Origin of the sequence: Paramagnetospirillum marisnigri, from assembly GCF_001650715.1 — a bacterium.
Taxonomy (GTDB): Bacteria; Pseudomonadota; Alphaproteobacteria; order Rhodospirillales; family Magnetospirillaceae; genus Phaeospirillum; species Phaeospirillum marisnigri.
Genome location: NZ_LWQT01000131.1, coordinates 1 through 112,546, shown reverse-complemented (window position 1 = coordinate 112,546; position 112,546 = coordinate 1). Strand labels below are relative to the sequence as shown.

The 112,546-nt window shown below is 66.0% G+C and carries 112 protein-coding genes, 1 other RNA gene and 1 pseudogene (1 of these 114 cut by a window edge); 57 read left to right on the top strand and 57 right to left on the bottom strand.

What is annotated here, in order from left to right:
* Positions 1-1,341, bottom strand: the 5' portion of a protein-coding gene (locus tag A6A04_RS21185) for a methyl-accepting chemotaxis protein (RefSeq protein WP_082915130.1). The gene continues 351 nt to the left of window position 1, outside the view; the window shows 1,341 of its 1,692 coding nt (coding positions 1-1,341); the start codon lies at positions 1,339-1,341; its stop codon lies beyond the left edge, outside the window.
* Positions 1,342-1,515: 174 nt separating this feature from the next.
* Here A6A04_RS21185 and A6A04_RS21180 point away from each other — a divergent pair, with 174 nt between their 5' ends.
* A complete protein-coding gene (locus A6A04_RS21180) occupies positions 1,516-3,306 on the top strand; it encodes a peptidase domain-containing ABC transporter (protein ID WP_068496005.1) in 1,791 nt (596 codons plus the stop codon).
* Positions 3,303-4,964 carry an HlyD family type I secretion periplasmic adaptor subunit gene (locus A6A04_RS21175; RefSeq protein WP_082915117.1) on the top strand — a complete coding sequence of 554 codons (1,662 nt, stop codon included), beginning with the start codon at positions 3,303-3,305 and terminating at the stop codon, positions 4,962-4,964. Before A6A04_RS21180 ends, A6A04_RS21175 begins: the two co-directional genes overlap by 4 nt.
* Positions 4,965-4,968: 4 nt before the next feature.
* Here A6A04_RS21175 and A6A04_RS21170 read toward each other — a convergent pair whose 3' ends face one another.
* From A6A04_RS21170 to coaBC, 6 genes are all read right to left on the bottom strand, one after another.
* Positions 4,969-5,415, bottom strand: a complete 447-nt coding sequence (locus A6A04_RS21170; RefSeq protein ID WP_068496004.1) for a DsrE/DsrF/DrsH-like family protein — start codon at positions 5,413-5,415, stop codon at positions 4,969-4,971.
* Positions 5,402-6,202 (bottom strand): HesA/MoeB/ThiF family protein, encoded by an 801-nt coding sequence (locus A6A04_RS21165; protein ID WP_068496003.1) that lies wholly within the window; start codon positions 6,200-6,202, stop codon positions 5,402-5,404. The genes A6A04_RS21170 and A6A04_RS21165 overlap by 14 nt, the downstream gene beginning before the upstream one ends.
* A 107-nt stretch (positions 6,203-6,309) precedes the next feature.
* Entirely contained in the window at positions 6,310-7,278 is a 969-nt protein-coding gene (cysK, locus tag A6A04_RS21160) for a cysteine synthase A (protein ID WP_068496002.1), read from the bottom strand.
* Positions 7,279-7,333: 55 nt separating this feature from the next.
* Positions 7,334-7,789 carry an RrF2 family transcriptional regulator gene (locus A6A04_RS21155; RefSeq protein WP_068496001.1) on the bottom strand — a complete coding sequence of 152 codons (456 nt, stop codon included), beginning with the start codon at positions 7,787-7,789 and terminating at the stop codon, positions 7,334-7,336.
* 4 nt (positions 7,790-7,793) lie between these two features.
* Positions 7,794-8,249, bottom strand: a complete 456-nt coding sequence (gene dut, locus A6A04_RS21150; protein ID WP_068496000.1) for a dUTP diphosphatase — start codon at positions 8,247-8,249, stop codon at positions 7,794-7,796.
* A 4-nt stretch (positions 8,250-8,253) separates the two neighbouring features.
* Positions 8,254-9,459, bottom strand: a complete 1,206-nt coding sequence (coaBC, locus tag A6A04_RS21145; RefSeq protein ID WP_068495999.1) for a bifunctional phosphopantothenoylcysteine decarboxylase/phosphopantothenate--cysteine ligase CoaBC — start codon at positions 9,457-9,459, stop codon at positions 8,254-8,256.
* A 161-nt stretch (positions 9,460-9,620) separates the two neighbouring features.
* On the opposite strand from coaBC, the gene A6A04_RS21140 reads away from it, so the two are divergent.
* Positions 9,621-10,940, top strand: a complete 1,320-nt coding sequence (locus A6A04_RS21140; protein WP_068495998.1) for a magnesium and cobalt transport protein CorA — start codon at positions 9,621-9,623, stop codon at positions 10,938-10,940.
* Positions 10,941-11,031: 91 nt separating this feature from the next.
* Here A6A04_RS21140 and groL read toward each other — a convergent pair whose 3' ends face one another.
* From groL to A6A04_RS21110, 6 genes are all read right to left on the bottom strand, one after another.
* Positions 11,032-12,690 (bottom strand): chaperonin GroEL, encoded by a 1,659-nt coding sequence (gene groL / locus A6A04_RS21135; RefSeq protein ID WP_068495997.1) that lies wholly within the window; start codon positions 12,688-12,690, stop codon positions 11,032-11,034.
* Between the two features lie 29 nt (positions 12,691-12,719).
* Complete coding sequence (groES, locus tag A6A04_RS21130; RefSeq protein WP_068495996.1) at positions 12,720-13,007, bottom strand: co-chaperone GroES; 288 nt, start codon at positions 13,005-13,007, stop codon at positions 12,720-12,722.
* A 142-nt stretch (positions 13,008-13,149) separates the two neighbouring features.
* Positions 13,150-13,890 (bottom strand): SDR family NAD(P)-dependent oxidoreductase, encoded by a 741-nt coding sequence (locus A6A04_RS21125; protein WP_068495995.1) that lies wholly within the window; start codon positions 13,888-13,890, stop codon positions 13,150-13,152.
* On the bottom strand, positions 13,887-15,644 hold the full coding sequence (gene sppA, locus A6A04_RS21120; RefSeq protein WP_245651336.1) for a signal peptide peptidase SppA: 1,758 nt from the start codon (positions 15,642-15,644) through the stop codon (positions 13,887-13,889). The genes A6A04_RS21125 and sppA overlap by 4 nt, the downstream gene beginning before the upstream one ends.
* Positions 15,641-16,150: a dihydrofolate reductase gene (locus A6A04_RS21115; protein WP_068495994.1), complete on the bottom strand. Its 510-nt coding sequence runs from the start codon at positions 16,148-16,150 to the stop codon at positions 15,641-15,643. Before A6A04_RS21115 ends, sppA begins: the two co-directional genes overlap by 4 nt.
* Positions 16,147-16,941 (bottom strand): thymidylate synthase, encoded by a 795-nt coding sequence (locus A6A04_RS21110; protein ID WP_068495993.1) that lies wholly within the window; start codon positions 16,939-16,941, stop codon positions 16,147-16,149. The genes A6A04_RS21115 and A6A04_RS21110 overlap by 4 nt, the downstream gene beginning before the upstream one ends.
* 65 nt (positions 16,942-17,006) lie before the next feature.
* Between A6A04_RS21110 and ssrA the strand changes: the two genes are divergently transcribed.
* The 6 genes from ssrA to A6A04_RS21080 all read left to right on the top strand — a co-directional run bounded on the left by ssrA (position 17,007) and on the right by A6A04_RS21080 (position 20,624).
* Positions 17,007-17,327: a transfer-messenger RNA gene (gene ssrA, locus A6A04_RS21105) on the top strand.
* 28 nt (positions 17,328-17,355) lie between these two features.
* Complete coding sequence (locus A6A04_RS21100; RefSeq protein WP_068495992.1) at positions 17,356-17,844, top strand: SspB family protein; 489 nt, start codon at positions 17,356-17,358, stop codon at positions 17,842-17,844.
* A gap of 120 nt (positions 17,845-17,964) precedes the next feature.
* Complete coding sequence (locus A6A04_RS21095; protein WP_068495991.1) at positions 17,965-19,581, top strand: fumarate hydratase; 1,617 nt, start codon at positions 17,965-17,967, stop codon at positions 19,579-19,581.
* Positions 19,582-19,761: 180 nt separating this feature from the next.
* Positions 19,762-19,971, top strand: a complete 210-nt coding sequence (locus A6A04_RS21090; RefSeq protein WP_068495990.1) for an addiction module protein — start codon at positions 19,762-19,764, stop codon at positions 19,969-19,971.
* A complete protein-coding gene (locus A6A04_RS21085) occupies positions 19,971-20,264 on the top strand; it encodes a type II toxin-antitoxin system RelE/ParE family toxin (protein WP_068495989.1) in 294 nt (97 codons plus the stop codon). The genes A6A04_RS21090 and A6A04_RS21085 overlap by 1 nt, the downstream gene beginning before the upstream one ends.
* Positions 20,265-20,624 (top strand): TfoX/Sxy family protein, encoded by a 360-nt coding sequence (locus A6A04_RS21080; RefSeq protein ID WP_068495988.1) that lies wholly within the window; start codon positions 20,265-20,267, stop codon positions 20,622-20,624. It abuts the gene before it with no gap.
* Positions 20,625-20,645: 21 nt separating this feature from the next.
* Here the strand turns inward: A6A04_RS21080 and A6A04_RS21075 are convergent, their stop codons facing one another.
* Together A6A04_RS21075 and prfB are read right to left on the bottom strand one after the other, a co-directional pair.
* Positions 20,646-21,722, bottom strand: a complete 1,077-nt coding sequence (locus A6A04_RS21075; RefSeq protein WP_068495987.1) for a Tim44 domain-containing protein — start codon at positions 21,720-21,722, stop codon at positions 20,646-20,648.
* Between the two features lie 95 nt (positions 21,723-21,817).
* Positions 21,818-22,930 (bottom strand): peptide chain release factor 2, encoded by a 1,113-nt coding sequence (prfB, locus tag A6A04_RS21070; protein ID WP_068495986.1) that lies wholly within the window; start codon positions 22,928-22,930, stop codon positions 21,818-21,820.
* An 82-nt stretch (positions 22,931-23,012) separates the two neighbouring features.
* On the opposite strand from prfB, the pseudogene A6A04_RS23555 reads away from it, so the two are divergent.
* Both A6A04_RS23555 and A6A04_RS23330 read left to right on the top strand, forming a co-directional pair.
* Positions 23,013-23,150: pseudogene (locus A6A04_RS23555) on the top strand (FMN-binding negative transcriptional regulator); the annotation flags it as partial.
* Between the two features lie 88 nt (positions 23,151-23,238).
* Positions 23,239-23,655 carry an FMN-binding negative transcriptional regulator gene (locus tag A6A04_RS23330; RefSeq protein WP_245651335.1) on the top strand — a complete coding sequence of 139 codons (417 nt, stop codon included), beginning with the start codon at positions 23,239-23,241 and terminating at the stop codon, positions 23,653-23,655.
* 52 nt (positions 23,656-23,707) lie between these two features.
* Here the strand turns inward: A6A04_RS23330 and A6A04_RS21060 are convergent, their stop codons facing one another.
* Both A6A04_RS21060 and A6A04_RS21055 read right to left on the bottom strand, forming a co-directional pair.
* Positions 23,708-25,003: an HD-GYP domain-containing protein gene (locus A6A04_RS21060; protein ID WP_068495985.1), complete on the bottom strand. Its 1,296-nt coding sequence runs from the start codon at positions 25,001-25,003 to the stop codon at positions 23,708-23,710.
* Positions 25,000-25,650, bottom strand: coding sequence for a hypothetical protein (locus A6A04_RS21055; RefSeq protein WP_068495984.1), 651 nt, complete (start codon positions 25,648-25,650; stop codon positions 25,000-25,002). The genes A6A04_RS21060 and A6A04_RS21055 overlap by 4 nt, the downstream gene beginning before the upstream one ends.
* 166 nt (positions 25,651-25,816) lie before the next feature.
* Between A6A04_RS21055 and A6A04_RS21050 the strand changes: the two genes are divergently transcribed.
* Entirely contained in the window at positions 25,817-27,007 is a 1,191-nt protein-coding gene (locus A6A04_RS21050; RefSeq protein ID WP_082915128.1) for an MFS transporter, read from the top strand.
* A gap of 7 nt (positions 27,008-27,014) precedes the next feature.
* Here A6A04_RS21050 and A6A04_RS21045 read toward each other — a convergent pair whose 3' ends face one another.
* A complete protein-coding gene (locus A6A04_RS21045) occupies positions 27,015-29,546 on the bottom strand; it encodes an EAL domain-containing protein (RefSeq protein WP_156612731.1) in 2,532 nt (843 codons plus the stop codon).
* 242 nt (positions 29,547-29,788) lie between these two features.
* Between A6A04_RS21045 and A6A04_RS21040 the strand changes: the two genes are divergently transcribed.
* Positions 29,789-30,583, top strand: a complete 795-nt coding sequence (locus tag A6A04_RS21040) for a response regulator (protein ID WP_068495981.1) — start codon at positions 29,789-29,791, stop codon at positions 30,581-30,583.
* Positions 30,584-30,590: 7 nt separating this feature from the next.
* Here A6A04_RS21040 and A6A04_RS21035 read toward each other — a convergent pair whose 3' ends face one another.
* From A6A04_RS21035 to A6A04_RS21020, 4 genes are all read right to left on the bottom strand, one after another.
* The gene (locus A6A04_RS21035; protein WP_082915116.1) at positions 30,591-31,040 is read right to left on the bottom strand and encodes a DUF983 domain-containing protein; all 450 of its coding nucleotides are present in this window, start codon (positions 31,038-31,040) and stop codon (positions 30,591-30,593) included.
* A gap of 76 nt (positions 31,041-31,116) precedes the next feature.
* Complete coding sequence (locus A6A04_RS21030) at positions 31,117-33,024, bottom strand: sensor histidine kinase (protein ID WP_172822835.1); 1,908 nt, start codon at positions 33,022-33,024, stop codon at positions 31,117-31,119.
* A gap of 172 nt (positions 33,025-33,196) precedes the next feature.
* On the bottom strand, positions 33,197-33,898 hold the full coding sequence (locus A6A04_RS21025; protein ID WP_082915114.1) for a TetR/AcrR family transcriptional regulator: 702 nt from the start codon (positions 33,896-33,898) through the stop codon (positions 33,197-33,199).
* Between the two features lie 66 nt (positions 33,899-33,964).
* Entirely contained in the window at positions 33,965-34,420 is a 456-nt protein-coding gene (locus tag A6A04_RS21020) for an SRPBCC family protein (protein ID WP_068495978.1), read from the bottom strand.
* A 733-nt stretch (positions 34,421-35,153) separates the two neighbouring features.
* On the opposite strand from A6A04_RS21020, the gene rpoH reads away from it, so the two are divergent.
* Complete coding sequence (gene rpoH / locus A6A04_RS21015; RefSeq protein ID WP_068495977.1) at positions 35,154-36,020, top strand: RNA polymerase sigma factor RpoH; 867 nt, start codon at positions 35,154-35,156, stop codon at positions 36,018-36,020.
* Here the strand turns inward: rpoH and A6A04_RS21010 are convergent.
* The 3 genes from A6A04_RS21010 to A6A04_RS21000 all read right to left on the bottom strand — a co-directional run bounded on the left by A6A04_RS21010 (position 36,010) and on the right by A6A04_RS21000 (position 39,751).
* Entirely contained in the window at positions 36,010-38,184 is a 2,175-nt protein-coding gene (locus A6A04_RS21010; protein ID WP_068495976.1) for a PAS domain S-box protein, read from the bottom strand. The genes rpoH and A6A04_RS21010 overlap by 11 nt on opposite strands.
* A gap of 204 nt (positions 38,185-38,388) precedes the next feature.
* Entirely contained in the window at positions 38,389-39,183 is a 795-nt protein-coding gene (locus A6A04_RS21005) for a hypothetical protein (protein WP_245651334.1), read from the bottom strand.
* A 232-nt stretch (positions 39,184-39,415) separates the two neighbouring features.
* Positions 39,416-39,751 carry a rhodanese-like domain-containing protein gene (locus tag A6A04_RS21000; RefSeq protein ID WP_068495974.1) on the bottom strand — a complete coding sequence of 112 codons (336 nt, stop codon included), beginning with the start codon at positions 39,749-39,751 and terminating at the stop codon, positions 39,416-39,418.
* Positions 39,752-39,927: 176 nt separating this feature from the next.
* On the opposite strand from A6A04_RS21000, the gene A6A04_RS20995 reads away from it, so the two are divergent.
* The 4 genes from A6A04_RS20995 to aroC all read left to right on the top strand — a co-directional run bounded on the left by A6A04_RS20995 (position 39,928) and on the right by aroC (position 43,103).
* A complete protein-coding gene (locus tag A6A04_RS20995) occupies positions 39,928-40,416 on the top strand; it encodes a hypothetical protein (protein WP_068495973.1) in 489 nt (162 codons plus the stop codon).
* Positions 40,417-40,486: 70 nt separating this feature from the next.
* The gene (locus tag A6A04_RS20990) at positions 40,487-40,924 is read left to right on the top strand and encodes a CBS domain-containing protein (protein ID WP_068495972.1); all 438 of its coding nucleotides are present in this window, start codon (positions 40,487-40,489) and stop codon (positions 40,922-40,924) included.
* A 105-nt stretch (positions 40,925-41,029) separates the two neighbouring features.
* A complete protein-coding gene (fabI, locus tag A6A04_RS20985) occupies positions 41,030-41,848 on the top strand; it encodes an enoyl-ACP reductase FabI (protein ID WP_068495971.1) in 819 nt (272 codons plus the stop codon).
* A gap of 163 nt (positions 41,849-42,011) precedes the next feature.
* On the top strand, positions 42,012-43,103 hold the full coding sequence (aroC, locus tag A6A04_RS20980; protein WP_068495970.1) for a chorismate synthase: 1,092 nt from the start codon (positions 42,012-42,014) through the stop codon (positions 43,101-43,103).
* Positions 43,104-43,112: 9 nt separating this feature from the next.
* On the opposite strand, the gene A6A04_RS20975 is transcribed toward aroC, so the two are convergent.
* From A6A04_RS20975 to A6A04_RS20965, 3 genes are read right to left on the bottom strand one after another with little or no spacing between them, the layout of a single operon-like run.
* Complete coding sequence (locus tag A6A04_RS20975) at positions 43,113-43,568, bottom strand: nuclear transport factor 2 family protein (RefSeq protein WP_245651333.1); 456 nt, start codon at positions 43,566-43,568, stop codon at positions 43,113-43,115.
* A 14-nt stretch (positions 43,569-43,582) separates the two neighbouring features.
* Entirely contained in the window at positions 43,583-44,155 is a 573-nt protein-coding gene (locus tag A6A04_RS20970; protein WP_068495968.1) for a YqgE/AlgH family protein, read from the bottom strand.
* Positions 44,156-44,199: 44 nt separating this feature from the next.
* Complete coding sequence (locus tag A6A04_RS20965; RefSeq protein WP_156612729.1) at positions 44,200-46,044, bottom strand: YgiQ family radical SAM protein; 1,845 nt, start codon at positions 46,042-46,044, stop codon at positions 44,200-44,202.
* A gap of 196 nt (positions 46,045-46,240) precedes the next feature.
* Here A6A04_RS20965 and A6A04_RS20960 point away from each other — a divergent pair, with 196 nt between their 5' ends.
* Together A6A04_RS20960 and A6A04_RS20955 are read left to right on the top strand one after the other, a co-directional pair.
* The gene (locus A6A04_RS20960; RefSeq protein WP_068495967.1) at positions 46,241-46,804 is read left to right on the top strand and encodes a TRAP transporter small permease subunit; all 564 of its coding nucleotides are present in this window, start codon (positions 46,241-46,243) and stop codon (positions 46,802-46,804) included.
* Positions 46,801-48,267: a TRAP transporter large permease gene (locus tag A6A04_RS20955; protein ID WP_068495966.1), complete on the top strand. Its 1,467-nt coding sequence runs from the start codon at positions 46,801-46,803 to the stop codon at positions 48,265-48,267. The genes A6A04_RS20960 and A6A04_RS20955 overlap by 4 nt, the downstream gene beginning before the upstream one ends.
* 37 nt (positions 48,268-48,304) lie before the next feature.
* Here A6A04_RS20955 and der read toward each other — a convergent pair whose 3' ends face one another.
* The 3 genes from der to A6A04_RS20940 are packed head-to-tail and all read right to left on the bottom strand — an operon-like array spanning position 48,305 to position 51,768.
* Positions 48,305-49,708, bottom strand: coding sequence for a ribosome biogenesis GTPase Der (gene der, locus A6A04_RS20950; RefSeq protein WP_068495965.1), 1,404 nt, complete (start codon positions 49,706-49,708; stop codon positions 48,305-48,307).
* A 35-nt stretch (positions 49,709-49,743) separates the two neighbouring features.
* Positions 49,744-51,063 (bottom strand): outer membrane protein assembly factor BamB family protein, encoded by a 1,320-nt coding sequence (locus A6A04_RS20945; protein WP_245651332.1) that lies wholly within the window; start codon positions 51,061-51,063, stop codon positions 49,744-49,746.
* Between the two features lie 21 nt (positions 51,064-51,084).
* Positions 51,085-51,768, bottom strand: coding sequence for a tetratricopeptide repeat protein (locus tag A6A04_RS20940; RefSeq protein WP_068495963.1), 684 nt, complete (start codon positions 51,766-51,768; stop codon positions 51,085-51,087).
* A gap of 144 nt (positions 51,769-51,912) precedes the next feature.
* On the opposite strand from A6A04_RS20940, the gene A6A04_RS20935 reads away from it, so the two are divergent.
* Positions 51,913-52,185, top strand: coding sequence for a SemiSWEET family sugar transporter (locus tag A6A04_RS20935; RefSeq protein WP_068495962.1), 273 nt, complete (start codon positions 51,913-51,915; stop codon positions 52,183-52,185).
* On the opposite strand, the gene A6A04_RS20930 is transcribed toward A6A04_RS20935, so the two are convergent.
* Entirely contained in the window at positions 52,186-52,878 is a 693-nt protein-coding gene (locus A6A04_RS20930) for an orotate phosphoribosyltransferase (RefSeq protein ID WP_068495961.1), read from the bottom strand.
* Positions 52,879-52,961: 83 nt separating this feature from the next.
* Between A6A04_RS20930 and A6A04_RS20925 the strand changes: the two genes are divergently transcribed.
* The gene (locus tag A6A04_RS20925) at positions 52,962-53,741 is read left to right on the top strand and encodes an enoyl-CoA hydratase/isomerase family protein (RefSeq protein ID WP_068495960.1); all 780 of its coding nucleotides are present in this window, start codon (positions 52,962-52,964) and stop codon (positions 53,739-53,741) included.
* 45 nt (positions 53,742-53,786) lie between these two features.
* On the opposite strand, the gene A6A04_RS20920 is transcribed toward A6A04_RS20925, so the two are convergent.
* A complete protein-coding gene (locus A6A04_RS20920) occupies positions 53,787-54,866 on the bottom strand; it encodes a hypothetical protein (protein WP_068495959.1) in 1,080 nt (359 codons plus the stop codon).
* Positions 54,867-54,946: 80 nt separating this feature from the next.
* A complete protein-coding gene (locus tag A6A04_RS23525; protein WP_068495958.1) occupies positions 54,947-57,880 on the bottom strand; it encodes a hybrid sensor histidine kinase/response regulator in 2,934 nt (977 codons plus the stop codon).
* A gap of 163 nt (positions 57,881-58,043) precedes the next feature.
* On the opposite strand from A6A04_RS23525, the gene A6A04_RS20910 reads away from it, so the two are divergent.
* From A6A04_RS20910 to A6A04_RS20895, 4 genes are all read left to right on the top strand, one after another.
* Positions 58,044-58,466 (top strand): RrF2 family transcriptional regulator, encoded by a 423-nt coding sequence (locus A6A04_RS20910; protein WP_068495957.1) that lies wholly within the window; start codon positions 58,044-58,046, stop codon positions 58,464-58,466.
* Between the two features lie 79 nt (positions 58,467-58,545).
* On the top strand, positions 58,546-59,325 hold the full coding sequence (locus A6A04_RS20905) for a PleD family two-component system response regulator (RefSeq protein ID WP_068495956.1): 780 nt from the start codon (positions 58,546-58,548) through the stop codon (positions 59,323-59,325).
* 46 nt (positions 59,326-59,371) lie between these two features.
* A complete protein-coding gene (locus tag A6A04_RS20900; protein WP_068495955.1) occupies positions 59,372-59,713 on the top strand; it encodes a CidA/LrgA family protein in 342 nt (113 codons plus the stop codon).
* Positions 59,710-60,432, top strand: a complete 723-nt coding sequence (locus A6A04_RS20895; RefSeq protein ID WP_068495954.1) for an LrgB family protein — start codon at positions 59,710-59,712, stop codon at positions 60,430-60,432. Before A6A04_RS20900 ends, A6A04_RS20895 begins: the two co-directional genes overlap by 4 nt.
* On the opposite strand, the gene A6A04_RS20890 is transcribed toward A6A04_RS20895, so the two are convergent.
* Positions 60,433-61,017, bottom strand: coding sequence for a hypothetical protein (locus A6A04_RS20890; RefSeq protein ID WP_068495953.1), 585 nt, complete (start codon positions 61,015-61,017; stop codon positions 60,433-60,435).
* Between the two features lie 99 nt (positions 61,018-61,116).
* Between A6A04_RS20890 and A6A04_RS20885 the strand changes: the two genes are divergently transcribed.
* Complete coding sequence (locus tag A6A04_RS20885) at positions 61,117-62,340, top strand: nucleoside recognition domain-containing protein (RefSeq protein WP_068495952.1); 1,224 nt, start codon at positions 61,117-61,119, stop codon at positions 62,338-62,340.
* A 155-nt stretch (positions 62,341-62,495) separates the two neighbouring features.
* Here A6A04_RS20885 and A6A04_RS20880 read toward each other — a convergent pair whose 3' ends face one another.
* The 5 genes from A6A04_RS20880 to A6A04_RS20860 all read right to left on the bottom strand — a co-directional run bounded on the left by A6A04_RS20880 (position 62,496) and on the right by A6A04_RS20860 (position 66,110).
* A complete protein-coding gene (locus A6A04_RS20880) occupies positions 62,496-63,098 on the bottom strand; it encodes an NUDIX domain-containing protein (RefSeq protein ID WP_082915111.1) in 603 nt (200 codons plus the stop codon).
* A 19-nt stretch (positions 63,099-63,117) separates the two neighbouring features.
* Positions 63,118-63,591 carry a hypothetical protein gene (locus A6A04_RS20875; RefSeq protein WP_068495951.1) on the bottom strand — a complete coding sequence of 158 codons (474 nt, stop codon included), beginning with the start codon at positions 63,589-63,591 and terminating at the stop codon, positions 63,118-63,120.
* Between the two features lie 4 nt (positions 63,592-63,595).
* Positions 63,596-64,240, bottom strand: coding sequence for a ParA family partition ATPase (parA, locus tag A6A04_RS20870; RefSeq protein ID WP_068495950.1), 645 nt, complete (start codon positions 64,238-64,240; stop codon positions 63,596-63,598).
* Positions 64,241-64,320: 80 nt separating this feature from the next.
* Positions 64,321-64,686: a hypothetical protein gene (locus A6A04_RS20865; RefSeq protein WP_068495949.1), complete on the bottom strand. Its 366-nt coding sequence runs from the start codon at positions 64,684-64,686 to the stop codon at positions 64,321-64,323.
* Complete coding sequence (locus A6A04_RS20860; RefSeq protein ID WP_068495948.1) at positions 64,683-66,110, bottom strand: malonyl-CoA decarboxylase; 1,428 nt, start codon at positions 66,108-66,110, stop codon at positions 64,683-64,685. The genes A6A04_RS20865 and A6A04_RS20860 overlap by 4 nt, the downstream gene beginning before the upstream one ends.
* Before the next feature lie 107 nt (positions 66,111-66,217).
* On the opposite strand from A6A04_RS20860, the gene A6A04_RS20855 reads away from it, so the two are divergent.
* Entirely contained in the window at positions 66,218-66,676 is a 459-nt protein-coding gene (locus A6A04_RS20855) for a hypothetical protein (RefSeq protein ID WP_068495947.1), read from the top strand.
* Here the strand turns inward: A6A04_RS20855 and A6A04_RS20850 are convergent.
* Positions 66,615-68,060, bottom strand: coding sequence for a bifunctional ADP-dependent NAD(P)H-hydrate dehydratase/NAD(P)H-hydrate epimerase (locus tag A6A04_RS20850; protein ID WP_068495946.1), 1,446 nt, complete (start codon positions 68,058-68,060; stop codon positions 66,615-66,617). The two genes, A6A04_RS20855 and A6A04_RS20850, sit on opposite strands and share 62 nt — an antisense overlap.
* Before the next feature lie 45 nt (positions 68,061-68,105).
* On the opposite strand from A6A04_RS20850, the gene A6A04_RS20845 reads away from it, so the two are divergent.
* Complete coding sequence (locus tag A6A04_RS20845; RefSeq protein WP_068495945.1) at positions 68,106-69,359, top strand: D-amino acid dehydrogenase; 1,254 nt, start codon at positions 68,106-68,108, stop codon at positions 69,357-69,359.
* Positions 69,360-69,362: 3 nt separating this feature from the next.
* Entirely contained in the window at positions 69,363-70,301 is a 939-nt protein-coding gene (locus tag A6A04_RS20840; RefSeq protein WP_068495944.1) for a nucleoside recognition domain-containing protein, read from the top strand.
* Here A6A04_RS20840 and A6A04_RS20835 read toward each other — a convergent pair whose 3' ends face one another.
* The gene (locus tag A6A04_RS20835; RefSeq protein ID WP_245651331.1) at positions 70,302-72,449 is read right to left on the bottom strand and encodes a ComEC/Rec2 family competence protein; all 2,148 of its coding nucleotides are present in this window, start codon (positions 72,447-72,449) and stop codon (positions 70,302-70,304) included.
* Positions 72,450-72,602: 153 nt separating this feature from the next.
* Here A6A04_RS20835 and gltX point away from each other — a divergent pair, with 153 nt between their 5' ends.
* The 8 genes from gltX (at position 72,603) to A6A04_RS20795 (ending at position 79,800) form a co-directional block, all read left to right on the top strand.
* A complete protein-coding gene (gene gltX, locus A6A04_RS20830) occupies positions 72,603-74,036 on the top strand; it encodes a glutamate--tRNA ligase (protein ID WP_068495942.1) in 1,434 nt (477 codons plus the stop codon).
* Between the two features lie 45 nt (positions 74,037-74,081).
* On the top strand, positions 74,082-75,395 hold the full coding sequence (gltA, locus tag A6A04_RS20825; RefSeq protein ID WP_068495941.1) for a citrate synthase: 1,314 nt from the start codon (positions 74,082-74,084) through the stop codon (positions 75,393-75,395).
* A 158-nt stretch (positions 75,396-75,553) separates the two neighbouring features.
* On the top strand, positions 75,554-75,892 hold the full coding sequence (locus tag A6A04_RS20820) for a cyclic nucleotide-binding domain-containing protein (protein ID WP_068495940.1): 339 nt from the start codon (positions 75,554-75,556) through the stop codon (positions 75,890-75,892).
* A 92-nt stretch (positions 75,893-75,984) separates the two neighbouring features.
* Positions 75,985-76,236 carry a hypothetical protein gene (locus A6A04_RS20815; RefSeq protein ID WP_068495939.1) on the top strand — a complete coding sequence of 84 codons (252 nt, stop codon included), beginning with the start codon at positions 75,985-75,987 and terminating at the stop codon, positions 76,234-76,236.
* A gap of 171 nt (positions 76,237-76,407) precedes the next feature.
* The gene (locus tag A6A04_RS20810; RefSeq protein WP_068495938.1) at positions 76,408-76,695 is read left to right on the top strand and encodes a hypothetical protein; all 288 of its coding nucleotides are present in this window, start codon (positions 76,408-76,410) and stop codon (positions 76,693-76,695) included.
* Positions 76,696-76,763: 68 nt separating this feature from the next.
* Positions 76,764-77,060: a phasin family protein gene (locus A6A04_RS20805; protein ID WP_068495937.1), complete on the top strand. Its 297-nt coding sequence runs from the start codon at positions 76,764-76,766 to the stop codon at positions 77,058-77,060.
* 77 nt (positions 77,061-77,137) lie between these two features.
* The gene (gene thrC / locus A6A04_RS20800; protein ID WP_068495936.1) at positions 77,138-78,541 is read left to right on the top strand and encodes a threonine synthase; all 1,404 of its coding nucleotides are present in this window, start codon (positions 77,138-77,140) and stop codon (positions 78,539-78,541) included.
* On the top strand, positions 78,538-79,800 hold the full coding sequence (locus tag A6A04_RS20795; protein WP_068495935.1) for a M16 family metallopeptidase: 1,263 nt from the start codon (positions 78,538-78,540) through the stop codon (positions 79,798-79,800). The genes thrC and A6A04_RS20795 overlap by 4 nt, the downstream gene beginning before the upstream one ends.
* 79 nt (positions 79,801-79,879) lie before the next feature.
* Here A6A04_RS20795 and modD read toward each other — a convergent pair whose 3' ends face one another.
* Together modD and A6A04_RS20785 are read right to left on the bottom strand one after the other, a co-directional pair.
* Positions 79,880-80,719, bottom strand: a complete 840-nt coding sequence (gene modD, locus A6A04_RS20790) for a ModD protein (RefSeq protein WP_068495934.1) — start codon at positions 80,717-80,719, stop codon at positions 79,880-79,882.
* Complete coding sequence (locus A6A04_RS20785; protein WP_068495933.1) at positions 80,716-81,186, bottom strand: MaoC family dehydratase; 471 nt, start codon at positions 81,184-81,186, stop codon at positions 80,716-80,718. Before A6A04_RS20785 ends, modD begins: the two co-directional genes overlap by 4 nt.
* Before the next feature lie 159 nt (positions 81,187-81,345).
* Here A6A04_RS20785 and A6A04_RS20780 point away from each other — a divergent pair, with 159 nt between their 5' ends.
* On the top strand, positions 81,346-82,107 hold the full coding sequence (locus A6A04_RS20780) for a substrate-binding periplasmic protein (protein ID WP_082915109.1): 762 nt from the start codon (positions 81,346-81,348) through the stop codon (positions 82,105-82,107).
* Between the two features lie 70 nt (positions 82,108-82,177).
* Positions 82,178-83,662 carry a hypothetical protein gene (locus A6A04_RS20775; protein WP_245651330.1) on the top strand — a complete coding sequence of 495 codons (1,485 nt, stop codon included), beginning with the start codon at positions 82,178-82,180 and terminating at the stop codon, positions 83,660-83,662.
* On the opposite strand, the gene A6A04_RS20770 is transcribed toward A6A04_RS20775, so the two are convergent.
* Positions 83,634-85,040, bottom strand: a complete 1,407-nt coding sequence (locus tag A6A04_RS20770; RefSeq protein ID WP_082915108.1) for a nicotinate phosphoribosyltransferase — start codon at positions 85,038-85,040, stop codon at positions 83,634-83,636. The genes A6A04_RS20775 and A6A04_RS20770 overlap by 29 nt on opposite strands.
* A gap of 179 nt (positions 85,041-85,219) precedes the next feature.
* Complete coding sequence (locus A6A04_RS20765; RefSeq protein WP_068495932.1) at positions 85,220-85,657, bottom strand: bacteriohemerythrin; 438 nt, start codon at positions 85,655-85,657, stop codon at positions 85,220-85,222.
* Positions 85,658-85,776: 119 nt separating this feature from the next.
* On the opposite strand from A6A04_RS20765, the gene aat reads away from it, so the two are divergent.
* Both aat and A6A04_RS20755 read left to right on the top strand, forming a co-directional pair.
* Positions 85,777-86,409: a leucyl/phenylalanyl-tRNA--protein transferase gene (aat, locus tag A6A04_RS20760; RefSeq protein WP_068495931.1), complete on the top strand. Its 633-nt coding sequence runs from the start codon at positions 85,777-85,779 to the stop codon at positions 86,407-86,409.
* 81 nt (positions 86,410-86,490) lie between these two features.
* Positions 86,491-87,243, top strand: a complete 753-nt coding sequence (locus A6A04_RS20755) for an SDR family NAD(P)-dependent oxidoreductase (protein ID WP_068495930.1) — start codon at positions 86,491-86,493, stop codon at positions 87,241-87,243.
* Between the two features lie 39 nt (positions 87,244-87,282).
* On the opposite strand, the gene A6A04_RS20750 is transcribed toward A6A04_RS20755, so the two are convergent.
* The 4 genes from A6A04_RS20750 to A6A04_RS20735 are packed head-to-tail and all read right to left on the bottom strand — an operon-like array spanning position 87,283 to position 89,039.
* A complete protein-coding gene (locus A6A04_RS20750) occupies positions 87,283-87,675 on the bottom strand; it encodes a DUF2155 domain-containing protein (protein WP_068495929.1) in 393 nt (130 codons plus the stop codon).
* Positions 87,672-88,160, bottom strand: coding sequence for an outer membrane lipid asymmetry maintenance protein MlaD (gene mlaD, locus A6A04_RS20745; protein ID WP_068495928.1), 489 nt, complete (start codon positions 88,158-88,160; stop codon positions 87,672-87,674). The genes A6A04_RS20750 and mlaD overlap by 4 nt, the downstream gene beginning before the upstream one ends.
* A gap of 11 nt (positions 88,161-88,171) precedes the next feature.
* Positions 88,172-88,663 carry an MlaD family protein gene (locus A6A04_RS20740; RefSeq protein WP_068495927.1) on the bottom strand — a complete coding sequence of 164 codons (492 nt, stop codon included), beginning with the start codon at positions 88,661-88,663 and terminating at the stop codon, positions 88,172-88,174.
* Positions 88,664-88,688: 25 nt separating this feature from the next.
* Positions 88,689-89,039: an NADH:ubiquinone oxidoreductase subunit NDUFA12 gene (locus tag A6A04_RS20735; RefSeq protein WP_068495926.1), complete on the bottom strand. Its 351-nt coding sequence runs from the start codon at positions 89,037-89,039 to the stop codon at positions 88,689-88,691.
* A 344-nt stretch (positions 89,040-89,383) separates the two neighbouring features.
* On the opposite strand from A6A04_RS20735, the gene A6A04_RS20730 reads away from it, so the two are divergent.
* Positions 89,384-93,034 (top strand): vitamin B12-dependent ribonucleotide reductase, encoded by a 3,651-nt coding sequence (locus tag A6A04_RS20730; protein WP_068495925.1) that lies wholly within the window; start codon positions 89,384-89,386, stop codon positions 93,032-93,034.
* 117 nt (positions 93,035-93,151) lie between these two features.
* On the opposite strand, the gene A6A04_RS20725 is transcribed toward A6A04_RS20730, so the two are convergent.
* Positions 93,152-93,853 carry a type 2 periplasmic-binding domain-containing protein gene (locus A6A04_RS20725; RefSeq protein WP_245651329.1) on the bottom strand — a complete coding sequence of 234 codons (702 nt, stop codon included), beginning with the start codon at positions 93,851-93,853 and terminating at the stop codon, positions 93,152-93,154.
* A 126-nt stretch (positions 93,854-93,979) separates the two neighbouring features.
* Positions 93,980-94,222 (bottom strand): hypothetical protein, encoded by a 243-nt coding sequence (locus tag A6A04_RS20720; protein WP_068495924.1) that lies wholly within the window; start codon positions 94,220-94,222, stop codon positions 93,980-93,982.
* Between the two features lie 168 nt (positions 94,223-94,390).
* On the opposite strand from A6A04_RS20720, the gene A6A04_RS20715 reads away from it, so the two are divergent.
* Positions 94,391-94,861: a RidA family protein gene (locus A6A04_RS20715; protein WP_068495923.1), complete on the top strand. Its 471-nt coding sequence runs from the start codon at positions 94,391-94,393 to the stop codon at positions 94,859-94,861.
* Positions 94,862-94,874: 13 nt separating this feature from the next.
* On the opposite strand, the gene A6A04_RS20710 is transcribed toward A6A04_RS20715, so the two are convergent.
* Positions 94,875-96,062, bottom strand: coding sequence for a GGDEF domain-containing protein (locus A6A04_RS20710; RefSeq protein ID WP_068495922.1), 1,188 nt, complete (start codon positions 96,060-96,062; stop codon positions 94,875-94,877).
* Positions 96,063-96,261: 199 nt separating this feature from the next.
* Here A6A04_RS20710 and paaI point away from each other — a divergent pair, with 199 nt between their 5' ends.
* The 3 genes from paaI to paaK are packed head-to-tail and all read left to right on the top strand — an operon-like array spanning position 96,262 to position 99,241.
* Entirely contained in the window at positions 96,262-96,654 is a 393-nt protein-coding gene (gene paaI / locus A6A04_RS20705; protein ID WP_245651328.1) for a hydroxyphenylacetyl-CoA thioesterase PaaI, read from the top strand.
* Entirely contained in the window at positions 96,654-97,856 is a 1,203-nt protein-coding gene (gene pcaF / locus A6A04_RS20700; protein ID WP_068495920.1) for a 3-oxoadipyl-CoA thiolase, read from the top strand. Before paaI ends, pcaF begins: the two co-directional genes overlap by 1 nt.
* Before the next feature lie 56 nt (positions 97,857-97,912).
* On the top strand, positions 97,913-99,241 hold the full coding sequence (gene paaK, locus A6A04_RS20695; RefSeq protein ID WP_068495919.1) for a phenylacetate--CoA ligase PaaK: 1,329 nt from the start codon (positions 97,913-97,915) through the stop codon (positions 99,239-99,241).
* 78 nt (positions 99,242-99,319) lie between these two features.
* Here the strand turns inward: paaK and bioB are convergent, their stop codons facing one another.
* Positions 99,320-100,300: a biotin synthase BioB gene (gene bioB / locus A6A04_RS20690; RefSeq protein WP_068495918.1), complete on the bottom strand. Its 981-nt coding sequence runs from the start codon at positions 100,298-100,300 to the stop codon at positions 99,320-99,322.
* A 98-nt stretch (positions 100,301-100,398) separates the two neighbouring features.
* Between bioB and A6A04_RS20685 the strand changes: the two genes are divergently transcribed.
* The 8 genes from A6A04_RS20685 (at position 100,399) to A6A04_RS20650 (ending at position 108,033) form a co-directional block, all read left to right on the top strand.
* Positions 100,399-101,577, top strand: a complete 1,179-nt coding sequence (locus A6A04_RS20685) for an aminotransferase class I/II-fold pyridoxal phosphate-dependent enzyme (RefSeq protein ID WP_068495917.1) — start codon at positions 100,399-100,401, stop codon at positions 101,575-101,577.
* Positions 101,574-102,203, top strand: a complete 630-nt coding sequence (locus A6A04_RS20680; protein WP_068495916.1) for an alpha/beta fold hydrolase — start codon at positions 101,574-101,576, stop codon at positions 102,201-102,203. Before A6A04_RS20685 ends, A6A04_RS20680 begins: the two co-directional genes overlap by 4 nt.
* Positions 102,203-102,952: a methyltransferase gene (locus tag A6A04_RS20675; RefSeq protein ID WP_068495915.1), complete on the top strand. Its 750-nt coding sequence runs from the start codon at positions 102,203-102,205 to the stop codon at positions 102,950-102,952. Before A6A04_RS20680 ends, A6A04_RS20675 begins: the two co-directional genes overlap by 1 nt.
* Positions 102,949-103,560, top strand: a complete 612-nt coding sequence (bioD, locus tag A6A04_RS20670) for a dethiobiotin synthase (RefSeq protein ID WP_068495914.1) — start codon at positions 102,949-102,951, stop codon at positions 103,558-103,560. The genes A6A04_RS20675 and bioD overlap by 4 nt, the downstream gene beginning before the upstream one ends.
* Before the next feature lie 4 nt (positions 103,561-103,564).
* Positions 103,565-104,878: an adenosylmethionine--8-amino-7-oxononanoate transaminase gene (gene bioA / locus A6A04_RS20665; protein WP_068495913.1), complete on the top strand. Its 1,314-nt coding sequence runs from the start codon at positions 103,565-103,567 to the stop codon at positions 104,876-104,878.
* A 43-nt stretch (positions 104,879-104,921) separates the two neighbouring features.
* Positions 104,922-105,932 carry an efflux RND transporter periplasmic adaptor subunit gene (locus tag A6A04_RS20660; protein ID WP_068495912.1) on the top strand — a complete coding sequence of 337 codons (1,011 nt, stop codon included), beginning with the start codon at positions 104,922-104,924 and terminating at the stop codon, positions 105,930-105,932.
* Positions 105,933-105,944: 12 nt separating this feature from the next.
* Positions 105,945-107,195, top strand: coding sequence for an ABC transporter permease (locus A6A04_RS20655; RefSeq protein ID WP_068495911.1), 1,251 nt, complete (start codon positions 105,945-105,947; stop codon positions 107,193-107,195).
* Between the two features lie 163 nt (positions 107,196-107,358).
* The gene (locus tag A6A04_RS20650; RefSeq protein ID WP_068495910.1) at positions 107,359-108,033 is read left to right on the top strand and encodes an ABC transporter ATP-binding protein; all 675 of its coding nucleotides are present in this window, start codon (positions 107,359-107,361) and stop codon (positions 108,031-108,033) included.
* Between the two features lie 21 nt (positions 108,034-108,054).
* Here A6A04_RS20650 and A6A04_RS20645 read toward each other — a convergent pair whose 3' ends face one another.
* Together A6A04_RS20645 and mobB are read right to left on the bottom strand one after the other, a co-directional pair.
* Positions 108,055-108,690 (bottom strand): response regulator, encoded by a 636-nt coding sequence (locus A6A04_RS20645; protein WP_068495909.1) that lies wholly within the window; start codon positions 108,688-108,690, stop codon positions 108,055-108,057.
* Positions 108,691-108,921: 231 nt separating this feature from the next.
* Entirely contained in the window at positions 108,922-109,419 is a 498-nt protein-coding gene (mobB, locus tag A6A04_RS20640) for a molybdopterin-guanine dinucleotide biosynthesis protein B (protein ID WP_068495908.1), read from the bottom strand.
* A 112-nt stretch (positions 109,420-109,531) separates the two neighbouring features.
* On the opposite strand from mobB, the gene A6A04_RS20635 reads away from it, so the two are divergent.
* Positions 109,532-110,812 (top strand): GGDEF domain-containing response regulator, encoded by a 1,281-nt coding sequence (locus tag A6A04_RS20635; RefSeq protein ID WP_068495907.1) that lies wholly within the window; start codon positions 109,532-109,534, stop codon positions 110,810-110,812.
* A gap of 69 nt (positions 110,813-110,881) precedes the next feature.
* On the top strand, positions 110,882-111,676 hold the full coding sequence (locus A6A04_RS20630; RefSeq protein WP_068495906.1) for an undecaprenyl-diphosphate phosphatase: 795 nt from the start codon (positions 110,882-110,884) through the stop codon (positions 111,674-111,676).
* Between the two features lie 370 nt (positions 111,677-112,046).
* Here A6A04_RS20630 and A6A04_RS20625 read toward each other — a convergent pair.
* Positions 112,047-112,546: sodium:solute symporter family transporter (locus tag A6A04_RS20625; protein WP_407670282.1), on the bottom strand; the 500-nt coding region annotated here is incomplete at its 5' end.

Genomic DNA, 112,546 nt, shown 5'->3' with positions numbered 1-112,546 from the left:
GGCCCGCGCCGTCTGGTTGGCCAGGGTCTTGACCTCGTTGGCGACCACGGCGAAGCCCTTGCCCGCCTCGCCGGCGCGCGCCGCCTCGATGGTGGCGTTGAGCGCCAGCAGATTGGTCTGGGACGCGATATCGTTGATGAGGTTCACCACCTCGCCGATGCGCTGAACCGTCTCGGCCAATTGGTTGACCGCCTGGCCCGCTTCGGAGGCCTGCCCCACCGCACTGCGCGATATCTGGCTGGAATGGGCGACCTGACGACCGATCTCGGCGATGGAGGATGACAGTTCCTCGGCGGCGGCGGCCACGGTCTGCACATTGACCGAAGCCTCTTCCGAGGCGGCGGCGACGGTGGTGGCCTGATGGCTGGTCTGGGTGGCGGTAGAGCTCATGGCGCTGGCCGTCGACTGCAACTGGGTCGCCGCCGAGGCCACATGGTTGACCATCTCGGCGGCGGCGCGGTCGAAGTCATTGGTCAGCGCCTCGATGCGGGCGGCCCGCTGGCGGCTGGCCTCGTCGGCCCGGCGCTGGGCTTCCTCCAACTCGCGCTGGCGGATCAGATTGGCGCGGAAAACCACCATGGCGGAAGCCATCTCCCCCACCTCGTCGCCACGTCCCTGGGCGGGAATCTCCACCGAGGTATCGCCCTTGGACAGATTCTCCATGACGCGCGTCATGGCGGCCAAGGGGGGCACGATGCTGGCGGCGGTCCGGTTGGCGATCAGCATGGCGGCAGCCAGGCCGATCACCAGCGCCACCACCGAAATGGTCACCATCATCCCCACCAGGGAATCCACTTCCTGGGAATCGTCGTTCAGCATGCGCTGCTGGTTGTCGATCATGCCGCCCGAGCGGCGGCCGTTGGCTCCCTTCTCGCCTTGGAAGACCACCACTAGGCGACGCACCCGCGGCACCGCCTCGGAGACCAGGACGGAGACGGCGTCTGGCCCCGGCCCCAGGGCCTCGGCCTTGGCCTGGGCCGCCTTCAGCCCCAGCAGCAGGGTGCGGGCTTCCTTCCACAGTTCGATATTACGGGGATTGGTGAAGCGCTTGGCCAAGTCGTCCATGCCCGCCATGTGGTGGTCGATCTCGGCCCAGGCATCGACCCGCTCCTGCTTGAAGCTGTCATTGCCGGTCAGGAGGTAACCGCGCAGGGCGGCCAGCGAGGCGAACATCTCGCCCTCGATGGCGGTGCTGGTCTGGGCCACAGGCATGCGGAATCCGATCATGCGCTCGGTGGCCGAGCGCACGCCGCTGGCCTCGAAGGCGATGGTGCCAACCACCACGGCGATCAGCGCGCACAGCACGCCGAAGCCCAGCCATAAGCGCTGTCCGATTTTCAAATTGCCGCCCATTCCCGTGTCCCCCTGGCTGTTATGGCCGAGCGTTCCCTGGGCCACGGCCGCTTGTAACCTGACAAATATCAAATCAGGGATATAGAATCCATCTATTCCTGTTCATCCTCCCGTCACTTTCCATTTGCATCGGGCCTCGCCTCGGGCCCAAATCAGGGCGTCATGAACACCGACAAGACCGACTGGCTGAAACCGATCCTGGAGCCGCTGCGCCCGATGATGCGCGAGCTGCTGACGGCGTCGTTGTTCATCAACCTGATGGCGCTGGCGGTGCCCATCTTCGTGATGCAGGTCTATGACCGCGTCATCGGCCATAACGGCATGGCCACCCTGAAGGGGCTCGCCATCGGTGTCGGCTGCCTGCTGGCCTTCGACTGGATCATCCGCACCTCGCGCGGGCGGATCATGCAGACCGCCGCGCTGCGCATCGACGTGGAAATCGGCACCAAGCTGTTCGACAAGGTGATGCATCTGCCGCTGCGCGCGCTGGAAAGCCGCCCGGCCTCGTTCTGGCAGACCCTGTTCCGCGACGTCGACACCATCCGCAACACCGTGTCGGGCGCCACCGCAACCCTGCTGGCCGACCTGCCCTATGTCCTGATCTTCCTGGGCGTGATCTTCGTCATCGGCAAGCCGCTGGCGGTGGTGTTCCTGGTGATGTTCGCCGCCTTCCTGGTGCTGGCCTGGAAATCGGGCGGCGCCATGGCCGAGAGCAGCGGCAAGGAAAGGAACGTCCAGTCGGCCCGCGACGCCCTGGTGGCCGAGATCATCGCCGGACGCGCCACCGTCAAGGCGGTGGCCCTGGACCGCGCCATCCGCCCGCTATGGGAGGAAAAGCAGGCGGGCACCATCGAGCAGTCCATCCAGCGCGGCGCCGCCAACGACGCCTATGTCAATGTGGGCCAGATGCTGACCCAGTTGGGCAGCGCCGCCCTGACCACGGTGGGCGCCATCTATATCATGGACCACGAGCTGTCCATGGGCGCCCTGGTGGCCTGCAACATGCTGTCCTCGCGCCTCTATGGCCCCATCAACCAGTTGGTGGGCGCCTGGAAGACCTTCGCCTCGTTCCGCCAATCGGTGGAGCGCCTGGGCGAGGTCTTCGCCGAGGGCGAGGAGCGCCGCGAAAGCGCCATCAAACGCGAGCGCCCCACCGGCCTGATCACGCTGGAAGACATCTCCTTCGCCTATGACCAGAAAAGCCAGGCGGCCTCGGCCATCGACCGGCTGGAAATCCGCCCCAACGGCATGACCGCCATCCTGGGCAAGAATGGCAGCGGCAAGACCACCTTGCTCAAGATCATCCTGGGCCTGTATCACCCCGCCAAGGGCAGGGTGCTGCTGGACGGCTCGGACATCGCCCAGTTCACCCGGGCGGAGCTGGCGGGCTGGATGGGCTATGTGCCGCAGGAATGCGTGCTGTTCAACGCGTCCATCCGCGACAACATCGCCTATGGCGCGCCGGGCTGCGACGACGAGGCCATCCTGGAAGCCGCCAAGGTGGCGGGCGTGCATCAGTACATCGTCGACCTGCCCGACGGCTACGGCACCCCCATCGGCGAGGCGGGGTCACGCCTGTCGGCCGGACAGCGCCAGCGTATCGCCATCGCCCGCGCCCTGATCGGCGACCCGCCGGTGCTGCTGCTGGACGAGCCCTCGGCCAGCCTGGACCGCCAGGCGGAAGAGGACCTGCGCGCCACCCTGGCGGACTTGGCCAAGACCCATACCGTCATCGTCGTCACCCATAGCCCGGTATTGCTGCCCATCTGCCGCGACGTGGTGGTGCTGGACAAGGGAACGGTGGCGGCGGCGGGTCCGGCGGCGGAAACCCTGCAACGGCTGTTCGGAGTGCGGCCACAACCGCCCCAGCCGCCGGTTCCCCCCCAGGGCTTCAGTTCCCAGCCTTCCCAGCCCCTGGGCGGGGTGCGCATCGGCGTGGGGGGCGGCCAATGAGCGAGCCCCAGACCACCCCACCAGTCCCGGCCGATCCGGTGCAGCCGCAGATCAGCCAGGAACAGATGATGCAGATGCTGGCGGCCGCCATGGCCGGTGGCGCTCCCGGAGCCCCCCCCGGTCCCGGCGGCGGACCGCCGCCACCGCCGCCTTCCACCGCCGCCCTGCTGGCCCAGCGCCTGGGCGCCCTGGGTCGCTTCATCGCCTGGTTGTTCGCCGCGCCCGACGCCGATCCGGACAAGCGCCCCCAGGGCCTGCTGGCCCTGCCCCAACGGCTGGTTCGCGGTACCGTCCACTGGTTCCTGCCCTCGCTCCACCCCATCGAGCCCGCGCCCGAGCAGGACTATCACGCCCCCCAGCACGGCATGCGGCTGTACCGTCTGGCCAATTCCTATCCCCTGCCCACCTGGCGGCCGCTGGCCCGGGCGGTGATGACGCTCACCGCCATCTTCCTGGCCTGGGCCATGCTGGCGCAACTGGACGAGGTCGCCATCGCCGAGGGCGAGGTGGTGCCCGAGGGCAAGGTCAAGGTCATCCAGCATCTGGAAGGCGGCACCGTGCGCGAAATCCACGTGGCCGATGGCGACGTGGTGCGCGAAGGCGCGCCGCTGATGCTGATCGACCTGCCGGTCAGTTCCCTCAACCGTGAAGAACTCCAGGTCCGCCTCGACGGCTATACCCTGCAACGCGCCCGTCTCCAGGCCGAGCTGACCGGCGAGCCGCTGATCTTTCCCGAGGCCGAGGCCAAACGCCAGCACTCCCTGGTGGAAGCCGAGCGCCGTTCGTTCGAGGCAAGGCGCGCCGCCCTGAAGGCCACGCTTTCGGTGCTGCAGGAACAGGTGCGCGGCAAGGGGCTGGAAGTCCATGAATACGAGACCAAGCAGCGCTCCATCACCACCAGCCTGCGCCTGGCCCAGGAACGCTTCGCCATGTCCAAGGATCTGGTGAAGTCCGGCCTGGCGTCGCGCATGGACCATGTCCAGATGGAAAGCCAGGTGGAGGACCTGAAGGGGCAGTTGGAAAGCATCCATGCCTCCATCCCCCGCGCCCAGGCCAGCCAGCAGGAAGCGCGCTCACGGCTGGAGGAGGAGCAGGCCCGCTTCCAGCGCACCGCCCAGGGCGAGATGGCCGAGGTGGAGCTGAATATCGCCCGCCATCGCGAACTGCTGAGCCAGGCCACCGACCAGCAGCGCCGCACCACCGTCACCAGCCCCATCGACGGCATCGTCAAGAACATGCGGGCCAACACCATCGGCGGCGTGGTCAGGCCCGGCGATCCCATCATGGAGATCGTGCCGTTGCACGAGCGCCTGCAGATCGACGCCCGTCTCAGCCCCATGGACCGCGGCTATGTCCAGACCGGTCAGCGCGCCACGGTGAAGATCAGCGCCTATGACTACACCACCTATGGCGGATTGGAGGGCGACGTCATCCTGGTGGCCCCCGACACCACCGTGCCCCAGACCCCCAATGCCCAGCCCTATTACCGGGTGGTGGTGCAGACCGACCGCGCCTATATCGGCGAGGAGGCGGCCAAGCGGCTGATCAGCCCCGGCATGCAGGCCACGGTGGAAATCCATACCGGCACCCGTTCGGTGATGGAATTCCTGATCAAGCCGGTGCTCAAGCTGCGTCACGAAGCCTTCCGCGAGCGCTGAGGCTTCACACGAACAGCATGGCCCCATCCCTGGACGCGTCGGCCAGGAAGGTGACGACGCCGCCCTTGGCCACCGGCACGTCGGGACGCAGGCCGTCGGGGTCCATGCCGAGCGCCTTCAGCCCCATCTCGCAGACCATGACTGTGACGCCCAGGGCGACGCAGGCCTCCAGCAGTTCCTCGAAACTGCCGACGCCCTTGGCCTTGATGTCGTCGTCCATCTCGCCCGCCAGGCGTCCATCCGAGCATTTGAGGCGACGCCAGGCCGCAACGCCATCGGTTGAGGGCGCCTCCAGGGCGCGACCGGCCCACATGGTGAAGAACAGCGTCACCGGCGTGTTGGAGGCCACCGCCGCCGCCGCCATCACCAGGGCATAATGGATACGGTCGAAATCGCCCGAGAACACCACGATGGAGAGCTTGGCGGGCGAGGTCTTGTCAGCCGCAGACATTGGCGGTGCTCCCATGCCCGGACAGGTCGGTGATGCTGGGATGATCGCCGCACAGGGGACAGCCGGGATCGCGCGGCACCCGCACGCTCCGGAAGGTCACCGACAGCGCGTCATAGATCACCAGCTTGCCCGCCAGGCTGTCGCCGATCCCCAGCAGTTCCTTCAGCACTTCGGTGGCCTGCATGGCGCCCATGGTCCCGGCGATGGCGCCCAGCACGCCCGCGCTGGAACAGGTGGGAACATGGCCTTCCGGCGGCGGCTCGCGGTAGATGCAGCGATAGCACGGTCCGCCGGGCTTGTAGGTGGCCAACTGCCCATCGAAGCGCAGGATGGCGGCCGAGACCAGGGTCTTGCCCTCCAGCCGCGCCGCGTCGTTGACCAGGAAACGGGTGGGAAAATTGTCGGAGCCGTCGGCCACCACCTGGAAGTCGCGGAAGATGGCCCGGGCGTTGTCCTTGTCGAGGCGCTGGCGGATCGGCACCAGTTTTACGTCGGGATTGATGTCGGCGACGCTGCGGGCCGCCGACTCCACCTTGGCCATGCCGATGCGCGAGGTGGCATGGATGATCTGGCGCTGCAGGTTGGACAGCTCCACGTCATCGTCGTCGACGACGCCGATGGTGCCGACCCCGGCCGCCGCCAGATAGAGAATGACCGGCGAGCCCAGTCCGCCCGCTCCGATCACCAGGGCCGAGGAGTTCAGCAGCTTTTCCTGACCGATACCGCCCACTTCCGGCAGGATGATGTGCCGGGCATAGCGATGTATCTGCTCCTCGGTGAAATCCATGAACTCTGTCCTGCCTGAATCGTCACCCCCGGACTTGATCCGGGGGTCCATGGATGGCCGGGTCAAGCCCGGCCATGACGATCATACTGGAATACGGCAGGGCGCCACTACACCTGATCGAACAGGGCGGTCGACAGGTAGCGTTCGGCGAAGCTGGGGATGATGGCGACGATCAGCTTGCCCGCGTTCTCGGGCCGCGTCCCCAGTTCCAGCGCCGCCGCGATGGCCGCACCCGAGGAGATGCCCACCGGCACGCCTTCCAGCTTGGCCGCCTTGCGCGCGGTGGACAGCGCGGTTTCATTGCCGATCTGCAGGATTTCGTCGACCACCGAGCGGTCCAGGATGTCGGGCACGAAACCGGCGCCGATTCCCTGGATCTTGTGGGGGCCGGGAGCGCCGCCCGACAGCACAGGGCTGTCCTCGGGCTCCACCGCCACCATCCTGAGACTGGGCTTCCTCGCCTTCAGCACCCGGCCGATGCCGGAAATGGTGCCGCCGGTGCCGACGCCCGACACCACGATATCCACCTTGCCCGCGGTATCGTTCCAGATTTCCTCGGCGGTGGTCTTCTCGTGGATGGCCGGGTTGGCGGCGTTCTTGAACTGCTGCGGCATGATGGAGCCGGGCGTGGCGGCCACCAGTTCCTCGGCCTGGCGCACGGCGCCGGTCATGCCCTTGGAGGCGGGGGTCAGCACGATCTCGGCGCCCAGCAGTTGCAGCATCTTGCGCCGCTCCAGCGACATGCTTTCGGGCATGCACAGGATCAGCTTGTAGCCGCGCGCGGCGGCGACGAAGGCCAGCGCGATGCCGGTATTGCCCGAGGTCGGCTCGATGATGGTGCCGCCCGGCTTCAACTGGCCCGAGGCTTCCGCCGCCTGGATCATGGCGAAGCCGATGCGGTCCTTCACCGAGGCCAGCGGGTTGAAGAATTCCAGCTTGCCGACGATGTCGGCCTTGGCCCCGGCCTCGGCCGCGAGGCGACCAAAGCGGACCAGCGGCGTGGCGCCAATGGTATCGATGATGCTGTCGTAAATCTTGCCCCGAAAGGCGGCAGAGGTCTGGGTTTCCGTGGCCATCGTCAATTCCCCACAAAATTTTCGTAAATCATATCTGATTTACAGATTAACATGGTTAGATGATGAAGTCCAACTTCTGGTGCGCCTCGCTGGGAATGCCACCCTTGTAGGCGCGCATACACAGGTCGTCGACGGTGATGCCGTCCAGCTGGGTCATGATCGCCTCGGACAGATCGCCCCACATGGGCCGGATCACATGCTTGCCCAGTTCCGAGGCGGGCATGTCCTGATAGGGGTCCTCGGCGGTTTCCAGGGCGCGCACCACCCGGACGATCTCGCCCACCGAGATGCGGCGGCGTTCGCGGGCCAGGCGGTAGCCGCCCCGGGGGCCGCGCACGCCCACCAGGACCCCGGCACGGACCAGTTGCTGCAGGGTCTGCTCCAGATAGCGCCGGGGAATGCCCTGGCGCCGGGTGATCTCGCGGCTTTGCACCGGCTCGCCGCCCGCGTGATAGGCGATGTCCAGCACCGCCTCGATGGCGAACAGCATCTTCTTGGAAGGTCGAAGCATCCCCCTACCCCTTTCGTCCCGTTCCCGTGGAACCGAAACCACCCGCCCCCCTGGCCGTTTCCGGCAGGGCCTCGGCCAAATCCCACTCCACCCGCGATACCGGCGCCACCACCAGTTGGGCGACGCGCATGCCCCGCGACACCATGAATCCGACCGAACCATGATTGATCAGGATGACGCCGATCTCGCCGCGATAATCGGCGTCGATGGTGCCGGGCGCGTTCAGCACGGTGACGCCGTGCTTGGCCGCCAGCCCCGAGCGCGGCCGCACCTGCGCCTCGAACCCGTCCGGCAGGGCGATGGCGAAGCCAGTGGGCACCAGCACCCGCTCGCCCGGCGCGATTTCCATATCGGCGGGGATGCAGGCCATCAGGTCCATGCCCGCCGCATGCGCCGTCTCATAGGCGGGCACGGGCAGGTCGGCGGCATGATCCAGCCGCTTCAGAATAACGGAAACCATGGGATCAAAGCCCCCTCAAAACATTGGCGATGCGTTCGGCCAGCCGGGCCGCCACCGCGTCCTTGCCCATGCGCGGCCAGCTATCGATGCCATCCGCGTCGATCACATGCACCAGATTGGCATCGCCACCGAAGGTGCCGCTGCCTTCCGACACGTCGTTGGCCACGATCCAGTCGCAGCCCTTGCGGGCCAGCTTGTCCCTGGCATTGTCCAGCAGCGCCTCGGTCTCGGCGGCGAAGCCCACCACCAGCCTCGGCCGCAAGCCCCCTTCCGCCTTGGACACCGTCATCAGGATGTCGGGATTGGGGGCCAGCTCGATCACCGGCGGCGGCGCCCCCACCTTCTTCTTGCGCTTCTCCGTCGCCCGGTTGGCCACGGTCCAATCGGCCACGGCCGCCGCGCAGACCACCACATCGGCGGGAAGGGCCGCGCGCACACCGTTCAGCATCTCCACCGCGCTGTCCACCCGCACCACCCGCACTCCGGCTGGATCAGGGATGTGGACTGGACCGCTGACCAGGGTGACCTCGGCTCCCAGCCGGGCCAGGGCGGCGGCGATGGCATGGCCCTGCTTGCCCGAGGAATGGTTGGCGATATAGCGCACCGGGTCGATGGCCTCGTGGGTCGGCCCCGAGGTCACCACCGCCCGGACCCCCTTCAAGGGGCCGTCCGACAGGCTGGTCTCGATGGCGGCCAAAATCTCGGCGGGTTCGGCCATGCGGCCGCCGCCGACCTCGCCGCAGGCTAGGTCGCCGGCATTGGGGCCGATGCGGGCGACACCGCGCCCTTCCAGGGTCGCCATATTGGCGCGGGTGGCGGGATGCTCCCACATCAGGGTGTTCATGGCGGGCGCCACCAGCACCGGCTTGTCGGTGGCGAGAAGCGCGGTCGAGGCCAGATCATCGGCGATGCCCGCCGCCATCTTGGCCAGCAGATTGGCGGTGGCGGGCGCCACCACCACCAGATCGGCCTCGCGCGACAGGCGGATATGGCCCATCTCGGACTCGTCCTTCAGGTCGAAGGTGTCCTGGTAGACCTTGTCACCCGACAGGGCCGCCACCGCCAGCGGCGTGACGAAATTCGCGCCGCCCTTGGTCAGGATGCAGCGCACGGCGCAGCCCCGATCCTTCAGCCGGCGGATCAGCTCCAGCGATTTATAGGCGGCGATCCCGCCGGAAATAATCAGAAGGACGCGACGACCATCCAGCACTGTAATGCTCCCGCAAATTACGAGGCGATAGTGTGATTAACCTAACGAGCGTTAACACAGTGCGCAAGGGGTGATTCCCGCCCCCCGACTTTCGACGTTCTCGTCCGGACGCGATTGGACTACCATGCCGCCGCCGTCGCCCTTCCAAAGTGGATATCCCTATGTCGCTGCAAACCGTTCTGGAGCTGCTGGGCAAGCAGAAGATCGTCGAGGCCATGGTCCGCAGCCAGGCATCGCGGCAGCATGAACTGGTGGAAGGCATCACCCACAAGCAGCATATCGCCGAACTGCATTCGGTTCTGGCCCGCCAGTCCGCCACCGAGATCGGCCGCATCCTGGAAGCCGTGCCGGTGGAAGATGCCCAGCGGCTGTGGCCGTTGCTCCCTCCCGACCGGATCAACGACGTGTTGTGGGAAATATCAAGCGTGCTGGGCGGCCAGCTGGCCGGTGCCCGGGTGCCGGAGTTCCGCCAGGGTCAGGTCGCCGCCTATGTGGTGGTGGACGGTCGCATCCGCATCCTCGACCTGGAATCGCGGGCGGACTTCGATGGTCTGCAGCCGCTATGGATCGACATCCTGGACGCCACCCGGTCCGAGCGCGGCTGGATCGCCCGGCATTATGGCCTGGAACTGCCCAATCCCGAGGAACTCACCGACCTGGAGGTCAGCGCCCGGTTCTACGAGGAGGAAAGCGACGAGGTCCACCTGCATTCCAACTTCCTGCTGGCCCGCGAGGACAAGGCCCGCAGCGTGCCGGTGGCCTTCATCATCCACGACAAGATCCTGTTCACGGTGCGCAACGAGGAACTGCCGGTGTTCCGGCTGCAACGGCTGCGCGCCCGCAACCAGCCCAGCAAGGCCTTCGACTGCAAGGACATGCTGCTCGACCTCTATGGCGCCGACGTGGAATATTCCGCCGACCAGTTGGAAGACACCTATTCCACCCTGCGCCGGGTCGGCCAGGAGGTGCTGGGCGAGTCGCTGAGCGATACCGACGCCTCGCGCATCCTGTCCGATATCGCCGAGGAAGAGGATCTGAACGGTCTGATCCGCGGCAACATGCTCGATACCCAGCGGGCGGTGTCCTTCCTGATCCGTGGCCGCTTCCTGTCGCCGTCCCAGACCGAGGACGCCAAGGAAATCCTGCGCGACATCGATTCCCTCAACAGCCACACCACCTTCCTGTTCGAAAAGATCAACTTCCTGATGGACGCCACCATCGGCTTCATCAACGTCAACCAGAACCGCCGCGTCACCCAGCTGACCGTGGTCAGCGTGGTGTTCATGCCCCTGAACGTGCTGGCGGGCGTCGGCGGCATGTCGGAATTCTCCATGATGACCCAGGGCATCCCCTGGCCCATCTCCTATTCCGCCTTCACCATCAGCCTGCTGCTGGTGGGTTGGGCCACCTATCTGATCTTGAAGAATTTCGAGAAGCGCCGGATCAAGGGCCGGGTCGTGGACAATAGCGTCAGGAAATAGGCCCCCGTCGCATTCCCCAAAAACGAAAACCCCCCTCCCTTGCGGGAGAGGGGTTCCGATACCGTTGGGCCGGTTGGCCGGAAGGCTGGACTTAGAAGTCCATGCCGCCCATGCCGCCCATGCCGCCCATGCCGCCCATGTCGCCGCCGGGCATGCCACCGGCATCCTTCTTGGGACGCTCGGCGATCATGGCTTCGGTGGTGATCAGCAGGCCAGCCACCGAAGCGGCGTCCTGCAGGGCGGTGCGAACCACCTTGGTCGGATCGATGATGCCGGCCTTGATCATGTCGGTGTAGACGCCGGTCTGGGCGTCGAAGCCGAAGGACAGGTCCTTGGACTCGCCGATCTTGCCAGCAACCACGGCGCCGTCGTGACCGGCGTTCTCGGCGATCTGACGCACGGGAGCCTGCAGGGCGCGGCGCACGATGCCGATGCCCACTTCCTGGTCGGCATTGCCACTCTTCAGGCCTTCCAGGGCCTTGACGGCGTGCAGCAGGGCGACGCCGCCACCGGGGACGATGCCTTCCTCGACCGCGGCGCGGGTAGCGTGCAGGGCGTCATCGACGCGATCCTTGCGCTCCTTCACCTCGATCTCGGAACCGCCGCCGACCTTGATCACCGCGACGCCACCGGCCAGCTTGGCCAGACGCTCCTGCAGCTTCTCGCGGTCGTAGTCCGAGGTGGTCTCCTCGATCTGGGCGCGGATCTGCTTGCAGCGCGACTCGATGTCGCCCTTCTTGCCCGAACCGTCGACGATGGTGGTGTCTTCCTTGGTGATGCTGATGCGCTTGGAGGTGCCCAGCATGTCCAGGGAGACGCTTTCCAGCTTGATGCCCAGGTCTTCGGAGATGACCTGGCCGCCGGTCAGAATGGCGATATCCTCCAGCATGGCCTTGCGACGGTCGCCGAAGCCCGGAGCCTTCACGGCCGCGACCTTCAGGCCGCCGCGCAGCTTGTTGACCACCAGGGTGGCCAGGGCCTCGCCCTCGATATCCTCGGCGATGATCACCAGCGGACGGCCGGACTGCACCACCTGCTCCAGCACCGGCAGCAGCGGCTGCAGGCCGGACAGCTTCTTCTCGTGCAGCAGGATATAGGGGTTATCCAGCTCGACGGTCATCTTCTCGGCATTGGTGACGAAATACGGGCTGGTGTAGCCACGGTCGAACTGCATGCCCTCGACCACGTCCAGCTCGGTGTCCAGGCCCTTGGCTTCCTCGACGGTGATGACACCCTCGTTGCCGACCTTTTCCATGGCCTTGGCGATCATGTCGCCGATTTCCTTCTCGCCATTGGCGGAGATGGTGCCGACCTGGGCGATCTCGGCATTGGTGGAGACCTTGCGCGACCGCGACTTGACGTCGGCGACCACGGCAGCCACGGCCAGATCGACGCCGCGCTTCAGGTCCATGGGGTTGAGGCCGGCGGCCACGGCCTTGACGCCCTCGCGGACGATGGCCTGGGCCAGCACGGTGGCGGTGGTGGTGCCGTCACCCGCCAGATCGGCGGTCTTCGAGGCCACTTCGCGCACCATCTGGGCGCCCATGTTCTCGAACTTGTCGGCCAGCTCGATCTCCTTGGCGACGGTGACGCCGTCCTTGGTGATGCGGGGGGCGCCGAACGACTTCTCGATCACCACGTTGCGGCCCTTGGGGCCCAGGGTGACCTTCACCGCGTCGGCGAGGATGTCGACGCCGCGCAGCATGCGGGTGCGGGCATCGGTGGAGAATTTGACTTCCTTGGCAGCCATGTGTCTAAACCTCTATTTTGCGAATTGGGTTAGGCGAGAATGCCGAGAATGTCGGATTCCTTCATGATCAACAGCTCTTCGCCGTCGATCTTGACCTCGGTGCCGGACCACTTGCCGAACAGGACGCGGTCACCGGCCTTGACGTCCAGCGCGACCAGCTTGCCGTCGTCGCCGCGGGTGCCGGAACCGACGGCCACCACTTCGCCCTGCATGGGCTTTTCCTTGGCGGTATCGGGGATGATGATGCCGCCAGCGGTCTTTTCTTCCGCGTCGAGGCGCTTCACCAGCACGCGATCATGGAGCGGTCTGAACTTCATCGGGAACAACCTCCGTAAGACGTTTTGATTCGGCCGGGGCGCCGTTAGCACTCTCCGGCGACGAGTGCTAACCATCTAGGGTCAGGTTGGGGATGAGTCAAGCGGCTTCGGACGATTTTCTTCGAAATCGGCAGCCCTATACCTAATAAAGCTGCTGGCCGCCGGTGACGAACACCTCGGTGCCGGTCACATAGGCGAAATCGGGGCCGCACAGCCGGAACACCGTCCCCGCCACATCCTCGGGCGTGCCCATGCGTTCCAGCGGGATACGCGGCACCAGCGCCTCGTATTCCGCCGAGATCATCTCGGTACGGATTTCGCCGGGCGCCACCGCGTTGACCCGCACCCCCAACTGGGCCATCTCGGCCGCCATCTCGCGGGTCAGGCCCGACAGCGCCGCCTTGGAGGTGGAATAGGCCGAACCCGCGAAGGGATGGACGTAGTGGCCCGCGATGGAGGTGATGTTGACGATGGCGCCCCGGCCGCGATGCAGCGCCGAGGCGAAGCCGCGCGCCAGGCGCAGCGGCGCGTAGAAGTTCAGCTCGAACACGTCCTTCCAGCCGTCGATGGGGCCGTTCAGAACGCCGAGCCGCTCGCGATAGGGGGTCTTGGGACTGACGCCCGCGTTGTTGATCAGGGCGTGCAGCGGATCAGCGCCGAGAAACGCCATGGCCTCGGCGACGAAGCCTTCCGCTCCCGCCGGATCGCCCAGATCGGCCACGAAATGGCGCGCCCAGTTGCGGTCGAGCATGCATTCCTTGGGCACGTCGGCCCGGGCGCAGGTGATGACCCGCCAGCCCTCGGCCAGGAAGCGCCGGGCGATGGCATGGCCGATGCCCCGGCTGGCGCCGGTCACCACCACCGAGCGGACATCGCCGTTCATGGCGTCGCGCCGGGGGGCAGGCGCAAGGGCGCCTGGCCCTGAAGCTGGGCCAGCGGCGCCAGCACGGGCTCCAGCGCGGTGACGGCACGCGACAATTGGGCGAGGTGGCGCCGCTCGGCCACCGTGCCCCCGGCCATGGCCTCGGCCAGCAATTCCCAGACCTTGCGCGGCCGGGGATACTCCACCAGCCGCAGCCCCTCATCCGGCTTCAGGCCCGCCACCTCGCGCACCGCCGCCTTGGCCTCGAACCAGCCGCCGAGCCCGTCCACCAGCCCCAGGGTCCGGGCATCGGCGCCGGTCCAGATGCGGCCGCGCGCCACCTGATCCATCTTCTCCGCCGACAGGCCGCGACCGGCGGCGGCCTTGCCGGTGAAATCGGCATAGATATGATCCAGCAACGCGTCGATACGGGCCTTGGCCTCGGGCGTGAACGGCCGGTTGGCGCTCCAGATGGCGGCGTTGTCGCCCCGGTGCATCTCGTCCCAGGATACGCCGATCTTCTTCCAGAACTCCTCCAGCACCAGCTTGCCGGTGAAGACGCCGATGGAACCGGTGACGGTTCCCGGCTGGGCGACGATGCGGTCGGCGGCCATGGCGACGAAATAGCCGCCCGAAGCCGCCATATTGCCCATGGACACCACCACCGGCTTGCCCGCCTCGCGGGCGCGCTTGACCTCGCGCCAGACGGTATCCGAGGCGGTATAGGAGCCGCCGGGGCTGTCGACGCGGAACAGGATGGCCTTGACCGAGTCGTCCTCGGCGGCCTCGCGCAGCGCCTCGGCGATGGTGCGCGCCCCGAAATCGGGCTCGGAATCAAAACCGTGGCGGGACTCGCCGCGATGGATGGCGCCGACACCCTGGATCAGCGCCACCTTGGTGCCCTTGGCCTCGACCAGATGGGCGGCGTAGTCGGCCAAGTCCAGCTCCTCGGCCGTCCCGTCCAGCAGCGGCGCCAGGGCCTCGTCGCGATAGCCGATGTAATCCACCAGCCCGGCGGCCTTGGCCTCGGCGGGCAGGAACGGCCCCTTGCCCACCAAACCGGCCACCACGTCGGGCGCCAATTTGCGGCCCGAGGCGATGCCCGCCACCAATTGCTCGTGAAGGGAATCCAGCAGCCGCCCCAGATTTTCCCGGTGGGCCGGGCTGAAGCCGGTCTCGGTGAACATGTCGATGGCCGACTTGAATTCATGACGGCCGAAGAATTGCGGCTTGACCCCCAGCAGCTCGAAAGTGCCCTTGAGGAACGGGCTTTCCGCCATCAGGCCGGTCAACCCCACCTCGCCCGAGGGCTGCAGCCAGACCTCGCCAAAGGCGGAGGCAAGATAGACGTCCTGGGTGCCGCCGCCGCCCTCGCCCAGGGTTTCGGCGAACAGGGTGGCGGGCTTGCCGCTGGCGCGAAAGCGGGTGACGGCGTCACGCAGTTCCTGCACCTCGCCCAGACCCAAGCCGGCATGGCCCAGACTGGCGAACAGCCCCACCACCCGGTCGTCCTTGGCCGCGCGGTCCAGGGCATCGAGCACCTGGCGCAGTTCGTAGGACTTCTCCCCCGACAGCGCCGCCAGGGGATCACCATCGGCTTGGGCCTTGAAGCGGGCTTCCAGGTCCAGGGTCAGCAGCGCCTTGTCGGGCAGGTCGTGCTCGGTTCGCGGCGAGACCTGCAGCGCCAGCCAGACGCCCAGCCCCACCGCCGACAGCGACAAGACGCCCACCAGGGCGAGGACAACCAGCAGAAATCGACCCAGTCGGCGCATCATGTCACCCGTTCAAGTACGATGAAATCGCAATCCGGAAGGTTACGGACGGGGTCGCCCTCCTGGCGGTCCCGCGACACCTCCCGCCAGCCGGTACGGTCGAAATGGGGGAAATGGACGTCGCCGTCATAGGCGCGCCGCACCTCGGTCAGATAGATGCGGCGGCAACGGGGCAGCACCTCGGCGAACAGCGCGGCCCCGCCGATCACCATCAGTTCCGGGGCCTCGGGCGCCAGCTCGGCCGCCAGAGCCAGCGCCGCCGACAGCGAGGCGGCGGCATGGGCACCCTCGGCGGTCCAGCCCTCCTGGCGGGTCACCACGATATTGGCGCGCCCCGGCAGCGGCCGCCCGATGGAGTCCCAGGTCTTGCGCCCCATGATCACCGGCTTGCCCATTGTGTTGCGCTTGAACCATTTCAGGTCCTCGGGGATATGCCAGGGCAGGGCGTTGTCCTTGCCGATCACCCCATTGGCGGCGACGGCGACGATGAGAGCGACCGGAAGAGTCATACCGCCACCGGCGCGGCGATATGGGGATGGGACTGGTAGCCCTCGACCGTGATGTCATCCATGGTGAAGGCGAACAGGTCCGTGACCGCCGGGTTCAGCACCAGCCGGGGCAGGTCGAGCGGCTGGCGCGACAACTGCAATTCGGCCTGCTCCATGTGATTGGAATAAAGGTGGGCATCACCAAAGGTGTGGACGAAGTCGCCCACCCGCAACCCCGTCACCTGGGCGATCATATGGGTCAGCAGGGCGTAGGAGGCGATATTGAATGGCACCCCCAGGAACACGTCGGCCGAGCGCTGGTAAAGCTGGCAGGACAGCCTGCCCTCCGCCACGTAGAACTGGAACAGGCAGTGGCAGGGCGGCAGCGCCATGCTGTCCACGTCGGCCGGATTCCAGGCCGAGACGATCAGGCGCCGCGAATCCGGATTTTTCCGGATCGAGTCCACCAGTTGCGACATCTGGTCGATGACGCGCCCATCGGGCGCCGCCCAGGACCGCCACTGCTTGCCGTAGACCGGCCCCAGATCGCCGTTGGCATCGGCCCATTCGTCCCAGATGGAAACCTTGTTGTCCTTCAGCCAGGCGATATTGGTGTCGCCGCGCAGGAACCACAGCAGCTCGACGAAGATGGAGCGGGTGTGGAGCTTCTTGGTGGTCACCAGGGGGAAGCCCTGGGACAGGTCGAAGCGCATCTGGTGGCCGAACACGCTGGTGGTGCCGGTGCCGGTCCGGTCCGCCTTGAAGACGCCGTCGCGCCGGATGCGCTCCAGCAGGTCGAGATACTGCCTCACCGTGTCTCCGATTCCTTGGTTGCACCGCGGCAGTCTAGCAGGACTCGCATCCGCGAGTCATGACAAGGCTGGCGCTTCCCGAAACGCGCCCTTATATTGGTCGGGCCGGGCAACCGGCTATGACGCTAAACGCCGTGTGGAATAGACGTTACGGACCCGGGGGCGGTACCCGGCGCCTCCACCAGACTTCTTTCCGGTCATCGCGACCGGAATCCCTGGGGGCGAAACAGGATCGACGTGCGCAGTAAAGGCATGGTTTGCGTTCGGCATGATACCACCGTTATCGGGTCAACCCTAACAAGTGCCAACGACAACGTTGAACTTGCCGCTGCGGCTTAACCCGTAAGCGCGGTCCGGGGGGCACCGGGCAACAGAAGCCCCCCACTTATTTTGCCATGGGATGGATTGGGCCAAATGCCGGTGGAAGAACTGCGATACGACAAGATGGTGGAAGAGGCCCTGCGCAGCGTGGTCCGCGACGCGTTGGACTTCGCCGCCCTGCACGGACTTCCCGGCGACCATCACTTCTATGTGACCTTCCGCACCCATTTCCCCGGTGTCGCCATTCCCGACCACCTGACGGCGCGTCATCCCGACGAGATGACCATCGTGCTGCAGCACCAGTTCTGGGATCTGAACGTGGAAGACGAGGGCTTCGGCGTCACCTTGTCCTTCTCGGGCAAGTCCGAACGCCTGATCATCCCCTTTGCCGCCGTCACCGGCTTCGCCGACCCTTCCGCCAAGTTCGGGCTGCAGTTCCAGGCGGTCCCCTTCGACGAGGACGAGATCGACGAAGACCCGGGAATGGAAGCCCTGACCCCGCCCGAACCCACCGAGCCGCCCAGGGATGGCGGCGGCGACAACGGCAAGGTGGTGGCGCTGGACAAGTTCCGCAAGAAGTAGCGGCTTCGCCCCTTCCACCCTTGACGCGCCCCCGAAAAAGGTGTTTGACCAGGAGCCGTCGGCCACCCTCGAACGGGTGGGACGGCACCACCCATCCCCCTTGCGTCGAGGCCGCCTGCCATGACCGATTTCACCTTCCACGAGATCTTCCCGCTGTCGCATGACGACACCCCCTATCGCAAGATCACCAGCGATGGGATCGGCACCGCGTCGCTGGGCGGCAAGACGGTGGTGACGGTGGAGCCCGAGGCCATCACGCGCCTGACCGTCGAGGCCATCAAGGACACCTCGCACCTGCTGCGTCCCGGCCATCTCCAGCAGTTGCGCAATATCCTCGACGACGCCGAGGCCTCGCCCAACGACCGCTTCGTCGCCTATGACCTGCTGAAGAACGCCTGCATCGCGTCCGGCGGCGTGCTGCCCATGTGCCAGGATACCGGCACCGCCATCGTCATGGGCAAGAAGGGCCAGCAGGTCTGGACCGGCGGCAATGACGAGGCCGCCATCTCCAAGGGCGTGCAGCAGGCCTATACCGACCTCAATCTGCGCTATTCCCAGACCGCCCCCCTGGACATGTACGAAGAGGTCAACACCGGCACCAACCTGCCGGCCCAGATCGACCTCTATGCCACCGAGGGCGACGCCTACAAGTTCATGTTCATGGCCAAGGGCGGCGGCTCGGCCAACAAGACCTTCTTGTACCAGCAGACCAAGGCCCTGCTGAACCCCACCGCCCTGTTGAAGTTCCTTGATGCCCAGATCAGGACGCTGGGCACCTCGGCCTGCCCGCCCTATCACCTAGCCATCGTCATCGGCGGCCTGTCGGCCGAGATGGCGCTGAAGACGGTGAAGCTGGCCTCGGCCCGCTATCTCGACAGCTTGCCCACCTCGGGCAACAAATACGGCCAGGCCTTCCGCGACGTGGAACTGGAGCAGGTGGTGCTCAAGATGACCCAGGACATGGGCATCGGCGCCCAGTTCGGCGGCAAGTATTTCTGCCATGACGTCCGCGTCATCCGCCTGCCCCGCCACGGCGCCTCGTGCCCGGTGGCCATCGGCGTGTCGTGTTCCGCCGACCGCCAGATCCTGGGCAAGATCACCAAGGACGGCGTCTATGTGGAAGCCATGGAGAAGGACCCGGCCAAGTATCTGCCCGATATCGATCCGTCCAAGCTGGCGGGCGAGGTGGTCAAGATCGACCTCAACCAGCCCATGGACCAGATCAGGAAGACCCTGTCGCAATACCCGATCAAGACCCGCGTCTCGCTCAGCGGCCCCATGATCGTGGCCCGCGACATCGCCCATGCCAAGCTGAAGGAACGCCTGGACCGGGGCGAGGGCCTGCCCGAATACTTCAAGCAGATGGGCGTCTACTACGCCGGTCCGGCCAAGACACCCTCCAACTTCGCCTCGGGCTCGTTCGGCCCCACCACCGCCGGACGCATGGACTCCTATGTGGAGCAGTTCCAGGCGGCGGGTGGCTCCATGGTGATGATCGCCAAGGGCAACCGCTCCAAGGCCGTCACCGACGCCTGCAAGAAGCATGGCGGCTTCTATCTGGGCTCCATCGGCGGCGCCGCCGCCCGCCTCGCCCAGGACTGCATCAAGAAGGTCGAGGTCATCGAATACCCCGAACTGGGCATGGAAGCCATTTGGCGCATCGAGGTCGTCGATTTCCCCGCCTTCATCGTGGTCGACGACAAGGGCAACGACTTTTTTGCGGAGTTCGCGCATTGAGGTTTCGGGCGGCGACCTATTCGCTTCCGCGAATGGGCTGCCGCCCATGCCCGCCTGGAGCGATGCTCCAGACCACCGTCTTTCCACCAATCCCATTTCCGGGAGATCGGGGTGGCTCGACAAACCCACGCGGCATTGTCATGCTGTCACGGTGAGGCTCAACAGCCATCGGATACGCCCATGCCCACCCTCGCCTTCGAACACCTCAGCGCTGAGCAGCGGTTAGCCCTGATCGGAGAATTGTGGGAAAGCCTTGAGTCACCGGCTGTTCCGGTCACCCCGGCACAACAGGCGGAACTGGACCGAAGGCTCGAAAGCGTCGAACAGGACCTTGCCCAGGCCGTGCCGTGGGAGGCCTTCCGCGCGGACCTTTCCAAGCGCCTGACCTGATGCCCGAGGTCGTGTTCGGCCCCGCCGCCAGGGTCGAAATTGCCGAAGCCGCAGCGTGGTACGAAGCCCGCCGCGCGGGATTGGGTGAAGCCTTCGTCGCCGAAATCGACCATATCGTCGGACGCATGAAAAGCAATTCTCGGCAATTTCCCGTGCTCCATAGGGGGATAAGACGCGCTTTGCTGCGGCACTTTCCCTATGGGCTGTTTTTTCTGATTCACCCCGATGTCATCCATGTTCTGGCCTGCTTCCATTCAAGCCGTGATCCGCGCGGCTGGCGGGAGCGTGGCTGAATGACCCGCGAACTGGCCGACCATGTCTGCGATCTGCTGTCACCGTTGGGGCCGGTGGTGGCCAAGTCCATGTTCGGCGGCTTCGGCATTTACCTCGACGGGCGGATGTTCGCCCTGATCGCCTTCGAGACCCTGTATCTCAAGGCCGACGACCACAACCGTCCCATGTTCGAGGAAGCGGGCTCGGCGCCGTTCAAGCCGTGGGAGCACAAACCCATGACCATGCCCTATTGGGAGGTCCCGGCCGATGTGATGGACGAGCCCGAGGAGCTGTGCCGCTGGGGCCGCGCCGCCTTCGACGCCGCCCTTCGCGCCCGCACGCAAAAGAGACGGCCCGCGACGAAACGCCGCGGGCCGTGATCGTTTCCCGGTAATGCGGGATCAGACCTGTTCCACCGCCGACAGCAGCCAGCGGCCGCCCTGGGCCGAGCGCACGAAGGTCCAGGCCTCGGTATGCTGCACCGGCACGGAGGGGCTGCCGCCCACCACCTGGCCGTTATCCATGCGCACCATGGTGTCGATGCACTGGAAGGTCAGCACGGCGGTCAGGTAGTCGAAGCCGTTCTCGCTCCAGCTCTGGCTGACATCGCCCTTGAGCAAGGCCACCTGCTCCACCTTGTTGATCAGGCCCTCGCTGGCGTTGCGGCTCATATCCTCGGACAGGAACGACACCACTTCGGGGGTAGCCCAGCGGCGCAGGCCCGCCAGATCGCCATCGCTCCACGCCTTCTGAACGCCTTGCAGGATTTCGGTGAAGGCCTGCTGGTCATCGGCGCTGGGCTGGAATTCCTGCTCGATGCGGGGCTGAAGCTGGGCTTGGGGCTGCGGCGCATAGCCGGTCAGCGCCGGTTCCACATGCTGATCCGGAGCCGCTCGCATATAGGGATTGCCCACGGCCGGACCCGCCGCCTGCGAGCGACTGCGGAACAGCCGCACCGCCAGATAGACCAGGCCGCCGATCAGCAACAGCTGCAGCAGCAGGCCCAGCATGCCGGCGCCGGGGGCGGACTCGCCCGCCGCCGCCAGGGCCGGGGAATGGCCGAAGATCATGCCGCCGATACCGGCGCCCACCAGGCCACCGGCCAGACCGGCCATGAAGGGGTTGCGCTGGAAGAAACCGGGCTGGGCGGCGGGGGCCATGGCGGCTCCGGCCATGCCGGGACGGCCAAGCTGCGACTGCGGCGCCAGCGGCGCGGCATCCACATTGCCGGGGCGGGGCGCCGTCGAGGGCGCGGGCGGCGGCCCGGCCGGGCGCTGCACGCCCGAGGGCGCGCCCAGGGTGCCCATGGTGGGGGGCGTCAGGCTGCGTTCCATGGGGGCGTCATGGGTGCGCGAGCCCTTGGAGCCAAAGCTGCCGCCGCTTGACTTGGAGCCGCTGCCGGCCTTGGCCAGCGCATCGCCCATGCCCGCGACCGCCAGGATGAGGGCGACCAATGCCGTGAAGACTATCCGCTTCATGTCCGTCCTTCATGACGAGAGTGTGCAACCACCGTAAGGTATAGGTCGCTTCCGGCGAAATGCAAATGAACAAGCGGGGAAAAAGGCCGGCGGCCTCAGTCGGCGACCTCGCCCTTGATGCGGCTGGCCAGGGATGCCGCCATGAAGCGATCCAGGTCGCCGTCCAGCACGCCCTGGGTATCCGAGGTTTCCACATTGGTGCGCAGGTCCTTGACCATCTGGTAGGGCTGCAGCACGTAGGATCGGATCTGGTGGCCCCAGCCGATATCGGTCTTCTGGTCTTCCAGCGCCTGGGCGGCGGCCTCGCGCTTTTGCAGCTCGGCCTCGTACATGCGGGCGCGCAGCATGTCCCAGGCCCGGGCCCGGTTCTGGTGCTGCGAGCGTTCCATCTGGCAGGCGGCGACGATGCCGGTGGGAATATGGGTGATGCGCACCGCCGAATCGGTCTTGTTGATGTGCTGGCCACCGGCGCCGGAGGCGCGATAGGTGTCGATGCGGCAGTCGCTTTCATTGATCTGGATGTCGATGGTGTCGTCGATCACCGGATAGACCCAGGCCGAGGAAAAACTGGTGTGCCGGCGCGCGGCGCTGTCATAGGGCGAAATGCGCACCAGGCGGTGGACGCCGCTTTCGGTCTTCAGCCAGCCATAGGCGTTGTGGCCGAGGATGCGCACGGTCGCCGACTTGATGCCCGCCTGCTCGCCCTCGCTCTGTTCCAGCCATTCCACCTTGTAGCCGTGCTGCTCGGCCCAGCGGGTATACATGCGCAGCAGCATCTGGGCCCAGTCCTGGGATTCGGTGCCGCCCGCCCCGGCATTGATTTCCAGGTAGCAGTCGTTGTGGTCGGCCTCGCCGGACAGCAAGGTCTCCAGCTCCATCTTGGCCATGCGGTCCTTGAGGGTGCGAATCTGGCTTTCGGCGTCGTCCACCACCGACTGGTCGCCCTCGGCCTCGCCCAGCTCGATCAGTTCCAGCAGGTCGGAGAGGTCGCGCTCGGCGCCACGCACCCCGGAGATGGAGGTATCCAGCTCGGTGCGTTCGCGCATGATCTTCTGCGCCTCGGCGGCGTCGTTCCACAGGTCCGGGTTCTCGGCGGCCGCGTTCAGCTCGTCCAGGCGCATCTGCGCGGCATCCCAGTCGAGATGACGCTTCAGAAGCGCGACGGAGCGCTGAATGTCGGAGGCCAGCGCCTCGATTTCGGCGCGCATGAGCATTCCCCTTGTGTTTGCGGACGGGTCTTTTTAAGGAAGTCGACCGGCCAAGGCAACCCTGTCGGAATCGGAGGCCCCCATGTATCTCCCCAGCCACTTCAGGCAAGACGACCTGCCAATCCTGCACGACGCCATGGAAGCCGCCGGTCTGGCCATCTTGGTCACCGCGGGCGAGGACGGCATGGAGGCCACTCATCTGCCGCTGTTGCTGGACCGGACCAGGGGCGAGCACGGCAGCCTGACCGGCCATCTGGCCCGCGCCAATCCCCCAGTGGCGGGCACTGGCGCAAGCGGCAAGCGCGCTGGTGATCTTCCCCGGCCCCGACGCCTATGTGTCTCCGTCCTGGTACGCCACCAAGGCCGAAACCGGCAAGGTAGTGCCCACCTGGAACTATGTGGCGGTCCATGCCAGCGGCCCGGTGACGGTGTTCGACGACGCCGACCGGCTGCGCGCGGTGGTCGCGGGCCTCACCGCCCGTCACGAGCGGGGCCGGTCCCCGCCCTGGGCGGTGGAGGATGCCCCCGCCGATTTTATCGCCGCCCAGTTGGGGGGCATCGTCGGCTTCGAGATGACCATCGCCAGACTGGAGGGCAAGTGGAAGCTGAGCCAGAACCGCAACATCGCCGACCGCCAGGGCGTGGCCGAGGGGCTGCGCCGCGACGGCCATGCCGACATGGCGGCCCTGGTGGAGGGGGCTCAGACCGGCGCTGGCTCGACGTGATGTGTCATCCCGACGACCTTCGTCCCGATCAGGCGTGCCAGAATCGGCAACATCACCCCTCCAGCGAGTCCTCGAAATAATGGACCGCCAGATGCCTTAGGGTGTGGTCGAGGCCGATATCCTCGCGGCCGCCGTATTCCCGGTACAGGTCCTCGGCCATGGCGAAGAACGGGTCCAGCAAGGCGGGGTCGAAATGGCTGCCCCGCCCGGCGGCCATGATGGCGGTGGCCAGGGAGACCGACAGCGGCTCCTTATAGGGACGGCGCGAGGTCAGGGCGTCGAACACGTCGGCGATGGCGAATACTCGGGCGGTGACGGGAATCGCCTCGCCCGCCAGGCCATGGTCATAGCCACTGCCATCGAACTTCTCGTGGTGGTGGCCGACCACGTCGGCGGCGTCATGCAGCCATTCGAACCGCCGCACGATATCGAGTCCGTGGGCCACATGGGTCTTCATGATCTCGAATTCCACGTCATCCAGCTTGCCCGGCTTGAGCAAGATGGAATCGGGAATGGCCAGCTTGCCCACGTCATGCAGGAAAGCCCCCTTGATCAGGCTGCGGATCACCGGCCTCGGCAGTCCCACCGCCTGGGCCAGCTTCAGGGCATAAAGGGTGACCCGGTAATTGTGGCTGTTGGTGTCGCTGTCGCGCTTGGCGATGGCATTACCCAGCATCTCGATGGCGCCCACATTGGCCGCCAGCAATGCCCGAGCCCCATGCACCAGTTTGCGATTGAGCTGAAGAATGACGGGATAGAGCAGGCCAGAGGCCGCCAACACCGCCAGCATCACCAGGATCGTGCTGCGCAGCCCGGCATGGCGTGCCTCGGCGATGCGCTTGGGAGCGATGTGATAGATACCCTCGAAATAACCCAGCGGCGCGATGCCGTCCGGCCCTGTCAGTCCGGTCACGACCTGGAGATAGACCTTGCCATTGAGCCGATGGGCGAAGTACCAGCTTTCCCCCGGAGACGGGAAGACATGCCGGGATCGGTCGATGGCCTGTTCCACCTCGGTGGCGCCAGGGGCAAGGGCCTCGGCCAGCGGAGCATGGTCAAGACCATAGATTTCGGCGCCGATGAAATGGTTCCACGCCGTCGCGTGCTCGGCCAGGAAGGCCTTGAGGGCGTGCTGCGCCTGGGGGGAGGTGGCGGTGTCCAGCCGTGGCGGAAGCAGGGACGACAGGCTGGCCGCCTGGGCCACCGCCTCGTCGACGAAATCCTCCTCGATCCGCTCGATCTCGTGCCAGTAGACCAGCCCCCCCAGCACGACGGCGATGATCACCCCGCCCAGTCCAAGCCGCCACGCCAATTGACGCTTCAGTGATTGCCCCAGGACAACGGTCATGTGCGTTTCTTCGTGCCAAGATCTGGCAAAAAGCCCGGCATGCTTTTGGGATCCGCCGCCGACTTGGCCGGAGCGGAAGCGGAAACCGGGGCAGCGACAGCGGCGGGCGGCCGGGCGGTGGCAGCCGCCAGCAGCGTCGGGTCGGCGGCGGCCTCGGTCGGTGCCACGCTGCCCCCCGCCAAGGCGGCGGCGGCGGCATCCACGGCGGCGGCAACCCCGCCATTCTGTTCCAACTGCTTGAGATCGCGGCGCAAGGAACCGATCTTGCCGTCAAGCTTGGTGATGTTTTCCCGGTCGCTCTCGATGGCCTTGACCCATTCGTCGCGTTCCTTGCGCACGATCTGGTCCAACTCGTCGATGCGCTTGATCAGCGGCTCGCCCAGCCCCTCGAATTTCCGGGCGTTGTCGACCTCCAGGGCCGACTTGATCTTCTCGATCTCCTCCAGCAGGTCGCGCTTGATCCAGCGGCTCTTCTTGTCGAGGTCCTCGGCCATCTTGCCGAGCTTTTCCTCGATATCGGCGTTGATCTGGACCTTCAGCTCGTAGGCGTTCTTGACCAGTCCGGCCATGTACATCATCAGACCGCCGCCCACCACCAGGATGATGCCGGCAGCGACACTGATGATGAGAACCGATGACGTGCTCATGCGGATAGGCCGTTCGAGTGCATTGAAGGATCATGAAACCATGCCAATGTCGTTGAAAGCCCTTTGCGATGCAAGGCCGCACGGTATTCCAGCCTACTGCCGCGTTGCAAAATTCACGGCGATGCCGTCATTGTGCTCCGACCACCTCCCTGCCGGTTCCATGCCCATGCCCGCCTCCGCTATTTCCCATCGTTCCGCACAGGCATCCCTGGCCTTCTCCTGCGCGGGCCATGCCTATGCCCATATCTTCGAGCCCATCTTCTTCATTTGCGCCCTGGTCTTGCCCGCCGAGATGGGCCTGACCTACGAGGAGGTTCTGGCGCTGATCGTGGCAGGCAAGCTGCTGTACGGCCTGATGGCGCCGCTGGCGGGCTGGCTGGGCGACCGCTGGAGCACGGTGGGCATGATGAGCGTCTTTTTTCTCGGCCTGGGCGCGGCGGCGGTGGGAGTCGGCTTCGCCCAGGGGCCATGGATGCTGGCTTGCGCCCTGGGCCTGATGGGCCTGTTCGGCTCCATCTACCACCCGGTTGGCATTGCCTGGCTGATCCGCAACGCCGAGGACAAGGGCAAGGCCATCGGCCTGAACGGAGTGTTCGGCGGCATCGGCCCCGCTTTGGCCGGTCTGGTGGCGGGTGGACTGATCGAGGTCTCGGGCTGGCGGGCCGCCTTCGTGGTTCCCGGCGTGGTGGTGTTCGCCACCGGACTGCTGTTCCTGGTGATGCTGCGCCTGGGCGTGGTGGTGGAGACCAAGGCCGACCGCCGCCCCGAGCCGGTGGCCAGCAAGGATGACACCATCCGCGCCGGTATCGTGCTGTCGATCACCATGCTGTGCGCCGGCCTGATCTATCAGGCGACCCAGCCCGCCCTGCCCAAGGTCTTCGCCGAGCGGCTGAGCGACACGGGCATCTGGGCGGCGGCGGGCGGCGTCACCGTGGTCTACCTGCTGGCCGGGTTGACCCAGGTCCTGGCCGGGCATCTGGCCGACCGGATCAGCCCCAAGCGCATCTATATGGTGGTGGCGGCGGTGCAAGTGCCGTTGCTGCTGGCGGTGGCCCATGCCTCGGGCCTGGGGCTGGTGGCGGTGGCGGTGCTGGCGGTCAGTTTCAACATGGCGGCCATACCGGCCGAGAACATGCTGCTGGCCCGCTATACCCCGGCCAAGTGGCGGGGCACCGCCTTCGGGCTGAAATTCGTGCTGTCCTTCGGCGTCTCCGGCCTGGGGGTGCCGCTGGTCTCGGTGATACGCGGCGCCACCGGCGGCTTCGAGGCGCTGTTCATCCTGCTGGCGGCCTCGGCGGCGGTGGTGGCGGTGGTGGCATCGCGGCTGCCCGCCGAACGCCCCGTCCCGGCGGAATAGCCCCGCCCTATTCCTGGGCCTCGGGCAGCAGGTCGCGATCGAACAGGCTGATCAGATCCTCGCCCGAGACCGGGCGGCTGATGAGGAAGCCCTGGACCTCGTCGCAGCCCTTGGACTGCAGGAAGGCCGCCTGGGCCGGTGTCTCCACACCCTCGGCGATGGCCTTGAGCTTGAGATTGTGGGCCAGGCTGATGATGGTCGAGACGATCTCGGCGCCTTCCTCGGTGACCTTGTCCTCTTCATCGAAGATGTCGTTGACGAAGGAGCGATCCACCTTCAGCGCGTCGATGGGCATGCGCTTCAGATAGCTGAGCGAGGAATAGCCGGTACCGAAATCGTCGATGGAGATGCGCACGCCCATGGCGCGCAGTTCCTTCAGCACCACCACCACCTCGTCCACCCGCTGCATCAGCACGGTCTCGGTCAGTTCCAGTTCCAGGAAATGGGGCGGCAGGCCGGTGTCGCGCAGCGCGCGCGCCACCACGTCGGGAACCTTGGTCTCGCGGAACTGCAGTGCCGAGACGTTGACGGCGATGCGCACCGGCGGCAGGCCGAGGTCGTGCCAGTGCTTGCACTGCTTGCAGGCCTCGCGCAGCACCCATTCGCCGATATCGGAAATGACGCCCATGTCCTCGGCCAGGGGAATGAACACGGCGGGCGACACCAGCCCCATCTCGGGATGGTTCCAGCGCACCAGCGCCTCGACGCCGGACATGCGGCCGGTGTCCATGTCCACCTTGACCTGATAGACCAGCTTGAACTCGCCCCGCGTCACCGCGTGGCGCAGGCTGGCCTCCATGGTCAGGCGCTCGAACGAGCGCGCGTTCATGGCGGGCGTATACATCTGGTAGCTGTTGCGCCCCAGATCCTTGGCCCGGTACATGGCGGTATCGGCGTTCTTGATCAGGGTCTCCACCGTTTCGCCGTCCTCGGGATAGACGCCGATGCCGATGGAGGTGGTGATGTAGAGTTCGTGATCGTCGATGATGAAGGGCTGCTTGACCTGGCCGATGACGCGTTCGGCCAGCTTGGCGGCATCCTCCAGATGCTCGATCTCGGGCAGCAGGATGGTGAACTCGTCGCCGCCGAGGCGCGCCACCGTATCGCCTTCCCGCACCGAATGGGACAACCGGGCGGCGGTCTCCACCAGCACCTGATCGCCGACCCCGTGGCCCAGGGAATCGTTGATGCGCTTGAACAGGTCCAGGTCGAGGAACATGATCGCCATCAAATGGCCGTGGCGATGGGCATTGGCGATGGCCAGCTGCAGACGGTCCAGGAACAGGCGCCGGTTGGGCAGCCCGGTGAGGACGTCGAAATAGGCCAGGTTCTTGATCCGCTCCTCGGTCTTCTTGCGCTCGGTGATGTCGCTGAAGATGGCGGCGTACTGGCTGACCGAACCGTCCTCGTCGCGGATGACGTTGATGGTCAGCCATTCCGGATAGATCTCGCCGTTCTTGCGGCGGTTCCATATCTCGCCCTGCCAGTAATCCTGCTTGTCCAGGGTCTGGTACATATGGGTGTAGAAGGCATCGTCATGGCGCCCGGACTTCAGGATCGACGGCGTCTTGCCGATGATCTCTTCCGGGGCGTAGCCGGTCATGTGGGTGAAGGCCGGATTGACGAATTCCACCCGGTTGTGGGAATCCAGGATCATGATTCCGTCCAGCGAGGCCTCGATCACCTTGTGGGCGAGGTTGAGGTCCTTGCGCGAGCGCAGCAGCGCCTCGTCGCGTTCGCGCAGCGCCTCGTCCAGGCGATGGACATATTCATATTGCAAGGTCGACAGGATGTCGGAGAACGACAGCAGCCCCAGCAACTGGCCGGCGTCATCCACCACGCCCACATGCCGGATGCCCTTTTCTTCCAGCAGATTGCGGGTACCCAGCAGCGAATCGTCGTGGCGCACCGAGATCAGCGGCCGCGAGGCGATGGACCCGACCGTGGCGGGAATGCCCTTGCGACCGGCGATCAGGCGCAACACATCGCGCTCGGTGACGATGCCGTGGCTGTCGGAATCCGCGCCCAGGACCACGGCGGCGTCGGTCCTGGCGGAGCGCAGTTGGGCGATGGCGTTCCTGAGGTCGGTATCGGCGGGAATGGTGACCATGGGCCGGTTGATGGCCGAGCGCACGGTGCGCAGCACCAGGAAGTGCTCGACACCATGGCGCAGGATGACATCGCTCTGGCTGACGATACCGATGGCGACACCGGCATCGTCCACCACCACGAAATGCCGGACCCCTTCCAACTGGAATCGCATACCGGCGTCGCCCAGGGTGGTCGTGCCGGAAATGGTCTTGATGGGGGTGCTCATGACCGACGCAATCGGCTTCGTAAACGCGTCGGGGCTGCCCAGGTCCACCGCCAGGGCGTCGCGCTCGGTCCAGATGCCCATCGGGCGGCCGTCGGCGACGATCACGATGGACGAGCAGCGCTTCTCCGCCATGATGGTGGCGGCTTCAAGGATGGGCGTATCGGGGGCGCAACTCAGCAGCTCGCGCCGAAGGATGCGTTCAACCAATTGGTCGGGGGGCACGGGACGTTCCACCTTCAATCAAGCCTCGAGGCATATGGATATATTGTCATCAAGGAAAGCCCGATCCCCATCTGGCCGTTCCAGTCTTACTGAACTTGCCGTTGCGTGCAACTATCGTTCAATCAACCGGCCCCCAAAATAACACTTAGGGCATGGTCTAAAGCGTTGGAGATACGTCGGGTGGTCGATTACACTGCTGCTGGGTGTTCGGGACCTCTTGATGGAAGAGCGAGTCCGATCTGATGTCTGAAACCGGAAACGGCCACCACAGCAAGTCCGCTCAGGAAGTGGTGGACCAGCTTCGCCAGGAATTCATCGAGGAGATGACCGAGACCCTGCAGGGTCTGGACGTCGCCTTCGACGCCGCCCGTAACGGTCATCGCGATCTGGGGGAAGTGGCGACCGAATGCCGCCGCGCCGCGGTGCTGATCCGGGGGCAGGCGGCCAATTTCGCATTGCATCGGCTGGCCACCGTCGCCCACCGGCTGGATGAATACCTGGCCAACACCCCCAAAGTGGCCCCGCCCCGGCTGTGGGACGATATCCAGGGCTATTTCGATCTGCTGGGGCGGCTGACCCAAGGCAGTGCCGACGCCGAGGCTGACCCCGCCAGCCTGGTGCGGAAACTGCCCGCCAAGCTCGGTTTCGACCTGGGCGACATCGAGATCCGCAATGTCGAGGTCTTGCTGGTGATGCCGCCGGGGGCCCAGACCCGCTTCGTCGAACGGGAATTGCAGCAATGCGGCTACCGGGTCTCCATGGTCCCGGACTCGGTGCAGGCCTTTGGCATGGTGGTGCAGACCAAGCCCGATCTGGTGATCATTTCGGCGGTGATGCCCGCCCTGGAAGGCATCGACCTCGCCATGGCCCTGTCGGCCATGCCGTCGACGCGCAATATCCCGCTGGCGGTAATCACCAGCCTGGACAAGGACGACGACAGCCTGAAGCTGCTACCCAAGCGCATTCCCGTGCTGTTCAAGGGCGCCAGTTTCGCCGACGACCTGTTCAAGGCCCTGGACAACCTGTTCCTGATCTGAAGCCGTCTCAGCCGTGGTGCTCGGGGTCGCCCTGGACCTCGGCACCATCGAGCCCCAATACCCACATCCAGGCCAGCACCCCCCCCTTGACCCGGGGCAGCAGTCGCCAGATCAGGACGGCCATGCCCACCCCACCCACCGCCATCATGGGGACCAGGGGCGGATGCCAAAGCTGCTCGGCCAGCAGGGCCAAGGGCACCACCACATGGCCCGCGATCAGCATGGTGAAATAGGCGGGGCCGTCATCGGCGCGGATATGCCCCAGTGACTGGCCGCAGTGGGAACAGACCTGCCGAATCCGCAGATACCCCTCCATCGAGTCACCGACACCACAGCGGGGACAGCGACGTCTCAGGCCGCGCAGCACCGCCGTCGCCATCCGCCGCCAGCGTAGGCCGGGCGGCTCGGTGGGCATTGGCGCCGGACTGCAGACTGGAACACGAAGGCGATGCTGCATGGCGGTTTCCGCGAATGGCTATCATTCTGACTCATAGGTGGGGCCGGCCACCAGAGATTGCCAGGACTTTCTCGGCTCACACCGGCCGCGTCTCCGGCACCGGATCATCGGTCACCACCGGAAGGCACAGCCGGAACAAGGCGCCGCCGCCCGGCCGGGGATGGGCATCAACCGTGCCGCCATGCAGGTCGGCGATGATGCGGACCAGGTGAAGGCCCAGGCCGCTTCCCGGAATGGTCGCGCTGGCAACGCCGCGGTAGTGCTTTTCGAAGATGTGGCGGACATCGCCGGGGGCAATTCCCGGGCCGCGATCGGCGACGGTGAAGACAACCTGCTGGCGGTCGGCGCTTGCCGTCAGGTCCACCGGCGATTCGGCGGCACCGTGTCTCCGGGCATTGTCCACCAGGGCGTCGAGCGCGATGCCCAACAGGTCCGCGTCCGCCACGATGACCGCGGGCAGGTCGGTGACGTCCACCATCAGATCGGGATAGCGCGGATCGCGGTGCCGATCGGCCACCGCCGCCACCAACTCGGCCGGATTCATCGGGCGCGGACGCAAGGCGGGCGTGATGTCGCGATCCGTCGCCAGGCAGGTATCCACCAGCGCCACCAATCGACGAACCGCCCGACGGATGGTGTCATGCCGGGTGGTGATATCCGGCTGACCCGGCGGCGTCCGCAATTCCAGCATCTGCACCGCGCTGTCGATCACCGCCAGCGGCGTCTTGAATTCGTGGGTGGCCATATCGACAAAGGTGCGCAACCGCTGGCGCGCCATCTGCTCGCTGGCCAGCGCCAGTTCCGCCAGGCTGCGCTCGCGCTGGAGCCGCCGCAGACGATAGGCCAGGGCAATACTGAGAATGGCGATATGGATCATGATGGCGGCCACATCCATGCCGCGCCCCAGATCGGCGGGAACCTTCCCCGGCCACAAGGCGGCACCAATCTCGGCCGCCCAGACCAGCACCACGGGCAGGAAGGCGCAGAGATAGAATTTCATCAGGATATCCCGGGGATCGCGCCGCACCAGCAACACCGCCAATACGATGCTGGCGAGACTGGCCGCCAGCATCGCCACCTGAGCGGGCCTGACGAGCAGCGGGAACAGCGGCGTATCGGTGACCAGGACCGACACCGCCACCAGCCCCCCCACCACGCCATAGATCCGGTGCATGACCGGAAAGGTCCGGCGCAGGTCGAGGATGCGATCCCACATCAGGATGAAGGCCGCCATGCCTCCCATCAGGCCTATGCCGGTCAACAGGTTTCCCAGTCCGGCCCCCGCCCAGGGAAACAGCAAGGCGGCCATGCCGGTGTGGGACAGGCCCCGGCTGACGATGGTGGCCACATACAGGCAATAGGCCAGCATGGCGCCGTCGCGCAGCCACAGCCCGAAGAGGGCGTAGACCACCACGAGCATGGCCAACACGCCAAAATGCAAACCGAAGAGTGCCGACTGGCGGGCCTCTTGGAAGACCAGGGCGCCGGGTCGCCACAGTTCGGCCGCCTCGAAGCGGATCTTGTCCGAGGCCAGCCGCAGATAGATGGTCGTCGGCTCCTCGCCTGACAGGTCCAGGGATGCGGCATGGCGACGGGCGGCCATGGGCAGGTCGCGGCTGGGAATGGCGCGTCCCAGGCGGATTTCGGCGAAGCCCCCCGGGCGGGGCACATAGACGCGGACATCCTCCATGTCCGGCTCGCCGAAGGCCAGCACCCATTCCGATGGAGCGGCGGCGGAGCGTGCCACGGTAAAGCGATACCAGACGGTTCCCGAAGCGATGCCGGGACGGCTTTGGGGATCAAGATCGACGAAATCGGCGCGAAGGGCCGCCTGTTCGACAGTCAGCCGACCATCGGCATCGGCCAGCATCGACAGATGGCCATCAAGCGACACCACCGGCTGTCCATCAGCGTCCAAGCGCAGCATGTCAGCGGCACTCGCCGCCCCCCCCCAACAGACCAGCAGCGCCAGAAGCAGAGCCAATGCCCCCTGGACTGGAGACCGGCCGCCTCGCCCGCGACGGCCCGACGCCATGTTCATACCCTCCCCCTTGCCGCCACATTCCATCAGGGAAGGTAACATTCCATGGCAAATGCTCACAATCATGCCTGGAACGCCGAGCCCCATATCAAGCGGCGAGGCCGGCAAACGGTCCTTACCGTGCGGCGATGTCGCGGAAGGCGTCGGGAATTCCGGCCATGCTGCTGCGCACCAACTGGCGAATCACCAGATCCATGTCGTCCGGCGTCTGGGTGCGAAAGACCCAGCGCCGCAGCCCGACATAGGCGATGGCGCCATGCAGTCCGGCGGCCAGCTCGATTTCGTAGGGCGAGATGTCGGCATCGCGCTCCACCCCGGCCGCGGCGCGGATTTCACGGCACAGCGGCAAGAACAGGTTCTCGCGCACATGGGCCATGTAGCGACTGGCGATGGACTCGTCCTTCAGCCCGGCGAACATGAACAGCCGCACCCGCTCATAGCTGAAATTGGCCTTGGTGTAACTGAGATAGAACTGCTCGACCCGGTCGACCAAGGGCACCGAACGATCGGTCAGCGCATCGCGCCAGTCATTGTCCCACCCCCCCAGGAACACCTCGCGATAGACGCGCTCGATCAGGGCATCCTTGTCGGGGAAATACCGGTACAGCAAAGGCTGGGTGACGCCCAGGCGCTGGGCCAGGGCGCGGGTTTGCCCCTCGAATCCAACCTCGGCGAAAAACTTGATGGCCTCGTCGACGATGAGCTTCTCACGCTGCTGCCGCGGCAGTCGGCGACGGGCCTTTTCCGGCCCCGCCCCATCCGAGCCGAATCCCCCGGCGGAGTGTCCCAAGCTTTGGAGATTGTGAAGAGCGTCCATGACGAGGCCCCTGCTCAAACATGCTGTGACTTTTTGTGGCTGAGTATTATTGGATCAATGGACAACTTAGGCGCAATCGGGTTGGCACCCGAGACTGCCGATAAATCTCTTAAAAAACTCGGCGGCGGTTTTCGACGCGAATCCGTGAAGAAGGCGGCCCCCCACCGAGGCCAGCCGACCGCCGATCTGCCCCTCGGCCTTCCATTGCAACATGGTATCACCGTCTTGGTCGATCAAGGTCACCCGGGCACTGCCGCCGACAAAGCCGGCGACACCCCCCTGGCCCTGACCTTTCAGGGTATAGGCTTCGGCCTCGATCACGTCCTCCAGCGCCAGGGTTCCGGAAAAGCGGGCGGCCAGAACGCCGATGCGGACGGCTATGGTGGCGGCGTATCGGCCCGGAGCGGTGCTTTCCAGCGTCTCGCAGCCCGGAATGCAGGCCACCAGCACGGCCGGGTCGTTGAGGGCGCGCCAGACCTCATGACGGGGGGCCGGAATCAGGTGCTCGCCGTCGAAATCCATCCCTTATCTCCCGATTGAGCGGCCACCATAACACGCCACCGCCCAGGCCGAGGCCCCAAAGCAACAACCCCGCCCTGGCGGCAATCCAGGGCGGGGTTCGTGACCCCCAACCGCCCGGGGGAGCGAGCGATCGGCGGGGGACTTGATGTTCGTTCGGCCCGTTCGATCAATTGGGTGGCCGAGGGAGTAGGATCATCATCGGACCAAATCCTTGGATTTGGATTCGCTGGGTTGGAATGGCTGCCATGCGGACTCCGCCTAGCACTACTTTGGCACTTTAGGCTCCGCAGCATCCGCAAGGAGCCTAAAGTGCCAAAGTAGTGCTAGTGTCCCGATTCTGAAATTCGCAGCATCCAATTCAAGCTCCTTTCGAATTTCAGAATCGATCTGGACACCAGTAACTTATTGTTTCTAGTGTGGTTTGCGAATTCGAAGTTCCTAATGTCGGGTGCGGAGAAATGATAGGAACTTCGAATTCACCACACTAGGAACCGGTGCGACGCTTGATTCCCACCGATGGTGTTGGCATAATGTTCGAAGTCGGGGCCCAGCCTGGGACCGACCGATTGAGGCTTTCGGGACGCTGCCCCTTGGCGGGTTCCGAGTCATGTTGCTCGAACGGAGGATATGACGATGTTCATTCTTTGGCACAAGGCCGACTAGCGAACTGTCCAGCTTCGAACGACGCCCTCCTCATGGGAGGTGGGTGGTGGCTCAACTGGGGAGATTGATCATGTCGGCAGCAGCCCTTCCCGTCCTCGGCGGTGACGACGGACTTACCAAATATCTTCGTGACATCCGCGCCTTTCCCATCCTCGACATCGAGGAGGAATTCATGCTGGCGCGGCGATGGATCGAGTACCAGGATACCGAGGCGGCCCACAAACTGGTCACCAGCCATCTGCGGCTGGTCGCCAAGATCGCCATCGGCTATCGCCATTACGGCCTGCCCGTGGCCGACCTGATTTCCGAAGGCAATATCGGCCTGATGCGGGCGGTCAAGAAATTCGACCCCGAGCGCGGCTTCCGCCTGGCCACCTACGCCATGTGGTGGATCAAGGCGTCGCTGAATGAATTCGTGCTGAATTCGTGGTCCATGGTCAAGATCGGCACCCTGGCGGCGCAGAAGAAGCTGTTCTTCAACCTGCGGCGGATCAAGTCGCGGCTTCGCCTGCTGGACTCCGGCGACCTCGCCCCGGCGGATGTCACCACCATCGCCCGCGAACTCCATGTGGAGGAAAGCGACGTGGTGGCCATGAACCGGCGCATGGCGGGACGTGATGCCTCGCTGAACCTGCGGGTCGGCGAGGGCGGCACCGAGATCCAGGATCTGCTGCCCGACGATGCCGATAGCCAGGAAGCGGTCTATGCCCGGCGCGAAGAACTGCACAAGGGCCGTGGCCTGATCGCCAAGGCGATGGAAAGCCTGACCGAACGCGAGCGGGAGATTTTTATGGAGCGCAGGCTGCGCGACACTCCGCCGACCCTTGAGGAACTGGGCGAACGCTACGGTGTTTCGCGCGAGCGCATCCGCCAGATCGAGGTCAAGGCCTTCGACAAGGTCCGTGATCTGGTTCAGGCGGGTTTCGTCAACGGATGACGCAACTGGCGGGCAGGGTGACGGTAACCGTCGTCCCCTGCCCCAAGGCGCTTTCCACCTCGAACCGCCCCCCCAGGGATTCCGCCAGATGGCGGCTGAGCGGCAGGCCAAGGCCGGTGCCTTCGTATTTGCGCGCCAGACGGCTGTCCACCTGACCGAACAACGACAGCGCCTTGGCGACGCCGTCCTCATCCATGCCGATGCCGTTATCGCTGACCGAGAAACTGACGCCGCCATCCAGGGTGCGGCCCACCCGCAGCGACACCCAGCCACCATCCGGGGTGAACTTGACGGAATTGCCCAACAGATTGATCAGGATCTGCTTCATCCGCCGGGCATCGGTCATGATGCAGGCGGGGGCCGAGGACAGATCGAGCCCCAGTTGCAGGTTGCGCTTCTCGGCACGGACCTGGATCAACCGCTCGGCGGACTCCACCAGCACCGCCACCTCGATCTCGTCGAAATGCAGGGTCAGCTTGCCCGCCTCCACCGCCGAGATATCCAGGATGTCGTTGATGATGGCCAGCAGATGCGAGCCGGATTCGTAGATGCTGGCGGCGTAGTCGCGATAACGCGGCGAACACTCGCCTTCCTGGGAGTGCATGGTGATCATCTCTGAAAAGCCGAGAATGGCGTTCAGCGGCGTGCGCAGTTCATGACTCATGGTCGCCAGGAAATCCGACTTTGCCTTAGTGGCTTCGTCGGCCAGTCGCTTGGCGTTGCGCAACTCCATCTCGGTGCGGGTGCGTTCGGTGACGTCGATCAGCACGCCGATATGCCCCTGCGCCCCCTCGCCCGGCTTATGGAAGCGGATCTTGGTGACCAGGACCCGGCGCTCCTCGTCGGCGGCGGGCAACGTCGCCTCGTAGATGATCTCGTTCTGCTGATCGTCGCGATCACCGGCGGCCATGCGCTCGGCGGCCTCGGGCGGCAGGATGTCGTGCCACTTGCACCCCAGCACCTCGTCGGAATTCAGGCCGAAAAACCGCAGAAGCGCCGAATTGATCCGCTGGATGGCACCATCCATGTCCACGAAGAAGATGGGCAGCGGCAAGGTGTTGATCAGCTTTTCCAGGAACTCCCGCTCGTGCTGCAGGGCATCCTGGGCGCGTTTGCGGTCGGTGATGTCACGGATGACACCCACCGTGCCCACATAGTTGCGCTGCTGCTCGTTGCCTTCGCCATAGAGGCCGGAACTGCTGATTTCCACCACCAGCGGCGAATTGCCCAGGGCCTTGACCTCGCCATGCTCGGCGGTCATGCCCGACTTGGTCCGCAGACGCACTTCCAGCCCGGCGGTCATGCGCCGCCCCGAACGGCGTTCGTCGAACAGCTTGGGCGGCTCGGGCGGCAACGGGCCGTCACGCTTGGCCACCGCCGCTTCCCAACTGACCGAGGGTAACTCGGCGGGAACGATGATCTCGCTGAAATGGGTGCCGATCAGTTCACCCCGGTGATAGCCGAGCCGCTCGATGGCGCTGTTGAGGAAGCTGAAGCGGCCATCGGAATCCAGGCGATAGACGATATCGGGAACGGTCTCGACCAAGGAGCGGAACCGCTCCTCCGACATCTTCAGGCTGTCCAGGCTGGTCGCCAGCTTGGCGTTGATATCATTCAATTCGCGCTGCTTCTGTTCCAGGATCTTCTTTTGCGCCAGCGAATGCTCGTAGGTGGACAGGAACATGTCCAGGATGTGCTTGCGGCTGGCGGTGATGACGTGACGCTGGTCGCCCAGCACGAAATCGATGGCCTCGGCTTCCTCCTCGGGCGAGGGCGGGGATGCCTCGGCGCTGCGGGCCAGCAGGGCCTGGATCTTCCGCAGCAGGAAGCCTTCCTCGTAGGGCTTGGTGATATAGCCATCGGCCCTGGCTTCCAGACCATGAATGATGTCGTCGGGATTGGACAGGTCGGTCAGCAGCAGGATGGGGATGTGGCGCAGTTGCGGGTTGGCCTTGGCCCGGCTGCAAAACTCGAAGCCCCCCATGATCGGCATGGTGATGTCGCTGACCACCAGATCCGGATGGTGCGCCAGCGCCATGTCCAGCGCCTGCTGCCCGTTGCCCGCGATGGAAGCGCGATATCCGTTTTCCGACAGCAGATATTCCAGGCTGAAGGCCTGGGTCATACTGTCCTCGACGATCAGGATATGCCGCACATCACCCACGGCAAGCGACAGTCATATCAAAGCCAATCCACTCTACATCCAAAACGGCGCATTGAATTATCCTAAGGAATAAGAGCGTCGTTCAAGGATGATATGATGAAACAAAAGCACTTGCCCGATGATGGCCGATGCTCTGCTTCCTTTCAATGACAGAGTGGAAATTATGTCTGCACCGACGTAAATGGAACTATTCCACCATCACCATCAGCTTCCCCCCCAGGGCTGGATGGGAACCAGCCTCAGACCCGCGGGCAACTTGGCTCGCGACAGATCCATATCTTGGGGCGTGACCGGAATACGCACCGATCCCGCCGCCAGCGGTAAGTCGATCACCCGGCCACCCAGGGCGTCATCGGTGAAGGACACCAGGCGGGTGGCGGTGATCGTGGCGCGCAATGTATTGGCCCGGAAGGTGTCATCGGCCACCAGCACCACCCGGCGCAGCACCCGCCCAGGGGCGGCATAGCTGATCACGGCGACACCACGGGCGGTAAACTCGTCCTCGGCCACCGCCACGGCGGCCATGCGGCGGAGCTCGGGCTCGAAGACGAACTGCAGCAGCGGCAGGTCGGCATCGAACAGCCGGGCACCATCAGACAGGGAATAGGCGGTCTTGCGTCCGGCGCGCTCGGTCCAGAACAGGCTGTCGTCACCGAGATAGGCCGCATTGGCCGGGGAGCGGATGGTGTAGGCGGTGCCCTTGCGGAAGTCGCTGGGACCTGCCATGGGCCAGGCGTCCAGCACCGCCTGTCCCTCGCCATCCTCGCCAAGCCGCACCTGCAGCCGGGCCAGTATGCGGCGCGGGCGCGGCTCGCCCACCAGGGGCACGCTGAGGATACTGAAATTCGTGTTGTTCATGGTGGTGACGTAGCGTCCGCTTTCGTCACGGATGGAAAAGCCCGATGCCCCCGTCATGGCGACGGCGTCGCCCCCCCTGGCGGCCACCAGCTTCATGACCAGCGCCGCCCCCGCCATGATCGGCAGGTTGAACAGAGTCACCAATATCGCAATGATGATTCCGGCGACAAACGGCCACGTACTGCGCATTCCCATTCCCCAAGCACGGCGGCTTGCACCCCGATGCCGGCCACCTTACGCCGCTGCCCGCGCCGCCGCAACCCGTGCGCCGCAAACAAGAACCGCCTCCCCGAGGGAAGGCGGCGTGAAGTCGAGAGAGAGGAAAAAGACGGGCCGTATGGAACCCGTCGGAAAATCGGCGGATGAAGCGGGATCAGCCCTGCTCAACCACCGGCAGGCCGGCATCGCGCCAGGCATTGAGACCGCCCTTCAGGTGGATGGCCCAACCCTGGCCCGAAGCCATCAGCTTGCGGGCCACGGCGGCGGAACGCACCCCACCCAGGCAGGAAATGATCACCTTGCGCCCGGGAAAGCTGGGCCAGGTCTCAAGCTCGAAATCGCTCATGGGGGATAGAACCGCACCGTCGATATGAGCCTCGGCGAACTCGTCATCCTCGCGGACATCCACCAGCACGGCCTCGCCCGCGTCCAGCATGGCCTTGACGGTATGGGGCTCCAACTCGATCAGGCCGACTTCCGAAGCGCTCATGTCCGGTTCTCCAGGAAACGAAACAACATCACGGGGACCGGTATACCGCACCACAAACCACAATTCAACACAAAAATACCACCATAATTGATTTTATGAATTTAATTACATTTTTTATAGTGTTGTATATGGCGTCGTTGACGGCACGAGGCCGCCGCCCTTACTCTCCGTCTCCCATGCGCATCCTGCTGACCATCGTGATCCTGGCCATATCAGGCCTTGCCGCTCCTGGCGCCGCCCTGGCGCAGGATTACGGCCGTCTCGTGGCCCAGGTGGCACTGCAGCCCCTGCCCGAGGGGGAAACTCCCGATATCGACGCATTGCTGAAGACCCATTGGCGGGCCTATTACAACGGCGGCGGTCAGTTCGGCTTTTTCCGCGATCAGGTCAGGGCCGGACGTATCGACCTCAACGAGGACGGCCGCACCGAACTGTTCCTTCTAATCGACGCCCCGGCCTGGGCCTCGGCCAAGGGCCAGCCCATGGTGGTGGCGCAATGGACCTCCAAGGGCTGGGCTCCCATCGGCTGGGGCTTTGGTGAAGCCGATGGGGTGTTTGTCACATCCTCGCGCCTGGGGGGCTGGGCCACCATCGAGACGCCGTCGCAGTGGTTCCGCTGGAATGGCGCCAGCTATCAGCCCCTGGACCGCCCGCAGAGGCGTTGACCCGCCGCGCATTGATGCCGACATCGCCGATCCCCATATGGGTGGAAAGCCAACCGGGGGAGGAACCATCATGCCCAATCGCCTGATCCGCGACGTCATCAAGTCCCAGACCATCCTGACCCTGCCACCCACCGCCACCGTCCGCCAAGCCACCCGCGAGATGAAATCCCGCCATGTGGGCGCGGTCATGATCACCGATGATGCCGGTCGTCTTTCGGGAATATTCACCGAGCGCGATGCCCTGTTCCGCGTCCTGGCCGAAGCTCGGGACCCCGACGCCACCCCGCTGTCCTCGGTGATGACACCCGCCCCCGCCGCCGTCTCCCCGGACCGGAAGCTGGGCCATGCCCTGCACCTGATGCACGATGGGGGCTTCCGCCACATGCCGGTGGTGGAGGCGGGCATTCCGGTGGGAATGGTCTCCATCCGCGACGCGCTCGGCAAGGAACTGTCCAGCTTCGAGCGGGAAGTGGCCGCCAAGGAGGACCTGAGCGAGATTCTGGGCTGACGCCTAACACCTTTGCCCTGCTCCCTGATTGGTGTATGTAGGTCCCCTGGGTAGGCCCCCCGGGGGGCGACCGCAGCCATTCACCCAATCAGATGAGGACCCCGCATGACCGCTCCCGCTCCCCTGATGGCCGGCAAGAGAGGCCTTGTCATGGGCGTCGCCAATGATCGTTCCATCGCCTGGGGCATTGCCCAGGCGGCGCGCGCCCAGGGTGCCGAACTCGCCTTCACCTATCAGGGCGAGGCGCTGGAAAAGCGCGTGCGTCCGCTGGCGCAAAGCGTCGGTTCCAATCTGGTCCTGCCCTGCGACGTCTCCGACGAGGCGTCCATCGACGCGGTGTTCGCCGCCATCGAGAAGGAATGGGGCAAGCTGGATTTCGTGGTCCATGCCATCGGCTATTCCGACAAGAACGAGCTGCGCGGCCGCTATGCCGACACCTCGTTGCAGAACTTCCTGACCTCCATGCACATCTCGGTGTTCTCGTTCACCTCGGTGGCGCGCCGGGCTTCGGCCCTGATGAGCGATGGCGGCTCGCTGCTGACGCTGACCTATTACGGCGCCGAGCGGGTGATGCCCCATTACAACGTCATGGGCGTCTGCAAGGCGGCGCTGGAAGCAAGCGTGCGCTATCTCGCCGTCGACCTGGGCGGCCAGAACATCCGCGTCAACGGCCTGTCGGCCGGTCCCATCAAGACCCTGGCGGCATCGGGCATCGGCGATTTCCGCTATATCCTGAAGTGGAACGAGTATAACAGCCCCTTGAAGCGCAACGTCACCCTGGAAGACATCGGCGGCGCCGGTCTCTACCTGCTGTCCGACCTGTCGTCGGGCGTGTCGGGCGAAACCCACCACGTCGACTGCGGCTATCACGTTGTCGGCATGAAGGCGGTGGACGCCCCCGACATCACCGTCGCGAAGGACTGATCCAACTTTCCTGTCATCCCGAGCGAAGTCGAGGGATCTCCGCCTGCTCCAGCAGAACCAGTTCTGAAAGGCCGTTGCCAGGACGAGATCCCTCCTTCCGCTGGTCGTCGGGATGACAGATCAAACCGAGCGGCACGCGCCCGGCGACTGAGGGACGAAAATTATGTCTGGCAACGGATTCGGACATCTGTTCCGCTTCACCACCTTTGGCGAGAGCCATGGCCCGGCCATCGGTTGCGTGGTCGACGGGGTGCCATCGCGCATCCCGCTGGCCGAGGCCGATATCCAGGCCTGGCTCGACCTCAGAAAGCCGGGCCAGAACCGCTTCACCACCCAGCGGCGCGAGGCCGACGAGGTCAAGATCCTGTCCGGCGTGTTCGAGGGCCAGACCACCGGCACCCCCATCGGCCTGCTGATCGAGAATACCGACCAGCGGTCCAAGGATTACGGCGAGATCAAGGACAGCTTCCGCCCCGGCCATGCCGACTGGGTCTATCAGCAGAAATACGGCATCCGCGACTATCGCGGCGGCGGCCGCTCCAGCGCGCGCGAAACCGCCATGCGGGTGGCGGCGGGCGCGGTGGCGCGCATGGTGCTGGACGCCCTGGTGCCGGGCGGCGTCACCATCCGCGGCGCCATGGTCCGCATGGGCATCCAGGCCATCGACTACGGCGCCTGGGACTGGGACGAGACCAAGGCCAATCCGTTCTGGTGCCCCGACGCCCAGGCCGCCAAGGAATGGGAGACCTATCTGGATTCCATCCGCAAGAATGGATCCTCCATCGGCGGCGTGGTCGAGGTGGTGGCCTCCAACGTGCCCGTCGGCCTGGGATCACCGGTCTATGACAAGCTGGACGCCGATCTGGCCAAGGCGATGATGAGCATCAACGCCGTCAAGGGTGTCGAGATCGGCGCGGGCTTCGAGGCCGCCAGCCTGTCCGGCGAGGACAATGCCGACGAGATGCGCATGGGCAACGACGGGCAGGTGAAATTCCTGTCCAACAAGGCGGGCGGCATCCTGGGCGGCATTTCCACCGGCCAGGATGTGGTGGTGCGTCTGGCGGTCAAGCCCACCAGCTCCATCCTGACGCCGAAGAAGAGCGTGGATCGCCAGGGCAACGAGGTCGAGGTGTCCACCAAGGGCCGCCACGACCCCTGCGTCGCCATCCGCGCCGTGCCGGTGGCGGAAGCCATGATGGCGGTGACCCTGGCCGATCATCTGCTCAGATTGCGGGCGCAGTCGGGCGGGTTCTGACCCGGTTCCCTATGTCGCCTGGGGCATGCTGTGCCACCACAGCCGCGCCTCGGTGCAGCGGCCATTCGCGAGGCTGGCCTGGAGAATGCCGTCCAGCACCATCCGGGGCAGCGGATCGCCCGGCTTGCGCGAGACCAGATTGGTTCCAGTCGACTTGGCCCAGATCTGGAACAACTCCTCGGAGGCCACCTGATAGGTGACGTGCCAGTGCGCCAGCCCGCCCGCGCCGGTGTCGGACAGGACCTCGTAACTGACCTTGACGTCTTCCTGAAGCTGCACCCGCTTCCAGTATTCCATCAGTTCGGCGGTGCCGTTCTGAACCTGGAAGGGTGTGTTGTGGTAGCGGCCATCGGGCGTGAACAGGGCGGCGAACATGGCCGGGTCACGCTGTTCCCAAGCGGCCTTGTAGCCCTGCATGAACCGATCCATGGCAAACCTCGCCGTCGCGGTGGTGGCGTCCATCATCAACACGTCGCCGGTCAGGCGTGCCCGGCATCCGCCGACAGCAGACCGACTTCAATGCCCAGCTTGGCAATGGCCTGCTCGTATTTATGCTCCAGGTCGCGGCCGAACAGCAGATCGGCATCAGCGGGCACGTTGAGCCAGGCATTCTCGCGGATTTCCGAATCCAGCTGCCCGGAACTCCACCCGGCATAGCCCAGCGCCAACAGGCTCTGGGACGGGCCGGTTCCGGCGGCCATGGCCTTCAGCACATCCACCGTGGCGGTCAGGGCGACGCCATCGGCCACCATCATGGTGTTTTCCTGGATGTAATCGGCGGTGTGCAGCACGAAGCCGCGACCGCTTTCCACCGGCCCTCCGAAATGGATGCGAATCTGCTCGCATTCCGGCGTCGGCGGAATATCCAGCTGTTCCAGCAACTGCGGAAAGGTGATGCCGCCGAACAGGCGGTTGACCACGATCCCCATGGCACCATCGGCGCTGTGGGCGCACAGATAGACGATGGATCGGGCGAAGCGCTCGTCCTCCATCTGCGGCATGGCGATCAGGATTTGCCCGGCGAGATAGCCGGAGGTTTTTTGTACAGGCATGTCACTGACATAAGACGGAGTTCGGCCAAAAGCAAGTGCGCCGCTCACCTGTTCCCCCGGGGAACCAGGTGATTTTTTCCCGGCCCGATCAGGTCGGAGCGGCCCATGCGGATCAGGGCCTCGCGCAGGATCGGCCAGTTCTCGGGATCGTGGAACCGCAGGAAGGCCTTATGCAGGCGGCGCTGCTTCAACCCCTTGGCCGAGAAGACGGCCCCGCCATCGCGGCGCACCGGCCGCAGCGGGTCGCGGCCGGAATGGTACATGGCGGTGGCCAGCGACATGGGCGACGGCAGGAAGGTCTGGACCTGATCCAGCTTGAAGCCGTTCTTCTTCAGCCATAGCGCCAGATTGAGCATGTCCTGGTCGGTGGTGCCGGGATGGGCAGCGATGAAATAGGGGATCAGGTAGAGCGTCTTGCCCGCCTTGGCCGCCACCGTCTCGAACATGGCGCGGAAGCGCTCATAGGTCTTGATGCCGGGCTTCATCATCATGGCCAGCGGCCCGTCCTCGGTATGCTCAGGCGCGATCTTGAGATAGCCGCCCACATGATGGCGGACCAGTTCCTCCACATAGGCCGGGCTGCGCACCGCCAGATCGTAGCGCACCCCCGAGCCGATATTGACCCGCTTGACGCCGGGCACGGCGCGGGCGGCGCGGTACAGCGCGATCAGCGGATCATGGTCGGTGCCGAGCGTCTTGCAGATATCGGGATAGACGCAGGACAGGCGGCGGCAGACCTTCTGCACCTCGGGCTCGCGGCAGCCCAGACGCCACATATTGGCGGTGGGGCCGCCCAGATCGGAAATGGTGCCGGTGAAGCCCGGCGTCCGGTCCCTGATCTCGGCGATCTCGCGCAAGATGGAGGCCTGGGAACGGTTCTGGATGATGCGGCCCTCATGCTCGGTGATGGAGCAAAAGGTGCAGCCGCCGAAACAGCCGCGCAGGATGTTGACGGAAAAGCGGATCATCTCCCAGGCGGGAATCTTGGCGCCGCCATAGGCGGGGTGGGGGGCGCGGGCATAGGCCAGGTCATAGACCGCGTCCAGCTCGGCGGTGGGCAGCGGCAGCGGCGGCGGGTTGAGCCACACCTCCTTGTCGCCGTGGCGCTGGACCAGGGCGCGGGCGTTAAGCGGGTTGCTTTCCTGGTGCAGCACCCGCGACGCCTGGGCATAGAGCACCGGATCGGCCTGGACCTGCTCGAAGGAGGGCAGCCGCACCACCACCGCGTCACCCCGGGTGTTGGGCACCGCCGCCTCGATGTCGCTGGCGTCCAGTTCCCGGAAACCCTCCGGCACCGAGGCCCGCACCACGGCGGTGCCCCGGATGTCGGTCATGGTTTTGGGGGCCTCGCCCGCCCGGGCTCGCCGGGCGATCTCGACGATGGCCCGCTCGGCATTGCCGAACACCAGGATATCGGCCTTGGCGTCCATCAGCACCGAGCGGCGCAGCTTCTCCGACCAGATGTCGAAATGGGCGATGCGGCGCAAGGACGCCTCGATGCCGCCCAGCACCACCGGCACCTCCTTGAAGGCCTCGCGGCAGCGCTGGGCATAGACGATCACCGCCCGGTCGGGCCGCCGCCCCCCCTCCCCGCCCGGGGTATAGCTGTCGTCGTGGCGCAGCCGCCGATCCGAGGTGTAGCGGTTGACCATGGAATCCATGTTGCCCGCCGTGACGCCCCAGAACAGGTTGGGCCGCCCCAGGGCCTTGAACGCCTCCGGCCTGCTCCAGTCCGGCTGGGCGATGATGCCCACCCGGAAGCCCTGGGATTCCAGCAGGCGGCCGACAATGGCCATGCCGAAGCTGGGATGGTCCACATAGGCGTCGCCGGTCACCAGGATGATGTCGCAGCTGTCCCAGCCCAGCCGATCCATTTCCGCCCGGGTCATGGGTAGAAAAGGAACGGCGTTTCCGCATCTTTCCGAAGACATGGGGGGCTCGAAAGAATGTTTCATCGCGCCTACATATCACTTTCGCAATCGGATTTCCGCAATGGCGGCGTCAATCGGCCTGGATTACCATGTCCAGCCACGCCACAGCAGCCGACGATACAAGTCGGCGCCGGTCAGTCGGGAGGATGGGCCCTTGAAACCACTTCTGTCGTTGAGCGCGTTGATCGACCAGATCAACGAACGGGTAGGGCAGGCCGTGAAATGGCTGATCCTGCTCATGGTCATCATCAGTTCCCTGAACGCCTCGGTTCGCTACGCGTTCAATTACAGCTCGAATGCCTGGCTGGAGGTGCAGTGGTACCTGTTCGCCACCGTGTTCCTGCTGTGCGCCGGATACACCTTGCTGCGCAACGAGCATATCCGCATCGACGTGGTCTGCGGTCGGCTGGCGCGCCCCACCCAGATCTGGATCGACATCCTGGGCACCATCTTCTTCCTGTTTCCCATGGTCATCCTGATCATGACCCTGGCCTGGCCCATGTTCATGAAAAGCTTCACCCATCTGGAAATGTCGGGTGACGCGGGCGGCCTGATCCGCTGGCCGGTCAAGCTGCTGATTCCGGTGGGCTTCTTCCTGCTGCTGCTGCAAGGCATCTCGGAGCTGATCAAGAAGATCGCCATCCTGACCGGCGACATTCCTGATCCGGGCGAGCACGGCCACCACCACCACACCGCCGCCGATGGAGAAGCCGCATGACCGCCTTCCTCATCGCCAACATGGCGCCGCTGATGTTCGGAGCACTGGTGGTGTTCCTGCTGCTGGGCTATCCGGTGGCCTTCGCCCTGGCGGCCAACGGCATCGTCTTCGGCCTGGTGGGCATGGAGCTGGGCCTGCTCAACTCGCAACTGTTCCAGGCGCTGCCCGAACGCGTGTTCGGCATCATGCGCAACGACACCTTGCTGGCCATCCCGTTCTTCACCTTCATGGGCCTGATCCTGGAACGAAGCGGCATGGCCGAGGACCTGCTGGACACCATCGGCCAGCTGTTCGGCCCCATCCGGGGCGGTCTGGCCTATGCGGTGATCTTCGTCGGCGCCCTGCTGGCGGCCACCACCGGCGTGGTGGCGGCCTCGGTGATCTCCATGGGCCTGATCTCGCTGCCCATCATGCTGCGCTACGGCTATGACCGCCGGGTGGCATCGGGCGTCATCGCTGCCTCGGGCACCCTGGCCCAGATCATCCCGCCCTCGCTGGTGCTGATCATCATGGCCGACCAGTTGGGCCGGTCGGTGGGCGACATGTATGCCGGCGCCTTCATCCCCGGTTTCGTGCTGACAGCCCTTTACGCCGGTTACATCTTCCTCCTGACCACCATCTATCCCAAGACGGCCCCGGCCCTGCCGCTGGAAGCCCGCTCCCTGCGCGGCGCGGCACTGGTGATCCGGTCCCTCACCTGCCTGCTGCCACCGCTGGTGCTGATCTTCCTGGTGCTGGGCACCATCTTCCTCGGCATCGCCACTCCCACCGAGGGCGGCGCCATGGGCGCAGCCGGCGCCCTGATCCTGGCGCTGGCCAAGCGCAAGCTGGAGTGGAGCCTGCTGAAGCAGGCCATGGACACCACCGCCAAGCTGTCCTCCTTCGTGCTGTTCATCCTGGTGGGCTCCACCGTGTTCGGTCTGGTGTTCCGGGGCGTCAACGGCGATCTGTGGGTCGAGCACCTGCTGACCGGCCTGCCCGGCGGCAAGCTCGGCTTCCTGATCGTGGTCAACGTCTTGATGTTCGTGCTGGCCTTCTTCCTCGACTTCTTCGAACTGGCCTTCATCCTGGTGCCGCTGCTGGGACCGGTGGCCGAGAAACTGGGCATCGACCTGATCTGGTTCGGCGTCCTGCTGGGCGTCAACATGCAGACCTCGTTCATGCATCCGCCCTTCGGCTTCGCGCTGTTCTACCTGCGCAGCGTGGCGCCTAAGTCCGACTATATCGACAAGGTCACCGGCAAGATGACCGCCAAGATCACCACCGGCCAGATCTATTGGGGCGCGGTGCCCTTCGTGTTCATCCAGATCATCATGGTCGGCCTGGTGATCGCCTTCCCCCAACTGGTCACCGGTGGCCTGGACAACAAGGCGGCGGTCGACACCTCCAAGATCCAGATCGAGGTGCAGCAGGAAGATTACGGCGGCGGTGGCGGCATGTACGGCACCGAAGAGAAGAAATAGGCGTCAGGGGCGGTTCCCACCGGAACCGCCCCTTCCTCTATTTGTCCTTGGCGGCGTAGGGATTCTTGCCGGCGCGCATGTGCAGGCGAATGGGCACGCCCGGCAGCTTGAAAGCCTCGCGCAAGCCGTTGATCAGATAGCGGATATAGGATTCCGGCAACTGGTCGGGCTTGGTGGCGAACAGCACGAAAGTGGGCGGCCGCGCCTTGGCCTGGGTCATGTAACGGATCTTGTAGCGCCGGCCACCGGGCAGGGCGGGCGGCGGATGCCGTTCGATGACCTCTTCCAGCCAGCGATTGAGCCCTGCTGTGGGAATGCGGCGGTTCCAGGTGTCCCAGGTCTCCAGCACCGCGTCGATCAGCCGGTCGACGCCGCGCCCGGTCAGGGCCGACAGGGTGACGGTGGTGACGCCCTTGGCCTGGGGCAGCGAGGTTTCCAACCGGTCGCGCAAGCGCTTCAGCGCCGTCTGGGGATCGTCCACCATGTCCCACTTGTTGATGGCGATGACCAGGGCGCGGCCCTCGTCCACCACCAGCCGGGCGATGGTCAGGTCCTGCTTGTCCAGGATGGCGGCGGCGTCCATCACCAGCACCACCACTTCCGACATGCGGATGGATTCGATGGTATTGCCCACCGAGAGCTTCTCGATGGCGTCGCTGATCTGGGCCTTCTTGCGCAGACCGGCGGTGTCCACCAGCTTGAGGCGGCGGCCCTTGTGCTCCCATTCCACCGCGATGGCGTCGCGGGTCAGACCGGCCTCGGGGCCGGTCAGCAGGCGGTCCTGGCCCAGCAACTGGTTGCCCAGGGTGGACTTGCCCACATTGGGACGGCCGACGATGACCATGGTGAGCGGGCGGCCGGGATCGGGCTCGGCGTCCTCGGCCTCTTCATCGCCGGGCGGGGCGAAATCGTCCTCGTCCTCGTCTTCGTCGTCCAGCGCGCCCGCCGCCTTGGCATGGGGCATCAGCGCCTCGAACAACTCGTACATGCCCTCGCCATGCTCGGCCGAGACCGGCACCGGCTCGCCCATGCCCAGGCCATAGGCCTCGTACAGACCAGGAGCCCCGGCCTTGCCCTCGCATTTATTGGCCACCAGAATCACCGGTGTCGGCAGGCGGCGGAGATAATCGGCGAAATGACGGTCCAACGGCGTCACTCCGGCCCGCGCGTCGATCAGCAGCAGGGCCACATCGGCGGCGGTCACCGCCTGATCGGTCTGGCGGCGCATGCGGGCCTCGACGGAATCACCGCCGTCGTCCTCGAATCCGGCGGTGTCCACCACCCGGAACTCCATGCCCATCAGGGTGGCGCGGCCCTCGCGGCGGTCACGGGTGACGCCGGGCTGGTCATGGACGATGGCCAGCTTGCGCCCCACCAGGCGATTGAACAGGGTGGACTTGCCCACATTGGGGCGGCCGATAATGGCAACGGTGAACGTCATAAGGAACCTTGCATCCCCCCCGACAAAGGAGAGGTTTAACGGAAAGCGACCAGATCGGCGTCGTCGGTGAGGAAATACAGGCTGCCGCCCGCCACCACGGGTGCAATGCTGACGCCGTCGGGCGACTTGTCCCAGCCCAGCATCTCGCCGGTATAGGGCGACAGCGCCACCAGCTTGCCGGTGGAACTGCCGAGGATCAGCCGGTCGGAGGCCAGGATGGGGCCGGACCACATGATGCGGCCCTCCTTTTCCGTGGGTTTTTCCCAGCTCTGCATCTGGGTGACCCACAGGATGCGGCCGGTCTTGGCCTCCAGCGCCACCACCTCGTTGCCATTGGTGACCACGAAAATGTAGTCGCCCGCAATCCAAGGGCTTTGGACGCCACCGATTTCCTTTTCCCACAACCGACGACCGGTGCGCAGATCGACGCAGACCATCAGGTCGCCATTGCCGATGGCATAGACCCGGCCACGGTCGATGGCGGGGCGGCCACGGATATCCATCAAGGCGCCCACATTCTCGGTCCGGCGCACGGTGATCAGCGAATCCTGCCAGATGACGCCGCCGGTTTCGATCTTCAGGGCGAACAGCTCGCCCGACGTATAGGCCACCACCACTGTATTGCCATCCACCGCCGGGCTGTTGCCCGCCAGCAGGCCGGTAGCCTCGGAAATGCCGGAATGGGTCCACAGCGGCGAGCCGTCCTCGGCCGCCAGGGCATGGGTCTGGTTGTCCACCGTCACCACGAAAATGCGACCGCCGCGCACCGTCGGCGCGCCGCGCACCGGTCCGGAGACGTTCTGGCGCCACACCACCTCGCTGGTCTTGACGTCCACCGCCACCACCTGGGCGAAGCCGGTGGCGACATAAACCATGCCCTCGTCATAGGCGAGACCGCCGCTGGTATAGACATTGGGGTCGCGGTTGGGAGTGACGTCGCGAATCCAGATGCGCTTGCCGGTCTTGGCGTCGAAGGCGGTGACCTCGGACCCCGCGTCCACGGTGAAGACCATGCCCTCGGCGACGATGGGCTGGGCCAGCAGCTTGCGTCGCGAATCCGACCCGATGCCGGCATTGCCGGTCCAGACCCGCTTCAGGTTGTCGTTCACCAGCATATGGTGCATGGCGTGATTGGAATAGCCGCCCGCCTGGGGCCAGTCTTCGTTATCCTCGGGCGGCGGTAGCACGATCTCGGGCGCGGGGCCGGCGATGTCTGGCTCCACCACATGGTCCTGGGCCAGGATCGAGATGCGCTTGCCGGGAAGCGGCGGCGCCTTGTTCTCGCCCAACCAGGCGTCACCGCAGCCGGCCAACGACATCACGACGATCAGGACCCCTGCCAACCGGCGCGGCATGACGCACATCCCCATAGGTGTTCAGCTCCTGGCGGGGCGGCCCGCGGCCGCCAGCATCTCGGCCGCGCGCGCCCGCAACCCCTGCGGCGCGGCGGCATCCTCGGCAATCTTGGCGAACAGGTCGACGGCCCGGGCATCGTCGCCGCGCCGCAGCGCGGCCAGGGCCTGAATCTCGCGGGCGGAATGGCGCCAGGCGCTGGACTCGACCGCCAGCGGCTCCAGGCTCTTGTCCAGGACGGCGGCATCGGCGGTATCGACGGTCAGATAGGCGGCGCGGATGGTGGCCATGTCCCGATAGGACTTGTCCACGGAGCTATCAGCGGCCAGCCGCTGATACAGCGCGGCGGCACCAGCCAGATCGCCCTGCTGCTGCTTGAGATCGGCGATACGCAGTTCGGCCAGAATCCGATATCCCTTGGTACCGTCGAGCTTAATCTGGGCCAGGGACTCGGCGGCTTCGTCCTTGCGGCCCTGCTCGATCAGATTGATCGCCTCGGCATATCGCAGTGAAGACGCCTGACGCTGCTTGAGGTCCCAGCTGTTCCAGCCCTGCCAGGCGGCGACCGCCAGCACCACGGCGACGGCGCCGCCGGTGAAAAGGCTGCCGTAGCGTTGCCACAGCTTCTGCATCTGCTCTTGCCGCAGGTCTTCATCCACCTCCTTGATCAGGAGTTCGGTCGCGGCATCGTCTGGCTTGGTATTCAAGTAAGAATCTCCCGTGGGGTTCGGCCGAAGCGGCACCCGCGCCGTAAGATAGTCCCTGACGCGCCCCTTGGCAAACCCGCTTGTTGACGCCGACCACCTAAGCGCCTAAGAGCGGGCATACCCCCACGTCAAGGAGCAGCCCCGTTGCCCTGGCCTTCCGCCGTTGAACTGCTTGGGTCCGTCGCCGGGCTGCTGACCACCATTTCCTTCGTGCCCCAGGTGGTCAAGACCCTGAAGTCCGGCCAGACCCGCGACATTTCGCTGACCATGTGGCTGACCTTCTGCACCGGGGTGGCGCTATGGACGGTCTATGGCGTGCTGATCCAGGCCTGGCCCATGGTCATCACCAATGTCCCCACCCTGGCTCTGGCGGGGACGATCCTGGTGGTCAAGATCAGGAATATGAGCCGGGAATAGCTATTCCTTGCGACCGCCGTGCAGCGCCGACCACTGCACCGGATCGTGCAGGAAGGAACGCACTTCCTCGATGGCGCGGCGGTCGAACTGGCCTTCCTCCTCGACCACTTCCAGCACATCCCACCAGTTGCACAGATAGCCCAGGTCGACGCCGATCTCCTCCAGGCTCTTCAGGGCGCCGGGGAAGACGCCGTAGAAGAACACCACGAAGGAATGGTCGACCTTGGCCCCGGCCGAGCGGAGCGCGTTGACGAAATTGACCTTGGAGGCGCCGTCGGAGGCCAGATCCTCCACCAGCACCACCCGGTCGCCGTCCTTGAAATCGCCCTCGATCTGGGCGTTGCGGCCGAAGCCCTTGGGCTTCTTGCGGATGTAGAGCATGGGCAGGGCCAGCCGGTCGGAGACCCAGGCGGCATAGGGAATGCCCGCCGTCTCGCCGCCCGCTATGGCGTCGGAGGATTCGTAGCCGACCTCGCGCAGGATGGCGTTGGCCATCAACTCGCTGATCTTGGCCCGCGCCCGGGGAAAGGAGATCACCTTGCGGCAGTCCACATAGACCGGGCTGGCCCAGCCGGAGGTCAGGATATAGGGCTCCTCGGGGCGGAAATTGACCGCCTTGATTTCAAGCAGGATGCGGGCCGTGGTCAGGGCCGCCTGCTTCTGCTCGGGGGAACGCGATACGGTGGTTGCCATGGGGATGCCCTCTTGCCTTGCCGGTTAAGGGGGGTATAGGCACAATCGCGATTTCCCGCAAGATGACAGAACAAGGAACGCCCATGTCCGATGTGATCGAGTTCTCCCGCGAGGGCGCCATCGCCACCGTGACGCTGAACCGCCCCGAGCGCATGAATGCCTTGAACCTGCCCATGTGGCGGGGTCTGGCCGAGGCCTTTGCCGCCATCGCCGCCGACAAGAGCATCCATGTGGCGGTGCTGCGCGGCGCGGGCGACAAGGCCTTTGCCCCTGGCGCCGATATCGAGGAATTCGACACCCACCGCGCCAATGCCGAGCAGGCCAAGGCCTATGACCTGGTCATGCGCAAGGCCCTGGACGCGGTCCGCGCCTGTCCCCAGCCGGTGGTGGCCGCCATCTACGGCCCCTGCGTCGGCGGCGCCCTGGAACTGGCCTGCTGCTGCGACCTGCGCATCTCGGCCAAATCGGGCAAGTTCGGCGTGCCCATCAACAAGATCTCGGTGGTGATGGCCTATCCCGAACTGGCCGCCATCCGCCGGGTGGTAGGAACGGCGGTGGCGCTGGAAATCCTGCTGGAAGGCCGGGTATTCGACGCCGCCGAGGCCTGCGCCAAGGGCCTGGTCAACCGGGTGGTGGAGGACGAGGCCATGGAGGCGGAAATCAGCGCCACCGCCAAGCGCATCGCCCAGGGGGCGCCGCTGGCCAATCGCTGGCACAAGGCGTTCATCTCCCGCCTGGACGACCCCCGGCCCATCAGCGACGCCGAACTGGACGAGTGCTACGACTTCCTGGCCACCAAGGACTATGCCGAGGGGCTGGCGGCGTTCCGCGCCAAGCGTAAGCCGGTGTTCACGGCGGAATAGGGTATGTCCCCTCCCCCACCACGGATTGGTGGGGGAGGGGAAAGATCAGAGCCGGACGGCGCCTTCCGTCAGCGCGGCCAGAGCCTTCAGCTCGGTGCGCGAGCCCACATTGCGCTGTCTGAGGCGCTGGGCGATGGTGGTGACCATGGCGGGCTTGCCGGGCAGGCCGAAGACCTGGCCAAAGGCATTGCGGCCCATGACCTTGAAGGCGGTGGCCAGGCACACCGCCGCCTGCACCGTGGACAGCGACAGCCCGGCGAACAGTTCCGAGCGCACGGCGTCATTGACCCCGGCCAGGGCCGCCACCAGTTCGCGCATCTCGTGGCCGCTGCGGGCCCCCAGCACGCTGGCCGCCCCTCTGTCCTGAAGGGCTTCCCACCAGAATTCCTCCTGCGGCGTTCCCGAGAACGGCTGGGCGGCGGCCACCGGCATGAAGCTGCCACCCCGCCGTGCCACCACGGTGTTGGACTGGGGCGGGGCCGTCACTTCGAATCGCGGCGGCAGCGGCGGCGGCGTCGAGGGCAGCCCCCGCATGACCGGCGGCGGCGGACCGGCGGCGGCGGTGATGGCGTCCAATAGTTCCGATTCGCGGATATCCAGCAGGCGCGGCCCCATCTCGACCACTTTGTGAATGGGCATGGGGGCGTAGTGCGGCACCAGGGGAACCTGCCATTCATGGATCAGGTATTCATTCATGGCCTGGTACATCCTGCCCGCGCGGGAACCCACATCGTTGGGGTCGCCGCCCAGGGTGGTCCGGAAATGCCGCTTGGCATGGGTCCGCACGATCATGGCGATGATGTCATGCACCGACCGGCCACAACGCAGCTTGACGAAATCGTCATTGACCGGCCGCCCGCGCTCGTCCACCAACAGGGTGCGGAACTGGTCGCGATGGCGGCGGAAGATCAGGATGCAGCCGTGGAGCAGTTCCGAACTGTCCATGACGGTGTCGTAGAAATCCTCGCCCCGGATATCGCCGAAGGCAGGCACCAGCGAGCGGAAGATACTCGCCACCGGCCCCTTGAGAGTCTCGTTGATGACCCGCACGGCATCGCCATGCCCCGGAACCGAATCGGTCCGGCGCAGACTTCCCTTCTTAACGACGGTGTCGTCGCGCGGCATGCCTAATGATCCCAAATTTACTATAAATCTAGCGGGAGATCACAAAGCAGACAATCAACGAAACATGACAACTTGTTGGGCTATATGATTTTCGGGTCGATTCGCAGCACCGCGTCCAGGGCGTCCCGCAGCCGGATCAGGTCCACCGGCTTGGCCAGATAGCGATCCATCCCGGCCTCCAGGCAGCGCTCGGATTCTCCCGACAGGGCGTTGGCGGTCAGGGCGATGATGGGAATGCGGGGAGCCCCCGCCAGGGCTTCCTCGGCGCGGATGGCCTCGGTCAACTGGAAACCATCCATGACCGGCATATGGCAGTCGGTCAGCACCGCCGCGAAGCGCTTCGACCGCCAGGCCGCCAGGGCCGCCGCCCCATCGGGGGCGAGTTCGGCCGGATAGCCCAACATGTCGAGCTGACGCAGAATCACCTGCTGATTGACCGGGTGATCCTCGGCCACCAGCACGGGCGGACCGTCCCAGCGGGGAGACGCGAGGTCGAGGCTTGGCTGCAGCGGCGCGCAGACCGGACGGCAATGGGCCACCGGGCCGGAACCGCCCAAAGCCGAGGCAATGGCGATCACCACCTGATTGCGCTCCAGCGGGCGTCCGAGGAATCCGACGCAGTTGGGCAGGCGTTCCAGGTCGAAGCGCCCTTGCGTCTCGCCCCCCACCAGCAGCAGCGGCGACGTCGTCAGCGCCCCCCGCCCGGTGTCCAGTATCTCTGCCGCGTCCACCACCGCCACGTCGAAATGGGCGAGAGCGGGTTCCGACGCCACCGGAGCCAACCGGGCAAGACGCACCACCGCAGCTCCCAACCGCTCGACCTCCTGGGCGGTGTCGGTCAATTCCTCCGCCTCGGGCAAGGCCACCAGGATTCGGATCCCCATGAAATCGGGCTCGACCACCGGCTCCAGCTCGGCCGTCGCGGCGGCGTCGAGCGCCAGGACACACCAGAAGGACGAGCCCACCCCGGGCTGGCTGTCCACCCCGATACTGCCATCCATCAACTCCACCAGCCGCCGGGTGATGGACAGCCCCAGCCCGGTTCCACCGAACTGGCGGGTGGTGGAGGTTTCGGCCTGGACGAAGGGCTGGAACAGCCGGTCCCTCAAGGCGGGGGAAATGCCGATGCCGGTATCGACCACCCGCAGCCGCACCAGGATGCGGCCGTCCGTGCCCCGCCCCGCCTGTTCGGCATGGATGGCAACGCGCCCGGAGGGGGTGAACTTGACCGCATTGCCCGCCAGATTGACCAGGATCTGGCGCAGACGGACGGAGTCGGCCAGCACCAGCGACGGCAGGGCGGGATCGACAAATCCCGACAAAGTGATGCCCTTGGCGGTGGCATCCGGCGTGATCAGGTGCAACACTCCGTCGATCAATTGCACCAGCGAGACCGGCAGGCGCTCCAACTCCATGCGCCCGGCCTCGATCTTCGAGAAGTCCAGCACGTCGTCGATGATGCGCAGCAAGGCCAGACCGGATTCGCGGGTGGTGGCGATCAGGTCGCGTTGGTCCTCGTCCAGCCGGGTCAGTCCCAGCAGTTCCAGCAGCCCGACCACGCCATTCATGGGGGTGCGGATTTCATGGCTCATGGCCGCCAGGAAGGACGACTTGGCCAGATTGGCGGTTTCCGCCGCCTCCTTGGCCTCGGTCAGCGCGCGGATGGCGGCATCGCGCTCCTGGCTGGCTTCCTGGAACTTGGCCAGCACCCGGTTGAACACGGCGGCGATTTCCGCCGCCTCGGTTTCGGCCACCGCCGCCACCGGCCCGGTCAGGGAAATGGGATGCTCGTGGGCTTCCATCTGAGCCAGCAGGTCCTGCAGGGTCCTCCGCTTGGCCTCGTCGGAACGGCGCCCGGCCTCCTCGCGCTCCAGTTCAAGTCGTAACTTCTCCACCGCATTGCGCTTGAACACTTCGACGGTGCGGGCCATGGCCGCCAGTTCATCGTGCAAATCCCGCCCTTCGACCTCGCGGGTCCAGTCGCCTTCGGCCCCGGCCTCCATGGCCTCGCGCAGGCTCAGCAGCGGCGCCCGGATGGACTGGCCGATCATCCAGCTGACCAGGGCGCTGAAGGCCAGCAGCAGGCCGGCGGCAAGCGCGCCGGCCACCGCCAGTTGGGTCAGTTGCGCCTTGGAGCGGCTCTGCAGCTTGTCCTCGCGGGCGCGGCCCTGGGCGATCAGGCGGTCGATGGCCTCGGACATGGCTTCCTGATTGGCGTCCACCTCATCGGCCAGAATGCGCGAACGCTCGTCGAAAGCCCGCGACATGGTATCGATGGCGCCGGTCAGCGAGCGGCCTCTCTGCTCCAGCACCTGCAGGGCGTCCCGTTGCAAGTCGTTGCCCGCCAATTGGGCCAGAACCGGCATGGTGGCGGTCATGCGGTCCAGGCTGGCCTGGGCATCGACGGCACGGGCGGGATTGCCGTTGAAATAGAACACATTGATGGCGATCAGGGTTTCGACGAAGTTTTCGTGGGACTTGACCAGGGTCGGCGCCAACTGGTCGCCGCTCCTGGTCCGGGCGGTGGAGTTGAGGATGGCGTAAAGGCCCGACATCTCGCTGGTGGCCTGCAGAACCTGGCTCTCGTAAAGCCGCGAGATATCGGCATTGATCGCCTTCAGGGTCTGGAACCCCGCCACGAAACGCCGCGCCGCCTCGTGCATGGCGACCGCGTCGGCCGACAGGGGCTTCTCATGGGCCGTGGCGTCGCCCATGGCGACGAACAGTTCCTCGGATCGCCGCATGGCGTCCTTCAGCAGGTCGTCGGACGGGTTTGCTAGATATTGGCGGATCAAGCCCTGCAGCCGCCCGGCACGAATGTCGATATCGGCCAGCGCGCCGGTGCGGGTCTGGACCTGGCGCAGTTGATCCAGATCGGCATTGACCACCGAGGCGGCATGCCAGCCCAAGCCCCCCACCGCCAGGGCCACGAACAGGTTCAGAACCACCACCAGCGGAATGCGCCAGGCGATGGGCAAGGCCCGGATCCAACGAATGAAATGTCGCGTGGCCATCCGGCCGTCCTTCCCCTGTGTCGTCGCGCCGCCAAGACCGGATTTATCGTACCCCCGGGCTATCCATCGGGGAAGGGATGAAGCGCCGGGAACCACTTGACCAAAATCAAACATTCCTCCAGCATGTTCTCCGAATTCAACTTATCCACGGATCTCAGTGGCCATGCGCCTGACGCTGCATACCGATTACGCTTTGCGGGTTCTGGTCCATGTCGGGCTCAGAAATGGCGATCTGGTCACCATCACCGAGATCGCCGACTGCTACGGCATCTCCAAGAACCATCTGACCAAGGTGGTTCATCAGCTCGGGCGGATCGGCTATCTGGAGACGGTGCGCGGAAAGTATGGCGGTGTGCGGCTGCTGCGGAAGCCGGAACAGATTTTCCTGGGCGACTTCATCCGCGAGACCGAGGAGGATTTCGCCCTGGTCCGCTGCATGCGCTGCGATTCCACCAACGAGTGCCGCCTGAACGGCCAATGCATCGCCCATGATGCCCTGACCGCCGGTTTGCGCGCCTTCTTCGGCGAACTGAATCGCTACACCCTGGCCGACATGCTGGAAACCCAGCGCCGCGCCGCCGAGTAGATACCACAAACCATCTGACGGGTTTATTACACATCTGAAACCGTGTATCCCTGTTCCAGGGTTTGCACTGGGGGTTCCTATGGCCGCGATCGACGCCGACAACGAAAATGAACTGAGGGTCATCAACGAGTTCCTGGAGGAGCTGCGCGACACCGCCAGCCAATTGCAGGTGCTGTTGGGCAATCTGCGCTCCCGCAGCGTCTCCCTGGACGAGGGGTTGTCGACCCTGAAGCGCGAGGCCAGCAATCTGCGCAGCCACGCCCAGGGCCTCAACCTGCCCATGATCAAGCTGATCACCCATCGTCTCGACGAGTACATGGGTGAATTGAAGGCAGTGACCGACTCCGAGCTGGATGAAATCCAGGTCTTCGTCGACAAGATCGAGAAACTGGCCGATGGCGAGCAGATTTCCGAGGCCGACGCCCCGGCGGTGGTGCGTTCACTGCCCGCCAAGCGCGCCGCCGATATCGACTTCGGCAAGATCGAGAAGAAGAACGTCGAAATCCTGCTGGTCCTGCCGGAAAAGGCCATGTCGCGCATCGTCGAGCGCGAGCTGGCGGCCTGCGGCTACCGCACCTCCACCATCCGCGACGGCTTCGCCGCCATCGAGACCGTGGTGCGCACCAAGCCCGACATGGTGCTGGCTTCCATGGAACTGGGTCCCATGTCGGGCATCGACCTGGGCAATGCCCTGGCCGCCATGACGCCGACCCAGCAGATTCCCTTCGCGCTGTTCACCAGCTATGAATGGGGCAATCCCAAGCTGCGCGGCATGCCGCCCCGGGCGGCGCTGATCCGCAAGGGAACCAAGTTCGGCGACGATCTGGCCGAAACCCTGGCGCGTTTCGAGATCACCTGAGGAGACCGGCGGCCACGGCTCCTCGCCCAAGATACAGGAGGGTGGCATGCTGTTTTCCTTGAGCATCCTGCTGGTCTGTCAACTGGCCGGAGAGGTGTTGGTGCGCCTGTCCGGCCTGCCCCTGCCCGGCCCGGTAGTGGGCATGGTGATCCTGTTCGTGGGCCTGGTGATCCGCGGCCGGGTGCCGGACTCGCTGGACCAGTCGGTTCGGGCGATCTTCGCCAACTTCATCGTCTTGTTCATTCCCGCCAGTGTCGGCGTCATGGTGCATCTGGGCGCCATCTGGACCGAGGCCCTGCCCATCGCCCTGGGCGTGGCGGGCAGCATGGTCGTCACGCTGGTGGTGGCGGGACGGCTGATGCAGGCCCTGTCCGGGGGCAAGCCGTGAGCGGCGGCGAGTTGTCGGGAGTGTGGATTTATCTGTCCACCTCGCCGCTGCTGGGGCTGAGTTCCACCCTGGTGGCCTATCAGTTGGCGACCTGGCTGTTCGAGCGCTGCGGCCGCCATCCGCTGCTCAACCCCATGCTGGTCTCGGTCGCCCTGATCGTCGGTTTCCTGATGGCCACCGGCACCGAATACCGCACCTATTTCGACGGCGCCCAGTTCGTCCACTTCCTGCTGGGACCGGCCACCGTCGCCCTGGCGGTGCCGCTTTACAACCAGTTGCCCCTGCTGCGCCGGGTCTGGCCCGCCGTGGCCCTGGTGGTGGTGGTGGGCGCGGTGGTGGCGGCGGGCAGCGCGGTGGGAATCGCCTGGGCGATGGGCGGTTCGGAACGCATCATGTTGTCCCTGGCGCCCAAATCGGTCACCACCCCCATCGCCATGGGCATTGCCGAGACCATCGGCGGCATTCCGTCGCTGACGGCGGTCATGGTCATGCTGACCGGTATCAGCGGCATCATCTGCGGTCCCTGGATTCTCGACAAGGCCGGGGTCAAGCGTCCCGAAGCCCGCGGGCTGGCGCTGGGCATCACCGCCCATGGCATCGGCACCGTCCGCGCGCTGCAGGAAAGCGAGACGGCGGGCGCCTTCGCCGGACTGGCCATCGGCCTGACCGGGCTGTGGACGGCGGTAATGATCCCGCTGGTCATCAGCTGGCTGAAGTGATCACAATCCCAGATATTTGCGCAGGCCGGACAGGTTCCAGCCCTTGGCCGCTTCCACCAGTTGCTCGGCGGTCCCCAGGGACTCGCCCTCGATCTGCAACAGCACCCGGCCACCCAGCAGAAGGGTGAGATCGCCGGAGCGGTTGGCGGCATCCCAGCGCAGCAGGGCGTCGTCGGGACCGAGCTTGATCCGGCGGGTATTGGGTTGCTCGGGCGCATTGGCGGCGAACTGTGGGGCGGCACCCACCACGACGGGGTTATCCAGGATCAGGGTGGCGTTGAGGCTGGCCTCGTCACGTCCATAGGCCCGGCTGACCGACAGCCCCCCCCCGGCGCCGCCCAAGGCCTGGATTTCCGGCGGCTCGGCCTTCCAGGTCGCCAGCGGCGGCGGCAGGAAATCGGCCAGGGCCTTGCCCATCCGGGCATGCAGTTCCGCCACCACCGATTCCAGTTCGGCGCTGGCCCGGGCCAGATCACCCCTGGCATGGGCGGCCTTGGCGGCATCGATGCGGGCAGGAATGGGTTCGGCGGCGAGGACTTGTCCCGCCCAGACGGCCAGCACGGCGGCCCATACCACGACACGCATCCCAATCTCCCCGGCAAATCTCCCTCGTCGCTGGAGCTTTACAACGACCGGGCCCAGGCGGCAAGGTGGCTCCGCCACAATGAAGCGGAAAGCGTCGTCTTGAATATCGTCTTCCTGGTCCTGGTCCTGTCCGCTTTCCTGGCCTCGGCCGTCGCCCAATTGACCGGCGGCGGCGGCGGCATGGAAGCGCTTTCGGCGGCGGTGATCGACGGCGCGGCGGCGGCGGTGCCGCTGGTGCTGGGGCTGGTGGGGGTGATGGCGCTGTTCCTGGGCCTGATGAAGGTGGCCGAGGAAGGCGGGCTGCTGCATGCCGTCGCCCGCCTGCTGGAGCCGCCCCTGGCCCGCCTGTTCCCCGAGATACCGGCCGGGCATCCGGCCATGGGCGCCATGGTGATGAACACCGCCGCCAATCTGCTGGGCCTGGGCAATGCCGCCACCCCGTTCGGCATCCGCGCCATGGAGCATCTGGAGGCGTTGAATCCGCGCAAGGGCACCGCCAGCAATGCCCAGGTGCTGTTCCTGGCGGTGAACACCGCCGGTGTCACCCTGCTGCCCACCAATGTCATCGCGCTGCGCGCCGCCTTGGGGTCCGCCGAGCCCACCGCCGTGGTCGCCCCCACCCTGATCGCCACACTGGTGGCGCTGGTGGTGGCGGTGATCGCCGCCAAGGCGCTGGAGGGACTGTGGTCGCCCGCCGCTGTCGCGCCAGCACCGATCAGTGCCGTAAAGGCACCGCTATGGCCCAGCCTGCTGGCCCTGGGGCTGCTGCTGGCCAGCCTGCCGCCGCTGATCCTCCACGGCCGCGCCATCGGTCCTTGGATCATGCCGGGTCTGGTGGCCGGGCTGCTGCTGTATGGGGCCATCCGCAAGGTGCGCATCTATGAATGCTTCGTGGACGGCGCCAAGGAAGGCTTCGCCGTCGCGGTACGCATCATCCCCTATCTGGTGGCGATCCTGGTAGCCATCGGCATGTTCCGCGCCTCGGGCGCCATGGACATGGTGCTGGGGCCGCTGGCCCGGCTGACCGGGCCGCTGGGCATCCCGGCCGAGGCGCTGACCATGGCGGTGATGCGCACCCTGTCGGGTTCGGGGTCCTATGGCCTGCTGGCGGCGCAGTTGAAGGACCCGGCCATCGGCGTCGATGGCTATCTCGGAACCCTGCTGGGCACCATCTACGGCTCCACCGAGACCACCTTCTACGTGCTGGCGGTCTATTTCGGCGCGGTGCAGGTGCGCCGCATCCGCCATGCCCTGGCGGTGGGTCTGCTGGCCGACGCGGCGGCGCTGATCGCCGCCGTGGTGGTCTGCCGCATGATGAGCTGATACCGACGAGCCGATGAATGTATTCATTGGCGAGGAGTTGCGGCCAAGGGCCGACGCGTCTCGTGGCGCGGAAGCCAAGCATTCCGGAGGAATGCGCCCGGCGCTTGAAGGGCCTCGGGCGAGTCCTTTCAATGACTCGCCCGTATGACTCTTCCTCAGCTCCAGCGCTGGCGCAACTCGTCGCGTTCCAGCATCAGCCACTGCACCGCGACGGTGGCCATGGCGTTGTTGATGCGGCCGTCCTTAACCATGGCATAGGCCTCGGCCACCGGCACCACCATGACCCGGATGTCCTCGCCCTCGTGGGCCAGGCCGTGCAGGCCCGAGATGGTGGAGGTATCCACCTTGGCGCAGTAAAGCCGCACGCTTTCCGACGACCCCCCGGCGGTGACCAGATAGTCGCCGATGGTGATCATCTCGGTTGGCTCGGCGCCCGCTTCCTCGGCGGCCTCGCGCCGCGCCACCGCGTCGGGATGCTCGCCCTCGTCGATGATCCCGGCCACGCATTCCAGCATCCAGGGATGCCAACCGGCGGCCAGGGCGCCGCAGCGGAATTGCTCGATCAGCACCATCTCGTCCCGGTTCGGATCGTAGAGGATCACCACCACCGAATGGCCGCGCTCGAAGATTTCGCGATCGATCACTGAGGTCCAGCCGCCGGCGAAGGTGCGGTGCCTCAGGCGATAGCGGTCGATCCGGAAATAGCCCTGGTACACCGTGTCCTTGGCCAGGACTTCCACATCCGTCTTCGCATCCAAGCTTGGGGACTCCCCGATATCAGGTTCCCAGCAGCGCACCCACCGTTCCAACGAACACGGTGAACAGCCCCAGGATCAGGTTGATGGTGACGATATGGCGGATACGGGTCTGATAATCGGCGGTCTTGGGCAGGTCGCCCGCCGCCAGCGCCCGCTTGAAGCCCTGCCATGGGCCGAAGAACAACTGGACATACAGGCCCATCATCACCAGCCCGGTGATCTGCATGATGTCCACATGGGTGGGGCCGCCCGCGAAACCGCCCCTGAAGCCGAACAGCAGCACGCCATAGCCGCTGGCCAGCAGCCCGACGATACTGATCCACACCCAGGCGAAGAAGCGGGGAAACACTTGGCGCCACACCGCCAGCCGTTGCGCCGGTTCCAGGTCGAGCAGCACCGGCCGCAGCACCAGATGGGCGAAGAACATGCCGCCCACCCAGATCACCGAGCACAGGACATGAACCCCCATGGCAAGTCCGTAGGTGTAGTCCATGGCGTCACCCCAATCCCAGCCGGGCGGCGATCTCGTCGGCCAGCGCCTTGATTTCCTTGGTGGCGGTATGGCGCGGATTGCTTTCCACCACCCCCATCCCCTCCATCATGGAGGCGGCGAAGGCGACGCGGTTGCCCAGCACGGTCTCGGCCACCGGCACCTCGGCCTCGGCGATCTTGCGGCGCACCGCGTCCACCAGCTTGCCCCGGGCGGGGGTGCGGTTGAACACCATCAGCGCCGGGGACTTCTCCTTGCGGGCCATGTCCAGGGTGGGGCCGGTGGCCCACAGATCCATGGGCGAGGGCTGCATGGGCACCAGGATCAGATCGGCCTGGCGCACGGCGATGCGCACCTCGGTCTCGGCATGGGGCGGGCTGTCGATCAGCACCAGGTCGACGCTGCGCTTCAGGCGTTCCAGCTCGGTGGACAGGCGCCAGCCCGAGGCCTGGACGAAGGTGATGCCGCCGCCATCCTCGTCCACCAGGGCCTTGCGGATGTCGTACCACGCCGCCAGGGAGCCCTGGGGGTCGATGTCCAGCAGTCCGACCCGCTTGCCAGAACGGGCATAGGTGACGGCCAGTTGCGCCGCCATGGTGGTCTTTCCGGCGCCGCCCTTTTGCTGGGCGATGGTCACGGCCTTGGCCGACATAGGATCCCCCTGATCGAAACTCAACCCTGGAAGGCTAGCCTCTTCCGCTCAATTTGCAAGGGCTCCGCCACCGCTTTCGCTCATTCTTTGAAAACAGCGTAAAGAGCGGCCAGCGACAGCGCCGCCGTGGCGCCGCGCCAGAAACGGCCATGTCCCGGCGCTGTAAACACCAGCCCGCTCAACCGCCACAGGCAGAACAGGGCGGGTCCGGCCAGCACCCGGGCGGTCGTCTCCGTCCCCATGGCCGTCAGGGCCGCCTGGGCCAGCAGGATACCCGCCAGCAGCGGCGCCGTGACATCGGCGGCGATCAGGCCACGCCGACGCAGCCGGACATAGCCCAGCAACGCCAGCACCGAGGCCGCCGCCTGCGCCACCGCCAGCGGGGCCAAGGCCGACGCGGCCAGCGTTCCGGTCAGGACCAGCCAGATGGGCAGCAGGCCGCTCACCCTTTCAACAGGGCCTTGACCCGGCTGGACAGGGCGACCTTGCCCAGGCCGCTATAGGCCTCGTGATTGGCGTCGATATCGTCCAGGTCGTAGAGGTAGTTGACCATCACCCCGGCCGACTGGCGCAATCCGTTGGCCGACAGATCGGCCATCCAGTTGATCCGCTCGACCCGGGCGCCGTTGGACAGGTGGAAATGGGCCACCGGGTCCAGGGCCTGGAGCCCGCCGGGGCGCTTCTCGGCGGTGAGATAGCGCGCCGCCAGCCGGGTCAGCGGCGCTTCCAGCGCCTGGGCGAGGTCCGGTTCCACCACCCAGTCGGACTCGGCCAGCAGCGCCTTCAGGCTGCCCTTGGCCCCCAGCCCGCCGCTGGCACGGGTCAGCGCCCGGTGCTCGGTGGCGGACAGCAGGCCGGGCTCGCCCTTGACCAGACGCTCGTCCAGCCATTTGCGGAAGCCGGGAAGGGGCGACAGGGTGGCGAAGGTCCTGATGCGCTTGAATTCATGGGACAGGTCGTCCACCACCCGCTTGATCAGGAAATTGCCGAAGCTGATTCCGTTCAGCCCCTTCTGGGCGTTGTTGATGGAATAGAAGATGGCCGCCTGGGCCTGTTCGGGATTGCCCACCGGCGCGGTGGGATCCAGCAGGTCCTGGACATTGCCCGCCATTTCCTCCACCAGCGCCACCTCGACGAAGATCAGCGGCTCGTCGGGCATGCGGGGATGGAAGAAGGCATACAGCCTGCGGTCGGAATCCAGGCGGTTCTTCAGGTCAGTCCAGCCCTGGATGGCATGCACCGCCTCATAGGCCATGATCTTTTCCAGCACGGCGGCGGGCGAGCGCCAGGTGATGCGCTCCAGCACCAGAAAACCCACGTCGAACCACGACGCCAGCAGGCCCTTGAGGTCGGCTTCCAGCGGCGCCAGCACCGGATCGGCGGCGGCGAGCCTCATCAGCTCCGCCCGCATGTCCACCAGGAACTTCACCCCTTCCGGCAGGGCGTTGAACTGGGTCAGCAGCCGCAGGCGGGGCGGCTCCAGCGCGGCGCGCAGCGCCGCTTCCGCCTTGGGACGTTCATCGGCGGAGGCGGAGGCCAGGGCCTGGACCGCCCGGTCCACCGAATCGCGGTCGGGGCCGAATTCCTCGGCCAGCACGGCGAGGAAGCGGGCGCGCCCGGTGGCCGACAGCGACAGATAGGCCCGCCCCAGCGCCGCCGCCCGGCCACGGGCGGACACCTCGCCCCCCTTGGCCGCCAGACAGGCCCGCAACTGGCGGCGCAAGCCATCCAGATCGGTTTCCGCCAGATCGGGGGCCAGGGCGGGAATCGGATCGTCGTCGTCACCCGCGATTTCCCGCCACATCCCCTTCAATCGCGCCAGCAGGCCCGATGAAGGGGCAGGCTTGGGAATGTCTCGAATCTCGCTCATGGTCGGCTCCACGTCATTACTTGATGATCGGAAGCAATCGGCCCTTCGGCAAGCCCAAAACTGGGGTAACATGGCGCATTCCGCCCATGCATCAGGGGATGCCTGCCATGACTATTCGTCACGCTTCGCTGGGGACTGTTCGTCACGCTTCGCTGGGGATCGCCCTGGCCCTCGCCCTGGGGGCCTGCGCCGCCGAACCTCCCGCCGCCGCCGCTCCGCCGCCCCCCGCCGCGAAAGTCGAGGCTCCCAAGCCCGAGCCCGCGCGCAATCCCAATACCGCCCTGACCGAATCCATGCGCGCCGCCCTGATCCGGGCGCACGAAGCCCTGGTGGCGGGCAAGATCGACGCCGCCGCCTTCGAACGCATCATCATCTCCCATCACCGCACCGTGGCGGCCCTGGGCGCGGTCCATTCCCTGGCCACCGGCAATTTTCCGCCGCCCCCCACCGGTGGCCCGACCCCGTCGTCGCGCCCGCCGACCCGGGCGGAAGCCATCGAGCGGCTTATCGAGAACCTCTATCAGCCGGAAACCGGGGCAGCGCCTCGGCCAAATCCTCGGCGATAAGGCCCGGCCCGACCGCGCCGCCCGCTTGGCCATGCAGCCAGGCGGCGGCGGAAGCGGCATCGAAGGCGTCCATGTCCTGGGCCAGCAGTCCCAGGATGAACCCGGCCAGCACGTCGCCAGATCCGGCGGTGGCGAGATGGGGCGAGGCGTCGGTGGTGATGGTGGCTCGGCCGGAAGGGTGGGCCACCACCGTATCCGGCCCCTTCAGCAGCACCACCGCGCCGGAGCGGCGGGCGGCTTCCCGCGCCCGCTCCAGCCGACTGCCGGGGACCGGCCCGAACAGGCGGTTGAACTCGCCATCATGGGGGGTGAGCACCACCCGGTCGGACAGATGGGGGAACAGCCGTTGCTCGGCTCCGGCGAAACTGGTCAGGGCATCGGCGTCCAGCACGCAGGCCCGCCCGGTGGCCAGGGCGGCCAGCACCCGCAGAGCGAGGCCCTCGCCCACGCCGCCGCCCGGCCCCAGCAGCAAGGCGTTGCGCCTGGGATCGGCCAGGGCGGCCTCGAAATTCTCGACCACGATCAGGCCGGGATCGCCCGAGCGATAGACCGCCACCGCCTCGGGCGGTGCCGCCACCGTGACCAGCCCGGCGCCGATCCTGCGCGCCGCCCGGGCCGCCAGCCGGGCCGCGCCGGTCATGGTTCCGCCGCCCAGGATCAGGCCGTGGCCGCGGGCGTATTTGTGACCATCCGCGGCCGGGCGCGGCAGGGTCCAGCCGCCGGGGCCGTTCTCGAAGGCGGTGGGGCCTATCTCGGCCAGGACCGAGGCGGGAATGCCGATATCGGCCACCACCACCTCGCCCATCCTGGCGCGGCCAGGCATCAGGCAATGGCCAGGCTTCTTCCTGAAGAAGGTGACTGTGGCGAGGCAGTCCGGAGCAATCCCGAGGATTTCGCCGCTGTCGCCATGCACGCCGGAAGGAACATCCACCGCCACCACCGGCAGGCGGCGACGGGCCATCTCCTCCATCACCGCGCGGACGACGCCGTCCAGCGGCCGGGCCAGACCGGCGCCGAACAGGGCGTCCACCACCGCGTCGCAGCGGTCCAGCGAGGCCAGGGACAAGGGCTCGACCCCGCCCTTCCAGCGTGCCGCCATCAGGGCGGCATCGCCCTTCAGGGCCGCGACCTCGCCCAGCAGCGACAGCTTGACCGCCCAACCCTGCCGTTCCAGCAGCCGTGCCGCCACGAAGCCGTCGCCGCCATTGTTGCCGGGGCCGCATAGCACCGCGACCCGGCCCTTGGGCAGGTGCCGACGCACGGCGCGCGCCACCCCCCAACCGGCCGCTTCCATCAGGCTTTCGCCGGGAATGCCGCCCGCCATGGCCAGCCCATCGGCACGGTACATCTGTTCGACGGTAAGGAGTTCGTTGACCCTGTCCATGCCCTACTCTACATCTTTCCCACCCCAAGACGGGAGAGGGTAGCGGTGAAGGTCGTCGTCATCGGCGCCGGAGTGGTGGGAACCGCCTCGGCCTGGTATCTCGCCAAGCACGGCCACGAGGTGACCGTGATCGACCGGCGCGAGGGCGCCGGGCTGGAAACCAGCTTCGCCAATGGCGGCCAGGTCTCGCCCTGCCATGCCGAACCCTGGGCCAATCCCATGGTGCTGCCCAAGGTGATGAAGTGGCTGGGTCGGGAGGACGCGCCGCTGCTGTTCCGCTGGGGCCGCTGGGACCCGGCGCTGTGGGCCTGGGGCCTGCGCTTCCTCGCCAACTGCAGCAAGGCCCGCGCCTTGCGCAATACCGAGCGCACGCTCCGGGTCGCCATCTATTCCCGCGCCTGTCTCCAGGAATTGCGGGCCGAGACCGGCATTCAGTACGACCAGAAGACCATGGGCATCCTGCATGTCTATCGCGACGCGCGGGAATTCGATCATGCCTGCCATGCCGCCGAAGTCATGCGCCGCCACGGGCTGGAACGCCTGCCCAAGACGGTGGCCGACTGCGTCGCCATCGAACCCGCCCTGGCCGCCGTGGCGCCGGAACTGGCGGGCGGCATCTTCACCCCCGGCGACGAAAGCGGCGACGCCCACAAATTCACCCGTGAACTGGCCGCCCTGGCCGCCGCCCGGGGCGTCGAGTTCCGCTGGAATGTGCCGGTGCTGGGGCTGGTCAAGGACGGCAACCGGGTGGGCGGCCTCGCCACCGCGACCGGCACCGTCACCGCCGACGCCTATGTGCTGGCCGCCGGATGCGACAGCCCGCTGCTGGCCCGGCCGCTGGGGTTGCGCCTGCCCATCATCCCGGCCAAGGGCTATTCCATCACCGTGCCGGTGGACAACCATGCCGGGGCGCCCAGCGTCTCCATCACCGACGACGAGCACAAGATGGTCTATTCCCGCCTGGGCGAGCGACTGCGCGCCGCCGGAACCGCCGAAATGGCCGGTTACGACCGTAGCCTCAACGCCAAGCGGCTGAGCATGATCACCAGCCATGCCCGGCGCCTGTTCCCCGATGGCGGCGACTTCGACCGGGCCGAGCCCTGGGCGGGATTGCGCCCCGTCACCCCCGACAGCGTGCCGCTGCTGGGCCGCACCCCTTACGCCAACCTGTTCCTCAACACCGGCCATGGCACTTTGGGCTGGACCATGTCCTGCGGTTCGGGCCGGGCATTGGCCGACCTGGTCAGCGGCCGCGAGCCGGGGATTTCCCTGGACGGGCTGGGCCTGGAGAGATTTTAGAGCATGGATTTCCTTGGACAGATCATCCTGCCCGCCGGGCGTTCGGCCATCGAACTGTCGCTGTTCGTGCTGCTGCCGGTGATGGTGGTCATGCTGGCCATCATGCGGCTGCTGGAGGCCTGGGGCGTGCTGGATTGGCTGGTGGCCCGCCTGGCTCCGGCGCTGCGCCCCTTCGGCCTGACCGGCCTTGGCGTCTTCGCCGCGCTGCAGGTGGCGCTGGTCAATTTCGCCGCCCCCGTCGCCACCTTGACGGTGATGGAGCAGCGCGGCGTGTCCGACCGCCACATCGCCGCCGCCTTCGCCATGGTGCTGGCCATGGCCCAGGCCAATGTGGTGTTCCCGCTGGCGGTCATGGGCCTGCATGCCGGGACCGTCACGGCGGTGTCGCTGGCGGGCGGCCTGACCGCCGCCGCCGCCGCTTATTACCTGTTCGGGCGCAAGCTGTCGGCGGAAGAGCATGTCAGCGACGAGACCCTGCACCATGCCAGCGCCGAGACCCCAAAAGGCGTGCTGGACGTCATCAACCGCGCCGGAGCCGAGGCCTTCCGCATCGCCATCGGCGCCATTCCGCTGCTGGTGCTGTCCCTGGTGGCGGTCACCGGACTGCGCCAGGCCGGAGCGGTGACGATCCTGACCGAAGCCCTGCGGCCCGCCCTCGACGCGCTGGGCATCGACCCCATCCTGGTGCTGCCGACCTTCACCAAATTCCTGGCGGGCGGCACCGCCATGCTGGGCATCGTCGACCAGCCGCTGCGCCAGGGAACCCTGTCCCCCGCCCTGCTCAACACCGCCGCCGGGTTCCTCATCCACCCCCTGGACATGCCCGCCCTGGCGATCCTGATGTCGGCGGGGCGGCGGGTGGCGGCGGTGTGGAAGCAGGCCGTGCTGGGCTCGCTGGTGGGCATCGCCCTGCGTGGGACAATTCACCTGCTGTTGGGGTAGTCACTCCTCCTCGACACCCCTATCGGGCTCCACCGGTTCGGGCCGGGGCTCGGCTGGCCGGGGCTCGGGCGGCTTCTTCTTGCGCGGATGGGGATGCCAGGACCAGGGCCGGTCGCCCTGGCTGGTCGCCACAGTCTCCACCCGCACGCCCCCGGGCTCGAACCACAGGGCATGGGGACCACGCCGCCACAGGTCGAAGCGATCCACCACCAGCTTGGTTCCCCGGCAGCCGCCCCGGAGAGGCACCGCGCTGATCACCACATCGGCCCCGGCGCAAGCCGCCTCGGGCGCGGTCTCGTCCCTGACCAGCGCCACCACGCGGCCGTCCACCCGCCAGATGCAGCCCAACTCGTCGCAACGCAGCCGCCCATCCCTCGACGAACTTTTCTTGGGCCAGCGTTCCGGAGCGGGCGGTCCGGCGCGGCGGCCCCAGGTGTCCTTGAGGATGCGGCCGCCCTTGCCGTTGAGCAGCATTCGTCCGTCAGCGGTGCGCACCGCCATGGCCTCGCCGCGCCCGTCCACCAGCAGGTCCGGCGGCCGGACCAGCAGCATCGAGGCCAGCCCCAGCGCCATGGGCGCCGCCCCCCACCAGCGCCACGAGCCCCGCCACAGGCACAGCCAGCAGCCGCCCAGGGTAAAGACCACCAGTCCGGACAGCGGCAGGATCGGCACCGTCACCGCCGAACTGGGCCAGGACGCCACCCAGACCGCCACCTGATTGACACCTTCCACTCCCCAGCCCATGGGGATCAGGGCCACCTCCTCCAGCCCCAGGGGCAGCAGCAGGAACATCAGCAGCGCCCAGGGCATCACCCAGAAGCCGGTCAGCGGCACCGCGATCATATTGGCGACCACCGAGAACACGGCGAAGCGGTTGAAGTGATAGACGCCATAGACCGCCGTCGCCGCCCCGGCGATCAGGGTGCTGGTGACCACCCCCGCCAGATAGAGCCCCGCCCCGGCGAGCGGGCCGGGATGGTCGGCCTTCCACGCCGCCTGGCGCGGCCCCAGGCTTTCATAGGCGGCGATCAGGGCGGCCACGGCGGCGAAGGACATCTGGAAGCTGGGCCCGATCAGTTCGTCGGGCGCCCATAGCAGGATGGCCACCGCCGCCCAGGCCACCAGCCGCATGGACAGCGCCACCCGGTCCAGCAGCACCGCTACCAGGATCAGGCCGGTCATGAAGAACGAGCGCAGCGCCGGGACCGGCGCCCCGGCCAGCAGTGTGTAGCCCCAGGCGAAGGCGATGGCGAGGCAGGCCGACCATTTCTTGATGGGATATCGCAGCGCCACGCTGGGAAACAGGGCCAGCAGGGTGCGCAGCCCGACGAAGACCAGACCGGCGGCCATGGTGATGTGCAGGCCCGAGATGGACAGGATATGGGCGAGGCCGGAATCGCGATAGGCCTGCATCATCGGCGCCGAGATCGGCATCTGGTCGCCGGTGGTCAGCGCCGCCGCCACGGCGCCGCGATCGCCGGGCAGCACCGCCAGGATGCGCTGCGCGATGTGCTGGCGAAGCGCGTTGACCCGGGCGCGCCAGCCGCCTCCCGTGGCGGGCTCGACCACCTCGGGCGGGGCGAGGGCGGTGCCCACCGCCCCCAACTGACGGAACCAGGCGAAGCGGGCGAAATCGAAGGAATCGGGCATGGCGGGCTGGGGCGGCGGCATCAGCAGGGCGCGGACCCGGATGCGGTCGCCCACCGCCACCGCCGCGCCGCCGGGACGGACCCGGATGCGGGCCTTGGCGGGAACCAGCACTTCCGGCGCGTCATGGGCCACCGAGTCCAGGGTGACGCGGCTGCCGCCGTCGGGCAGCATCTCCACCTCCAGCACTCGACCCTGCAGCATCAGCGCGCCGGTGGGGCGCTCCACCACCGGCGCCGCCATCACGGCCGAGCGGAGCTGCGCCGCCGAGAACCCCACCGCCATGGCCAGAGCCGCCGAGACCAGGAGGAAGAGGGCCAGCCGTCCGCGCCCCAGCACCAGCGCAACCGCCAGGACGACCAAGACCATCGGTCCGGCCCACAGCGGCGGCTCGTGGGGGGCCAGGAAATAGAGTCCGATGCCAAGGCCAAGGAAAACCGGCAGCCACAGCGGCCAGCGGTCGCGCTCGGCCAGCAGTCGCTCCGCCAGGGTGGACAGCAAACCGCCCTCCCCCATTCCAGCGGCCAGGAGAATTCCTATCCTATCGGGCGGGTTTTTCGCCATCCACCCCCAACACCGGGCTGTCACGGCGGCAAAGATATGCTACACAGGGCGGCTTTGTCTTTCTCGGCGAAGGAAGCCGGACCAATCGTCATGACCATCGTCACCCGCTTTGCCCCGTCCCCCACCGGTTTCCTGCATATTGGCGGGGGGCGCACCGCCCTGTTCAACTGGCTTTTTGCCCGCCACCACGGCGGCAAGTTCCTGCTGCGCATCGAGGACACCGACCGCGCCCGCTCGACCGAGGCGGCGGTGGAGGCCATTTTCGACGGCATCAAGTGGCTGGGCCTGGACTGGGACGGCGAGGCGGTGATGCAGTTCGCCCGTGCCGACCGCCATGCCGAGGTGGCGCGCCAATTGCTGGCCGAGGGCAAGGCCTATCGCTGCTACTGTTCCCAGGACGAACTGACCGCCATCCGCGAGGAGCAGCGGGCCAAGGGCCTGCCCATGCGCTACCCCGGCATCTGGCGCGATCGCCCTGACTCGGACGCCCCGGCGGGGGTCCCCTTCGTGGTGCGCCTGAAGGCGCCGACCGAGGGCGAAACGGTGATCGCCGATCTGGTCCAGGGCGATGTCCGGGTCGCCAACGACCAGTTGGACGACATGGTGCTGCTGCGCGCCGACGGCACGCCCACCTATATGCTGTCGGTGGTGGTGGACGACCACGACATGGGCATCACCCATGTGATCCGGGGCGACGACCACCTGACCAACGCCTTCCGCCAGTACCAGTTGTACAAGGCCTGCGGCTGGGAGGTTCCCACCTTCGCCCATATCCCGCTGATCCATGGCCCCGATGGCGCCAAGCTGTCCAAGCGCCATGGCGCGCTGGGCGTCGACGCCTATCGCGACATGGGCTTCCTGCCCGAGGCCATGCGCAACTACCTGCTGCGCCTGGGCTGGAGCCATGGCGATGACGAGATCATTTCCACCGAACAGGCTGTCGAGTGGTTCGGGCTGGACTCGGTGGGCCGCTCGCCGTCCCGCTTCGATTTCGTCAAGCTGACCAATCTCAATGGCCACTACATGCGCTCGGCCGACGACTCGCGGCTGGCGGACCTGCTGTGCCCGCTGCTGGAAAGCCGCCTGGGCCGCCCCCTGGCCGATGGGGAAGCCGATCGCGTCCGGCGCGGCATGACCGGACTGAAGGAGCGGGCCAAGACCCTGGTGGAACTGGCCGATTCCGCGATGTTCTATGTCTCGTCGCGGCCGCTGGCCCTGGACGAGAAGGCGGCCAAGACCATGGCCGACCCGGCCGCCCGGGCCGACCTGACCGATTACGCCGCCCGCATCGGTGGCGTCGCCTCCTGGAGCCGCGAGGCCCTAGAGGACATCGCCCGCTCCCTTGCCGAGGAGCGCGGGCAAAAGCTTGGCAAGATCGCCCAACCGCTGCGGGCGGCGCTTGCCGGATCGTCGGTTTCGCCCCCCATCTTCGAAGTGATGGAGGTGTTGGGGCGGGACGAAACCATGGGCCGAATCGGTGACGCCACCACCGGAGGCATTCCTTCCACATCGTCGGCCGCTTAAGGCGACCGGCTCGGATTGCACATTGGTAGAACACGGGGAAGAAAAATGACCGAGACCAACACGCCGAGAGAATCCGTCACCCTGATCAACAACAGCACCGGGAAAACCACCGAATTCCCCCTGCTGTCCGGTTCGGTCGGGCCGAAGGTGGCGGATATCCGCTCGCTCTATGCCAGCCAGGACATCTTCACCTACGACCCCGGCTACATGTCCACCGGTTCGTGCAAATCCGCCATCACCTATATCGACGGTGACGCGGGCGTGCTGCTGCATCGCGGTTATGCCATCGCCGATCTGGCCGAGAACTGCTCGTTCCTGGAAGTGGCCTACGCCATCCTGAAGGGCGAACTGCCCAACCAGGCCCAGAAGGAAAAGTTCGAGTTCGACATCACCCGTCACTCGATGCTGAACGAGCAGATCAACTTCTTCTTCCGCGGTTTCCGTCGCGACTCGCACCCCATGGCCGTGCTGTGCGGCGTGGTGGGCGCCATGGCCGCCTTCTATCACGACTCCATCGACATCAATGATCCGCATCACCGCATGGTGGCCAGCTATCGCCTGGTGGCCAAGATGCCGACCATCGTCGCCTGGGCCTACAAGTACTCGCTGGGCCAGCCCTTCATGTATCCGCAGAACAAGCTCTCCTATGCCGAGAACTTCCTGCACATGATGTTCGCCACGCCTTGCGAGGAATACAAGGTCAGCCCGGTCCTGGCCCGCGCCATGGACCGCATCCTGATCCTGCACGCCGATCACGAGCAGAACGCCTCGACCTCCACCGTGCGTCTGGCCGGTTCGTCGGGTGCCAATCCCTTCGCCTGTATCGCCGCCGGCATCGCCTCGCTGTGGGGTCCCGCCCATGGCGGCGCCAACGAGGCCGTGCTGCAGATGCTGCACGAGATCGGCTCGGTGGATCGCATCCCCGAATACATCAAGAAGGCCAAGGACAAGGACGATCCGTTCCGTCTGATGGGCTTCGGCCACCGGGTCTACAAGAATTACGACCCGCGCGCCAAGATCATGGCCCAGACCTGCCACGAAGTGCTGAACGAGCTGGGCGTCCACGACGAGCCGCTGCTGAAGCTGGCCATGGAACTGGAGCGCATCGCGCTGGAGGACGAGTACTTCGTCAGCCGCAAGCTGTTCCCCAACGTGGACTTCTATTCGGGCATCATCTTCCGCGCCATGGGCATTCCGACCCAGGTCTTCACCTGCCTGTTCGCCCTGGCCCGCACCGTGGGCTGGATCGCCCAGTGGAACGAGATGCTGACCGACCCCGATCAGAAGATCGGCCGTCCGCGTCAGCTCTATATCGGCTCGCCCTACCGCGAGTTCGTCCCGCTGAACAAGCGTGCCTAAGGTCGGAAACGGAAATCGCATCCGGGGGGAGCGGCGCCGACCGGGGCCGCTCCAACGGATACCGCGACCCGCCAACGACAATTCTCATCCCGATGGCCGCAAGCGAGCGATGCTCGCCGCGGCCATCGCCGTTTTCGCGGTGATCGCCTTGGTTCTCCATGCTCAATTTTCTTGATCGCCGGGTCATCGCCCCCGGCGGCATCATTTTCCGCGAGGGCGACCAGGGCGACCAGGCCTTCATCGTCCAGTCCGGCACGGTGGAACTGTGCAAGTTCGACCAGCCCTTCGCCGAGGTCGGCCCCAACGCCATTTTCGGCGAGATGGCGCTGATCGACGGCGCGCCGCGCATGGCCACGGCGCGGGCCAAGACGGAAACCACCCTGATCGTCGTGCCGCGCGGCCTGCTGGACAAGAAGCTGAAGGGGGTCGATCCCTTCGTCACCCGCCTGCTGTCCATCCTGGTCCAGAACGTGCGGTCCATGGCCAGCAAGTTGTAGGCTCGATGCCCGATTGACCCGGGCGGGACCATGCATCACCATCCGGATCATGCCGACAACGGTGTCGGTCCAAGACAGAATTGGGGAAAGACATGGTCGCCGAAGTGTTCGCCGATGGTGTGGGACGGGTGGATTTCGTCAGCGGTGTCGTCCGCATCGAACTGGTGTCGCTGGAACCCTCAGAGACCGGCCAGGGCAAGATGGAGGTGCGCCAGCGCATCGCCATGCCGGTGGATGGCTTCCTGCATTCCCTGAACACCATGGGCGATCTGGTCAACAAGCTGGTAGAGGCCGGTGTCCTGAAGCGTAACGAACAGAACGCCCCCGCTGCTCCCAAGAAGTAGCCTTCCTGGCGCCCGCGGCCATCGCCCGAAACCGGACGGTGGCCGCAGACGGCCCATCCCTATGTTTTACAGTCCGTTCACAAAATCGACCATAACCGTTGATTATGGTCGCAAACCATAATTACACCTGCGGTATAGGGTTTTCCTGAGAACGGAACACAGGGGGGCTGAATGGCCTGTGACTTCGGACATGATCGTGACGGTACGGTCATTCATTTGCTGGGATCCATCAACGAGCAAGACCTCGATGTGATCCAGCACCATTTCGATCAAGCCGCCGGACAAGGGGATACGGCGGTGATCCTTGATTTCTCCCGCATTCGCCAATTCCCACCCTCGCTTCCCGCCATGGTCGGCGCGCTTCGCCTCCAGGCCCGGCGCCTGGGCATCAGTGTCGAATTGCGCCAGTTTCCCTTTGACGGCACCAAGACCGCGACGCGCCACGCGGGAGCGCAGTGAGGGAGATTGCGCGTTCGCTGGCTTCATGCGACAGTTGATACCAGGATGAGCGAGAAAGGGAGGCCCGAATGTTTCCGTCCTTTGACCCGAAATTCTTCGAGCAGTTCAGCATGAACCCCGGCTCGTTCCTCACCAAGGTTGCGGAGTTCCAGCGCGCCAATTTCGAAGCGGCCCGCGAAATCGCCGAGAACAACACCAAGGCGTTCCAGCAACTGGCGACCATTCGTGATCCCCAGTCCTTCGCCTCCATGCAGCCCGCCATCCTGCAGGCGGTGATCCAGCAGAATGCCGAGATCCTGACCAAGTTGTGGTCGTCCCTGGGCAACGACATGGCGCCGCCGCCCGCCAAGCCTCGCCGCAAATAAGACTTCCCGCCCTTGCTCCTCCGGTCTTGTATCGCTAGTGTAGCCCACTTTGCGATTTACGGCCGGAGAGCCCTGCCTTGAAGTATGTGAGCACGCGCGGCCAAGCGCCTGTCCTCGATTTCGACGATGTCCTGCTGGCAGGACTGGCCCGCGATGGCGGGCTTTATCTTCCCCAGACCTGGCCAGCCTTCTCGGCCGCCGAGATTCGCGCCATGCGCGGCCTGTCCTATGCCGAACTGGCGGTTCGCGTCATGCGCCCCTTCGTGGAAGGCTGCCTGAGCGATGCCGAACTGTCGCGGCTGTGCGCCGACTCCTATGGCGGCTTCACCCATCCGGCGGTGGCGCCGCTGAAGCAGCTTGGCCATAACCAGTGGGTGATGGAGCTGTTCCACGGCCCCACCCTGGCCTTCAAGGACTATGCCCTGCAATTGGTCGGCCGCCTGTTCGACCATGTGCTGAAGAAGAAGGGGCGGAAGGTCACCATCGTCGGCGCCACCTCGGGCGATACCGGCTCCGCCGCCATCGAGGCCTGTCGCGACCGCGCCGCCGTGGACATCGTGATCCTGCACCCCAAGGGCCGCGTCTCCGAGGTGCAGCGTCGCCAGATGACCACGGTGCTGTCGTCCAACGTGCGCAACGTGGCGGTGGACGGCACCTTCGACGATTGTCAGGATCTGGTGAAGGCGCTGTTCAACGACGCCGCCTTCCGCGACGAGATGAACCTGTCGGCGGTCAATTCCATCAACTGGGCCCGGGTCATGGCCCAGATCGTCTATTATTTCGCCGCCGGAGTGGCGCTGGGCTCGCCGGACGTGCCCATGACCTTCTCGGTGCCCACCGGCAATTTCGGCAATGTCTTCGCCGGTTATGCCGCCAAGCTGATGGGTCTGCCCATCGACAAGCTGATCATCGGCTCCAACACCAACGACATCCTGACCCGGTTTTTCGAGGGTGGGGTGATGAAGACCGATGGCGTCGTCCCCACCTTGTCTCCCAGCATGGACATCCAGGTCTCCTCCAATTTCGAGCGGTTGATGTATCTGGCGCTCGGCTCCGACGGCGCCGCCGTGGACAAGCTGATGGGCGAATTCCGCGCCCATGGCGCCATGGTGATGCCCCAGGGGGCCTGGACCGCCATGCGCGGGGTGTTCGAGGCCTATCGCTTCGACGACGAGGCGACCCTGGCCGCCATGCGGGCCTTGAAGCGCTCCACCGGCGAGACCCTGGACCCCCATTCGGTGATCGGCGTCGCCGCCGCCCTGAAGGGTCATTCGCGCAAGGATGCCACCGTGGTGGCCCTGGCCACCGCCCATCCCGCCAAGTTCCCCGACGCGGTGGAGAAGGCCACCGGCCAGCGTCCCGGCCTGCCGCCCCATATGGCGGACCTGTTCTCGCGCCCCGAGCGCCTGGACGGACTGGCCAACGATGCCGAGGCGCTGAAGGCCTATGTCCGGGCCTTCGCCGGGCGGAGCCGGACATGAGCGAAATCCGCGAGACCACCCTTCCCTCCGGCCTCAAGGTCGTCACCGATCCCATGGAGACGGTGGAAACCGTGTCGCTGGGAGTCTGGGTGGACGCCGGAACCCGTCACGAGCCCGCCGCCCTGAACGGCGTCTCGCACCTGCTGGAGCACATGGCCTTCAAGGGCACCGAGCGGCGCACCGCCCAGGGCATCGCCGAGGAAATGGACGCCTGCGGCGGCCATCTCAACGCCTATACCGCCCGCGACCACACCGCCTATTACGCCAAGGTGCTGAAGGAAGATTCCGATCTGGCGCTGGACATCATCTCCGACATCCTGCAGCACTCCATCATGGACGGCGAGGAGTTGGCCCGCGAGCAGGCGGTGGTGGTGCAGGAAATCAACCAGGCCATCGACACCCCCGACGACATCATCTTCGATCATTTCCAGGCCACCGCCTATCCCGACCAACCCCTGGGCCGCGCCGTGCTGGGGACCGAGGATCTGGTGCGTTCCATGAGCCGCGACAACGTGCTGGGCTATCTGCGCGGCCATTATTCGGCGCCGCGCATGGTGCTGTCGGCTTCGGGCCGCATCGAGCACGACCGGCTGGTGGACGCCGCCGCCAAGGCCTTCGCCGAACTGCCGCCCCACAGCCCCGCCAGTACCGAGAAGGCCCACTATGCCGGGGGCGATTTCCGCGAGGAACGCGACCTGGAACAGGTGCATGTGGTGGTGGGCTTCGACGGCATCTCCTACGACGATCCCGACTATTACTGCGCCTCGGTGCTGTCGACCCTGCTGGGCGGAGGCATGTCGAGCCGCCTGTTCCAGGAAGTGCGCGAGAAGCGCGGACTGGTCTATTCCATCTATTCCTTCGCCTCGTCCTATGACGATGGCGGCCTGTTCGGCGTCTATGCCGGAACCGGCGAGGACGAGGTGGCGGAGCTGATCCCGGTGATGTGCGACGAAATCGTCAAGGTGGGCGACGGCGTGCGCGACGACGAGGTCCAGCGCGCCCGTGCCCAGCTCAAGGCCTCGATCCTCATGAGCCTGGAAAGCACCACGTCGCGCTGCGAGCAATTGGCCCGCCAGATCGCCGTCTATGGCCGCCCCATTCCGGTGGCCGAAGTCGTGGCCAAGGTCGAGGCCATCACGCCCGAGGATTGCGCCCGGGTGGCGCGGCGCCTGTTCGCCGGAGCCCCCACCTTCGCCGCCATCGGCCCCCTGGCCAAGGTCGAGGACTATGATCGGGTGGCGGCACGGCTGCGGCCTTAGAGCGCGGCGATGCGGCCGGGACGGCCGCGCTCCGAATCAGTCCATCCCGGAGCGCGGGCATCCTGCCCGCCTCCCCGCTTCACGCCCCCGAAATAGTCACCGCCACATCGGCGGGCGGTGCCCAATAGGGCGACGAGGTCACCAGCACCCTGGCTCCGGCCCGGGCGTAATCGGCGGCATTGGCGGCATTGACGCCACCCGCCGCCGCCACCACGCAAGCCTCGCCGATCCGTTCCACCACCATCGCCACCTGGGCGGGAGTGAATTTCTCCAACTGCACCACATCGGCCCCGGCGGCGCAGGCGGAATCGGCCTCGGCCGCGTCCTTGACCTCGACCACGATGCGCTTTTCCGGACAGGCGGCCTTCAGCCGTCCGATCAGGGCAGCAAACCCCTGGTCCGGCGCCAGGGCGCGATGTTCCGGGAACAGCAGCACCGTCTCTGACAGCCCCAGCCGATGGGGCATGGCCCCGCCTGCCATGATGGCCTTGATGGCCAGGGATTTGGTGCCGGGAAAGGTCTTGCGGGTGCAGGCGACCGCGATATGGGGCGAAACCGCCCGGGCGGCCTCCACCATGCGTCGGGTAGCCCCGGCGATTCCCGATGTGGCCTCCACCAGGGTCTGGGCCACCTTCCACCCCATGAGCAGGGCGCCCGCCGGGCCATGGGCCTCCAGCAGGGTCTCGCCCGCCGCCAGGATGGAGCCGCTGGGCCGGACCGATGTGACGGTGGCCCCGGCCAATTCCAGCAGGCGGGCAGCCTCCTCCGAGCAGGCCAGCACCATGTCGGCGCGGGCGCGGAACACCATGGCGCCGGCTCGCTCACCGATCCCCAGCGACAGGGTGGTCAGATCGCCATGGGGCGCATCCTCGGCCAGCAGGCGGTCAAGCTCGGCATCGGGCAGGCGGGGCAGGATCATCCCGGCACCCTCCGGCCGATCATGTTGACGGCGCGCATGGACATCACCACCTCGTCCCGCTGGTTCAGCACCTCGATGAACGAGGTGACCACGCCGCGATCGGGTTTCGACCTGGACGGCACCGCCTCGACGATGGAGACCCGCACCGACAGCACATCGCCCGGCCGCACCGGCATGATCCAGCGCAATTCGTCCAGGCCGGGCGAGGCCAGGCTCGCCACCTTGGTCAGGTAGTGGTCGGCATACATGCGCATCATCATGGCGGCGGTATGCCAGCCGCTGGCGATCAGCCCGCCGAACACCGTGCGGGCGGCGGCATCGGGATCGGTGTGGAAATCCTGGGGATCGAACTTGCGGGCGAAATCGATGACCTCGGCCTCGACTACTTCGGTGGAGCCGAAGGTGTGGACCTCGCCCTTGATGTAATCCTCGAAATAGCGGTCATGGATGGCGGTGGCGAAAGGCATCGAGGCTTCCCCGGGGGTGAGAGCGGCAGCCAGGATACCCCATCCCCAACGCCCCGGGCAAAGGGACATGGGAGCAATGTCAGGCCCGCCCTTCCCCTTTCCTAGGACCTAAGGCATATTAGCGGTTGCGTGACACAATGTAACAATTGGATAGTCAGAATGCTGAGGACGCTGGTTCTGATCCTGGCCTTGCTGGTGGGACATTCCGCCTCGGCCCGGGAAGTCGTGATGGTCGGCGGCTATGAGTTCGGCCCCTTTGTCGACTCCCTTCCCGGCGGCAAGACCGGCGGCCTGACGCTGGCCCTGATCGACGAATTGAACCGCTACCAGGACCGCTACGACTTCCGCTTCGTGCTGACCTCGCCCAACCGCCGTTACAAGGATTTCGAAGACCGCAAATTCGATGTCATTTTATTCGAAAGCCCCGACTGGGGCTGGCGTGACCACAAGATCGCCGTGGATGCCTCCGATGTCTTTCTGGACGGCGGCGAGTTGTATATCGCCCAGGCCCAGCCCGGCCGGGGCCAGGACTATTTCAAGGACCTCTCGGGCAAGCGCATGGTGGGTATCCTGGGCTACCATTACGGCTTCGCCGGGTTCGAGGCCGATCCCCGCACCCTGTCCAGCCGGTTCCGCATGGCCCTGGTCAACGACAACGCCGCCAGCATCGAGATGATCCTGAAGGATCGCGGCGATGTGGCGGTGGTGACCGACGCCTATCTGAAGCGCTATCTGCGGGAGCGTCCCGGACTGGACCAACGCCTGCTGATCTCGGACACTTTCGACCAGCGCTATGCCCATCGCGCCCTGGTGCGGCCCGGCGGCACCATATCGGTTGCCGAAATCAACCGGCTGCTGGCGGCCATGGCCAAGGACCAGACCCTGGCCCGACTGTGGCGTAGCCACGGCATCAAGGACTGACGGGCTGGACTTGCCTCTAACGGGCGTTTAAACACTCTGGCTTGGCCCCGCGGCGAGAGAACGGGAATCCGTGCCCAAGATCGAATCATCCTATCGCGCCGTCACCCTGGTGCTGGCCGCCCTGGCGGCGGCCGCCTTCGCCTATCCGCTGTGGCGGATCGGTGCCGGATTCGAGATCGACTACAACGAGGGCTGGAACGCCTTCCTCCAATCCATCGCCGCCCGGGGCGAGTCGCCCTACACCACCCCCGGCCCGCTGTTCTTCAACAATTACCCGCCACTGTCCTTCTATCTGGTCGGAGTGCTGGGCTCGCTGCTGGGCGATCCCCTGCTGGTGGGCCGTGCGCTTTCGGCGCTGGCGGTGGCGACCATTTCCCTATCCTGTGGCGTCGTCACCCGCGCGGGCGGTGGCGACCGTACCGATGCCGTCTTCGCCGCCGCCACCTGTCTTGGCCTGTTCTGCGCCTTCGCCACCGACTATGTGGGCGTCAATGATCCGCAACTGTTGGCCCAGGGTCTGCTGTGCCTGGGCTTCGCCATTTATGTCGGCGGTCCCGCCACCCCGGCCCGGCTGGTGCTGGTGGCGGTGTTGTTCGCCCTGGGCCTGCTGACCAAGCACAATGTCCTGGCGCTGCCGTTGGTGGTCACCATTCACGCCCTGTGGCAATCGCCGCCCAAGGCCCGCCTCGCCTTCCTCGGCGCCACCCTGGCCCTGATGGCGCTGGCGCTGGCGGTGATCCTGGCCGCCTTCGGCACGGATTTCTTCCACCGTCTGCTGGCCTCGCGCATCTATGACCCCACCCGAGGCTTCCTGCTGAGCATGGAAATGCTGGGGCATCTCCAGATTCCCCTGGCCGCTTCCTTGCTGTTCATGGTGCTGGTCCCCCGGCAGTCGGCGGCCAAATCCATGGTCGGAGCCTATCTGGCGCTGGGCCTGCTGATCGGCTTCGGCTTCGCCAGCGGCGCCGGAGTCGACATCAATATCTATTTCGACACGCTGATCGGCAGCGCCATGGGCTGCGGCCTGCTGCTGGCCTGGATTCGCCGCCAGACTGCCCTGCCCCGGCAAAGCGCCCTGGCGGCGGCGCTGCTGGTCAATTTCGGCGTGCTGCTGATCGCGCCCCAGACCTTTGGCCGGATCGTGGTGGACGCATTGGGGGACTATTCCGAGCGCGAACGCCTGTTCGCCGAGGACGTGGCCTATCTGAGTGGACTGCCCGGCCCGGCCATCTGCGAATCCATGCTGCTATGCCTGAAGGCGGGCAAGGGGGTGTGGATCGACCCCTACAACCTGTTGCAGGCCAGCCTGACCGGGCGGCTTCCCGCCGACCAGCTGGTGGGCATGCTGCGGCGCCATGAAGTGGCGGTGCTGCAAATGATCTCGCAGCGCGAACACCCCCTCCACGAGGCCCCCGGCCAGCAGGTGATCCCCCCCCGCTTCGTCAATTTCGGCGACGACGTCCACGACGAGTTGGACTTGTCCTACCGGGTGGCCCGGGTCGGGCTGACGGGACGCTTCTACCTGCCTAAAGCGTCTCCGCCACCCGTGCCCTGACCTCGGCGAAAGTGGTGGGCGCCAGCAGGATTCCATCGCGGAACACCGGGCGCAGCAGGTTGTCGGCGTCGGGAACAGAATCCAGCGGCACGGTGCGCAGTCCCAGCCCGTGGTCCCGGACCAGGGCGAGACGGCCGCGCTTGGACCCCTTGCCCTGGTCGGTGACCGGTTCCTTGTAGACATCGCGCCAGTGGCCGCCGATGCCGATGGCCGAGGCCTTCATGGCCCAGGAGAAGGTATCGCGGTCGACCTTCTGCAACAGGGCACCACCCATGCCGAAGGCGATGTTGTCGATGGCGAAGCCATCGTTCTTCATGCGCTGCAGGATGGCGCGGATGGATTTTGGATTGACGCCATCGCCCTGGATGACGCGCACCGCCGGATTCAGCACCCGATAGCCCTTGGCGTTGGTCTCGGTGCCGAAGGCCTTGGCCGCCAGATCCAGAACCCGGGCCACCACCGTCACCGGATCGCCGGAATCGGGGCGGATCACCAGGGTGCCGCCTATGTCCAGCACCTGGGCGCGCAATTCCTCGCCCCACAGCTTTTCCACCGCGTGGAACACGTCGTAGGAATCCGACACCACCGCCACCAGCCGCCCCGGCCCGCCGAACTGGCGCAGCATATTGGCATAGGCCGCCACCTCGCCGTCGCGGCCCCAACTGGTGATGGTGGAATGCTCGGCCGCCGGAATGGAGAACCCGGCCATGGCCTCGCCATAGAATTCATCGGCGGCCAGCAGGGCTTCCACCGTGTCGGTGCCCTTGAAATTGACCAGATGGGCCATGCCGCCCAGGGCGGCGCTTTCACCCGAGCTGGCGCCGCGCGCCCCGAAATCATGCAGCTTGAAGTCCAGGCTTTCCACCGGCGAATCCGAGGTCAAGGCCCAGAATTCGCGCAGGATGCGTTTGACCGACCACGAGACGGTCGCCACGGTCGAGGCGTACCACACCGCCCGCTGCAAGCCGGTCTCCAGATAGGAGGTCAGCCAGAAGGCCTTGGGGTCGGTATTGACCACCTGCACCACCGCATTGTTGAACGGCACCACCGAGCCTTCGGCCACGGCACGGACCTCCACCGGCAGGCGGCCCTGATGGGCATCGAGAATCCAGCGCCAGCCTTCCTCGAAAAAGGGCACGCCATGGGCGGCGAACACCGCCGCCGAGCGCCGGATATCGGAATCGGTGATGGGGGTCTCGGCCCATTGCCGCAGCAGCGGCTGCAGGCCGAAGAACACCGAGCCCGGCAGATCGAGACCGCTGTTGTTGGCGCGGGCCTCGATATACGACGACACGTATTCGGTGCCCTCGGGATACTGCCATTTGTGGCTGGCCTTGTAGCTGTCCGCCGCCAGGATGGGGGTATACGCCATGCTCATGCCTGTTTCTTATCCCCCTCGGTGTCCCGATTCTGAAATTCGTATCATTTATCCCAGCCGTATTCCGAATTTCAGAATCGATCAGGACACCTGCAACTCATTGTTTCTAGTGTGGTTTGCGAATTTGAAGTTCCTAAAGCAGCCCGTGGATAAATGATAGGAACTTCAAATTCACCACACTAGGTGTCGGCGAAGGCCGCCCTGATCAACGCGTCCTTGCCCACCAGCGAGGCGCGATACATCTTGTCCTCGGCCGCGATATGCCCCACCCACCAGTCCACCAGATAGGACAGCAGGTCGCCCTGGTCGATGGGATGCTCGGGATCGGTGGCATGGGCGACATAGGTGCGGAAGCTCTCATGCCGGGCCTTGTGCTGCGGCAGATGGGCGTAGCCCGCGGCCTCCAGCATGCGCTCCTCGCGCCGGAAATGGCCGTTGGAATAGTCGGAGATCACCGCGATGCCCTCGGCCACCACCTGCCGGTCCTCGCCGCGCTGGAAGGCTTCCTGCAGCCTGGCGATGAACTGAAGAATCCGCTTGTGGTCATCATCCACGGCGGCGTGACCCACCGCCAGATCCTCGCTCCAGAATTCCCACTGCAACTTCTCGGGCTTCATGAGTCCTGCACAAAAATCATTCATCGGCCAAGTGCGGTCTATTATATGGGCAGTGCCCGACCTGGGCAAGGTTCTCCCCCCCTCTTCCCCCGCGCCACCGAATGCGGTAGCTATGGGAGATGGGGCCTCTGACCGTCGACCAGTTGCTGCGCGCCTACGCCATGGGAATCTTCCCCATGGCGCGCACCCGCGACGACACCACCTTGTACTGGGTCGACCCCACGCTGCGGGGCATCCTTCCCCTGGCCGGGTTCCACGTCCCGCGCTCGCTGCGCAAGACCCTGAAAGCGGAGCATTTCGACATCCGAATCGACACCGAGTTCGAAGCGGTGATGCGGGCCTGCGGCGAGGCGGCACCTGATCGCCCCGACACCTGGATCAACGAGGAGATCGTCAGGCTGTTCGTGGAACTGCACCATCTCGGACTGGCCCATTCGGTAGAGACCTGGCGCCATGGACGATTGGTGGGGGGCTTGTACGGATTGGCCCTGGGCGGCGCCTTCTGCGGCGAAAGCATGTTCTCGCGCGAGACCGATGCCTCCAAGACCGCCCTGGTGCATCTGGTGGCGCGGTTGAAGCATGGCGGCTTCAGCCTGCTGGACGTCCAGTTCATCACCGACCATCTGGCGCGCTTCGGCGCGGTGGAAATTCCCCGCGACGACTACAAGGCGCGCCTGTCCAACGCCATCCAACGCCCGGCATATTTCAGCCGCGGCCCGGACATACCCTGGGAAAGGGCGCTGTCGGGTTGACTTGACCGCCCTCAATGCCGTGGTCAGCAGAACCATGGCCTGTGGTGCCTCCCCTACTCTGGTCGAGGACACTCCTGACAAATGTCGAATTCCCTCCAAGACAAGGTCGCCGTCATCACCGGCGCCGGCAGCGGCATTGGCCGTTCCATGGCCGATACCTTCCTCGCCCAAGGCGCCAAGATCGTGGTGTTCGGCCGCAATCCGGCTCCTTTGGCCGAGATCGCGGCCAACAACCAGGACCGGGTTCTGGTGGTCCCCGGCGATGTCACCAATGCCGATGACCTGTCCCGCCTTGTCGCGGAAAGCGTGAAACGCTTCGGCGGCGTCGACATCGTCATCCCCAATGCCGGAATCGCCAAGGTGGCGTCCTTCGCCGATAGCGACACCGCCGCCATACACCAGCAATTCTCGGTCAATTTCGTCGGCGCGGTGCAGACCGTCCGGGGCTTCCTGCCCCATATCCGCAAGGGGGGATCGGTGCTGTTCGTCACCACTTTCCTGACCCAGGTCGGCTTTCCGGGGCTGGCCATCTACAGCGCCAGCAAGGCCGCGTTGAAGTCGTTCTCGCAGACCCTCGCCGCCGAACTGGCCCCCCAGGGCATCCGCGTCAACTCGGTGGCCCCCGGCCCCATCGCCACCCCCATCTGGGGCAGCATTGGACTTCCCCCCGATGTGCTGCAGGCTGTGGCCGGCCAGGTGACCGCCCGGCTGCTGCCGGGCGCTTTCGGCGAGCCCGCCGACATCGCCAAGACCGCGGCCTTCCTGTGCTCGGACGCGGCGAAGAATATCTGGGGCCAGGAGATCGTGGTCGACGGCGGCTACACCGTCGGCTGACACGCGGTCAGCGCGACCCTCTTTCCGGCGGAGAGAGGGTCAACGCCCCTTGGCGTTGCGGCAGTCCAGCACCCAGATGTCGTAGACCGGGTGTTCCATGGCCGACAGCGCCGGGCTGGAAGCGAACATCCATCCCCGGAACAGGCCGGTGGCGGGCAGATCGGGACGCAGTTCCCAGATATCGAGGAAAGCGGCGCTTTCCGGCTGATCCTCGGGACGGCGCTTCTTGCAGGCCCGGGCGACGATTTCCAACGCCCCCATACGCACCGGCACCCCCACCGGCGCCTCGATGGTCACGACACGGGCGGTGACCTTGTCCAGTCCCTGCAAGATGGCGATATCGAACGGCAGGTCGCCGCCCTGGGCCCCGGCGGCGGCGGGCAGCAGGCCCAGCCCAAGCGACAGGGCCGCCAGGATCGGCCCCGACCTCATTTGGCGTCCGAGGGCTCGGCCGCCTTGGCGGGCGGCGCATTATCGGCGGTGGCGAGGAAAATCAGGTTGCCCACCATTTCCTCGATGGACTTGAAATTCTTGGTCGGGCCAAGATTGGCGCCATCGGCCAGCATGGTCTTGGACTTGCCGGGCGCCAGCTTGACGAATTTCCCGCCCAGCAGCCCCTCGCTGGAAATGCTGGCCACCGTATCCTCGGGCAGACGGATGCCGTGGGCGACGGTCAGCTTGACCACCGCGTCATAGGTGACCGGGTCCAGGGACTGGGACAGCACGGTGCCGACCTTGATGCCGTTGATCTTGACGTCGGCGCCGGTATCCAGGCCGCCAACGCTGGTGAAGCTGGCCTGGACCGTATAGCCCTCGATCTTCTTGATATTGGCGTGGGTATAGGCGAAGACCAGGAAGAATCCCGCCACCACCAGCACCACCGCCCCCATGATGGTTTCGATCAGATTCCGTCCCATGGGTCATGTCCTCAGTTGGTGGTCGACGGCAAGGGCTTGTCCAGATAGCCGCGCTTGGCCCGCGCCTGCTGGATGATCATGTCCAGCAGATCCTCGATCACCACCGCGTCCTGGGTATACATGATTTCGGCACCGGGCTTCAGCATGACCTCGTCGCCGCCGAGCTTCAGCTCAATGAACTTGGCGCCCAGCAAGCCGTCGGTATAGATCACCGCGGCGGTATCGGAGGTCAGCTGCAGATCAGGGCGCAGGCGCAGGGTCAATACCGCGCGGTAGCTGTCGTCAAGACCCTGTTCGGTCACCTTGCCGACCACCGTGCCCGACAGCCGGACATGGCTGCCGATGCCGATGCCATCGGCCTTGTTGAACCGGGCCTGCAGGGTGTAACCGTCGTCGGAGCGAGAGCCGGTTCCGCCCAGCATGAAGGCGAGGCCGAGCAACAAGGCCCCGACCACGACGACAGCGCCGCCGGTTACGGTGTCGCGGTCGTCACGGGTCACCATGCATCCACCCCCTATGGCCAGAATCCTACGGGCGCCATGCCTCGTAATCGCCCGTGGCGCGCTCGCGCACGCCGCCGGCCAGATCGTGGCCAGGAGGCAGATAGGCCTCGGGCGAGCCGGTCCTGTTGGCCTCGTGCGGCTTCTGCCAGGACTGGCGCGTCGCGTCGGTCAGCGGCTTGTCCGAGGTATAGTGCAGCCAGGCATGCCATTCCGGCGGAATCTTCGACGCCTCGGCCTTGCCCGAAAACAGCACCCAGCGCTTGGTCCGGCGCCCCTTGGCCGCGGAACGCTCGGTGAAGTAGCGGTTGCCGGCGGTGTCGGTGCCCACCAGCTTGCCCTTGGTCCAGGTGTAAATCAGGGTGCCCAGCGTCGCCATTGTCGTCCTCGCGTCACAAACCACGGGCGGACTATAGGCAAATCCGCCCCGTTCCGTCCAGAGGGGTTCGCGTTCACAACGACACATACCTCATTTTGAAATTTTCGATGAATTTCAACACAATATATCGGGTATCCACTGCATCTCGTAGGTAATGTTTGTGAATGAACTATATCTTGACGGCGCCCCCGGCCCTGGCATAGGCTGCGTCGCTGTCGAGGGAGAGCCACTAGATATAGTGGCGCGACGCGGGAAGGGGAGTGGCGCCATTGATGCGCCCCCACTGTTTTCGCGCCACTTCGACCGAGAGTCGGATAAGACCAGTCGAACCAGAGGGGAAGCAGATGCGGGTCCAGCGCTATTATACCAAGGCCAGTGAAACCGCTTACGCCGGAATCGAATTCCGCAAGGCGTCGAGCGAGATCCGCAATCCCGATGGATCGGTGGTGTTCTCGGCCGGGGATATCGAGGTTCCCGCCGACTGGTCGCAGGTGGCCTGCGATGTCCTGGCCCAGAAGTATTTCCGCAAGGCCGGGGTGCCCGCCCGGCTGAAGCGCGTGCCCGAAAAGGACGTGCCCGAGTGGCTGTGCCGCCATGAGCCCGATACCGAGGCCCTGGCCGCCCTGCCCGAGAAAGAGCGTGTCGCGGGCGAAACCAGCGCCAAGCAGGTGTTCGACCGTCTGGCCGGGACCTGGACCTATTGGGGCTGGAAGGGCGGCTATTTCAACGCCGAGGAGGACGCCCAGGCCTTCCGCGATGAAATGGCCTGCATGCTGGCCCGCCAGATGGGCGCGCCCAATTCGCCGCAGTGGTTCAACACCGGCCTGCATTGGGCCTATGGTATCGATGGCCCCGGCCAGGGCCATTCCTATGTGGACTACAAGACCGGCAAGCTGGTGCGCTCCAAGTCCGCCTACGAACATCCCCAGCCCCATGCCTGCTTCATCCAGTCCATCGAGGACGATCTGGTCAATGACGGCGGCATCATGGATTTGTGGGTCCGCGAGGCCCGGCTGTTCAAATACGGCTCGGGCACCGGCACCAACTTCTCCAAGCTGCGCGGCGAGGGCGAGAAGCTGTCGGGCGGCGGCCGCTCGTCGGGCCTGATGAGCTTCCTCAAGATCGGCGACCGCGCCGCCGGCGCCATCAAGTCGGGCGGCACCACCCGTCGCGCCGCCAAGATGGTGGTGGTGGACGTGGACCATCCCGACGTGGAGAAGTTCATCGACTGGAAGGTGCGCGAGGAGCAGAAGGTGGCCGCCCTGGTCGCCGGGTCGCGTCTGGCCGCCCGTACCCTGACCGAGGTCATGGCCGCCTGCCGCGAATGGGACGGCGAGGACGGTGATGCCCGCTTCGACCCCAAGCGCAACGCGCGGCTGAAGCGCGCCATCCTTGACGGCCGCAAATGCGAGATTCCGGAAAACTACATCCAGCGCGTCATCCAGTTCGCCCGCCAGGGCTATACCCAGATCGACTTCCCGGTGCTGGACACCGACTGGGATTCCGAAGCCTATCTCACCGTCTCGGGCCAGAATTCCAACAATTCGGTGCGGGTCGACAACGGCTTCCTCAACGCCGTCATCAATGACGGCGACTGGAACCTGACCCATCGCAAGAACGGCAAGATCGCCAAGACCATCAAGGCCCGCGACCTGTGGGAGCAGATCGGCGAGGCCGCCTGGGCCTGCGCCGATCCCGGCATCCAGTTCGACACCACCATCAACGAGTGGCACACCTGCCCCGAATCGGGTCGCATCAACGCGTCCAACCCCTGCTCGGAATACATGTTCCTGGACGACACCGCCTGCAATCTGGCGTCCCTGAACCTGATGTGCTTCCGCCAGGAGGATGGCAGCTTCGACGTGGAGGGCTATCGCCACGCGGTGAAGCTGTGGACCATGGTGCTGGAAATCTCGGTGCTGATGGCGCAGTTCCCTTCGCCCCGCATCGCCGAGCTGTCCTACGAGTTCCGCACCCTGGGCCTGGGCTATGCCAATGTGGGCGGCCTGCTCATGGCGTCGGGCATTCCCTATGACAGCGACAAGGGCCGCGCCCTGATCGCCGCCATCACCGCGCTGACCACCGGCGAGGCCTATGCCACCTCGGCCGACATGGCCGAGGAACTGGGTGCCTTCGAGGGGTTCGAGAAGAACCGCGCCGCCATGCTGCGCGTCATCCGCAACCACCGCCGCGCCGCCTATGGCCTGGGCACCGGCTATGAGAACCTGTCGGTGCTGCCGGTGCCGCTGGACTCGGCCAATTGCCCGGACGAGCCGCTGGTGGCCGCCGCGCGCCAGTCGTGGGACGAGGCCCTGGCCAAGGGCGAGAAGCACGGTTTCCGCAACGCCCAGACCACCGTGGTCGCCCCCACCGGCACCATCGGCCTGGTGATGGATTGCGACACCACCGGCATCGAACCCGACTTCGCCCTGGTGAAGTTCAAGAAGCTGGCCGGCGGCGGCTATTTCAAGATCATCAATCGCATGGTTCCCGAGGCGCTGCGCACCCTGGGCTATGCCGCCGACGACATCGCCGAGATGATCCGCTACGCGGTCGGCCACGGTTCCCTGCGCGCCGCGCCGCACATCAACCATGACAGCTTGCGCGCCAAGGGCTTCGACGAGGAGACCCTGGAAAAGCTGGAAAGCCAGCTGGAAGCCGCCTTCGACATCAAGTTCGTCTTCAACAAGTACAGCCTGGGCGAACAGTTCTGCACCGAGACCCTGGGCATCCCGGCGGCCAAGCTGAATGATTTCAGCTTCGACATGCTGGACTTCCTGGGCTTCACCCGCGACCAGATCGACGCCGCCAACACCTATTGCAGTGGCGCCATGACCCTGGAAGGCGCCCCCTTCCTCAAGGCCGAGCATCTGCCGGTGTTCGACTGCGCCAGCCCCTGCGGCCGCATCGGCAAGCGCTCGCTGTCGGTGGAAGCCCATATCCGCATGATGGCCGCCGCCCAGTCCTTCATCACCGGCGCCATTTCCAAGACCATCAACATGTCCAACTCGGCCACGGTGGAGGATTGCAAGGAAGCCTATATGCTGTCCTGGCGCCTGGGCGTGAAGGCCAACGCGCTGTATCGCGATGGTTCCAAGCTCAGCCAGCCGCTGCAGGCCTCGCTGCTGGACGACGCGGGTGCCCTGGCCGATGAACTGGCCGAGGCCAGCGCCGCCTCTCGGGCCGAGATCGTCGCCGAGCGCATCGTCGAGCGGGTGATCCAGGTGCAGCGCCGCGCCAAGCTGCCTGACCGTCGCAAGGGCTATACCCAGAAGGCCATCGTCGGCGGCCACAAAGTCTATCTGCGCACCGGCGAATACGAGGACGGCAAGCTGGGCGAGATCTTCATCGACATGCACAAGGAAGGTGCCGCCTTCCGCGCCATGATGAACAATTTCGCCATCGCCATCTCGGTGGGCCTGCAATACGGCGTGCCGCTGGAGGAATTCGTCGAGGCCTTCACCTTCACCCGCTTCGAGCCCTCGGGCATGGTCGAAGGCAACGAGACCATAAAGATGTCGTCCTCCATCCTGGACTACATCTTCCGCGAACTGGCCATCTCCTATCTGGGCCGCAACGACCTGGCCCATGTGGAACCGGCCGACCTGACCCCCGACGCCATCGGCCGCGGCGCCTCGGAAAGCCAGCTCGACCAGCAGAACCAGCATCTGGCGGTGGTGGAGAAGGTGGCCTCCAAGGGCTATGTCCGCTCCAACCTGCTGTTCCTGAAGCGCGGCAACGGCCCCACTTCCATGTCCACCGACATTTCCGGCGGCGGCATGCAGCTGGCGGCGGCGGCCCCGGCGGTGGTGAGCGTCGGCGGCGACACCGAGGCGCTGATCATGGAATTCGACGCCCGCGCCGAGCAGATCCGCACCGCCCGCATGAAGGGCTACGAGGGCGATGCCTGCCCCGAATGCGGCAACTTCACCCTGGTGCGTAACGGCACCTGCCTGAAGTGCGACACCTGCGGCGGCACCACCGGCTGCAGCTGAGGAATTGGGAGCAATAGAACACGGTCGCGGGTGTGGCTCCCTTCATCTCCTCCACCCGTGACCGGGACGGGCCGACCTCGCAAGGGGTCGGCCCAAATTCCTTTTCAATCGGGAAGATCAGCGGATGCCGCGCTCGGCACCGGTTCGGCTGATGATCTCGGCCACCAGCTTGCCGTTGCGCCCCAGCCATTCGTCGAATTCGGCGACGATCTCGGGGCTCTTGTACGACGACAGGCGATAGGAATCGGCGATATGGGGCAGGCCCGGCGCATAGGCCAGGGTGCCAGGATTGCCCAGAACCACCTCGGCGGCCGTCAGCATCACCGCCACATTAGCATAGGCGCCATCGATCCGGCCGATCTGCAACTGCTTCAGCAGCGCCTCGAACCCTGGATTCTCGGTCAGACTGACCTTGCCCGCCTTGATGCTGTCCTGCCAGGCGAAGGGAGTGAATCCGGCCACCGTTCCCAGGCTGGCGATGGTTTCCGGGGCGGCTCCAACCCGCTCGGCCCGCACCACCGTGCCGTCGATATAAGCGATCACCGGCTTGGAATAAGCGATGGGAACATCTTTGCGCACCGCGCCCTGCCAGTCGGGACTGTCGGGAAACTTCAGATCGATCCCGCCGTGGATCAGTTCCGCCAGCAACCGCTTGACCGGAAATGGCCGATAGGTCAGCCGATGCCCCTGGTCACGCGCGAAGGCGTCGAGGATTTCCCGGGCGGCACCGATGAATTCGCCGCCGCGCATGCCATAAACCGGTGCGTAGTCGATGGCCTCGACCCCGACCACCAAATCCCGGGCAGAAGCCCCGGACACGGGTATAGCGACCACCAGGGCCGCAAGGGCAGCGCGCCAACGGGCCAACTTCAGACCTCCGCTCAAACCGATACGGGGGATTGAACCATGACGGGCCGACGGGATCAATCAGGCGAAGTGCGGGGATCAGTTCTTCCAGGCCGGGGTCCAACTGGCGACAAAGCCATCGACCCCAGCCGCGTCGATGCCAAGGTCGTGCAATTCCCGATGGTCGAGGCGATCCAGTTCGGCCTTCAAGGCTCGGCGGGCGGCCAGAACCTCCAGACGCCGGACCAGACGGCTGCCCCGCAGGGCGCTGATCAGACCGCGACCGGATGCGGCGGGAACATCCAGCGGAGAACAGGACTTCATCGTGGGAGACAAGGACATGGCGGCAACCTGATATTTGTAATCACTCTACAAAATTTAGGTGAGACATCCCTCCCGTAACACCCCTTGCCACCGCATGGGCCCATGGCGAAAACGCAAGGCTTTCCCCGTCCGTCCAGCCGCGCTACCCTTTTCACCCTTTCCTTGCCCAGTCCGGAGCAGACAGCCATGAGCGGAACCGTCACCGAGCGCCTTGCCCGATTGGGCATCACCCTGCCGACCCCCGCCGTCGCCGTGGCCAACTACGTCCCCTTCGTCATCACCGGCAACCTGCTGTTCGTGTCCGGGCAATTGCCCTTGGAGGGCGGCAAGCCGGTGGTCACCGGCAAGCTGGGCGACAGCGTCAGCCTGGAAGAGGGCGTTCGCGCCGCCCGGCTGTGCGCCCTGAACCTGCTGGCCCAGGCCAGGGCCGCCGCCGGAGGAGATCTGGAGCGGGTGCGCCGTCTGGTCCGGCTGACCGCCTTCGTCGCCTGCACGGCCTCCTTCACCGACCAGCCCAAGGTGGTCAATGGCGCCTCGGACCTGATGGTGGAAGTCCTGGGCGAGGCCGGGCGTCATGCCCGCGTCGCGGTTGGGGCGCCGTCGCTGCCGCTGGACGTGGCGGTGGAGATCGAGGGGATTTTCGAATTGGCGCCGTAAGACGCCCGGCCGATCAGGCGGAGGCGGTCTCGGCGACGATGGGCGTCTCGCCACAGCCGATGGCGCGGTCCTTGCCGTTCTGCTTGGCGAAATACATGCGCTGATCGGCCTTTTCCACCAGATCGGTCCAAGTCTCGATCCCATCGGCCAGACGCTCGGCCACGCCGATGGAAGCGGTCAGCGGCTTGCCATCGGGACGGATACCCAGCCCCGCCTGACGCATCCGCTGCACCGCGATGGATGCCCCGGCGGGATCGGTGTTGGGCATGACGGCCAGGAACTCCTCGCCGCCCCAGCGGATCAGGATGTCGCCTCGGCGCAGGACCTTGCGCAAGCTGGTCGAGGCGGCACGCAGCGCGTTGTCACCCTCTTCATGGCCGTATTTGTCATTGATGGACTTGAAGTTGTCCAGATCGACGAAGGCGAGCGCCAGGGGCGTCTGCGAACGGGCGGCGGTGACGAACTGCTGCACCAGCATCTCTTCCCCGACCCGGCGGTTATAGGCCCGCGTCAGCCCGTCATGGGACGACTGGTCCACCAGCTGGCTCATGAAATGAAGCTGGCTCATGCCCGCCAGGGTCGAAACCGAGGCCAGCAGAAGCAACAGCCATTGGGCGCCAAGATGGGAAGCAAACGGCAGCAGCTGATAGCCCAGCAAGCCGGTCAGCAGATAGGCCAGCACCAGCGGCAGGCCCAGCAGCGCCCCTTCCAGGGCGGTGATGGGAAACACCGACAGCCCCGCCACCATGACGAAGGGCAGGAAGGCGTAACCGGCGGCGATCACCTGCTGTGCCGGATCGTTGATGGCGAATTGTCCCAGCAGCGGATGGCTGATCAGGAAGAACACCGTGGGAATCACCAGCAGCCAGATCATGCCCCACCGAGCCACCGCCACGCTGTCCGAGCCCCTGAACGACAGGGCCAGCACCGCGAAGGCGATACAGGCCAGGACGCGAAGCGCCGCCAGATACATGGCCAGCGACGTCTCGAAGATGATGAGATCGACGGGAATCCAAAGGGGGGTCAACACCGCGAAGGTGGCCGCCACCAATCGGACACGCGACAGGATCAGCAAGGCCCGGCGCCGTTGCACGAATGCCGACTGCCGGGTCGGCAGGAACAGGTCGAAAATCTCCGCCATGGTCATGCCCGAGAACACGACCGCCAGGATCTTCTTTACAAACTCTTTAATAACAAGCACCTGGGCGAGTCCTTTAGCCCGGCTATCCGGAGGCTCGACCGTACTGCCTGCCTGGAATCCTTGCAAGAAAAAGAACCGAAGCGGTGATTGACGAGCCCCGCCCTAATTCGGTATTACAGTACCAAATTAAATGATTGCAGGGACCGTAATGCCGGACAAACGCAAAGCTCAGGTTACGGCCGAAAGGGTCGCCGCGGTCATGAGCCAGCGTGACGCGGTGTCCCGCCTGCTGGACATGCGGGTCGACAAGGTGGCCCCGGGCTATGCCCTGCTATCCATGACGGTGCGGCCCGACATGCTGAACGGGGTATCCACCTGCCATGGCGGCATCAGCTACGCCCTGGCCGACACCGCCTTCGCCTTTGCCTGCAATTCCCACGGCCATATCGCGGTGGCGCAAAGCTGCACCATCGCCTATCCCGCCGCCGCCCAGTTGGGCGACCGTCTGAGCGCCGAGTGCCGCGAAATCCACCTGAAGGGCCGCACCGGCCTTTATGATTGCACCGTCACCAACCAGGATGGCGTGGTGGTGGCGCTGTTTCGCGGCCAGAGCCGCACCCTCCCGGGCTCCATCGTCGAAGGGAATGAATGATGTTCGAAGCGCTGATCTGTGATGCCGTCCGCACCCCCATCGGCCGTTACGGCGGTGTGCTGTCCGGCGTGCGCACCGATGATCTGGCGGCCCATCCCATCAAGGCGCTGATGGCGCGGCATGCCGGTCTGGACTGGAGCCAACTGGACGAGGTGGTCTATGGCTGCGCCAACCAGGCGGGCGAGGACAACCGCAATGTGGCGCGCATGGCGCTGCTGCTGGCCGGGCTGCCGGTCGAAGTGGGCGGCACCACCTTGAACCGGCTGTGCGGCTCGGGCATGGATGCGGTGGGCTATGCCGCGCGCGCCGTCATGACCGGCGAGGCCCAGCTGATGATCGCGGGCGGGGTGGAAAGCATGAGCCGCGCCCCCTTCGTGATGCCCAAGGGCGATTCCGCCTTTTCCCGCGACGCCCGCATCTATGACACCACCATCGGCTGGCGCTTCGTCAATGCCCTGATGGAAAAGCAGTACGGCACCGATTCCATGCCGGAGACCGCCGAGAACGTGGCGGCTGAGTTCAATATCTCGCGCGATGACCAGGACGCCTTCGCCCTGGCCAGCCAGGCCAAGGCCTCGGCCGCCCAGGCCAATGGCCGCCTGGCCCAGGAAATCGCCCCCGTCGAGATTCCCGGCCGCAAGGGCGAGGTCACCATCGTCGACAAGGACGAACATCCCCGCGCCACCACCATGGAGGCGCTGGCCAAGCTGAAGGCGCCGTTCCGGGCCGGGGGCTCCATCACCGCTGGCAATGCCTCGGGCGTCAATGACGGCGCCTGCGCCTTGATGATCGCCTCGCCCGCCATGGCGGCCAGGCTGGGGCTTGCGCCGCTGGCCCGCATCCGGGGCATGGCCACCGCCGGGGTGCCGCCGCGCATCATGGGCATCGGCCCCGTCCCCGCTTCGCGCAAGCTGCTGGACCGCCTGGGCCTGACCCTGGCCGATATCGACCTGATCGAGTTCAACGAGGCCTTCGCCGCCCAGGCGCTGGCCTGTACCCGCCAATTGGGAATCGCCGACGACGATTCCCGCCTCAACCCCAATGGCGGCGCCATCGCGCTGGGCCATCCGCTGGGCATGACCGGCGCCCGGCTGATCGCCACCGCCGCCATCCAGTTGAGGACTACCGGTGCCAAGCGGGCCTTGGCCTCCATGTGCATCGGCGTCGGCCAGGGCATCGCCATGGTCATCGAGAGAGTGTAAGAAAGCTAACCCGGCGAAGGCCCCGACAGAGGGCCTCGCCGCTTCGGGAGGATACTATGTCGAATTCCGCCGCCCGGCGCGTTCCGCCGCCGAAAGACCTGCTCGACCCCATCGAGGTGGCCAGCCGCGACCAGATCACCGCGCTGCAGACCGAGCGCATGAAATGGTCGCTGACCCATGCCTATAATAACGTCGAGCACTACCGCAAGAAGTGCCAGGACAAGGGGGTCCACCCCGATGACTTCAAGGACCTGAAGGACCTGGCCAGGTTCCCCTTCACCACCAAGGCCGACCTGCGCGACACCTACCCCTTCGGCATGTTCGCGGTGCCCATGGACGAGGTGGTGCGGGTCCATGCCAGTTCCGGCACCACCGGCAAACCCACCGTGGTGGGCTATACCCAGAACGACATCCATATGTGGGCCGATGTCATGGCCCGCTCCATCCGCGCCGCCGGTGGCCGCAAGAAGGACAAGTGCCACGTCTCCTACGGCTATGGCCTGTTCACCGGCGGCCTTGGCGCCCATTACGGCGCCGAGCGGCTGGGCTGCACCGTCATTCCCATGTCGGGCGGCCAGACGGAAAAGCAAATTCAGCTGATCCAGGACTTCAAGCCCGAGATCATCATGGTGACGCCCAGCTACATGCTGGCCATTGCCGACGAGATGGACCGCATGGGCGTCGACACCAAGACCTGTTCGCTGGAGATCGGCATCTTCGGCGCCGAGCCCTGGACCGGCGCCATGCGGGAAGAGATCGAGGTCCGCATGGGCATCGAGGCGGTGGACATCTACGGCCTGTCGGAAGTGATCGGCCCCGGCGTCGCCTGCGAATGCGTCGAGACCAAGGATGGGCTGCATATCTGGGAAGACCACTTCTATCCCGAGATCATCGACCCCCATACCGGCGAGGTGCTGCCCGACGGCTCCATGGGCGAGTTGGTGTTCACCAGCCTGTCCAAGGAGGCGCTGCCCATCATCCGCTACCGCACCCGCGACCTGACTCAGCTTCTGCCGGGCACGGCGCGGAGCATGCGGCGCATGGGCAAGATCACCGGTCGGTCCGACGACATGCTGATCATCCGCGGCGTCAACGTCTTCCCGACCCAGATCGAGGAACTGATCCTGAAGGACTACCGGCTGGCGCCGCATTACCAGTTGGAGGTCACCCGCGACGGCCACCTGGACTCGGTCACCGTCAACGTCGAGGTCCGCCCCGACCAGCCCTTCGACGATTCCGCCCTGGCGGCGGCGTCCAAGGACCTGGCCCACCACATCAAGAGCTTCATCGGCATCAGCACCAAGGTCAATGTGCTGGTTCCCAACTCCATCGAGCGGAGCATGGGCAAGGCCAAGCGGGTGGTGGACAAGCGCCCGAAGGCTTAGGCGGGCGAAGGCGGATCAGCCCCCACCCCGCCCCTCCCCCAACAGGGTTGGGGGAGGGGCGGGGTGGGGGCTGCCCTATTACATGGGCGACAGGCCCAACCGTCCGAACAGGCTCTTGTCCTGGCCCGGGGCGGCGTTCTTGGCGGTCAGCAGCTTCTGGCCGCAGAAGATGGAATTGGCCCCGGCCAGGAAGCACAGGGTCTGCATTTCCTCGCTCATGCCTTCGCGCCCCGCCGACAGCCGCACGAAGCTTTTCGGCATGATGATCCGCGCCGTGGCGATGGTGCGGATGAAATCGAAGGCATCGGGCTTTTCCGCGTCGGCCAGGGGGGTTCCAGCGATGGGGATCAGCAGGTTGATGGGCACGCTGTCGGGATGCTTGGGCATATTGGCCAGGGTCAGCAGCATCTTGACCCGGTCGGTGGTGGTCTCGCCCAGGCCGATGATGCCGCCAGAACAGACATGCAGCCCGGCATCGCGCACCACGTCCAGGGTGTCGAGCCGGTCCTGGAAGGTCCGGGTGGTGATGACCTCGCCATAGTGTTCCGGGCTGGTGTCGATATTGTGGTTGTAATAGTCGAGACCGGCTTCCTTCAGGCGGCTCGCCTGCCACTTGTCCAGCAGGCCGAAGGTGGCGCAGGTTTCCATGCCCAGCGCCTTGACCCCCTCGATCATGGCCACCGCCACCTCGAAATCATCGCCCTTGGGGCCGCGCCAGGCGGCGCCCATGCAAAAGCGCGACGCGCCTTCGGCCTTGGCCTGGGCGGCGGCTTCGACCACCTCTTCCACCGCCATCAGCTTTTCCTTTTCCAGGCCGGTGGCGTAGTGGGCGCTTTGCGGGCAGTAGGAGCAGTCTTCGGGGCACGAGCCGGTCTTGATGGAGATCAGCTTGGACACCTGGATGCGGTTGGGATCGAAATTGGCCCGGTGCACGGTCTGGGCCTGGAAGATCAGGTCCATGAAGGGCTGGCCGAAGATCGCCCCCACTTCCTCCGCCGTCCAATCATGGCGGAGCCCGCCGTTCTCGGCCTCCATCGTCCTTGCTGCCTGCGTGCTCACCGGCTGATCCCTTATTGATGCATCTTGGGGTGCGCAATGTAGAACCGCGCATCACCCCTTTGCAACAGGAGCGAAAACCCTCTATGACGACTCCTGGCATGGATGGACTGGATCACATCGTCGAGCGCTTCCTGACCGGCCTGGACCAGGCCGGGCGCAGGCGCTCGCTCCGCGCCGTCGAGCCGCTGCCCAACGGTCGTATCCGGCTGGGCGGGCGCGACCTGATCAATTTTTCCTCCAATGACTATCTCGGCCTGACCCGCCACCCCCTGATGGTGGAGCGGGCCTCGCGTTGGGCGCGGGAATTGGGCGCGGGCAGCGGCGCCTCGCGCCTTGTCACCGGCCATCTGGCGGCCATGGAGGCCATCGAGGCCAAGATCGCCCGGGCCAAGGGCACCGAGGCCGCCCTGATCCTGGCCAGCGGCTGGCAGTGCAACGCCTCGGTGCTGCCCGCCCTGCTGGACAAGACCCTGTGGGGGGCCGAGCCGCTGGTGCTCTCAGACCGGCTGATCCATGCCAGCCTGCATGCCGGGCTGCGCCTCGGCGACGGCAGGCATCTGCGCTATCGCCACGACGATCTCGACCATCTGGAGCAGTTGCTGAAGGTGCATGCGGATCGCCCCGGCCCCCGGGTCATCGTCAGCGAGACGGTGTTCAGCATGGATGGCGACGCCAGTGACGTGGGGCGTCTGGCGGCCTTGGCCAAGCGCTGGAACGCCCTGCTCTATCTGGACGAGGCCCATGCCACCGGCGTTCTGGGCGATACCGGCTTCGGCCTGACCCCCGGCCACGGCGTCGATGTCGCCATGGGGACCTTTTCCAAGGGAATGGGCGGCTTCGGCGCCTATGTGGCCTGTTCGCGCGCGCTGCGCGACTATCTGGTCAACCGCGCCTCGGGCCTGATCTATGCCACCGCCCTGCCGCCCGCAGTGCTGGGCGCCATGGATGCGGCGCTGGACCTGGTGCCCGGACTGGTGGCCGAGCGCACCCATCTGCAGATGATGGCGTCGCGCCTGCGGGCGGCGCTGCGGGCGGAAGGCCTGGACACCGGCGCCTCCACCACCCAGATCGTGCCGGTCATCCTGGGCGACGAGCATCGCACCCTGGCGGTGGCCAAGGCGCTGGAGGCACGCGGCATCCTGGGCATCGCCATCCGGCCGCCCACCGTGCCCAAGGGCGCCAGCCGCATCCGCTTCGCCCTGTCGGCGGTGCATTCCGAGACCGATATCGACCGACTGATCCAGGCGGTGATCGAGGCGGTGGGGGAAGTGGGATGACCGCACTGCTCTGCGTCCATGGCTGGGGCTTCGACGCCGGGTTCTGGGATCCGCTGCTGGACCGCCTGCCCGATTTCTCCGCCGAGCGGGTCGATCTCGGCTTTTACGGCCGCCCCCACCGGCCCGAGGTCAAGCGGCCGCTGGTGGTGGCCCATTCCATGGGGCTGGCCTGGGCGCTGGCCAATATTCCCCGGCCCTGGGCGGGGGTGCTGGCCATCAACGCCTTTCCCCGTTTCACCCGCGCCCAGCATTTCATCGAGGGCGTGCCGCCGCGCATGGTGGACCGCATGATCGACCGCTTCGAGACCGAACCCGCCGAGGTGCTGCGCGACTTCCTGGTCCGCTGCGGGGTCGACGCGCCCGAGACCTCGGCGCTGGAGGCCGAGCCATTGGCCCAGGCGCTGGCCTGGCTGGGCAAGTGCGACGAGCGCACCAGCTATCTAATGCTGTCCTGCCCGCGCCAGGCCCTGGCCGGGCTGTCCGATCCCATCGTGCCCAAGGAAATGAGCATCGCCAGCTTTCCCGTCGACGAACTGGTTCTGGTGGAGGGCGCCGGTCATCTGCTGCCGCTGACCCATCCCGACTGGGTGGCGTCGCGGGTGCGGCTGCTGGCGGCGAGGAGCTGATGGACCGTAAGCGCCGGGTCGAGGCGGCCTTTTCCGCCGCCGCCGCCACCTATGACTCCGCCGCCCTTGCCCAGGCCCGTGCCGCCGACCTGCTGGCGGCGGCGCTGCCCGCCCTGCCGCCCACCGCCCGGGTGCTGGAACTGGGCTGCGGCACCGGACTGCTGACCCGGCGATTGCTGGAGCGCCTGCCAACCGGGGCCTCGCTACTGGCCACTGACCTCAGCCCCGCCATGGTGGAGGCTACCGCCCGCCTCGATGATCCCCGCCTGACCATATTGGCGATGGATGCCGAACGGCCGGCGCCCGGCCTGGGCGGCTTCGACCTGATCGCCTCATCCTTGGCGGCGCAGTGGTTCGATGATCTGGGCGCCACCCTGACCCGGCTGGCCGGACTGCTGGCCCCCGGCGGCAGCCTGCTGCTGGCCACATTGGGGTCGGCCACCTTCAAGGAATGGCGGGTCGCCCATGCCGCCCAGGGTCTGCTGTCCGGCGTGCCCGATTACCCCGAGGCCGACGCCTTGGCCGCCCTGTTGCCCGGTGCCACGGTCGAGCGCCATGTCTTCACCCAGGACTACGCCGATGCCCGCGCCTTCCTGGCGGCGCTGGACGCCATCGGCGCCCGCACGCCGAGGCCCGGCCACCGGCCGCTGACCCCGGGCCGCCTGCGCCGGATCATGGCGGGGCTGGGCTCGCCCTGCGCCGTCACCTGGGATATCCTGCTGCTGAGCCATACCAGGAGCCCGGCATGAAAGGCGTCTTCGTCACCGGCACCGATACCGATGTGGGCAAGACCCTGGTCTCGGCCTGGCTGGTGCGCAACTGGGCCGCCGACTACTGGAAGCCCATCCAGACCGGGCTGTCCGAGTCGTCGGATTCCATGACTGTCGCCCGCCTCGCCCCCGCCGCCCGGATTCATCCCCCGGCGGTGGGCTTGCAGGCGCCGCTGTCACCCCACGAAGCGGCCCGGCGCGAGCGGGTGCGCATCGATCTGTCCGCCCTGGCACCGCCCGTCACCGCCAATGCCCTGGTGGTGGAGGGCGCCGGCGGCGCCATGGTTCCCATCAACGAGACCGCGCTGATGGTCGACCTGATGGAGCGGCTGCGGCTGCCGGTGGTGGTGGTGGCCCGCTCGGGCCTCGGCACCATCAACCACACCCTGATGACCCTGGAGGTGCTGCGTCGTCGCCATGTCCCCATCCTGGGTGTGGTGATGAACGGCCAGAAGAACCCGGCCAACCGCCAGGCCATCGAGCATTACGGCGCCGTCACAGTGCTGGCCGAGATCCAGCCGCTGCCCGCCGTGACCGAGACCCTGGTGGCGAGCCTGCCGCCCCCCGATTTCCCCTGCCCCGGTTGACCCCATGACCCTGTCCTATGACGAGCTTCGGGCGCTGGACGCCCGCCATGTCTGGCACCCCTTCACCCAGGCGGGCACCGCACCGCCCCCCATCCTGGCCCTGGGGGCGCGGGGCTCGACCATCTATGCCGCCGATGGCCGCGAATATCTGGATCTGGTGTCGTCGTGGTGGTGCAACCTGCATGGCCACGCCCATCCCGCCATCGCCCAGGCGGTGGCCGACCAGGCCATGCGGCTGGAGCAGGTGATCTTCGCCGATTTCACCCATGAACCCGCCGCCCGGCTGGCCCAGAGGGTGACAGCGCTGCTGCCCGGCGACCTGGACCGGGTGTTCTATTCCGACGATGGCTCCACCGCCGTGGAGGTGGCGCTGAAGCTGGCGCATCAGTACTGGCGCAACCGGGGCAAGGACCGCACCGTCTATGTGGCCTTCGAGGGCGGCTATCACGGCGACACCGCCGGCGCCATGTCGGCCGGGCGCTCGTCGGGCTATTTCGACCAGTGGACCGAGATGCTGTTTCCCTTCCGCACCGTCCCCTTCCCCGCCACCTGGGATGACGACGATGCGGTGGAGGCCAAGGAGGAGGCGGCGCTAGCCGCGCTGGACGCCTTGCTGGCCGCCGAGGGAGCCCGCGTCTCGGCGGTGATCATCGAGCCCTTGATCCAGGGCGCGGCGGGCATGCGCATGTGCCGCCCGCAGTTCCTCAAGGCGCTGGAGGAGCGCATCCGCGCCGCCGGGACCCTGCTGATCCTCGACGAGGTCATGACCGGCTTTTCCCGCACCGGCGATTTCTTCGCCTGCCGCAAGGCGGGAGTGACGCCCGACCTGATCTGCCTGTCCAAGGGCCTGACCGGCGGCTTCATGCCCCTGTCCATGACGGTGGCGCGGGAGTCCATCTTCCGGGAATTCCTCGGCCAGGACCTCACCCGCGCCTTCCTGCACGGCCATACCTTCACCGCCAATCCGCTGGGCTGCGCCGCCGCCCTGGCCTCGCTCGACCTGTTGCAGGCCGCCGAGTGCCAGGCCCGGGTCAAGGCCACCGAGGCGCTGCACCGCGCCCGCCTCGACCGGCTGAAATCCCTGGGAAATGTCAGCCGCACCCGGCTGTGCGGCACCGTCGCCGCCCTGGATGTGGGAGGCGGCGGCGAGGGCTATGGTGCCGGGATCGGCCAGCGGCTGAAGGCGGAATTCCTGGCGCGCGGCCTGCTGCTGCGCCCGCTGGGCAACGTGCTCTACCTGCTGGCGCCCTATTGCACCACCGAGGCCGAGCTTCACCGCGCCTGGGATGCGGTGGAAGAGGTACTGGCCGCACTCTGACCCGCTGGTCAAATGATATATTAGCGCCTACAGTTTCACCGCCATGCTCCACCGCCTGCTCGCTCGCCTGCCGCTGCTGCTGATCCTCGCCCTCGCCGTGGCCGGGGGAGTCTGGCTGTGGCAGGCCAAAAGCGGCATCCCGGTCAGTCTGGCCGAGCCCCGCAAGGGACCCGCGGTCGAGGCCATCTACGCCACCGGCACGGTGGAGGCCGAGAAATGGGCCCGCATCGCTCCGGTCATGCCCGGCCGTATCGCCGAAATCCTGGCGGCCGAGGGCGACAGCGTCAAGGAAGGCCAGCCGCTGGCCCGCCTCGACGACCGCGAGGCCCGCGCCAGGGTCAGTGAGCTGGAGGCCAAGGCGGCCTATTGGCGCGAGGAGCTGACCCGCTCGGGCGTACTGGCCGAGCGCGGCATCCGCTCCAAGGAAGCCGAGCAGAAAGCGCGCAGCGAATACAATCAGGTGACGGCGGCCATCAACGCCGCCCGCCAGCGTCGCACCGACCTGCTGGTGACCTCGCCCATGGATGGGGTGGTGCTCAAGCGCGACGGCGAAGTGGGCGAACTGGCCGAGATCAAGGATGCCCTGTTCTGGGTGGGGGCGCCGCGACCGCTGCGCATCACCGCCGAGGTGGACGAGGAAGACATCGTCAGGGTGAAGCTCGGCCAGAAGGTGCTGATCAAGGCCGACGCCTTCGCCGATGCCGTGCAGGAAGCCCGGGTCGACCGCGTCACCCCCAAGGGCGATCCCGTCAACAAGACCTTCCGCGTGCGGGTGATGCTGCCCGATGACTCGCCGCTGCTGGTGGGCATGACCACCGAAATCAATATCATCACCCGCGAGAATCCCGACGCCCTGCTGATTCCCGCCAGTGCCCTGGTGGATGGCAACAAGGTTTTCGTGGTCGAGGACGGGCTCGCCCAGTCCAGGCCGGTGACCACCGGCATCCGGGGCCGCACCATGATGGAGGTGACGGCTGGTCTGGCGGTGGGAACCCCGGTGATCGCGGCGCCACCCGCCGGGCTGAAATCCGGCGACCGCGTCCGGCTGAAATAGGCAGGGCGGGCCATGGCGCTTCCCCTCGGCCTCGACATCGCGCTTGCCCATCTGCTGCACCGCCGCCGCCAGACCTTGGTGTCGCTGCTGGGTGTCTCGCTGGGCGTCGCCTTCTTCATCGGCATCTCGGCCATGATGCAGGGCTTCCAGAAGGACTTCATCGCCCGCATCATCGATGTGCAGCCCAATATCATCGTCAAGGACGAGGTCCGCTCGGCGCCGCGCCAGCCGGTGGAGCGCCTGTATCCTGACGCGGCGGTGGAGCTGCGCGGCCTGAAACCACGCGAGGAGGTGCGCGGCATCCGTGGTGCCCGCAACATGCTGGCCAGCCTGGAGGAGATGCCGGGGGTGCATGTGGCCCCCGCCCTGTCGGGCAACCTGCTGCTGCGCTTCGGCGGCAAGGATGTCTCGGTCAATGTCACCGGCATCGACCCGCCGCGCGAACGCCGGGTCACCCATCTGGAGAAGGACCTGCTGTCGGGCAGCCTGGACGCGCTCTACACCACGTCCAATGCCGTCATCCTGGGCGAGGGCGTCGCCGCCAAGGCGGGCATCCGCACCGGCGACCTGATCTCGGCGGTGTCGCCGGTCGGCGTGATGATGAAGCTGAAAGTGGTGGGAATCTTTCGCTCCAACATCACGCTGATGGACAATTTCGAGGTCTATGTCCTGCTGAAGAAGGCCCAGATCCTGGCCAACCGCCCCAATGTCATCAATCGCCTCAACATCCGTCTCGACGATGTGGAACAGGCGGCCCCCCTGGCCGCCGCCATCGAGAGGCAGTATGGCTACCGCTCGGAATCCTGGCAGGAGCAATCCAAGAACGTGCTGGGCATCTTCGTGATCCAGAACGCCATCATGTATTCCACCGTCTCGGCCATCCTGATCGTCGCCTGCTTCGGCATCTTCAACGTCATTTCCACCGTGGTGTTCGAGAAGACCCGCGACATCGGCATCCTGAAAAGCATGGGCTTCCGCGACAAGGACATCCGCCGGATCTTCGTCATGGAAGGCCTGATGGTGGGGGTTCTCGGCACCCTGATCGGCTGGCTGATGGGCTGGGGCCTGATCGAGTTCATGGCCTCGCTGAAATTCAACATGGAGGGCTTCGTCAAGGCCGAGGGCTTCATCCTCTACCGCACTCCCCTGCACTACGTCATCAGCGCCGCCATGGCCATTGTCTCGGCCACCCTGGCGGCCTGGATCCCGGCGCGGCGCGCCTCGCGCCTCAATCCCGTCGACATCGTGCGAGGTGCGGGATGAAAGGTCTTCACCACGCCCCCACCCCAGCCCTCCCCCATGCGCGGCACGGGGGAGGGAGAGAAGGAATGCGGCCCCCTCCCCCGGCCAAGCCGGGGGAGGCTGTACCGAAAAGTCCCCCTCCCCCGGCTTGGCCGGGGGAGGGTTGGGGAGGGGGCATTCCCGCATGACCGCCGCCATCGAAGCCCGTTCCCTATCGCGAGAACTGACCGGCCCAGTGCCGGTCACCCTGGTGCGCGATATCGACCTAGTGGTGGAACCCGGCGAGTTCGTCGCCATCACCGGGCCGTCGGGATCGGGCAAATCGTCGCTGCTCTATCTGCTGGGCCTGCTGGACCGCCCCACCGGCGGCGAGGTCCTGGTCCGGGGCGAGCCCACCGCCGCCCTGACGCCCGACCAGTTGGCCGCCATCCGGCTGGCCCGTATCGGCTTCGTGTTCCAGTTCCACTTCCTGCTGCCGGAGTTTTCCTGCCTGGCCAATGTGGAAATCCCCATCCGCCGCCTGGGACGGCTATCGGCCGCCCAGGCCCGCGACCGCGCCGCCGGGCTGCTGGACTCGCTGGAACTGGCCGACCACCGCAAGAAGCTGCCCGAGCAGTTGTCGGGCGGCCAGCGCCAGCGCGTCGCCATCGCCCGCGCCCTGGCCAATGACCCGCCGCTGATCCTGGCCGACGAGCCCACCGGCAACCTGGATACCCGCACCGCCCATCTGGTGTTCGAACTGTTCGGAACCCTGGCGCGCGAGCAGGGGCGCAGCATCGTAGTGGTTACCCACGACACCGAATTGGCGCATTTGGCCGACCGGAGGGTGCATCTGGTGGACGGACGGATCGTTCCCTAAGGGAGTATCCGCCCGCAGAGATCACAGCCCCATCTTGGCGGCCAGGATGGCGGCCTGGGTCCTGTTCTCGCAATTGAGCGAGCGCAGGATGGCGGTGACATGCAACTTGACGGTGATTTCCGCCAGATTGAGGTCGCGGGCGATTTCCTTGTTGGACTTACCCTGGCGCAACATGCCCAGCACATCGCGCTGGCGCGGGGTGAGCAGACTGCGCAGTCGGTCGGCGTCGAATTCGCCCTGGGTCTGAACCGCCTCGGTGGGCACGGTGATATGGGGGCTGACGAAGGTATCGCCCTCCAATACGGAACGGATGCCCTTCATCATGGAAGCGCTGCCCGCCGACTTGCAAATATAGCCATGGGCACCGGCATCCAGGGCGCGACGGACCATCTGAGGGTCCTCGGAGGCCGAGACCACCACCAGGAACACTTCGGGCGCGGCGCGGCGCAGGGCACTGATGGCCGAAATTCCATCCATGCCCGGCATGGCGAGATCGGTCAGAGCGATATCGATACTCGGATCGGCCCGCACATGGGAAAGCGCCTGGGGAAAGTCGCTGGCCTCGATAATATCCAGCGGCCCTTCAGCCAGATTTTCCAGAACCATCCGCACGCCCTCGCGAAATAGAGCGTGGTCATCCGCAAGAAGAACCTTCATGGTGCTCGCCCCCAAGACAAACCATCACGGACCGCAGACGAGATCATCGTCGGCAGCCCTGACTCCGCGTCGCCGCACAGACGACGCGCCATGCCCTTTTCCCATCCGAGCAAACCGACCACCCCAAGTGGCCGAATTCCTTCGGCATCCCCAGAACCCACCTGACTAAAGCATGGATCGGCGGCCCCGGCAATCCGGGACTTCGCGTAATCGCCCCACAGTCACCCCATACTAAAGCTTAGAAAAGCCACCCCAGCTCATCAGAAATGATGCGATGGAAGCAATATCGTCGCGGGCGAATTGCGGCAATCCCACCATGGGAACCGGATGATCCGAGGCAATGGCCACGACCGTGGGCTCGGTGGGCGCCAGCATGGCCTTGCCCAGGCCGGGGTCCCAGACCTCCAGCTTTGGGTGTCCGGCCCACTTGAACCCCTCGACCAGCAGCAGATCGACCCCGCTGATCCTGGCGACCAGTTCGTCCAGGGCCGGTTCCGGCCGCTCGTGGAATTCATTGATCAGGGCGAAACGTCGGGGCGAGGCCACCAGGGTTTCCATCGCCCCGGCAGCAGCCAATGCTCGGCTTTCCTCATCCCCCACCGCTGGATTGTGATGGGTGTGCTTGATGGTCGCCACCTCGATACCGAGACGGATCAGGGTGGGAATCAATCGCACCAGCAAGGTGGTCTTGCCGCTGCCACTCCATCCGGCGATTCCGAACACTTTCATGGCGGCACCCTATCAAACCTTCCGTTTCGCGCAAGCCTTGGGCTTTCACTTGTCGGCCGGTTCGATCATACTGGAACATAGGATTGATTATTGATCGCGGCGGAAATAAGTCATGGCAGCGGTAGGGCGAATTCTCCTGGTCGACAATTCTCGCGCCTATGCCGCCATAGTATCCAGCGCCATCAAGGACCGGCTCGGCCTCGACGTTCTGGTCGCCGACAGCCTGAGCGCCGCCGCCCAGACGCTTGACCGGGGAAATGACGGCATCTTTCTCGTGCTCTCGGGGCTGATTCTGCCCGATGCCGACGAGGCGGCGGTGGTGTCCTATTTCGTCCAGCGCAAGCTGCCCCTGGTGGTGGTCAGCGGTGTTTTCGACACCGCCACCCGCGAACGCATCCTCGCCCAGCCGGTGATCGACTATGTGCTGAAGGACAATCCCGCCAGCGTCGATTACCTGGTCTGGCTGGTGGACCGGATTCGGCGCAATCACGACCTGACCGCCCTGGTGGTGGACGATTCCCGCAGTTATCGGGGCCAGGTCAGCGGCCTGCTCTCGCTCTACGGCTTCAAGGTGCTCTCCACCGACAATGCCGAGAAAGGGTTCGAACTGCTCCAGGCCACCCCTCAGATCAAGCTGGTAGTCACCGATTTCGAACTGCCCGGCATGAACGGTATCCAGTTCGTGCGGCGCATCCGGGCGCTGCATCCCCGCGACCGCCTGGCCATCATCGGCGTTTCCTCCAGCCAATCCTCCCGGGGACCGGTTTCGGCCCAGTTCATCAAGACCGGCGCCAATGACTACCTGAACAAGCCCTTCCTGCCCGAGGAGTTGTTCTGCCGGGTGGCCCAGAACGTGGAAAGCCTGGAGAGCATCGCCAGTCTGCGCGTCATGGCCAGCACCGATTCCTTGACCGGCCTGCTCAACCGCCGGGCCTTCCTCGAAGGTGCCCAGCGACGGTTCGAAACGCAGTCGCGCAAGGGACTGCCGCTGGCCGTGGCCATGCTGGACGTCGACTTCTTCAAGCGCATCAACGATACGCGCGGCCATGACGGCGGCGACGAGGTCCTGCGCGCGCTGGCCCGGCTGATGCCGGAGGGCGCGGGAGACGACGAACTGATCGGCCGCTTCGGCGGCGAGGAATTCTGTATCCTGCTGCCCGGCTTGGAGCACGACGCCGCCCTTGCCCGTTGCGAGCATATCCGCCGCGCCATCGAAGGCGCGACCATTCACCTCAACGATGGCCCCATTCCCGTGACGGCCAGCATCGGCCTGTGCGGAGCCCCCCTCGCCTCGCTTCACGCCATGCTGAAAGAAGCCGATACGGCGCTGTATCGCGCCAAGGCCGAAGGGCGCAACCGGGTATCCTCCTCTTCCCCGCCGCCATGCCTTTGATTTGAGGGTTGCACCGCAGCGGAGCGGCACGCATCATCCCGGCACAGTATCAACAGCCATCGGTGGTCCATGCAGCCGTTTCTGGAAGCCCTGTTTCTTGGCGTCGTCGAGGGACTGACCGAATTCCTGCCCATCTCCAGCACCGCCCATGTGGTGCTGATCGGCGAACTGATCCACTTCCAGTCGGTCCCGGGCAAGACCTTCGAGATCGTCATCCAGTTGGGCGCCATCCTGGCGGTCTGCGTGGTGTATTGGCGACGTTTGTGGGATGTCGGCACTCATCTGTCCGATCCTCGCGCCTTCGCCTTCGCCCGCAATGTGGTGGTCGCCTTCCTGCCCGCCGCCGTGATCGGAGCCCTGACCTACAAGCACATCAAGCAGATGCTGGATTCGCCCTTGGTGATCGCCACCGCCATGGTCGCGGGCGGCCTCGCCATCCTGGCCATCGAACGCATGGTCAAGCGGGCCAGGATTCACGAGGTTGAGGATATGTCCACCGCCATGGCCCTGGGGGTCGGATTCTGCCAGACCCTGGCCATGATCCCCGGCGTATCGCGGGCCGGCGCCACCATCATGGGATCCATGGTGCTGGGCGTCGATCGCAAGGTGGCGGCGGAGTTCTCCTTCTTCCTGGCCATTCCCACCATGATGGGCGCCACCGCCCTGTCACTGTACAAGAACTGGTCCACCCTGTCCTTCGACGGCGCGTCACTGATCGCCGTGGGCTTCGTCGCCGCCTTCCTGTCGGCCCTGGTGGTGGTGCGCAGCTTCATCGGCTTCATCGGGCGGCACGGTTTCGCGCCCTTCGCCTATTACCGCATCGTGGTCGGCCTGGTGCTGCTGGCCATGATCCTGACGGAATAGCGGTCCAGCCCGGCTTTGACCGGGTCATGGAATGATGCTGGGGAGTAAGCGGGGTCATTCGCGATCCGCTCCCTCTCTCCCGGACTTGATCCGGAGCCAGCCATGACGCGCGCGGCTTTGGCGGGAGGAGCCAATCTCCCCAGGCCAGCCCCTGAATGACGCGACCGAATCCCGATCTTCCGTGCTGATCCGGGGCCGCGAAGCGGCATCCGTGTCAATCCGTGTTCATGAACGGCGGAAACCCAGACTAACTAACCCCTCTATGAAATTTTAAACGGACAGCCGTGCGCTCTGGCCGGCAATCCATCCCCTCCAAAGAAAAAGGGCCGCCGGTTTCCCGGCGGCCCCAGTCGTGACAAGCAAACCGTTCTTAGTGCGAGGCGGCGCCTTCGGCACCCAGACCGGTCTCGGACCGGATCGCCTGGGCTTCGTAGGCGGCGCGTTCCGCATTGGCCGACTCGCTGTTGTCCGTGATGGAGAACACCCACGAGAAGAAGAAGGCCGCGGGCACCGAGAACAGGGCCGGATAGGCGAAGGGGAACAGGGCTTCACCGAAGCCGAAGCTCTGCACCCACACCGCCTTGGACAGCACCACCATGATCACCGACATCAGCAGGCCGACAATGCCGCCGAGGACAGCGCCACGGGTGGTCAGGCCGCCCCAGAACATGGACAGCACCAGCACCGGGAAGTTGGCCGAGGCCGCGACCGAGAAGGTGAGCGCCACGATGAACGCCACGTTCTGCTTCTCGAAGACCAGGCCCAGCAACACGGCGATAACGCCAAGCGCCAGGGACGCGATCTTGGAGACGGTCACTTCCTTACCTTCGGTGGCATGACCATGCATGATCACGCTGGCGTACAGGTCGT

Coding starts and splice junctions, on each gene's coding strand:
- A6A04_RS21180 (WP_068496005.1), top strand. CDS start 1,516: ATGAACACCGACAAGACCGACTGGCTGAAACCGATCCTGGAGCCGCTG.
- A6A04_RS21175 (WP_082915117.1), top strand. CDS start 3,303: ATGAGCGAGCCCCAGACCACCCCACCAGTCCCGGCCGATCCGGTGCAG.
- A6A04_RS21170 (WP_068496004.1), bottom strand. CDS start 5,415: ATGTCTGCGGCTGACAAGACCTCGCCCGCCAAGCTCTCCATCGTGGTG.
- A6A04_RS21165 (WP_068496003.1), bottom strand. CDS start 6,202: ATGGATTTCACCGAGGAGCAGATACATCGCTATGCCCGGCACATCATC.
- cysK (WP_068496002.1), bottom strand. CDS start 7,278: ATGGCCACGGAAACCCAGACCTCTGCCGCCTTTCGGGGCAAGATTTAC.
- A6A04_RS21155 (WP_068496001.1), bottom strand. CDS start 7,789: ATGCTTCGACCTTCCAAGAAGATGCTGTTCGCCATCGAGGCGGTGCTG.
- dut (WP_068496000.1), bottom strand. CDS start 8,249: ATGGTTTCCGTTATTCTGAAGCGGCTGGATCATGCCGCCGACCTGCCC.
- A6A04_RS21140 (WP_068495998.1), top strand. CDS start 9,621: ATGTCGCTGCAAACCGTTCTGGAGCTGCTGGGCAAGCAGAAGATCGTC.
- groL (WP_068495997.1), bottom strand. CDS start 12,690: ATGGCTGCCAAGGAAGTCAAATTCTCCACCGATGCCCGCACCCGCATG.
- groES (WP_068495996.1), bottom strand. CDS start 13,007: ATGAAGTTCAGACCGCTCCATGATCGCGTGCTGGTGAAGCGCCTCGAC.
- A6A04_RS21125 (WP_068495995.1), bottom strand. CDS start 13,890: ATGAACGGCGATGTCCGCTCGGTGGTGGTGACCGGCGCCAGCCGGGGC.
- sppA (WP_245651336.1), bottom strand. CDS start 15,644: ATGATGCGCCGACTGGGTCGATTTCTGCTGGTTGTCCTCGCCCTGGTG.
- A6A04_RS21115 (WP_068495994.1), bottom strand. CDS start 16,150: ATGACTCTTCCGGTCGCTCTCATCGTCGCCGTCGCCGCCAATGGGGTG.
- A6A04_RS21100 (WP_068495992.1), top strand. CDS start 17,356: ATGCCGGTGGAAGAACTGCGATACGACAAGATGGTGGAAGAGGCCCTG.
- A6A04_RS21095 (WP_068495991.1), top strand. CDS start 17,965: ATGACCGATTTCACCTTCCACGAGATCTTCCCGCTGTCGCATGACGAC.
- A6A04_RS21090 (WP_068495990.1), top strand. CDS start 19,762: ATGCCCACCCTCGCCTTCGAACACCTCAGCGCTGAGCAGCGGTTAGCC.
- A6A04_RS21085 (WP_068495989.1), top strand. CDS start 19,971: ATGCCCGAGGTCGTGTTCGGCCCCGCCGCCAGGGTCGAAATTGCCGAA.
- A6A04_RS21080 (WP_068495988.1), top strand. CDS start 20,265: ATGACCCGCGAACTGGCCGACCATGTCTGCGATCTGCTGTCACCGTTG.
- A6A04_RS21075 (WP_068495987.1), bottom strand. CDS start 21,722: ATGAAGCGGATAGTCTTCACGGCATTGGTCGCCCTCATCCTGGCGGTC.
- prfB (WP_068495986.1), bottom strand. CDS start 22,930: ATGCGCGCCGAAATCGAGGCGCTGGCCTCCGACATTCAGCGCTCCGTC.
- A6A04_RS21060 (WP_068495985.1), bottom strand. CDS start 25,003: ATGACCGTTGTCCTGGGGCAATCACTGAAGCGTCAATTGGCGTGGCGG.
- A6A04_RS21055 (WP_068495984.1), bottom strand. CDS start 25,650: ATGAGCACGTCATCGGTTCTCATCATCAGTGTCGCTGCCGGCATCATC.
- A6A04_RS21050 (WP_082915128.1), top strand. CDS start 25,817: ATGCCCGCCTCCGCTATTTCCCATCGTTCCGCACAGGCATCCCTGGCC.
- A6A04_RS21040 (WP_068495981.1), top strand. CDS start 29,789: ATGTCTGAAACCGGAAACGGCCACCACAGCAAGTCCGCTCAGGAAGTG.
- A6A04_RS21035 (WP_082915116.1), bottom strand. CDS start 31,040: ATGCAGCATCGCCTTCGTGTTCCAGTCTGCAGTCCGGCGCCAATGCCC.
- A6A04_RS21025 (WP_082915114.1), bottom strand. CDS start 33,898: ATGGACGCTCTTCACAATCTCCAAAGCTTGGGACACTCCGCCGGGGGA.
- A6A04_RS21020 (WP_068495978.1), bottom strand. CDS start 34,420: ATGGATTTCGACGGCGAGCACCTGATTCCGGCCCCCCGTCATGAGGTC.
- rpoH (WP_068495977.1), top strand. CDS start 35,154: ATGTCGGCAGCAGCCCTTCCCGTCCTCGGCGGTGACGACGGACTTACC.
- A6A04_RS21000 (WP_068495974.1), bottom strand. CDS start 39,751: ATGAGCGCTTCGGAAGTCGGCCTGATCGAGTTGGAGCCCCATACCGTC.
- A6A04_RS20995 (WP_068495973.1), top strand. CDS start 39,928: ATGCGCATCCTGCTGACCATCGTGATCCTGGCCATATCAGGCCTTGCC.
- A6A04_RS20990 (WP_068495972.1), top strand. CDS start 40,487: ATGCCCAATCGCCTGATCCGCGACGTCATCAAGTCCCAGACCATCCTG.
- fabI (WP_068495971.1), top strand. CDS start 41,030: ATGACCGCTCCCGCTCCCCTGATGGCCGGCAAGAGAGGCCTTGTCATG.
- aroC (WP_068495970.1), top strand. CDS start 42,012: ATGTCTGGCAACGGATTCGGACATCTGTTCCGCTTCACCACCTTTGGC.
- A6A04_RS20975 (WP_245651333.1), bottom strand. CDS start 43,568: ATGATGGACGCCACCACCGCGACGGCGAGGTTTGCCATGGATCGGTTC.
- A6A04_RS20970 (WP_068495968.1), bottom strand. CDS start 44,155: ATGCCTGTACAAAAAACCTCCGGCTATCTCGCCGGGCAAATCCTGATC.
- A6A04_RS20965 (WP_156612729.1), bottom strand. CDS start 46,044: ATGACCCGGGCGGAAATGGATCGGCTGGGCTGGGACAGCTGCGACATC.
- A6A04_RS20955 (WP_068495966.1), top strand. CDS start 46,801: ATGACCGCCTTCCTCATCGCCAACATGGCGCCGCTGATGTTCGGAGCA.
- der (WP_068495965.1), bottom strand. CDS start 49,708: ATGACGTTCACCGTTGCCATTATCGGCCGCCCCAATGTGGGCAAGTCC.
- A6A04_RS20945 (WP_245651332.1), bottom strand. CDS start 51,063: ATGCCGCGCCGGTTGGCAGGGGTCCTGATCGTCGTGATGTCGTTGGCC.
- A6A04_RS20930 (WP_068495961.1), bottom strand. CDS start 52,878: ATGGCAACCACCGTATCGCGTTCCCCCGAGCAGAAGCAGGCGGCCCTG.
- A6A04_RS20925 (WP_068495960.1), top strand. CDS start 52,962: ATGTCCGATGTGATCGAGTTCTCCCGCGAGGGCGCCATCGCCACCGTG.
- A6A04_RS20920 (WP_068495959.1), bottom strand. CDS start 54,866: ATGCCGCGCGACGACACCGTCGTTAAGAAGGGAAGTCTGCGCCGGACC.
- A6A04_RS23525 (WP_068495958.1), bottom strand. CDS start 57,880: ATGGCCACGCGACATTTCATTCGTTGGATCCGGGCCTTGCCCATCGCC.
- A6A04_RS20910 (WP_068495957.1), top strand. CDS start 58,044: ATGCGCCTGACGCTGCATACCGATTACGCTTTGCGGGTTCTGGTCCAT.
- A6A04_RS20905 (WP_068495956.1), top strand. CDS start 58,546: ATGGCCGCGATCGACGCCGACAACGAAAATGAACTGAGGGTCATCAAC.
- A6A04_RS20900 (WP_068495955.1), top strand. CDS start 59,372: ATGCTGTTTTCCTTGAGCATCCTGCTGGTCTGTCAACTGGCCGGAGAG.
- A6A04_RS20890 (WP_068495953.1), bottom strand. CDS start 61,017: ATGCGTGTCGTGGTATGGGCCGCCGTGCTGGCCGTCTGGGCGGGACAA.
- A6A04_RS20875 (WP_068495951.1), bottom strand. CDS start 63,591: ATGGACTACACCTACGGACTTGCCATGGGGGTTCATGTCCTGTGCTCG.
- parA (WP_068495950.1), bottom strand. CDS start 64,240: ATGTCGGCCAAGGCCGTGACCATCGCCCAGCAAAAGGGCGGCGCCGGA.
- A6A04_RS20860 (WP_068495948.1), bottom strand. CDS start 66,110: ATGAGCGAGATTCGAGACATTCCCAAGCCTGCCCCTTCATCGGGCCTG.
- A6A04_RS20855 (WP_068495947.1), top strand. CDS start 66,218: ATGACTATTCGTCACGCTTCGCTGGGGACTGTTCGTCACGCTTCGCTG.
- A6A04_RS20850 (WP_068495946.1), bottom strand. CDS start 68,060: ATGGACAGGGTCAACGAACTCCTTACCGTCGAACAGATGTACCGTGCC.
- A6A04_RS20840 (WP_068495944.1), top strand. CDS start 69,363: ATGGATTTCCTTGGACAGATCATCCTGCCCGCCGGGCGTTCGGCCATC.
- gltX (WP_068495942.1), top strand. CDS start 72,603: ATGACCATCGTCACCCGCTTTGCCCCGTCCCCCACCGGTTTCCTGCAT.
- gltA (WP_068495941.1), top strand. CDS start 74,082: ATGACCGAGACCAACACGCCGAGAGAATCCGTCACCCTGATCAACAAC.
- A6A04_RS20820 (WP_068495940.1), top strand. CDS start 75,554: ATGCTCAATTTTCTTGATCGCCGGGTCATCGCCCCCGGCGGCATCATT.
- A6A04_RS20815 (WP_068495939.1), top strand. CDS start 75,985: ATGGTCGCCGAAGTGTTCGCCGATGGTGTGGGACGGGTGGATTTCGTC.
- A6A04_RS20810 (WP_068495938.1), top strand. CDS start 76,408: ATGGCCTGTGACTTCGGACATGATCGTGACGGTACGGTCATTCATTTG.
- A6A04_RS20805 (WP_068495937.1), top strand. CDS start 76,764: ATGTTTCCGTCCTTTGACCCGAAATTCTTCGAGCAGTTCAGCATGAAC.
- A6A04_RS20795 (WP_068495935.1), top strand. CDS start 78,538: ATGAGCGAAATCCGCGAGACCACCCTTCCCTCCGGCCTCAAGGTCGTC.
- modD (WP_068495934.1), bottom strand. CDS start 80,719: ATGATCCTGCCCCGCCTGCCCGATGCCGAGCTTGACCGCCTGCTGGCC.
- A6A04_RS20785 (WP_068495933.1), bottom strand. CDS start 81,186: ATGCCTTTCGCCACCGCCATCCATGACCGCTATTTCGAGGATTACATC.
- A6A04_RS20780 (WP_082915109.1), top strand. CDS start 81,346: ATGCTGAGGACGCTGGTTCTGATCCTGGCCTTGCTGGTGGGACATTCC.
- A6A04_RS20770 (WP_082915108.1), bottom strand. CDS start 85,040: ATGAGCATGGCGTATACCCCCATCCTGGCGGCGGACAGCTACAAGGCC.
- A6A04_RS20765 (WP_068495932.1), bottom strand. CDS start 85,657: ATGAAGCCCGAGAAGTTGCAGTGGGAATTCTGGAGCGAGGATCTGGCG.
- aat (WP_068495931.1), top strand. CDS start 85,777: ATGGGGCCTCTGACCGTCGACCAGTTGCTGCGCGCCTACGCCATGGGA.
- A6A04_RS20755 (WP_068495930.1), top strand. CDS start 86,491: ATGTCGAATTCCCTCCAAGACAAGGTCGCCGTCATCACCGGCGCCGGC.
- A6A04_RS20750 (WP_068495929.1), bottom strand. CDS start 87,675: ATGAGGTCGGGGCCGATCCTGGCGGCCCTGTCGCTTGGGCTGGGCCTG.
- mlaD (WP_068495928.1), bottom strand. CDS start 88,160: ATGGGACGGAATCTGATCGAAACCATCATGGGGGCGGTGGTGCTGGTG.
- A6A04_RS20740 (WP_068495927.1), bottom strand. CDS start 88,663: ATGGTGACCCGTGACGACCGCGACACCGTAACCGGCGGCGCTGTCGTC.
- A6A04_RS20735 (WP_068495926.1), bottom strand. CDS start 89,039: ATGGCGACGCTGGGCACCCTGATTTACACCTGGACCAAGGGCAAGCTG.
- A6A04_RS20730 (WP_068495925.1), top strand. CDS start 89,384: ATGCGGGTCCAGCGCTATTATACCAAGGCCAGTGAAACCGCTTACGCC.
- A6A04_RS20720 (WP_068495924.1), bottom strand. CDS start 94,222: ATGTCCTTGTCTCCCACGATGAAGTCCTGTTCTCCGCTGGATGTTCCC.
- A6A04_RS20715 (WP_068495923.1), top strand. CDS start 94,391: ATGAGCGGAACCGTCACCGAGCGCCTTGCCCGATTGGGCATCACCCTG.
- paaI (WP_245651328.1), top strand. CDS start 96,262: ATGAGCCAGCGTGACGCGGTGTCCCGCCTGCTGGACATGCGGGTCGAC.
- pcaF (WP_068495920.1), top strand. CDS start 96,654: ATGTTCGAAGCGCTGATCTGTGATGCCGTCCGCACCCCCATCGGCCGT.
- paaK (WP_068495919.1), top strand. CDS start 97,913: ATGTCGAATTCCGCCGCCCGGCGCGTTCCGCCGCCGAAAGACCTGCTC.
- A6A04_RS20685 (WP_068495917.1), top strand. CDS start 100,399: ATGGATGGACTGGATCACATCGTCGAGCGCTTCCTGACCGGCCTGGAC.
- A6A04_RS20680 (WP_068495916.1), top strand. CDS start 101,574: ATGACCGCACTGCTCTGCGTCCATGGCTGGGGCTTCGACGCCGGGTTC.
- A6A04_RS20675 (WP_068495915.1), top strand. CDS start 102,203: ATGGACCGTAAGCGCCGGGTCGAGGCGGCCTTTTCCGCCGCCGCCGCC.
- bioD (WP_068495914.1), top strand. CDS start 102,949: ATGAAAGGCGTCTTCGTCACCGGCACCGATACCGATGTGGGCAAGACC.
- bioA (WP_068495913.1), top strand. CDS start 103,565: ATGACCCTGTCCTATGACGAGCTTCGGGCGCTGGACGCCCGCCATGTC.
- A6A04_RS20660 (WP_068495912.1), top strand. CDS start 104,922: ATGCTCCACCGCCTGCTCGCTCGCCTGCCGCTGCTGCTGATCCTCGCC.
- A6A04_RS20655 (WP_068495911.1), top strand. CDS start 105,945: ATGGCGCTTCCCCTCGGCCTCGACATCGCGCTTGCCCATCTGCTGCAC.
- A6A04_RS20650 (WP_068495910.1), top strand. CDS start 107,359: ATGACCGCCGCCATCGAAGCCCGTTCCCTATCGCGAGAACTGACCGGC.
- A6A04_RS20645 (WP_068495909.1), bottom strand. CDS start 108,690: ATGAAGGTTCTTCTTGCGGATGACCACGCTCTATTTCGCGAGGGCGTG.
- mobB (WP_068495908.1), bottom strand. CDS start 109,419: ATGAAAGTGTTCGGAATCGCCGGATGGAGTGGCAGCGGCAAGACCACC.
- A6A04_RS20635 (WP_068495907.1), top strand. CDS start 109,532: ATGGCAGCGGTAGGGCGAATTCTCCTGGTCGACAATTCTCGCGCCTAT.
- A6A04_RS20630 (WP_068495906.1), top strand. CDS start 110,882: ATGCAGCCGTTTCTGGAAGCCCTGTTTCTTGGCGTCGTCGAGGGACTG.